This window comes from Paenibacillus sp. SZ31, assembly GCF_012912005.1.
In the GTDB taxonomy this organism is placed as follows: Bacteria; Bacillota; Bacilli; order Paenibacillales; family Paenibacillaceae; genus Paenibacillus.
This window is the reverse complement of record NZ_JABBEA010000015.1, coordinates 1-115343: the sequence shown is the minus strand read 5'-3', so window position 1 is coordinate 115343 and position 115343 is coordinate 1. Positions and strand designations below refer to the sequence as shown.

The window sequence follows — 115343 nt, the reverse complement described above, 5'->3', positions numbered from 1 at the left end:
GTCCTTCTCACCGCACAAGCTGAAGTAGCAGCGTCCTCTCCAGAAGTCTTGGTACCTGTTGCTGCACCAAATACGAATCATCCTCCGCTTAACCTGACCAAGATCGATCTCCTCAAGCGTAAAGTAACCCTGTCTCTGCAAAAGAAAAAGATCGAACCTATACAGGCACGTGTTGCCGTTGTATTTGATGCATCAGGCTCCATGTACCATTTGTATCGCAAAGGCATCGTGCAAGAAGCCTTCGAGCGTATCCTGGCGATTGCATCAGCGTTTGATGATAACGGAGAGCTGGACGTCTGGTTCTTCGCCAAAGACTTCTTGCGTGCACCTAGCGTCACCGCCAGGGATTTCGAGAATTATATTGAACGCACATATACGCTGGGAAGCAAAGGCGGTACCAATAACGAACCTCCTGTGATGCAGGATGTCATTCGCAAATACACGATCGAGGAACCCAATGTGAAGATTCCAACGTATATTATCTTTTTTAGCGATGGTGGAGTCAGTCAAAAAGGGAAGATTATGCGGCTTATTACCGAAAGCTCAACCAAAAACCTGTTCTGGCAATTCGTCGGCCTGGGACAAGCCAATTACGGTATTCTGGAGAATCTTGATGATATGACTGGACGTTTCATCGATAATGCTGACTTTTTTGCACTGGACGACATCTCCAAGATCAGCGATGAAGAATTGTACGATCGTCTACTTACTGAATTTCCAGACTGGATAAAGGAAGCTCGGGCCAAAGGCATTTTGGCCTAAAGCTTTCACACTACCATCACTATTAGGCTTGTACTTTTTCTGGTTCACCACCCTTGGAACGTGGACCGAGCATAATCCCTACGATTCGCAACATGGACTTGCGTGGTATGAGGCGGGTGAACTGCGCTGTCCAGTAATTCCTCGCCCCGGGCACAGCATAAGGTTTGCCTGACGCCAGTGCCCTCATGGCCACGGCCACGACATGCTCAGGTGTATCACGTTTGCCCACGGAGGCTTCATCAGCACCTACGACATCAAAGAACGAAGTCTCAGTTGAACCCGGACATAGCGCTAAGAACTGAACGCCACGCTTCCTATTTTCTTCGTACAATGCCTCTGTAAAAGAAAGTACAAATGCCTTCGTCGCTCCATACACAGCCATATACGGATCAGGTTGAAAGGCAGCCGTCGAAGACACATTAATGACAGCACCATTTTTCTTCTGCAACATGCCTGGCAAGAAAAGATGCGTCATGTTCGTCAAGGCGAGCACGTTCAACATAATCTCCTCCTGCTGCCGGGAGCCATCCAGTTGTTCAAATAATCCATGGGTAGCAAATCCCGCATTGTTGATCAGTATATCGATGTGTATTCCCCGATTCTGACATTCCTCATATACGTTCTGAGGTGCCTCTACCTCGGAAAGATCCGATACGATTACCTCAGCCCTTACTTGATATGTACGTTCTATACGTTCTGCCAATTGATTCAGTTTGGACTCTGTTCTGGCCACCAGCACGATATTTTTACCCTTGGAAGCCATTTCGAGTGCAAAAATTTCCCCAATACCTGAAGAAGCACCTGTAATAAGTACCCATTGATGCTGATCCTTTATCATCTCTCATCCATCCTCTAAGCGTAGTTTGAACACTTGTTTTCATTAGGAAACAACGTTTCTGTATAGAATCATCGTAACCAGATTCTATGGATCTGTCAAATTGTATCTGTTACATTTGAATTTAGATCATGGTACTTACTTTCTACATCCGGATTAAATTGACGTTATCCGGCGTAAAACAGTAGAATGACCATAGGAAAAGGAAACATAGTTTCTGTTCAACAACAATACGGTTACGAGGATGAAATTAATGAAGGATCTTAATTCGGGTTCCACGGAATCTGCACATACGGTAACAACCTTTCAGGAAGCCAGACTCCAGCACTCGGATAATCTGCGGCAAAATATTGTGCATGCTGCTGCTGCTCTACTGCAAGAGCATGGACCAGAAGCTGTCACGGTACGCCGGGTAGCTGAACGCATGGAGTGCTCCACCAAAATCATATATAATCTCTTCGGTAAAAAAGAAGGGTTAGCCAAACATTTATATTTAGAGGGATGCTCCCTTATGGCCCAATATTTTGAAGATATCCCCCGGCAGGCCTCGTTCGAACAATATTTCCGTGATCTCGCCTACGTCTACTGGGACTTCGGCATTTCTCAATCCAGCTTCTATCAGCTGATGTTTGGAGGGTCTTTTTCCGAATTCAAGCCAGATGGAGAGACTTTGCAGGGAACTGCGACTGCACTGAAACAAGTATCTGCCTTGGTGGAGATCGCCATTGAACAGGGAATGATTCAGGTGCAAGATCCCCTGCTTGCGGTACGAATGATCTGGGCCCCCTTACACGGAGTAATTCATCTGTACTTGGGAGGCCATATTGAGAGCGAAGAAGCTGCCAAAACCCTCTATGATCATACGTTGTCCATGGTTATACACTCCCTTGTGAGTACATCTGCGAATGGATAAGCATGAAGTCGGTGATGTGTTAGAAGCTTATATAAGATAAACGAAAAAGGAGCATATCCGTTGGCGTAATACGCCGAGGACATGCTCCTTTTTTTCTTTGTTCGCTCTATTCTATATCCGTATCGACCTTCAGCCGATTAAAGTACCTCTTGGTTTTCGGATTCCCAACGTTCAATTTCCTTGCGCACGACTGGAGCAACTTCTTTACCAAGCAGTTCGATTGCTCTCATAACCTCGTTATGCGGCATGGTTCCGAGTGGAGTGTGTAACATGAAGCGGGTAATCCCAACTTCTTTGCGCAGATAGATAATCTTCTGAGCCACCGTATCCACATCTCCCACGTACAAAGCACCCTCAAGGCTACGCGCTGCATCAAATGTTGCACGGCTATAGTGTCCCCAACCACGTTCACGGCCCAATATGTTCATGACCGCTTGCGCTGGCGGGAAGAATTTCTCCACAGCTTCGTCTGTTGTATCGGCTATGAAGCCGTGAGAATGAGAGGCAACGGTCAGCTTGGAAGCATCATGTCCTGCATGTGCAGCTGCTTTCTTGTACAGTTCCACCAGTGGTGCGAATTGTACCGGACGGCCACCAATAATGGCAAGCACCAGTGGCAAACCGAGCAATCCTGCACGAACTACGGATTCCTGATTACCGCCACTGCCAATCCATACCGGAAGTTTTTCCTGTACCGGGCGCGGGTAGATGCCCAGATTGTTAAAGGAAGGGCGGTGTTTGCCTTCCCAGGTTACTTTTTCCGAATCACGCAGTTTGAGCAGCAAATCCAGTTTCTCGTCGAATAACTCATCGTAGTCATTCAGATCATAGCCAAACAGTGGGAACGATTCGATAAATGATCCCCGCCCTGCCATAATCTCTGCACGTCCGTTCGAAATGCCGTCCAGTGTCGCAAAATCCTGATATACCCGTACCGGATCATGTGATGACAGCACCGTTACCGCACTCGTCAGGCGAATATTCTTGGTCTGTGAAGCTGCGGCCGCCAGAATGACAGCTGGTGATGAAGCAGCGTAGTCAGCACGATGATGCTCCCCCACGCCGTATACATCCAGCCCCACCTGATCTGCCAAAACAATCTCTTCAACAACATCGCGAATGCGCTGCGCATGACTGATAAGTTCTCCTGTTTTTACATCCGGATTCGTCTCCACAAATGTACTAATTCCGATTTCCATTGTCTGTTCCTCCCTGGTATGAAGCGATCCGTTGTTCATCTAACCTATTGTAAGTAGATCACCTTTTGTTATGTATCTTAATATTGAACTATTTTGATGAAAAACACAAGTACCCTCTGTTTCCAGAGGGCACTTTTATGATTATTTTCTATAATTATGGCTTATCTATACTTAGTTCCATCAGGTTGGTATTAATTACAACACCAGTCTGTCTCATAAAATTAAATCCCAAAATTCCGTCAATCTCTAAACCATAATCCATATTTCCTATTTCAATCTGAAAATTATTAATCGTTGTTCCGTCTACAGTTATAGAATCGAGTGACTTGGTATAAACATACTCTATACCGCCTACACCTCTTATAATCTCAACGAGATCATTCTCTTCAGGAACCATTCCTACTTCCCGAACTACATCTGCATTCAACAATGTACTGGCTGATCCAGTATCCAAAAGGACTTTTTCTAAAAGTAGTACTTCTCCTCTAAATTCAAGTTTTATGCTTATAAATGGTAGACCATAAATCTCTGAAATTTTCATCGAGGACCTCTCATACCAACATATCGTTCTCTTGCCACAACTTCTGGACGTGAAGTGTGAAAAAAGCAGTATTCCCTTCTGGGATCTTCCTGATGCAATTCACCATAACGTTTTAGTGCCTTCGTAGAATCATCAAATGAATCAATCACTGCCATCTCTTCAATATAACGCTGGCCTTCTCTAGAATGCGCCTTGGTTGCCTCAAAAACGACCCATTCATTAGGGAATCGCTCCTGAACTTCCTTCCATTGCATAGTGACACCTCCAGACCATTAGATAGAGATATTATATCATGTGGAAACAGTATTCCATGGGCTGACATTCTAAATTAAATACATTTTTTAGAGTATTGCCTGTAAATCTATTATTTCTTTCTCCCGATGTACAGCAAGTGAGATGAGATCCCCAGTATGGAAGGGTCTTTCGCAGCATCTATCATATATTGAATGAGTTCTTCGTACTCGCCACGCTCTTTCCAGTATTGCTGCTGCTCATCCGTGAGCATGGCTCTAAGGCTCGATGACCCAATCAAATCGACAGTTTCGAAGTTGTGCTGTTCCATGAACGGTGTAATGTCCTGAATATTAAAGTAATAAGCACCCGTAAATCTTCCGTGATCCTGATGATCGAATATACCTTTTTCTACAAAAGAACGGATTGCTGCCATGTGATCATTCGGTTTCCAGTTCTTTGGGGATTGCAGCGAATTGATACTCATGCGCATTCGGCTTTGCATCGCTACAAACACCACGCCTCCCCGCTTGGTTACACGATACAACTCTCTTACAGCAGCCACACGCTCCTCGACAGTCTGCAGATGATATAACGGCCCCAGCATGAGACACGCATCATACGTCTCGTCGGCAATACCCAAGAGCGAAGTGGCATCAAGAACATGGAATCCATTGAAATACTGCATCAATCCAAACTCATGAGCCTTTTCCCGTGCAGTATCCACGGAGGACGGTGTCAGATCAGATAAAGTGACCTGGTACCCCAGCTTCGCCAGTTCCATGGCATACTTTCCCGGTCCTGCGCCATTATCCAGAATATAACCAGTAGCAGGGAGATGCTCCCTGATGTAATGCATGTTAATAATGAACTCAATCGGTTCCCGCTCCAGTCTCCCCCACTCATCAAACCCAGAATAATATTCAATAATGTGATCTCTCTTCATCGCTCTGACACCTGCCTTTTCTTATATGTAGACCACCCAACCATGTGCAAAAAATTAAATTCCAACCAGTATATGTCTACTAAATATTTCCTGTCAAACAAAAAAACGTTCAATTCCCGTTGAATGCGGAACTGAACGTTTCTCGATCTTATATCTTTTTCACAAACTCAGACTTCAACTTCATCGCACCCAAGCTGTCGATCTTGCAATCAATATCATGATCCCCATCAATCAGGCGGATATTCTTCACCTTGGTGCCCTGTTTAACCACGAGCGAGCTACCTTTTACCTTCAGATCTTTAATGACCGTAACGGTATCGCCATCACTTAGCACATTTCCGTTGGCATCACGGATTACTTTTGCATCCTCTGCGTTCTCATTGTCTGCTTCCAGAGACCATTCATGCGCACACTCCGGGCAGACCAGCAGGTTACCATCCTCGTACGTGTACTCAGAATTACATTTCGGGCAGTTAGGCAAATTAGACATATGTATTAAACTCTCCATTCTACGATTGGCTTTCCCGCAAGTATACGGGATTTCGGCGGTATGTTCCATACGCTTGGTCACTGCATGAATGGATTTAAACCAAATTTAAGGTTCATGCCTCCCTCACTTTAAGGGTAACTACTTATGATGTAACTATTATATACGCGCTACTCATTACATGAATCTCCTCATTTCTCCATGAGAGTTACTATATTTACTACCAAAGGAGTGCCTACTCATGTCTTCATATGTTTTCCCTGTGCAAACGGCTTTTTTGATCTTTGTCGTCGCAGCCATGTTCTTGCTGGTACCGTGGTTGATCTATGGATATCGCAAAGACGGCTTCTTTAGCTGGTCGCGGTTTGGCGTCAGCTTTTCCTTCATCTTTTATATTCTGGCTGCCTATTGCCTTGTCATTCTCCCGTTTCCGACTACGCGAGATACCTGTGCGCAGCAAGCCGCTGACACGATCTACTACAATCTGGTTCCATTCACCTTTGTCAAAGACATTATGAAAGAAACACCCATTGTATGGTCTCAGCCATCCAGCTATATCGGAATGATTCAGGGCAGAGCCTTTCTGCAAGTGCTGTTCAATGTCCTGCTTCTCATGCCGCTGGGTGTATATATTCGTTATTTTTTTCAAAAGAGATCGTTCTGGACGTATGCCTTGCTTGGCGGATTCGGGCTTTCTTTGTTCTTCGAGATCACACAAATCACCGGATTCTACGGGTATTATAATTGTCCTTACCGTCTCTTCGATGTAGATGATCTGTTATTGAATACGTCAGGAACCGTACTTGGATTTGTCACAGCTCCCATCCTGCTTGCTTTATTCCCATCACGTGAAAGCATTCAGGAAAAGAGCGACCAGATTGTCGAGCAAAACCGAGTGTATACTATGCCTCAATTGCTCGCACTGATGATCGATGGAGTCATTGTTGTCTTCCTTTCGAATCTGATCTCCATCTTTACAGCGTCTGATGCGATCAGTGATGCGTTGAGTACATCCATTGCTATGGTCATGGTTCTATTCTTCATCCCTTGGGTGCGAAATGGGGTAACTCCAGGTTCGGCCATCTTGCGCTTCCGCTATGTGGATCGTCAGACCGGCACACCTACCAGTGAATCGTTATTCAAGAGATTTGTCGCAATCTATGTTCCATGGCTACTATTTACGATCGTTCGCTTGGTCAACGATTATGCGTTTTCCGGTCATCCGGATGTCATGCTTGAGCCCTATCGCGCATGGATCTCTGTGGGAATGTTTGGTCTATCTATGCTGATCTCCTTCATACTGTTCATCCATATCGTAATTGTCCTGTTCTCCCGTGGAAAACGTTCCTTCTACTTCGATGAGGTATCCCGCACGCGGGCCTCTCGTAAATAGTTAACATGTCTGCTGTGCATCCGTAACCCGGCATTAGAAAAGGCGACTTCCATGATAAAGAATGGAGGTCGCCTTTTTTTATAATTGTGGCCTTATAGCTAGTTATGCATTGCATGGATGCGACAGCACGTTCGGACTACAGCCCCAGTAACTCACGTTTGAATGCCTCAGGATCATGTACAACTTCAATCTCATGGTTGAAGATCAATGTCGCACGATCCTGCTCATAAGTAGGCCAGTCCAGCCCTGCGGTGGCTGGTTTACCGTTCTTGGCAAAAGAAATCCAAGCATCCTGTACTTTGAGCGCCAGTTCTGCTGCGGCCTCGTCCGGCTCGGCATTCATATATTTCAATGCAGGCAGTGTGTTGAAGACAAAGTACATTTCAATGCTGTGAACCGATTTATGAAGCAACGGATGCTCTGGCATCACCCAATCGAAACGATACATCCACACTGGCGCATGTTGCTGCTGTGCAGCCGCATATTGTACCGAAGAACGCCAGAAATATAGATCGGTCATGACTTGCGCCTGACCATCTGCCGTTTTGGGATAGCTGTCTGCAATAGCTGCACGATTCTCCAGATCCGGCGTCATAAAGTCAACGGCTTGTACCATATCGATCTCTGGTGAATACGGAATATGTGGCTGGATGAATAGCGAACCTTCATGCAACGTTGTGCCGATTAGCACAGGAATATCCTGCGCCGCACCCTCGATTACTGCCTGAAGCGGCGTCTGAGGCAGAGTTACTCCATCCAGTACAGGCTGGAATAACAAGGCCATCCCTGCACCGCTCTGCTGTTTGATCGTTTCTGCGGCTGCAATGATTTGCTCTGCCGGAATGGTCTTTAGCTTCTGGAGATTATCTGGCTCTATGCCAAGAATCTTCAGCATGCCATCGCGCACAGCAGATGCTTGTTCTGCTGGCATAAACTGTGAAGCTCCACTTTGCATAATGACACGTTGGAACAGTCCCTTGGAGGCAGGCATAGCCATCAACGCTGCGATACTCATGCTGCCTGCCGATTCTCCGAATACCGTGACTTGGTTCGCATCACCGCCAAAAGCAGAGATGTTATCTTTCACCCATTGCAACGCCGCCACCTGATCCAGCAGACCAACATTCGTGGAAAATGCGTCGCCAAGCGGTGCCATATGCATGAATCCGAGTGGTCCAAGTCGGTAGTTGATCGTCACGACGATTAAGTCACCTCGAAGGGCCAACTGTGTACCATCATATACAGGGAAACTTCCGGAGCCGGCTACAAAGGAACCACCATGAATCCACACCATAACCGGTAGTGGTGCAGCCCCCTTTTCCTCAGGTGCCCAGATGTTCAGATATAGACTATCTTCTGATTCATTCGGGGTTCCTGTCACACCTACTGGTTGATGGTTTCGTGGCTGTATATTCTCAGGTCCAAATTGAGTGGCCTGTCTTATTCCCTCCCATGACTCGGGTTGAACCGGAGCCTGGAAACGCAACTCACCTACTGGGGGGTTAGCATAGGGTATACCCTTCCATACGCTTGCACCATACAAAAGCTCGCCTTGAACAGTACCGTACTTCGTTGCAACTTGAAGTTCTTTCATGCCGCTTCTACTTCCTCTCCATGAATAGGTTAGACTAACGATTACGCGTATCACTTTGAGTATAAATCGTAGCTGTACCCATCTACAACTTTACCCAAACTTATGGGTATAGCTACGTTTCACGTGGAACTTTTACGCTATTAGTCTAGATAAATCACAAATGGATTTTATAGGTAATATTACCGTAAATAACGTCTTTGTAACTTAAGTTAACTTAAAAGAGTGTAATTTGCCTATGGGCATATTTAACTATATACTAATACTAGTACTAGAAATTGTATATTAATAATATGAGGATGATTAACATGAGTATCATTGAAAAAAATCTTACAATAGCCATTCCACAAAATTGGAGTTGTATTTCTGACTTTCCTCCGAAACAATCGATGAAGTGGAGAGAAGTTTACAAAAAAAATGCTAATACAGAAGCAGTACACCAGATTCCTAAAATAGAATTGAAAGAACGATTGCAACGGAATAAGAGATTATTGAAGATATTCAGATTCAATACAGGCAGGGTACAAGAACAGCTCTTCTACTCGCATCTTTTTTTTCTGACCGATTTAGAAGGGATTCTATTGGACCTTATCGGAGAAGAAACGCTTCATAACGGTCTTAAACCTTTAGAGGTTGGTTTAGGGAGTTCGATGGCACTGGATTCAGGAGGAATTAATGCAATTTCAATTGCCCTAGAAACAGGACATAACGTATTTCTTAAAGGAGATGAGCATCAGCTGTTATTCTTTAAAGATTGGCTATGTCTTTGCTGCCCCATCAAAGTTCAGGGAGATATCATTGCTTATATGAACTTCTCTCGTTCTACACCATTTATATACGACAGTATATTTGCTCTAGTTTCCTCCATAGTCTCCTCTATTGAACTTGAACTTGAGAAAGAATTAAGCAACAACCAGCGAGTACAAGCCTTATTCAATACATACAGTTTAACCAATAGAGAATGTGAAGTTGCTGCACTGTGGTTACAGAATAAAGGGGCATTATTTATAAGTGAACAACTTGGAATTACTGAGGGCACAGTTAGGAATTTCGTGAAGAAAATTTATACAAAATGTACAGTAAATGATCGTGGAAGTTTTATGAAAAAGTTTCATTAGGACGTGTCTGAGAGCCTATCACTGAGTTAATAAGCAATAGCAGCCACATTTAGAAATGACAAGAGTTAGTAAAAAAACACCTAACGATTTCCTATGAATCATAACTATTACTACTATAAGGAACGATATGTTGTAGAGTGATTTTTCAAAATTCAAACAACTCTACGGGATGGCAACCCATTATGAGGGGTTGGATGACACACCGAAGATAAATAAGCTGTTGCTTAGCTGATTTTTCAGCTAAGCAACAGCTTATTTAATATTAGAGACTCATTTAATTATTAATAATACATACTGTTGAGAGCTGGCCAGTGGTAATTGTTGAAATAGGCCATGTAAATGCTGCCTCTACATCTTGACCTTTATCGTCTGTGTTATGCGCTAATTTTTGCAATTCCAATACTTCGTTCATTCTTTTCACCTCCTTATTTTAGTAATGTAAATGTATTGATATTTATTTCCCTCAATTTTCTGATACCGTCTTGGCTTTCGTTCTTTCCAGGAAATTATCTGTGTTGACAAGTGGTAACCAGTAGAGTGGATTATTTTTGACGATCCCCAATAATGCTAATATTATCCCTGAACTACCTGTATACACATCATCAGCTAATCTATAAGAAAATTGCCCTGGATATACGTAGTAACTATCCTTTTTGATTATGAAGATATTAAGTAAACTCAATACATCGGCAAGAATTTTTTCTCGAGCTTCGCCGTTTTCCACCATACATGGCAATAAAAGAAAGCTTCCCGCACCATCAAACAAGCTACCGCTAATCGTGGAACGAATCTTTGATAATTTTAAAATTGCCTCCATCTCTTCCCTGTACAGCTCTTGTCCACTCACATGGTTGAAGAACCAAATGGAAATAGCAATTCCAATTGAACCTCCAGAAAGATAGGGCAACAGACGATTTCTTTGATCAAATGTTTGTAATACGCCGGACATATCATCTACTTTAGTCTTCATCAGATCTTCTTCAAGTAATGACTTAGCCTTTTCCAAATACTCTTTACTGTTGGTAGCTGAGTACAGCGCAGAATAAAACAGCGCTACGCCAGATAAGCCATCAATTAATCCTATTTCTACCGTCATCCAGTCATTAACTTTTAATGACGTTTTTTTCTTTTTATTAACATCAATTAACTTAGCAATGTCTTTTGCAAACTGTAAGTATTCCATATTTCCAGTTTCAAAATATACACTAATAACGAACAACCCAATACCTGAAAGACCTGATCGTAAAGTAATATTAGTCTCACTAATACTATCTTTTAATAGCTTCAAATCATTTAAGACCACTTTTGTATAACCTTGATTATAGAGCATTGCCAATATTCCAGTTCTACCAGTAAGTAATCCATTACCTTCAACTTGTGATAAATTGTCTAACAGAACATTTTCAATCCAATCATTCACTTCTGAAGTACTGGAATCAACTTTATGGAGTGTGAAAGCAGCACCACTGCCCCCAGTTAAAAAGTTAAACTTGCCGCCCCTCATCTCATACTGACGAATATCTCCATTAATTAATCTCTCATCTTCTGTAAAATTATTAATAATCCCTTTAATCAAACTATTGATTATATAAGACACGTTAAACTCGTTTTTCTCATATTCTAGATTAGATTCTTTAGAAATACAGTCTTGATAAAATCTAATTTTCTCATTACATTTTTTTTGTATATCTTCAATGAAATGATAAAATGAACTTTCATAGTTTTCCTTTATCCATCGAAGATGATTACTTTGCAGATACACATCCAAGTCTTCTGAAGTTAAAACTGGAAGTGCTAAATACCTGACCAACCTCTTCAATCCATACCAATCTCTTGCCCCATTAACCTTCATTTCCTGAGAGGAAAATCCCAATGTAGCCATATTGGGCTTGTTTTCAGAGTTTACAGGCATGGCAGTTTCAAAATCAATTATCCTAACACTTAAGTCTTCCCTTACCATCACATTCGCTGGTTGCAAATCACCCATAGCGATTCCACTATTATGCATTTCTTCTATTATAGATAGCAGTTGCAATAGTATTTTCTTCACTTTTCGAGCATAGTTATTCATACCCTCACTGCCCTCAAAGAATGGAAAATATCGCGCAAGCCATTGTCTTAAATCTCGGCCTTCAATGAATTCTTCTACCAAAAAGTAGTGTTCCCATTCTTGGAAGTATTCAATGAAATCAACAACACCCGTTACATTCTGGAGCGTTTTTAAAGCGTCGTATTCGTTAGTTTGTCTTGCTAAAGCATCTTGACATATCCCATCTAAACCAGCATTGGGTCTAGCTTCCTTAATGATCACTTTCATATTATCGTGCTTTCGATGAGCTAAATATACGCCTCCAGCGTTACTATAACTAAGAGCAGTTTCAATCTTATACCGCTTTAAATGACTTTCCTTGTTTGTTTCTGAATCATCAGAAAGGTTAATGGTATTAAGATATTCGTCAAAATCTTTTACAAAGTCAGGAACTTGGTAAAAGGGTGTTCTTTGATCTATGATTAAATTACCTTTCTCATCTCTAATACAATATTCACCATGTTCATTGAGAACTTTACTAAATCCTCCATACCTATAGAACACATTACTAGCCTTCCATCTTCTATCACTGAGAATATAGGGTCCCTTTTTAAAATCCTGAGTTATTAATGAAATCATATCTAGCAATTCAACAAATTCTTCGTTACTAATAGGATATATTGTTATAAACTTACCAGAAGTAGCACGATTAGCATTCTTTGAATTCACCTTAATAAAGCTTTGTTTATTCTTCAAGTGCTTGAAGTCAATATTCTTATCTAGACATAGCTGCGCAACCTTATCCAGTAAGTTCTGCGATTCTTCAAAAGATGAAGTTACATGAATTTTCCATCCTTGCTCTGGAAGGAATTTATTCCTAACATGATATTGCTTCCAAACAGATTCACTTGTTGATAGTACAGCATATGTATGAGGTACTTTATTTAGTTCATACTCATTAGATTTTTCATTTAACTCTTGTTTGCCGTAATATTCAGACTTCGGCTTCAAATACTGATGATACAACATATTACCTTCCATTAAAAAACCTCTTTTTCTTTGAATATCAACCACGCTCACATGCACTGTCACACTCGGTTTGACAATCCGTCCATTATAAAAGCCAGCTCAGCACGAGCTAAATAATAATAAAATTATGGAATTTCATGAAACTTCTAATTTCTTTAGATGCTGAAACCATCTAATTAAAACTTCAAATTATTGATAATTCGAATTATAAATTAGTATCATTACTTTTCTATATCCAGTACTGGATATAGAAATTATATTACATAAAATGATCTAATTTATATGATACGGAATTTGGAAGAGTGGGTATAGAAAATATGCTTTAATAAGGGAAGTGTTCCACATGAATTTCTTTCGTGATAGTGAAATTGTCCGACACCCCTGGACTTCTCTCCAAGAGTATTCAAAACAGCAGCGAGAACAGTGGGATTGCGTTTTTCAAGAGTCACGATGTAAGTCATTAACTCTCAGTTTCAGCACCAAAACAGAAGGGCCGGAACTCAGTCAAAAATTGGATAAACATGCCGATTTACTAAAAGCGACGCAAACGGAATTAGAAAGTATAAGTACATTAGTCGTCCCGTCTCATTTGTTTATATTGACAGATGATGAAGGGATGTGTTTGCAATTATATGCTTCCCCCCAGCAGTTGAATGATTTGAAGAAGCACTATATAACACCGGGAACACAATTTAACATGAAAAACTTAGGAATCAATGCTATTTCTATTGCGATGGAATCCGGGAAAATTGCAGTAGTACAAGGGAAAGAACATAGTCACACGTTATTTTCCTCTTGGTCCTCCATCTCTACCCCTATCCAAGTAGAGAGAAAAGTTCTCGGTTATCTGGCCATATCCTTTGATTCGGCCGAAGATGTGATCTTTGCTGTACCACTGCTTGAGAAGATCATATGTAATATCGAGGAGCATTTGGAATGGAGGGATCCCATTGCGCGAAAGAAGCGAATCAACCGGAAATTGGAGGACTTTCAGTTGACAAATAGAGAAAAGGAAGTAGCTTATTGCTGGCTGGAAGGCCAGAGTCGTTCCAAAATCGCTCAAATGCTTACTATCTCGGAAGAAACAGTTCGTTTCCATGTGAAACATATCTATGAAAAGGTAGGAGTGAAACATCAGGTTGAGTTCGTGAAAAAAGTAATTCTATCTGGAGTTGATAAGAGTTAATAATCCATTCCGTGCTATAAAGATGTGGTCTACAAAAGGCTATTTACACTCGGGCAACATACGATTCTAAAAACTACCCTAAAGGGTAGTTTCCAAAAATCATTAAATTAATTAAAATATTTCTTAAAGTAACAAGAAGAGTTGAAGAATACCGTTTATAGTAAAAAAGAGACATTACTGCCAAGGTTTGATATTATTCTGATACCCTTCTACAGTTGTGGACTAATAGCCAAAATTCATTCTTAATTGAAGGGAATTATACTTACATATGAGAATAATCGAAATAGAAAAAGAGTTTAAAATTGAGAATGTATTATCTCTAAGAAAGAAAATGACTCAGGCAGAAATACAACAGGAATTTATGAATATCGGTAAATTCCTTGAACAGAATAGTCTTAAAAAAAATGGTCCTCTTGTAACTGCCACCTTTGCAATTGAACAATCAAATGAACAGCCAATCTTGGATACAGAGATTTTGGTTCCACTAGATCAGCCTGCAAAATTAGATGAAAAATATAAATTTAAAGAGATTTTCCATCTAATGAACGCAGTTTATGCGAGGCATAAGGGAAATCCTAATACATTACAGGATACATACAACGAGCTAAATCAATATATTAGCCAGAAGGGTCTGGAACCAATAACCGTAGCTTATAATGTGAATGTTATTGACTTAGAGCCCGGACAATCAATGGATGATATGATTGTAGATGTTTATATAGGAGTTAACCCATCAATTCTATAGTTTTTGATTTTACCTGTATTTTGTTTGATGTGCAGTGCTAGCCTATGCGTCAGGCATACAGTTGAAATATATAATTCTAGTAAATAAAAAGGGGATTTAAAATGACAAATGCACTGATAATGAATAATAATCATTTTATCGAACTTTCAAGTGATGAAATGATGTTTGTTGATGGTGGTGGAGACATTTGGAAAGCCGTTGTTGGAGCAACTGGATCCATTTTCATTGGAGCTGCTCCAGTTGTGGGCATAATTGCAGGTATCGGTGCTAGTGCTGCTACACCAGTGGCAGGAGTAGCAGCTGGTATTGGCGCAGCATCTTCTATGGTGTCAGCAGGTTCATACATGTTAGACTACGCTACAAAAAAATAATTTGACAGAGAAGAGGTAAAAAAATGGAATTATCTATTGCCCATGGTTTTATTGAATTAAATGAATCCGCATTGTCGGACATAAATGCAGGTGGTATTTGGGGAGTAATTGGTGGTGCAGCTGAGGTAGTTGCAGGAGTAGCTGGGATTGTTGGAGGAGTTGCAGCTTTGGCTGTTCCCGAACCTACAGGGGCTACCAAATTTGCAGGAGCAGCAGCTATAACACTTGGATTAGGAGCTATCGGTTCTGGTGCTGTAAGTATCGCTTCAAACTGGAAATAACTATATTTAATACATTTATGTGCAAGAAGAGTATTAATAAACTTCTTGCACAATCTTTTTCGGGGGTAATAAATCTAATGGAGAAAAAAATTAAAACTTTAAGAGTATCTCTGCTACTATCTATTCTATGTGCTATTACATCTGTAATTAACTATCTAACTACTAAATCACCATTAGTTGGAGTAATGTTTGTCATTATAATAATTGCGCTTATTATTCAAGTTGTTGCTTATACGACAGAAATGAAAAACATCAAAAAATGACGTCAAGGATTGCAGTGCTACCTGTTTAGCTATTATATGCAAACTGTAATGTATTTGATATCCTGATCCTAGAATGCGTGAAACAGCGGGAACTGAAAATTAATAACAAGTTTCCTACAGATTTGATTAAAGTTCCCGATTGGGCTAAACAAGAGAAATCAGTAGTTTCTTAGTTTCTTCCCCCTCTCTCCTTGCAATCGAAATTGCCCATTTGATAATTTACAACACTTCTGAATGATTAGAATAGGTAGCCTCCTCCAATTGAAAAGAGAAAATCAAACTACGGGAGTAATTCTCTCCACCTATAATACCGCAGCTGCGCATTTTAGCGGTATATTTTTGTATTCTATGCTCTTTAGCATGCTGGAAATGCTCTCAGCTCTTACCAAGATCCTGCACGTTGTTTATATTAAAGTTATTGTACATCCAAAAATTTAATTAAAATTGAAGCTACAATATCCTATATAGGATATTTTATTAACAATATAGATATATATAAAATAAAGAGTATATAGATAACATATCTAATTACAAATCTAGCTTCGTCTGCTACAGGTGATTTGTTGTACGGATAAATACAATGAGGACTTGCCTCGTAATGAGCAAAAAAATTGAGACAAATGTTCAAACCAGATTTACCTATACATTATTACGATTATCTCACTTTTTATGGAGGTCATATGTCTTTACTAAGAGTACGATATACAGCTCAAAAACAATATGATGAAAAAGACTGCGGTGCAGCATGTTTAGCAACCATCTCTCGGCATTATGGGCTAAAAATCCCCCTTACACGAATTAGAGAAACTGCCGGTACAGACAAATACGGAACTAACGCGTTAGGCTTAATAAAAGCTGCTGAACAATTAGGTTTTTCAGCAAAAGGTGTCAAGGGTAGCCAAGAGTCGTTCTTTAGTGACTTCCCACTCCCATGTATCGCTCATGTAGTTATTGATCAGAAACTTCTCCATTATGTAGTCATACATAAAATCACAAAGAAAAAAGTAATTATAGCTGACCCGGCAAAAGGGATTGTAAATTATAGTCCTGAAGAGTTTTTTAAAATTTGGACAGGCATCCTTATTTTTATGGTTCCGACCGCACAATTTCAGAAAAAAGATGAAACGCAGGGCGCTTTATCACGTTTCTTCACTCTATTACTCCCACAGAAGCGAATGTTGTTTGGGATCTTTTTTGCGTCATTGCTATATACGACTCTAGGCATCCTGGGCGCATTTTACTTTAAGTTCTTACTTGATTCCATCGTTCCTTATAGGCTAGAGCAGACCTTACAATGGATTTCAATCGGTGTTATTATACTGACCCTACTGCAGACATTATTAAATGCCTTTAGAAGTCATTTATTATTATATTTAAGTCAAAAACTCGACATCTCCTTAATACTTGGATACTACTACCATGTACTTAGATTACCTCTCTCCTTTTTTGAGACCCGGAAAACAGGTGAAATCATCTCACGACTTATGGATGCGTCCAAGGTTAGAGACGCAATATCCAGTGCAGCTCTGACCATTATGATTGATTCTCTGATGGTTATTGCAGGAGGAATCATCCTATATACTCAGAATTCTTTCCTCTTCGGTATAACGGCAATTATGATACCGCTGTATGCGCTAATTGTCTGGGGATTTCATCGCACGTTTGAGAGACAAAACCGTGAGCAGATGGAACAGAATGCAGAACTTACTTCATATATTGTCGAATCAGTCAATGGTATTGAGACTCTTAAAGCTTATCAGGCTGAAAGAGAAGCTAACTTGGAAACCGAAAAGAAATTCACTAAATTGTTACGTACTTTCTTTAAATTTGGTTTTTCCAACAACTTTCAGTCCACTTTGAAAGGTGCTCTTCAGGGAGTCAGCGGGATTGTTATCCTTTGGATCGGAGCTAACGAAGTCTTAAAGGGACAATTAACCATGGGACAACTTATCACATTTAATGCTTTGCTTGCATACTTTATAAATCCTATTTTAAACCTGATTAACCTGCAATCTTCACTTCAAACGGCTGTGGTCGCGGCAGATCGGTTAACAGAAATTATGGATCTGGAGCCTGAAAAAAAGGAATCTGATAGCCGCAATATTAAACCAGCGTCACTAAAGGGATCTATCGACTTCAAAGATGTGCATTTCCGATATGGAACAAGACAATCCATCCTGAATGGTGTTGATCTACATGTTGAAAGAGGAGAGAAAGTTGCGCTGGTAGGAGAGAGTGGTTCTGGTAAGACAACTCTCGTTAAACTATTACTTCGTTTCTATGAGGCGGAAAAGGGAGAACTATTGATTTCTGAGAATAATATAAAAGACATATCTATCGAGTCGCTTCGACAGAAAATAAGTTATATCCCACAACAGACATTTTTCTTCAGCGGAACGATTAGAGATAACCTTGCCATGGGAGCAACATCCGAGATTGAAATGGCTGATATCATTGAAGCAACAAAGCAAGCAAGTGCTCATGATTTTATTAATCAATTGCCTATGAGGTATCAGACAAATCTTGAAGAGAATGCATCCAATCTATCAGGAGGACAACGTCAACGCTTGGCTTTGGCACGCGCATTACTTACCAAACCTGACATTCTGATTTTGGATGAGGCAACCAGTAATCTGGATACCACCACGGAAAAGGCCGTATCGGATACAATACATAGTCTAGATGATATGACGATGATCATTATTGCTCACCGCTTGAGTACGGTTATGCGCTGTGATCGGATCTTTGTAATGGACAAAGGTACTGTGGTAGAGGCCGGAACACATGATCAACTGCTACAGCAACGAGGAAGATATTACGAGCTTTGGAAAGATCAATTACCTGGAATTGATACTAAGAATGCACAGGAAGAGAGTCTTACTCCGCCTAAACTGGAACACACGGGGGCGATGGTATGAGTCTTAAACTTCTAAATCCTGAGGAGTTAAGAGACAGCAGGGAAATGTTGGAGAAGAGATCACCTGCATTTATTAGTTGGTTTCTTATACTACTGACGTTAGTATTGGTCATTGCATTTATCTGGAGCTGGAAAGCACAGATCGACGTAGTTGTTAAAGCTCCTGGAGTAGTCAAACCTAACGAGAAAATTTCCAAAATAGTGAACAAGGCTACAGGAAGTGTCTCCAAAATATATGTTCAACAAGGTCAACAAGTTAAAGCCGGTGATAAGCTATTTTCTATTCAAACAGGAACCCTCAAAGTCGACAAGACTCGTTTACAAAATGATTACAAAGAAGCAGCACAACGATTGGCGGGACTTGAACAACTCTCTAAAGCACTTTCTTCAGGTGATGGGACGATGAAGCCGAACAAGACGGTAAGTGCTCTGCTTGCTAATGATAATCCAGTACAAAACAAGTTAGAATTGGATATTTCCAAAACGATTGCTGATCAGGTTGAAACGGATAAAACCATTGCAAATAAACGGCTCCTGCTCAAAAGTCTTAATTACGGAAGAAATTATTTAATCTCTGGTTCCGTGGAATATGAACGATATGAGAACTATAGCCTAAAGGTATCTCAGAATACATTGGCTGAAACACAAATTCAGGAAGAGTACAAACGATCGATCTTTAACGGTGATGAACTCACCACGAATGCGGCTACAGAAAAGCTAAAAACGAACAAGCTACAAATGGAAACTAATCAAAGTGAATTTCGATACACAATACAGTCCGAGTTAGAAGATGCACTGAAGCAAAAACAAACGCTAAAAAAACAAGAATCTGACTTGTACGTTCAGTTGCAGGATAGCGTTGATGAGTTACGAAAACGGAAAAAGGAACTCCATAGCCAAATTAATACAATTCGTTCCAGTCTGGATAAATATACGGCCACAGCACCTACCTCAGGAGTTATCAATACCATAAACGAAGTAGGTGAAGGACAGCTTATCCAGGAAGGATTGCAAGTCATGGATGTCGTTCCCGTAAATAATACGATTTATTCCATTCAAATTGCTATGAATCATCAAGATATTGGAAGAATACATGAAGGAGATCCTGTGCGTTTTCATTTTGCCGCCTTCCCCTTAGAAGAGTACGGTTCTGTCCTTGGCAAAATAGATTCCATTAGTAGCGATGCTTTAGTAAACCCTCAAGATGGTTCCACTTATTACGTGGTGGAGGCCTCTCTTGAATCAATACAACTAAAAGATGCCCTTGGTCAGCAGGAACAGATCAAATCAGGTATGCAAACGGAAGCTCTTATTATAACGGAGCAGAAGTCAGCACTACAATGGCTCTTAGAGAAAATGGATTTTTGGACTAAATAACTTAATAAAAGAGCCGCCCTTCTGAGCGACTCATCGGGACTATCGAGAATATCTCGATAGTCTTATTTACTTATTCAACTAATATCTTTATTTAACTACCCTTCACAGGATAACGCACCGTAAACTCAGCACCCTCGATCCATTTGCTCGTAACAAAGTTCCGTCCCTTCACAACCACTCGATCCCTATAAATCTCCACATGAAGCCCTTCACTGCCTTCCAAATGTTCATCCTGATCCGTCCATAGATAACCTACAGACGACGCATTGAACATGGTTGGCATGTGGCCTGCACCATCGTACATCGTATGCTGTGCCTCCAATTGCCAGTGGGTATGGCCCGAGAAGAGGATCGCTTGCGGGTATTTAGCCAGAACGGCCTTGAGTTCCACATCCTGATTCACACCATACCATCCCTGTTCCTTCAATGATCCAGCTACCGTATCCATAAGCGGCTGGTGCAAGAAGAGAAAGATGGGTTGATTCGGCGTTGCTCGCTCAGACAATTTCGACTCTAGCCACTCCAACTGTTCAGCCGACATATCGCAATCCTTCGGATGAGGTTGCTCGGTGCCCAGGAAAATATAATGATACCCATCAATCCAATGATCGTGGTAAGAGCCTATCATGCCTGTTGTCCCTTCAAAATCACTTAATCGACGTTGCCATAACCCGGCGACCGTAATGGATGCAGCTTCGTCTGAGATATCTTGGCCCACCTGCTCCAAAGGCGCAGCAGACAACGTATAGGTTCCGCCGGATAGCTGCTCAATCAGTGCAGCTGATTCAGCAGCGGTTTGTTTTTTGACTAGCTCCATGTCTGCTTCTTGCTCCAACAACTTGGCTACTTCATCCTCTTTCATCTCGAGCAAAATGATCGGCGGATCTTGCCATACCACGGCTCCAATATCATGATTCCCTACCGTGTAACGGATGTCCGGCAAGTTCTTCGCATGTTGCTTCCATATACGTTGCAACTCACGATATTCGCTCGGCAGCCCTCGATCCGTCACATCGCCCACATGCATGATTCCGCTACTACCCTCACTGAACGTAGCTATGTCGGCTAACGCTTGCTCCAGATGCCGGTTATGAATATGATCTGCCTCATCCCGCACATGTGTGTCCGTAATGACCTGAAAGCTGGCAAGAGGTTGCTCAGAGATATGTTTATTTCCCATCAAGAATCACTCCATTTCAGTCCAATAATGCCAATCAGAATAAAACCGATCCATACCATCGACGTGAGCCGCAGACGTTCACCGAAATAGTAATGCCCTACGACGCCAATGAGCGTAATGCCGACCCCAGACCAGATCGCATAGGCTACAGCCAGCGGCATATACTTCACTGCAAAGTTGAGGAACGTAAAGCTTGCTCCATAACAAACAAACATCAACACCGAAGGCCATAACCGTGAGAATCCATCCGATACTTTTAGCAAAATAGTAGCACTCAACTCTAGTCCGATGGCCAGAGCCAACAGAACCCAGCCCAAGTAAGCGTGACTGTTCGTCATCGATTCAACCCACCATTCAGCAATTCATGGAACGATTGAATCGTTCTATCCGCCAAGCGGATTTTTCCCGGTTCGCCAATCCCAATCCTGTACCCCGCACCAGCGGTTCGTGCCATCTCCATGTCTCCGTCCGTATCTCCAATGACCACCGTATGCTGCACAGATACACCTAACCGTTCACAAGCAAGTAGAAGCATATCGGGAAAAGGTTTCCCCCGCTCCACCAGATCTGTGCCAATCACCACGTCAAAGAAGGAATCCAGCCCCATCCACTGCAAGTGCTTGACTGCACTAGGTGTATCATCTGCCGTCACGACACCCATAACCACGCCTTCGGTACGGCACTGTTCAAGGAATTCTCGAACTCCCGGTAACGGACGTGCCGGACGATGTTTCTCCATCTCTTCCTCTGCTTGCGCCAAACACTCCCGAACCATGATCTTGGCTTCCGCCCAGCTGAGACCCGCACGATATCCATGCCACGTCAGTACGGCGTACACTTCATCCATTGTGCCCATGGCCAGTGGCCCCCGGACGTCATACCCATTCATTCGGCCTTGGTCATCGTGGAAAGTTCCCCAGATCTGCGGAAGTTCATCTGTGTTAATACGAAGTCCCCGGGTCGCCAACTGGTCTCTGAAGTCGTTCAACACACAATCGGTCCAGAACCCCCACATGCCCGTAAAATCAAGTAATGTTCCATCCTTATCGAACAAAACAGCTTCAGTCGGATTCGGTAATCCGTCCACATACGTCTCATCTTGCATTGGTTAAACTCCTTGTCTGCGATCTTGTATAAACGGAAAGGACGGCACAGCATGTACCGCCCCTTTCGCTTGATTCACTTGCCTGTATACGTTTATTATTTCGTTACACGATCCAGTTCTTTCTGCGCTTTCTCTTTCGCTTCCTTCAGCGCTTGTTCAGCTGGCATATTATTGATCTGTACTTTATCAGCTGCATCTTTCAATGCATCGTTGATTTTGCCACCCGTTGGATCCTGGAATGGAGCTGATGCGTGAGCTGCTTGTTGCAGTGGTACAGTGATCTGTGGATTTTCCTCACTGAATTTCATGAACTCTGGATCTTGTTGAGCCGATTGACGCACTGCAATATATCCGGTATTCATGGACCATGAAGCTGTGTTGGACGTCTCAGAGAAATACGTAAACCATTTATAAGCAGCTTGTTGTTGCTCTGGACTCGCTGCTGCCGGAATACCTGCCAAAATGGCATTCGCTACCGGTTTACCTTCACCAATGCCTTCCCAACCTGGTTGTTGCATCGCAGCGACTACGCTAAAGTCCAAGTCACCTTGGTCACCACTAGATCCGGTGTAACCTGCTGCTTTGTTTTTCATCACATTATCAATCGTTTTGTACCAATATTCCCAACCTTGACCACCATACTCGATGCCCATGATTTTGTCTTCGTTAATCCATTTACGGAACAGGTCCCATGTCTCGATCCACTCTGGGGAGTCAACCATGACAGTTTTGCCATCGTCGCTAAGAATCTGACCGCCCTTACCCAATACGGCATCAATCATGTTGTCTTTACCCCACATCGGTTGCCAGCCAGAGAAAGTTGTCTTGCCATTCTCTTGCTTACTCATCTTCGCTGCTGCTTCAGCCAACGCTTCCCATGTTGTTAGACTCGCTGGATCGATTCCATTCTCTTTGAATGTATCCATGCGGTAATACATGATTTGGGTCGTTCCATACATAGGTAGGAAGAATTGCTTACCATCCACTTCCCCTTGGTTCAGGAACGTCTGAATGAAATCGTCTTTCTTAAAATTCGGGTCCGCCGCGATCATCTCATCCATCGGTGCATAGTATCCTTTGCGCGCCCAGTCTATGTTAGCACTCAGTACAGCGGCCGGAACCTTCTTGGAAGCAATCGCTGCTTGCAGCTTCTGCTCCGTCTCCGTGTAATCTGCTTGTACAATTCCCTTCACAACGACTTCGTTCTGGGAGGCGTTGAACGCATCAATCGTTTTTTTCATGTTATCGCCCAGATTACCACCCAGACCATACCAGAATTCAATCTCCACCGGATCTTTCACCTGAGCTTCGGTTCCACTGGCAGCAGCCGTCGTGCTTGATTCTGCGGGTGCTTGTGTTCCACAAGCGGTCAGTAGCGCAAAGCTAGTCGCGAGTACCAGCGACATACCACCCTTCCAGTTCAACCTCAATCTCTTTTTCCATGTCATGCTTGTCTGACTCCAATTCATTGTCGTTCCTCCCGTTTTAGGTGAAATGTTGGTGTTGACACGGTGCATCTGGATGGATGCAGTATTACAAGGTAGTGCATATCAGTTCTTGTTCACACCAGCCGTGATATTCACGCTCTGCATGATGGTCTTCTGGGTGAACAGGAAGAGAATAAGTAGTGGTGCGATCGTGAAGGCACTCGCAGCCATAATCTGTGGCCAAGCCAATCCATATGCCCCACCTTCTACAAAGAAGCTGCGCAGACCAGCCGATACCAGCTGCAGGTCAGGGTCTTTGGTGATGAGCATAGGCCAGAAATAGTTGTTGTATTGTTCAATGAACGTAATCAGAACCATCACGGCGAAGCTTGAGCGAACAAGCGGCGTGATAATCGTCCAGAGAATCCGGAAGTGAGATGCACCGTCCAGTTGTCCGGCTTCTACCAATTCATGAGATACCTGCATGAACGCCTGCCGGATCAGGAAGATTGAGAACACGCTGACACAGTTGGATACAATTAAGCCTGTGTAGGAATCCAACAGGTTAAGTTCGCTAAGCACCAGGTAACTAGGCAGATACACGGCTGTACTCGGTATCATATAACCCACCAGAATCAGGGATGTCAGTACACCTTTGAGACGGAATTTCATATGTGTCAGGGCGTACGCCATCATACTGGAGTTGACGATCTGAAATAGACAGATGGCTAATGCTACCCCGGTACTGTTCAGGATGTAACGGGCAAATGGTGCCGCATTCCAGGCGTCTACATAGTTGCTCCACAGGAATGTCTCCGGCCAGAAGGTCGGCGGGAACTGCCAGATCTCATCATTGGTTTTGAATCCGCTAATGACCATCCAATAGAAGGGAAATGCTGTACCCAGCGCGATAACGGCTAACAGGAGATAGCGGATCAATTTACTTATTTTAAAATTGGTATGTGACACGTTCTGCAACTCCTTGCGCTTCATCCGTTTAGACTTTTTGTTGGGCAATGTCATTGTCATTAGTAGTGCACCAGACGTCTGCCAAGCAGGAAGGATACTCCCGATAGCAACACGCAGATCAGAATAATCACAACGGCAATGGACGAAGCTTCACCTACGTTAAAGGATTCGAATGCAGACTGGTAATACATGTACAGCAACGTTCTCGTTGATCCCGCCGGTCCGCCCTGCGTCATGACATTAATCTGGTCATAGGCTTGCAAGGACTGGATTGTAAGAATAATCGAGAGAAAGAATGTCGTTGGTGAGATCAGTGGCAGTGTGATACTTCTGAACTTGTCCCAACTGTTTGCCCCATCGATTGAAGCTGCTTCGAGTAGATCGGACGGTAGATTTCGTAGTGCAACCAGATAAAATACCATCGCCCACCCAATTGACTTCCAAAGAGTAACGATGAGAACGGCAACCAATGCCCAGTCCGCGTCACGCAACCAGCCAATCGGAGATACACCAGCCCAGCCCAGCATGAGATTAGCAAGTCCCACTTCGGGCTCGAAGATCCAGGACCACGCAATGGACACCGCAACTGTCGGGGTGACCCAAGGTGAGAAGAGTAATGTCCGGAAGATGCCGGATGATTTGATTTTGCTATTCATGAGCATCGCAAGTGCCAATCCGCCCACAATGGTTGGAATTACACTCCCCAGTCCGAATAACAAGGTGACTTTCAGTGATCGATAGAATTCAGAGTTCGTCAGCAGATAACTGTAATTGTCCAATCCAACGAACAACTTGTCCGGGCTCATGAAGTCCCAATCGGTGAAACTGAGATAAACGATATATCCCAGAGGTCCCAGCCAGAAGATCAGCAATGGGATTAGAGCTGGCAGCGTGAATAGAACCGCTTCAGACTCCCTCCATAGTTTTAAACGCAAATCCCCCACTCCTTACTGTCCAATTTTTCTTTAATGATTGGGAATTTTTAAGTATAATCAGCTTTATATTTCTTCTGTACAAAATTGATTGTACACTTGTATTGAAAATTCTAATTCCGGGTTATGTTAAAATTAGAGCAAGTCATGTAAAATATGAGGCAGCTAGTGGGAACGCTATCATAAACCAGAGGTGACATTGTGGGAAAAGAAACTGCCGGGAACCCGAATCATTCTTCGTTATCCGATCGGCATGCGCTGAGGGAGAGAGTCATTGAGGCCATCGCTAATACGATGGATCTGTATGGAGTTAATCATACGTTTGGCAAATTATACGGCATCATGTATTTTGAGGATCGACCGATGACACTGGAAGAGATGAAAACCTCGATGAATATGAGTAAGAGCAACATGAGCTATGCGGTTCGTTCGCTTACGGAGTCACAGATGATCTATAAACTGGAGGAAAAGAAGGACCGTCAGGATCAGTATCTGGCTGAGACCGACTTTTATCGTACATTTCAGAATTTCTTCGGGGCCAAGCTCCAACGGGAAGTAGATGTCATGTTAGAAGGCATTCGTGAGGTCATCCCTGACCTTTCGGCCATGATCCTTTCGGAACATACCTCTTCCGCAGATCGAGATGATGCACTGCGTGATCTGCACAAACTTCAACATGCGGAGCAGTATTACGTCTGGCTACAAGGATTCGTGGATCAATTGCGGGACGGTAAATTTTACGAAAATGCTTCGCATACACCCAATAAAGATTAGTTCACTACATGGTGGAATAACGCCGCTATGATTCGTGTGTTGAGTCACACTAAACGCAAAAAGGAGCTGTCCCTTGCCAATGTATGGCTTTTGGAACAGCTCTTTTTTATTATATCTATTATACTGTCATATCCTATCCATTATTAGGGGTTCTCTTTTCCATATGCTACTGCGTTAATGACCCCTTTTTCTTCTTTTAATAAATTACTTTTGCGCTGCAGCTTCGATATCTGCATATGCCCAGTGTGTTGCTGGTACATCGCTAAACGATGGCTTAACTGCGCCAGTTAGTGGGGTACGATTAAACAATACGTTCAGCACTTTCACGGCTTCCGCACGCGTCAACTTGCTATCCGGTTTGAACGTACCATCGTTATATCCAACCATCAGTCCAGTAGATTGCACGTAAGCAATCGCATCTGCTGCCCAGAGATCTGCGGATACATCTGTGAAGGAAACTTCAGTTCCATTCACGGTTGTTGCAATCGCTTGTTGTTGAATCCAACGGTAGGTAATGGTAGCCATTTGAGCACGGGTGATCGAACCTTCTGGTGCAAATTGGGTGTTGCTCATTCCGTTCATGATACCAGCGGATTGAGCCTTTTGAATCTCACTTGCTGCCCAGTGTGTTGCAGATACATCCTTGTAGCTCACGCTATTAGCGGAATCTGCTGCTGCCGCTTCATTTGAAAGATTACGAGCCAGCATTGCCGCCATTTGTGCACGAGTTACGAATGCATCTGGACGGAAGTCAGCACCAAAACCTTGGATGTATGGTTGATGTGTACCTTGTGAAGCTTTCAGTCCATCCACGACCACAAGGGTGAACGTACTGAATTTGGTTACGGTAAACTCAATGCCTTCGCTATTATCCGCGAGTTTCACCAATTTGCCTTGAATCAATTCTTTTGTGCCGTCACTGTGTTCGATATAGATCGCCAGGTTGTCCAATGCTTGCTGACGAGCAGCCGGATCGGTTGGCAGACTACCACGAAGTGGCAACGTAAGTGTCACTTCTCGGCTCTGCATATTCGTGTCGATCTCTACCGGACGAGCCAGTACACGAACATTGGTATTCGGAGCAATCTGTTGAATCAACTGCTCTTTCTTGGCACGCTCTTCAACTTCCTTGCGTTCGGATTCCTGCTTCAATGGAACGACGCGGAAGTACAAATCTTGATCGAATCCGGCGATGGAATTCGTCGGAACGGAAATCACTACGTTCTCTGTAGAGATTTCAAGTTTCAGCGAACCATCATTCAATTCTTTTACCGCTGCTTTAGGCAGTTCAATACGTGTCTCGGACACGGAATCTTTGGTATCTGGGATGACAATGCGTGCGGTATTCATATTCAATTGCTTCGCTTTTTCCACCGATTCCTTGGCAATCGCTTCGGTCATTTTCACCAAATCTTTGATCGTGCCGTTGGTTTCGGTCGTGCGTGTGATTGGTGTCTTGGTCAGGTTGGTGCCGTTAGCTCCATTGACATCTACCACGATCTGTTCTTGTTTCGTTGTTGGTGCAGGGGTAGACGTTACAGGCGTAGTCGTAGATCCTCCGCCACCTGTGCTTCCACCCGGGTTAGGTGTTGGTGTATTTGATGTGAACGTAAGTGTTGTCCATTTCCATATCGGTGTATTGCCTTTGGCTCTTACACGAACCACAATTTTTTGGTTGCCTTCAAATCGATCTGTTTCGCTAAATTTATTCCAAGTCGCCCCATTATCTTTGGAGTATTCCATCGTTTCATCTGCACCGATAACCACATTGGCTGTATCATCAGCAGTCACTTTAGGCGCTGGGGGAGCAAAGAACAAGTCAAATGCTCTTTGAATATCTTTAATTTTTTCATATCCTCCAACAGGTCGTTCACTAAGCATCCACTCTGCGAGTTGTTGCTGCTCCGCATTCGTTGATAATGTTAATATCTGGTCAAGCTTCAGAGGGGATTCCTGAAGACTTAATCCTGGATTGTTGGCTAAAAGTATTTGGTACTGCATTTGAAGCATTTGGTATAAATTCAAGTTATTTAATATCTCATTCACTGTCTTTGCTTGGTTAATAGAAGGGAATTCTTCAGATAGCGTAAACATTAGACCTACAGCCGAATCAGTATCCATTGCAACAGAAGTGAACTGCGCAATATAAGCAATTAACTGCTGATCCGCCTGGTTAGCTTTCAGATAAAAATCTGCTGCTCTCTTGAACTGTTCAAACTCTTCTTCTGAAAACAGATTAGCACCTTTTACAACGACCTGATCGTAAATGTTATTTAATGCAGAAGCCATATCACGGTAATCTAACCGATACCCCAAAAGGATATTGATACTTATATCTACAATAAATTGAACCTGATCTTCATTGTAAGATCCCGATCTCGGAGTCATTTGGACTAATGTAGCAGCAACTGTCTTTTGTTCTTGATCTGTTAGCTCACTAAACGCTTCAGGCTGATTAAGCAGATCTGTATCTTTCAAAATAGATAATACTGTTTCCGCTTCTCTAACAGCTACAGCCTGATTCAACTGCACCAACGGCGTTATTGTTGGTGTCGAAATTGGTGGAAGTGTTGGGAATGGCGGCATGGGTGGGAATGTTGGAAATGTTGGAAACGGTGGTATCGGTATTATTGGCGGCGGGATGATAACAGGCTCATTCACCTGCTCCGATGGTGTTTCTTGCGATGTTGTTGTTGTTGAACTATTATTACTTGGTTCATTGGAGTTCGACGGTGTGTTGATGGATGAATTCGATTCACTTGAACTCGTCGTTGATGAAGAAGTCTCAGAATTAGGGTCTGAATCAGCACTTACATATGTTGCAGCAGCTCCCTGCATTAACATTAGAGATACAACCAATAAACTAAACGTTTTGCGGATCTTACTCATTTTTATCCTCCTCAGATGTGTTGACCATAAATAGATTGTTTATAATTTTCTCTGGAAATATAGGCCTATTGTAGTACATAACTCTGAACGGATTCTGAACAATGGAGCAAATAAAAGTAAAATTGTCTATAATAAAGAATTAAAATAGAATAAAACTCAATTTTTTTCGCCATTTTTCATATAAAATATTATTTAAGACCTATATAGATATTTCTTAAATCCCAATATATCGGCCGTCCACTTACTTCCAACTGCTGCTCTGCCGTAAATTAAATTGAATTTCCGATAGATAGAAAGTAACCTATTCGTTAGAACGCAAAAGGCCACCTCGAAGGATGGCCTTTTGTGCTCTAATCATTATCTTTACACTTTTAGTTCTGTAGCAGTTATTACTTTTGCGCTGCAGCTTCGATATCTGCAGATGCCCAGTGTGTTGCTGGTACATCACTGAACGTTGGCGTAACTGCGCCAGTTAGTGGTCTACGGTTAAACAATACATTCAGTACTTTTACGGCTTCTGCACGTGTCAGCTTGCTATCCGGTTGGAATGTACCATCGTTGTAGCCGACCATCAGGCCCGCAGATTGCACATAAGCAATGGCTTCTGCCGCCCATAGGTCTGCGGATACATCTGTGAAGGAAACTTCTGTACCTGACGTCGTTGCTGTGTTTGCTTGCTGATTTTGCATCCAGCGATACGCAATCGTCGCCATTTGAGCACGCGTGATCGAACCTTCTGGTGCAAATTGAGTTGCGCTCATGCCGTTCATGATGCCAGCAGATTGAGCCTTTTGAATCTCACTAGTTGCCCAGTGTGTTGCAGATACATCCTTGTAGCTCACGCTATCCGTGGAACCTGCTGCCCCTTCAGTTGGAATATTACGAGCCAGCATTGCTGCCATTTGTGCACGCGTTACGAATGCATCTGGGCGGAAGTCCTCACCAAAACCTTGAATGTACGGTTGGTGTGTACTTTTCGAAGCTTTCAGTCCATCCACAACAACGAGGGTGAACGTACTGAATTTGGTTACGGTAAACTCGATGCCTTCGCTATTATCAGCAAGTTGCACCAATTTGCCTTGAATCAATTCTTTTGTACCGTCACTGTGTTCGATATAGATCGCCAGGTTGTCCAATGCTTGCTGACGAGCAGCCGGATCGGTTGGCAGACTACCACGAAGTGGCAACGTGAGTGTCACTTCTCGGCTCTGCATGTTCGTGTCGATCTCTACCGGACGAGCCAGTACACGAACATTCGTGTTTGGAGCAACCTGTTGAATCAACTGCTCTTTCTTTGCACGTTCTTCCACTTCTTTGCGCTCCGATTCTTTTTTCAAAGGTACAACGCGGAAGTACAAGTCTTGATCGAATCCGACAATGGAATTCGTCGGAACGGAGATTACTACATTCTCTGTAGAGATTTCAAGTTTCAACGAACCATCATTCAATTCTTTCACTGCTGCCTTAGGCAATTCAATCCGTGTCTCGGACACGGCATCTTTGGTGTCTGGGATGACAATGCGTGCTGTATTCATGTTTAATTGTTTTGCTTTTTCCACCGATTCCTTGGCAATCGCTTCGGTCATTTTCACCAGATCTTTGATCGTGCCGTTGGTTTCGGTTGTACGTGTGATTGGTGTCTTGGTCAAGTTGGTACCATTTGCCCCATTAACGTCAACCACAATCTGTTCTTGTTTCGTTGTTGGTGCAGGTGTAGATGTTACGGGTGTAGTCGTAGATGATCCACCACCTGTGTTTCCACCCGGGTTAGGGGTTGGAGTATTTCCATTGTCTGTGTTGCTATCACCGTTCTGTGTAAAGACAAACTTCACGGCGCGGCCTGGCAGTTCATCGCTGATTGCTTTGTAACGAACCCACACCGTTTTGTTTCCACTAAGGTCCAGCATCTGAATATTAGCAAAATCCAACCAGTGCAACTTGTTGTCAAAGGAAATCTCCATCGTGTCGTCCAAACCTGTTAGGGTGTTATTGATGTCATTCCCCTTCACATCAGGAGCCGTAAAGAATCGGTTAAATACATATTGTAGATTACCAACATCCTCGTAGCTTTCTTGTTCAGTAAGCAACCATTCTGCCAACTCCTTTTGGTCTTCAGGACTCAGCTCTGCTCTTTTGGATAAATCAAGGGCACCTGTACGATCAAACTTGTATTTGTTGAAGAATGCTTCACCTGTAATGTAATCATTCATAGCTGAATCAAGCCATTGATCCATTCGATCAACCTTGGTAGCCTTATCGATAGACTGGTATGGCGTAGTCAAGAGCCCCAGCACAACCATAGGTTCCACGATATTCCCTTGAAAATTCCCTTCTAACCTCTCGAAGGCCACTGAATACAAGTATCTATAAGCAAAAACACTTTTGTCTACTTTGTTGGTACGTTTCAAATACTCTTGACCAATGCTCCGAAATTCTTCGCTTTGTTGATCATTAAAGGACACTGGCAGATCTGCTAACTTCTGGCCAAGTGCATCCAGCTTGTTTTTGAGAGTAATAAGTTCTTTTTGCTCCCAAACAGATTGTGCCAGGACACCAAGTTCAATCATATATTGAACCTGTTCTTTATTTTTGTAATCTTTATTCACATATTGAATCAGGAACCCCGCAATGAAATTTTTGACCTGCGGAGTTAGAGCACCGTAGCCATCAGGCAGAGTAATACCCAAGTCGGGATTCTCCATAGCTACACGCATAGCCGCTACATCAAAGTTGCTCTTTGCAGTATTTAAAACAGTCAATGGGTCAGCTTCATTATCATCAGGGAAAAATTTATTAAATGCAGTCTGAATTGCTTCAAAACTTGCATATCCACCAAGTGGTCTCTCACTAAGCATATGGTCTGCCAATTGTTGCTTGTACTCGTTCGTTAAGGTATCCATTTCGGCAAAGTCCAGAGGGAAAGCATCCAACTGACTTTCTGGGTAATCGGAGTTATATTTCTCAACATCTTTCTGAATAGATCTGAATTGCTCCAAAGAACCCAACACTTCTGCTTCCGTTAAGGCTTGGTTAAGATAAGGTGTTCTTTCAACAGCAGTGTCCGTGAATTTGACTACTCGGGAGATGGACTCTTTCCCTTTTAGCCTAATTGCATATCGATACTTAGTCATCCATTTGTCCATTTCGGAGGATGTGAGGTAAGTATTAATAAGTCGGTAGTATTCCCCTTCTGGATCGGGCTCTTTGAAATAATTTACTCGCTCTGCTTGCTTGTTATAAAACTCATCAAGTGCAGCTATTGCGTTTGGTCCATCAATTTTGCGTGTGACTTCAAGTGCCTTCAAGGCTACTTGCACCAAAAATTCAACATCTTCTTTTTTCTCATATCCGGCATTCGTTGGTGGTTCTATATCTAGTAAGTATATTGCGATATCCTCCTGATCTTTGACAGAAAGCATCTTGAAGTCAGGCTCAGTGATGAATTGTTCATCGCGCAGTAGTGCAATCATATCTTGGATAAAATCATTGCTGTTACCCCGATCCGCTTCTTTCTTCAGTTCGTTATATTTGGTAAGCGGTGTATCGCCATTGAAGAACGCATCAAACGCAGTTTGAACCTGGGATACCGTTTCATAACCGTTTTGCGGCTTATGATCAATCATCCATTGAGCCAGTTCGGATTTTTTGGTTGTATCGTTCTGGATGGTCGACATCTTTTCCATATCAAAAACAAAAGGCTGGATGTTAGGGTTTGGATTAAAAATGACATTCATTTGAATGAAATCATACATACCATAAAGATTATCCAATGATGCTTCCATGCTGGAAAGGTCAAGTGCTCGATTCAGTTCTTTATATTCGGATTCGGATATCTTAGTAACCATAAATTCCAACTGACTATTAAAATGCGTAGGATCGCTAGAATTCATGAAAATAATATTAAAGAACATAAGATTACTCGTAAACATTGATAAGTCTGCGCCCATTAAACTCATATAATCATTGCCAGCTTGTGTCCAATCAGATTTTCCAACATTCGGGAAATAAGTGGACCATTCTGCCAGCAGGCTATAAACCAGAGTGATGTTGTACTGCAATACGCTCGACTCAGTCTGCTTAGGAAGTGTGATAAGATGGTAAACCAAATTAAATACGTAATTGGCCTGATTGTTGTTCTCATATGGAAACTCCAGTGGAAGCAGCAAGACCATGCCTCTGGCAATTTCATATTTTTGATTATCGTTCAATGCTTCATAATCTTCAGGTAGTGTGATTAAATCTTGTTGTTCAAGTAAATTCTGAACATGGGGCACCGTAGTACTCTCATCCGACTCAATATACATCTCTCTCTCCAAATTAAGTTGATCCAATGGAGTAAACGGGTCAGCACTTGCAACCCCACCCACGCTAACCACCTGTAATAACAAAACCGCAACTAAAAGGCAGCTTATCAGCTTTCTGTAATTCATGTATCTGATCCTCCCTATCTCATGTTTTTTTACATATAAATTCAGACCATCTAATACGTAAGGCCTATTGTATTGCACTACCATAAACAGATTCTAAACAAAAAGAGTAAATAAAAGGAAAAAGATCCACCCTGTAGTACAAAACCAGGAAGGATCTCAACTTTTTTCGCCATATTTCATCATTTTATTTTGAAAAATCATTATTTTAGACCTATATAACTTCAGCTCTTAAATCAAGGTGTACCCGCCATCCACGTATAGCGTGCTGCCCGTCGTAAACGTATTTGTCATCAGATACGTAACGGTATGTGCAATTTCTTCATTGTAGCCAACCCGCTTGAGCAGAGACAGCTTCTCATAATCTTTAAAATGATCGCCGCGCGGCGTGCCTTCTTGCCCTTCCCGCCAGATGGTTCCGGGGGATACAACATTCACACGAACCGGTGCTAATTCCACCGCGAGTGCTTTACCCAGACTCTCAACCGCACCGTTACATGCAGCGTAGGAAGCACCGCCATCCAGTGGTCGCTGGCTGAATCCACCAGACATCAACGTGATCGAGCCGGAAGTCGAAAGATGCGGTGCAGCGTATTTAGCCGCAAAGTATTGAGGCCAAAACTTGCCTTTGAAACAGCTCTCTGCCGTCTCCCGATCCGATGTCAGTGGTCCCCGGGTGTAGGCAGCTCCGGGCGTGAACAGATGATCGAACGCTCCGATCCGAGCGAAAAACGCCTCAAGTTGCTGTTCATCCTGATTGTCCAATACATGGACTTCGACCACCGCTTCTCCATGCTCGCCTTTGCCTCTAACCTTCGTAATCTGTTTTCTCGCTTCCTCCAGTCTGGACGCTGATCTGCCTGCTATAATTACATCCGCACCTGCTTCTGCTGCCTGAATTGCCGTAGCCAGTCCGATGCCTGAGCTTCCTCCAATAACAACGACCCGTTTATTCTCCAATGTATTGTGACTCATCTATGATCATCCTCTCATCTCCGGTTATATAAGTGCTTGTGCTCTCACGTTGTGTTCATTATTCATGAAATGAAGACCGTTGAATAGTACGCATTTACATCGTACCTAGTACGAATATTCATACTATTGGACGCGGCTCACCACGGCTTCCCCCATCTTTTCACAGAGACGATCGAGCAGAGATAACGAAAATCCGGTATGATGAAGATACATATAGCCCTATAAAACGAGGTGATTACTATGGATTTACAAGAACCAAGGTTACAAGGAGTACTGACAACGTTGGAGACCATTAATGGGAAATGGAAACCCCTTATCTTGTTTATTTTATTAAAGGAAGGTACGAAACGATTTGGTGAACTACGACGCATGATTCCTGATGTAGCCCAAGGCACGTTAACGAAACAACTGCGCGAGTTGGAGCAGGATCAAATTATTGTGCGCACGCTTTATGGGGATGTTCCACCGAAGGTGGAATACAGCCTATCCGAACACGGACAGACGATCGGCATGTTATTGGACGGCATGTGTGGTTGGGGCAACGAACATCTGAGCTACCTAAACAGCACACAAGGCGCCATAACGGACAAGGGTAACACGAGCGAAGCGACTTGAATAACAACTATAAAATGAAATGCTACAGCAAGGTATCAGGTATCCAACAATCAGCCATTCCAAGAACACCTTTGATCCTGACCGCCCTGCTTGTGTAAGCATTACCATTCCTCTATAATTTCGTTCAGATGCACAATATGGATATCGAGCGAAATGATCATCAGAGAAGATGTGCATTTAGCACGATGAGATGGAAGGGGAGGAGCTTCGTTGTTGCAGCTTTCGGAAAAACAGGCACAGGATATTGTCGATAAAATGATGCAGGACATCCCCTACAACATCAACATTATGAATGAACACGGCATTATTATGGGGAGCGGGCAGAAGGAACGTGTGGGCACGATTCATCAGGGTGCTGTCCGCGCGTTAACGACAGGAAGCATGATTGAAGTCTGGCAGGATGGCATACTTGAGAAAATGGGGACCAACGAACCGATTCTAATCAATCAGCAGCATGTCGGAGTCATTGGCATATCCGGTCATCCGGATGAAGTTCGGCCTTTCTGCAACATCGTACGCACCACCGTTTCTCTCCTGATCGAACAGCGTAATCAATTGGAAAGTATGGCCCATGAAGCTTCACGTCAAAAAGCCTTTATCGAACGTTTGCTGAACCAATCTGGTTCCTACTCACAAAAGGTCAAAAAGGAAGCCCTGCAATATCGGATTGATCTGCTATTGCCAACCGTTCTTCTATATGTCCGTTTCCCCATGAAATCCATGGCCGCTGACACTGAGATCAACCGAATATTGCTCCAAGTTCCTTCATTCTCTGTTGAAGGTAATGAAGATACGCAGATCATCCTGATCCAGAATGAAGCAGACGTTGATCCGATGATTCAGCGTTTGAGACAGGTCACACCCGAAGCATTCATCGCGGTCAGCCAAAAAGAAGCGAATATCGCCACCGGGTATGAACAGGCCCGGTCTGTGATGAACATTCTGCTGGCGCTTCAGCCAGACTCACCGATCATTCGGTATGAGGATGTACCCTTTCTGGTACGATTCAGCGCGGCTGATCTAACACCTCATGCCAACATCGTCAGCAAACTTGAGGATACAGCTGACCTGCTGGATACACTGCGCAGTTTTATCCATCATAACGGCAGCATGACCACGACAGCGGACCATCTCAATATTCATCGCAACACCCTGCAATATCGGCTCAAACGCATACAGACCCTGACGGGCAAAGACCCGCGTAATTGGCTCGAACTCATCGAGCTAACCCACGGACTACTCGCGTTCTATCAGTAGCGTCAGAACAGCTTCAAGATTAGCAAAAGACGAGATACAGATCACCTGATTTCAGGCATATCCGTATCCCGTCTTTTTCACATCTCATTCTAATACGCCGGATTTATGCAAAATGCTCACCTAAGATAGTAGGCCCAGTTTTAGCACCCGGGCAATATTCTCGGTTGTACGCTCCACATTCTCCGGGCCTTTTCGCAATAGTCGCTCCAGATCTGCTGCCCCAGGCACAATACCAAATATGGCATCAATGCCTTCCGCGTACAGGGTGTCGATCCCTTCGCCAACACAGCCTGCAAGGGCAATTACAGGTTTACCCGCTTCCTTGGCTGCCCGAGCAACGCCATAGGGAGTCTTGCCAAATTTCGTTTGAAAGTCGATACCTCCTTCGCCCGTAAATACCACATCCGCAGCAATCAATTTTTCACGCAACCCGGTATATTCAATGACAATTTCAATTCCTTTACGTAGTACAGCTTGTGTAAAAATCAAAAGTCCCGCGCCCAATCCGCCAGCCGCTCCGGCACCGGGTATATCACGGATATCTTTGTATAGCTGCTGTTTCACCACATCTGCATAATGGGACAGGTTCGCATCCAGCTGCTCAACCATCCCTGGGGTAGCACCTTTCTGTGGTCCAAACACCCTTGATGCACCATGCTCCCCACAGAGCGGATTAGTCACATCACAGGCCACAATGAACTCCACTTCCTGCAAACGCTCATCCAGACCCGACACATCAATCTGGGCCAGTTGATCCAAAACCCCGCCACCCCGCGCAAGAGGTTGACCCTGTGCATCCAGAAACTTCGCACCAAGTGCTTCAGCCATGCCCGCACCACCATCATTGGTCGCGCTGCCACCAATGCCGATGATGATTTTACGTATGCCAAGATCCAGACATGCTCGAATCAACTCTCCCGTTCCATAGGTTGTCGTCCGTAGCGGATCTCGGTTTTCTTTGGTTACCAGATGTATGCCACTGGCCGATGCCATCTCGATGGCCGCCGTTGTTCCGTCACCCAGAATGCCATACTGGGCAGTCACTATCTGACCTAATGGCCCGCTCACCTCTTTCAGGTGAAGGGAACCGCCGGAAGCATCCACAAGGGACTGCACCGTACCTTCCCCACCATCCGCCATGGGTACATGAATATAACCTGCCGTCGGATATATTTTACGCAATCCTTTTTCCATAGCGATACATACTTCTTTCGCTGTCATGCTTTCTTTGAACGAATCCGGTGCCAAAACAAATGTCTTCTCTCTAGTATCTCCAGTTTCTCTCATCTCTCTCACTCCATCCGTTAGATTAAAGGATTATAGAACAAATCCGTACAGTAACGTCGATACGATAGCCATCGTGCCACCTACAATCGCTTCATATGGAATAACGCCCATCCGCTGACGAATCGTCATCTTCATGCTGTCAGCCGACACGTGGAAGTAATTGCCCTGTGGCAAGGAATCGATAACGGTTGCCCCGGTGTGCACCATAACGGCAGCTGCGAGCGGCGCTGTGCCCATGTTCAGGATGGCATCACCGAAGGAGCCCGTTGCCAGAATAACCCCCGTTGAAGTTGAAGCTGTCGCTGCCGCCATCAGAATCCCCGCAATCGGTGCGAGGAAGGTACCGGATATTCCCGATGCTTCAATCAGACCAACCACTTGACCTGACAGATCTGAAGCAGAGATAAGTCCTGCTATCCCACCTGCACCCACCAGAATGAGCACGGTTGCTGTCATTTTATTTAATCCTGCGGTTGAATATTTTACGATGTTTCTGCCTTGTCCCATTGCCAGCATACCGATAATTCCTGCAATCGGCAGGATATACATCGCATCCACTTTAAAAGTAGACAATGCTTCAATGCCCGCAATAGAGCCGATTGGATTGATCATCAACAAAATGATCGCAACCAATGGGGCAACAATGGCTTTGCCAAGTGGCGGGTATTGAGATGTATCTACATCACCCTGATCTGCTTCCTGATCAGAAACCATAACCCCTTTGTTCTTAAGCATTGAAGCTACAATTACAGTTACAATCAAGCCGCAGATGGCAGGAATGACTCCAGCCAACATGACGTTGCTCAGATCCAGATCGAACCCTCGCGCTGCTGCAATGGTATTTGGATTCGGGGAGATAATGTTCCCCGCCTTACCTCCACCTGATAAGGCCAGCAGTAATGCCAGTTTGGATATACCCATTTTATTACCTACAGACAAGGCAATCGGTGCAACGATCAGTACAGCTACGGGGATAAATACCCCAACCGCGGTAATGATCATCGTGGCCAGTGCCAGCGCCAGAATGGCTTTGCTTCCACCAAATTTACGTACAATGGCTTGGGCTATCGTCTCCGCCGCTCCCGATTCCATCATCACACCTGCAAGCACCCCGGCAGCCAGTACCCGGAGTACGGTTCCCATGACACTTTGCGTGCCATCCACCAGTATATTTACGGTCTCTTCCAGATTCGCTCCGCCAATTAAAGCGCCTACAATTGCACCCAGAAATAAAGAATAGACCGGGTTCAGCTTTCTCAAAATCAAAATGATCGCAATAGCCAGTCCTGCCAGAGCACCAATCCAGCTAATCGTTAATGGTTCCATTGTCAATTGCCCCCCATGCACTTGTTGAACACGCTTTCATTATAGTTGCTGGAGGCCAGAATAAATATTGATGAAAGGACGAAATTCATTGTGCATATGCACAATGAATTTCGTCACCCTAGAGGAGAACACGGTTTTCCATGATATTTTTCATGCTGATATGCGATTTCGAGGGTCCCAGCTTCACAAGGGAATCCTGAAACTCGGCAAGTTCTTCGATGGACGCCGTCTGTACTTTGATCAGATAGTTATACTCACCGCTAATGCGATAGACGTCCGTGACTTCGATGGCCTGTTCACAGAACTGAACCAACTCTTCGCAATGCTCTGTTTTGAGCAAAATAAATGTCGTGGTTCCACGGTTCAATTGGGCCAGATTATAGATCGTCGAATATCCCGTGATTACACCTCTCTCCTCCAGTTTCAGGATTCTTTCCTTAACCGAAGGCTGGGACATGTTAATTTCTTTGCTAATCTGTGCAATGGGCATACGTGCATGATGTTGCAGCAAACGCATAATCTGCTGATCGATCTCATCTATCAGGTGTTCCATTTGTAAAACCTCCGAGTCATCGCCTTATTTAATAAGGTTTTCTGTATAAATAAACTAATAAATTATATATGTTATCTCATTATATCCTTTGATATCATATGGTTCCAACGCGAAATTCTCCCTATACTTTAGAATATAATCTGAAAAGGGAGCGATGAACGTGAGTGTTATAGGACTTGCACATGTAGCCATTCAGGCTCGTAATTACGAAGATACCCTGGCATTTTACACAAAAGTATTAGGATTCAAGGTCGGTCACTCCTGGAGTTTGCCTTCCTTCCACATTACCGAGGCATGTATGCTTATCTCTCCGGATCAACGCACCTGCATTGAGGTGTTTGACCCGAAAGCGGTCATTCCTGCGGAGGGTGAACCTGCCACCTCTCCTGAAGCGGTCCGACACGGCGCACTATTACATTTCGCCTTTTACGTGCATGATGTAGAAGACATCTATCAGCGAGCGCTCGCACATGGAGCCAAGGCCTACGTTGAACCGGATTGGATATCGCTTGGAGAACCTGCACTTCGGGTTAAAAACGCACTCGTCCACAGTCCCAATGGTGAAGTGATTGAATTCCTTGAAGAGGTTAATTTCGACCGATCCTCATCCTCACCATCATCTATATGAAGTACACAAACAGCCTGTTGCCTCTTCATCCGTGGCAGCAGGCTGTTTGATGATTAGAAGAAGTGGAGTTCCACCAATAATTTCTAAATAAAACATGTAATCCCTCATCCGTAATACTTTATGTCTATTTTCTTCAATACTTTTGAATTGAAGCTTCCAAACTACCCGTAACTTACTTTTATCATTCTATTTTTAAATCTTCCCATCCACTTTCACTCTTTTTTTCGTATGTTATAAAACCCTCAGACGAATATTTGTTTTTAATTATCTCAATAACATCTGACTTACTATAATTCTTTTTCACATCAATTTCGTCTTGTGAAAATAACACAAATAAAGAGCTAGATATATCTTTATTCGACAAATAAAAACCCAATAGTTCATTGTATTCAGAGCTAAAAAACAAGCAAACATACTCTATTTTGAATATTATATTTTCTTTGTGTTCAATTAATCTTTCGTAATTAGCAAATAAATTAAAATCATCCAAGTCATAAATTCTATTCGATGAGAAATGCGGATTCATGCCTCTTATATATATACCTATAAAATCACCATCTTCTGTTTCAAGGAAAATAACATGATCTAATCTCTCATTATCGTCCTCATCATGCAGATAAATAATGTTAGAAATTTTTTTATGTTCAAAAAAATAACTCATCTTTTTTATGAAAGATAAAATATAACTATCCATACTCAACCTCTCTTTATATTGAAATCTAAAATTGATTTCAATTATTTGTTACTGGTTGAATTTACTTGAGGCCAGATAGAAAGTGAGGAGAAGAGAGCTCACAGCACACACACCTACCCTACTCCTGCTCTGCATTCCCCAGCGTATATTCGCTTAGCTTCCCTTCATAGACCAGCTGCAATCGTTCACTCTGGCGAAAATCATCCGGTGTCACCAACGCCGGCAGCTTGTTCCACAGTTTGATGCCTGAACGTTGCAGAATCTCGGCTACAAATTGAGAACAAAAGTAGGAGTTGCTGAACTCCACAGGTTCCTTGAGCGTAATGCCGATCACGCCGAGCAAATTGTACATATATTTCTGGCGACTGCGGATGAAGATGTGCAGCACACGTTTCATCTTTTCCACTTCACGATCCGTCACCTGAAGCTTGTATATGACACATGTGGTATTGGGATACTTGCTGTATGTACCTGTCTGAATATCTTCCTTCACAAACCCGCCATTCAGCGGATTGCTCGGATGCTTGCGGCCGAAGCTGTACAGCTCGGTTAATTCCCGGTCAAATGAGATTGATGCGTGATTATATGGCGCTCGGGTATAGCTCTGAATAACCTTGGTAAACAGCGTTCCTGTATTCGTAAGCAGGATATAGATGGAGCGTTCATCTGTCATAGCAAAATTTCCCCTTATCAAGTTGGCACTATTCCTTCATAATAACATAGGTACCCTATAATGGAATCTTACTTTGAATAAGCAGGTGATCGGTACGTGAGCAGTTCACTCTTTACACTAACGCTAATCTTTACAGCTTTACTTGTGATACATATCGTGTACAAAATTATTGCAAAGCTTCAGCCAACCAAAGACTATTCAGGCATCGGCCAAAAAATCAAAACCTGGTGGGGCATGTTCGTGATCTTTTGCCTCGCCACCCTTTTTAACCCCATCGTGTCCCTCATCTCCCTCATGGTGCTTGCATTCTTCTCTCTCAAAGAATACTTCTCCATGATTCGCAGTACACGCAAAGCCGACCGCAGGCTGTTCCTATGGGCGTATCTGGCGATTCCGGTTCAGTTCTACTGGATCTACATTGGATGGTATGGCATGTTTATCGTGTTTATTCCACTATATGTGTTCCTGGTACTTCCCTTGCCACGCCTGATTAACAAAGGCACGGTCGGTTTCCTACGCAGTGTCAGCTCCACACAATGGGGATTAATGCTGATGGTGTTCGGACTGAGTCACCTTGCCTATTTCCCATTTGCCACACCGGAGTACGGGTCCAAGCTGGTGCTGTTTCTCGTCGTGTTAACGCAGCTTAACGATGTGGTGCATTATCTGGTCTCTCTCTATCTGGGCAAACGAAAAGTGGTGCCCACGGCCAATCCTTTTGTCACCTGGGAAGGATTCGCCTGTGCATTCATTGTAACGACAGCAACGTCTTATTTTATCCATCCTTACCTGACGCCATTTGATTGGAAATTCTCGCTGTTCATCGGGGTGCTGATCAGTCTGGCTGGATTCTTCGGCAGTCTGACGGTGTCCGTACTGAAGCGCGACCTACTAATCGGGGATGATAACAAGTTCGATTCGCTCAAAAAAAGCTACCTAAGCCGGGTCGACAGCCTGACTTACACCTCTCCGGTTATGTTCCACGTGGTCCGTTATTTCTTTGACTTTATGTAGCCACAGATGGATCAGTGATCTTGTAATCATGGATGTCAAAAAAAGCAGCCCACGTGGCTGCTTTTCCTGTTCATCAGGCTCCAGACGGAGCGCTAATGATGTGTCTATTACTTCAACGTAATTTCTTTCTCCGACATGATTTGGTCTCCCTCATCATTCGTGAACACAAACGTGGCTTTGCCGCGCTCGCCCTTCATCTCATCCGAATAGATAAATCCGGAGAATTGTCCATTGCCGCTAAAGTAAAATCCATCTTCGCCGTTGGCGCCATGTTCAATGGCTTCCTGTAGCGAATTCACAATCGTGACCGTGTTAGACGTCCAACGCATCTCCGTTAGTGCATAACCCTTAGGAACCTGTTTAATTCCAAAATCAAAGCTGTTGCCCTCCATCGGTTTCTCCGACTGGTCGATGACGATATCAATCTGCTCCGACGGTTCAGTGGATTCCGATTGAGCCGTAGGCTTTCCCTCATCACCACTGGCGCTACCCTTGTCATTGTTATTCTTCGCATCCGCATTGGGAACAGAGCTTTCTCCAGCTTCCTCTACGGGCTGCTTCGATTCCGGATAGGCATGTTCCTGGACCGATTCACCACTAGTGCCACAGGCACTGACGAATAACGAAATACATAGCACAGACATGCAAAGTGTAGATTTCTTTATATTCATTTTCATCATCTAATTCTCCCTTCATCCATCTACAACACATAGATCTATATCAGTTGAACTAATCATTTACACGATAACGGAGAGGACAGAAAAAACCTGAAAAAGCGAAGCGTTTGCCTAAAATCTTTCTGAAAGAAAGCTGAATCGGAAGCATACGCTATCCCCGGATTTTCCCCTTCGGAAAAGGGAATCAAAAAATCTGGGGATAACAGCGATTGGAAGGTTATTCTGTCATCGTAGTGTCAGTGTAAATATTCTTTAGTTCAACTTATATAGCACACCACTTACTAATCACTACACCATATCGTCCCTCATGAAGCTCCATTATATGTAAATGATTATTAAATTAAGTATGCGGTTGCACTTCGATGAATAAAGAAAGCACTCTGTTAATGGTGTCATGCACCGTTTATTTTATCGATCAAACCCTGGCAAGACTAAAACTTGTCCAATTTGGATGGAGTTATGCTCCAGTTCATTTACCTTTTTGACCGCTTCTATATATACACGAGTATCCATCTGCTGAGGTTTATGGGCCAAAGAAATACTCCACAGTGTATCTCCCTGAGATACAACGACCTTGTCCCCTGATAACAACTGCTCATCGCCGGCAAACACAGTGAACACAGCACTACACCCTATGATTATAATTAGAGCTATGATGACCATCTTCGATAGCCAGGTTGGTATTTTCACACGCTGCATGAATTGCTTTTTGACATACAGGGTGCGAGACTCGGATGTTTTTGTATAAACAGGTTCATAAATACTTTTGTACGTGGAATATCTCATTCTAGTCGACCTCCGAACTTTCGTTCCGCTAATCTTTATTTTTTATGCTTACCTATGCATTTTTCCTATAACAATGAACGGTCAATAATCATCTTTTTCGACAAATAGGCATCTTTGCCTAAGTCACTCCACTTGGATAGGTCTATATTACCAGTTCACTCTAAACAAATTCTGAACAAAACGGATTCCATCTCCAATCAGATTCAACATATCGAATATTCATGCCTGATTTTCGGCGATGCTTGCTATAACGCTTTTCTATAATGGAATAAAGATAAAGATTCGATTCTAACGAAGTAAGGACGTGCCCCCATGATTTCTGCTGATCTAAAGGAACAATATTACGAGGCGCTTGTGGCCAAAAATTCAGAATACGAAGGTTTATTCTATGTTGGGGTCCGAACCACAGGTGTGTTCTGTCGTCCCACATGCCCGGCGCGAAAGCCAAAATTCGAAAACTGCGAATTCTATGAGACGGCTCAGCAGGCACTCCTGGCTTCATATCGTCCTTGCCAGCGCTGTCGCCCGCTATCTCATCCCAATCAAGTATCGGATGTCGTTCGCATATTGGTGGACGCTGTCGAGAAACAACCGGATAAACGCTGGAAAGGACAGGATTTCAAGGCTCTCTCCATCGATGAATCCACGGCGCGCCGACAGTTCAAGAAGCGGTTCGGCATGACCTTTGTCGAATATGCTCGCGCTCGCCGCATGGGACTCGCCTTGAAAAATATTCGCTCCGGACGCACCGTGATCGATAGCCAATTATCTACCGGATATGAGTCAAGTAGCGGCTTTCGCGATGCCTTTTCACGGATCATGGGTGCTGCTCCCACTCAAGTGGATGAGGGACGTGTGCTAAAAGCGTCCTGGATTGACACCCGCCTTGGTCCGATGATGGCCATTGCAGATGACGAGGCTCTATATTTACTGGAATTTGTGGACCGAAGAGGCTTGGAGCGCGAGGTTGAGCGTCTGCGTAAACGAACCAAATCGGCTATTGTTCCTGGTACTACGGCTCCCATACAGTCCATTGAGCTTGAACTAAACGAGTATTTTCAGGGCGAAAGGACAGAATTCGACACACCGTTGTTCTGTTTAGGAACACCATTTCAAAAACGTGTGTGGGACGAGCTTATAGCCATTCCGGCAGGGGAGACAAGGTCGTATCAGGATATTGCGAATGCATTGGGGAAACCAACTGCGTGTCGAGCCGTGGCACAGGCGAATGGGGCCAATCAGCTTGCGATTGTGATCCCATGTCACCGAGTAATCAATGCCAGTGGCGAACTGGGCGGATACGGCGGGGGATTAACTCGCAAAAACTGGCTTTTGACGCACGAGAAACAGGAACCGGATAGCTGAATAACAGAATCAAGTAATGAAGTACGCATCAAATGTCCAAAGGAATGCATGATATAACAAAGGAGAGTCAACATAAATATGAGTACCTTAGAAGAGAAAGCAATGTTGTTCCAACAATACCATGTGAAAGGAAAACCACTTGTTCTGGTCAATGTCTGGGATGCCGGAAGCGCACAAGCCATTCAATCCGCTGGAGCAACGGCCATTGCAACCGGAAGCTGGTCCGTTGCTGCGGCCCATGGTGAGCAAGATGGTGAAGCCATGCCATTCCATCTGGTACTTGCCAATCTGGCACGGATTACAGCGAATGTGGAACTGCCTGTAACGATCGATATAGAGGGAGGGTATGGGAGGTCCGTGTCAGAAGTGAAGCAAAATATCCTGCAAGTTATCGATCATGGTGCTGTAGGAATCAACATTGAAGATCAACTTCCCGCTGGCTTGGGATTGTACACTGTGGAGGAGCAATGCCCGAGACTGTCTGCCGCCCGGGAAGCTGCGGAGCAGGCAGGCATACCGTTGTTCATTAACGCCCGTACAGATGTTTTTCTGCAACATGCACCAGATCAACATAACCACTCCCTTCTAGAGGAAACACTCATCCGTTCCAGGTCTTATGCAGATGCAGGAGCCAGCGGTCTGTTTGTACCTGGTTTGCAGGATCACCGATTGATTCAGGAATTGTGTGAGCGTTCACCGCTGCCAATTAACGTCATGGTTACGTCTCCTGAACCTTCACCAAAACAACTTGCTGCACTCGGTGTAGCTCGCTTAAGCTACGGACCTTATCCTTATCTGCAAGCTATGGAACACCTGAAAGAACTCGGGCGAAGCATTTTGATGGGTAGTTCCGAATCGTCATAAGCGATCACCTATGTTATAATCACCTCTATTGAACATTTACAGGAGGCAATTATGCTTAACGTGGAACAAAAGCTTGAAGTGCTACAATCGTATCCCCAACTGCAACGCAAAGATGTTTCTCTCGGTCGTGTTAATTTCCACTACGAAGAAAGTGCGTATGATAAAAAGATAGTTGCTCTCCATATTCACCCGAACGGTAACGGCTATATCTATGCGGGGCTACTGCCCAACGTTGAGACCGATGCTAAAGGATTCGTCAATATTCGTGATTACTCCGAAGCAGATCTGCGCACATTGTTAGATGAAACGATCCAATCGATGTCTCACAATCCCAACGCAGTTGAATTCGAAGAGCCAGAACAAGTAAAAGCTGCTGCTCCTGCATTGGCTACAACCTCTACGGGCGGCGGAACGTGGATCGATGAAGATGGACATACGTTGACTTTAAAATATGAAGATGACATGTGGTATGTGTACTCGGGTGTTAATCTGGATATGGCTTTCGAAACGCGTAGCGAAGCTGGCGAGTATCTCAAAGACGAAGGATTCAAACCACAAGCTCAGGCTTAACACATACACATTCAGTTTGGATTGCACAAAGATGGTTGGATGTATATTCAGTGATTTAGGATGATACCAAAAACACGAGGCGCGTTCGCACCTCGTGTTTTTCTGATTACAGTGGAGTTTCATTCCTCCGTTATCGCGTAATGATTAGTTCAACTTATACAGATTCCTTTATACAACAGTTTCCCGTTAGTCTTTTTTGGATTTCATGGTTAGCGGCGCATTCTTCATCATCGGGTACGTGCTCAGAAGTAGCGTACCACCAATGCACCCCAGAACGGTGAACAATGTCATGCGATTGATCCTAGCAATCCACAACATAAACTCACCAAGATCGCCCAATGTAATTATCAGCGTGATAATCAGACTCACCCCAAAGAACATAATGAAGAAGTTACGTAACCCCAATCGCATCCAACAAACCGTTGGGAAGACAGAGATTCCCAGTACGAGAAAGCCGCACATCAGATCGATCCACAGGTAGGATAAGAAATGATATTCGCTTGAATACAACATGCCTGGTTGATAAAGGGTAACGTCAACAATCCCTTTTTCCTGAAGCAGATGTATGAGGAAATACGCCACATGCAGAATGGCCATAGTGCCTGCAACCATCCATAACGAGTTCATATAGAAGGACTTCATGAATTGAATTCGTGTACTGCCCATACCGATCGCAACTGGAAACAGTGTAATAATTCCCCCGATTGCAAAGGTACATATCCCTCCGTACATGGGACCAAACAGTTGCGTAGCATACGAGACATCAAAGATGAAGCCAATGGCCAGATATACGACGGTGAGCATAAGCGCAATAGATGAAAATATCATCAAATACAAACGCATATCATCCCGAATCAGTCGGTTCGTACCTTTTACTGCGTTCATGGTTTAACCCCCTCTTGATTACGGGTTCTGTTAACCAAATAATCCTGTAATGTCGCTTTCTCAATGGAAAGCCCCTGTGCATGAGCGATATCCTTCCACATTTTCGAATAGGGCTCATCAATCATTACTTTCACAGTCGACCCCATCTGGGAAGACTCTATAACTTTAACACCTGCTGTGACTCGGTTAACATCTTCAATTCCCCCTGTTAGAAGAACTCCTTTTTCGCGCATCTCTTCCATCGATTGATTTAATAACACCTCTCCGGCTTGCAAAACGATAAGGGACTCACATAAGGGCTGAATCTCCTCAATATGATGGCTGGATATCAGGATCAGACGCGGGTTATCTTCATAACTTTCCAGTAGCGCATTGTAGAAGAATTTACGCTTCTCCGCATCGAGTCCATTGGTAGGTTCATCTAGAATAGTTATCTTAGCATTACTGGCAAGACCCAATATAATCTGGGCGGCAGTCTTCATACCTTTCGAAAATTTAATGATCTTCTTCTTCGTCGGTAGTTCGAACACATCGATTAAACGCTCCGCCAAATCCTGATTCCACTGTGGATGAAAATATTGTCCCATTTGAACCATGTCACTAACTGTCCAGTTTTTCCCCAGGGGATGATTCTCCTGGATGTAGCACAGATGCTCTTGGGCAGCCAGATTATTATAGGGGTCTTGACCCATGATCTGGACGGTTCCACTGTCCGGGCGGTTATGCCCTGCAAGTAAACTCATCAGTGTTGTTTTCCCAGCTCCATTTCTTCCCCAGATGGCACTAATGATCGGTTCACTCTCATGTAGCGTAACCTGGTTCAACACAGGCGTCTTCTGGTAGCTGTAGTTGACCTGCTCCATATGAATCATAAGTCACTCTCCTTATCCTTCTTGCCGCGAATCAGATCAATGATCATGTCTTCATTCATGTGAATCCGTCTGGCTTCTTCAAGTAAAGGCTTGATGTATTCTTCATAAAAATCCTGCTTCCGTTCAACAAGCAATGCTTCTCTTGCTCCCTTCGCAACAAACATTCCAACACCTCGCTGTTTGTATATAATCCCCTTGTCCACGAGCTCCTGCAGTCCTTTGCGGGCTGTAGCCGGATTGATATTGTAAAATCGTGACAGCTCGTTGGTTGAGGGAACCTGTTCTTCCACCTTCAATCTGCCCTCCACAATATCGTCCATAATCATCGTGGCAATCTGATGAAAAATAGGCTGAGATTCATCCAAAGTCGATTTCATGTGCTTCCAACTTTCATACGTATTCATTAATCAGTTAGTCGGTTAGTTACTCATGTAACTAACTATAGTATACAAAAACGCAAATGTAAATAGGCGAACCTAATTTATCATCTTTCCTATCTTCGCTCTGTTGTATTGATTAATCAGACCGTCCAGGACTACGGATTGCTGGATCACTTCAGGATGAAGCAGACTGCCGTACTCCATATGCATGCGATATAACAACTGTCTGGCATCTTCGATCCGTGATATCAAATCCAGGCGATCCATAGTATCCCTCCTTTTTGTCATATTTTAGTGTATTATGCCAATCAAAAGCGCATGTAAGATACGACATACTTATTCTTCCACTTCAATACACAAAAAAGAACGCCTCTGAAATAAATCAGAAGCGTTTCTTTTAACATTTTATTAAGTTCCAAATCCATGATCAGCAGGTCTCATAATTTCGGGGTTCGGGATCTCCTTGCCTGAGACAGGTTCCGTAACAGGAGCTACGATAAACACAACGATACTACAGGTAGCTATCAGCAAAGCCAACTTTCTCTTCATTGAGTTTCTGCACCTCACTAATTATCATTTTGTATTGCTGTTTCGCCGTCTCAGATGCAAAATCCCTGTATTGCTCAAACAGTCCGACACCTCTAAGCATACCTCGTCCACTGCTAATTTCAATAGAAAATCTTAAACTATCCAGAACAAATTCTATACCTATATGAAACTCGTCTTTCTTTAAATAATATGCGCCCAAATCTGCTAAAAGTCGTAAATAACGATCATCCGTAACCTGTCTGCTGACTTTGCCAATTCGGTTACTCTGTTCCTGATAAGTAAAGTATGATTCATACTGTTTAAGTACATGATCAATATCCTTATCATAGCGATTAGCCGCCGTTACAATATCACATAACGCTGGGAATATCTCATTTTCCTTTGTTGAAATATAAGCCAGATAATCAGGTAATACCTCAAACTGACCACCCATTAAATGATATATATAACGGTTAGCTTCGGCCCATTCCTGAAACTGATTCATAACGACGATTTCGTCTTTATCCGGACTCTTCACCCAACTGTTATCCGTATACAAAGAAACATACTTCAGCGCACCGGTATAGTCCTTCAAATGATAGCAGGCACTACCAGAAGCTAGATAGGAGTACAGAATATAAAAGACAATTGGTCTTTTGGTCTCTTCTTGTTTCCTTCGGCCATTCATCTCATAATGGATGGACGCTTTCAGCTTCAATTTTTCAGATAATTCCTGAACCTTACTCCATCTATGCAATGCCCCAAAAGCATTAATCAGTTCGTTAAGCGCATCCAATTGATAGCGTTCATCCAGCCGATCCACATAATATTCAAACCGGGCTGCAATAATCAGATTCCGCTGCTGATCATTCGTCAGTCCCAACCTGAACAGTCGATATTGACAGAGTGCAAGCCGCTCGGAATGTTGCATTTTCTCACTCTCGGCGATATTTTCATATAGAAGAATGGCCGGTTTGAATTTACCCGCTTGGTAGAATTCTTCAGCCACTTCAAATAATAAGGGGATATAAGATAGATTATCCATCATCAGACGAATAACCTCTTCAATACAGTTTAACTTGTCCAACTCGGCACAGCGTTGAAGGAAGGGTCCCAATCTTCGCCAGTCCGGGGTTGCGTGTACAAAACATTCATCTATGTATAACTCATAGAAATAACCTTCTTCCAATCTCATGGCAGAAGTAATACGATCCAACTGCTGCATGGCAATAGGCCGATTTTTATTCAAAATATTGCTCAGCGTACCCGAATTAATCCCTGACGTCTCTGAAAAATGACTAATAGACATCTGTTCACGCTTCAGATAACTTTCCAAATGATCGCGTATCGTGGTTGTCGGCTCCAAACGAACACCACCCTCCAAAATAAAAAAACCATAAACAGGATTATCGGTATGCAAAAGTAATTATATGTAATTAGAAAGTAGCGGTCAATATAATAAATTCAACTAATTTGTAATATAACCATTTTAATCCTTTAATTAAAACAAGATTTCTATTCTTATTTTATATCGGAAACTCGTCCGACATCAAACTCGAAAACAGACAAAAAACACGAGCCATCTACGGGCTCGTGTTCTCAACTGACTCAGCAGTCAGCATACTCACTATAACTTGGATTTAAGGCAGTATATTGCCTGCCGCACGGTAAATTTCATACCACTCTAGACGAGTGAGATGAACATCTCCCGCTTTCACACAGTCTTTCAGACGCTCAATATTCATTGTACCTGTCACTGGCTGCATTTGCGCAGGATGGCGAAGCAACCACGCGATCGCAATCGTTGTATTACTCACATCATACTTCGCAGCAATCTCGTCGATCTTCGCATTCAATTCCGGGAACTTATCGCTACCCAGGAATACGCCTTCGAAGAATCCGTACTGGAACGGAGACCATGGCTGAATCGTGATATCATGCAGACGACAATAATCAAGGATACTGCCGTCACGGTTCACCGCAGCTTCGTTCTCCATGTTCACGTTGATTCCACTGTCAATCATCGTGGTATTGGTAATACTCATCTGCAACTGGTTAGCTACCAGTGGCTGTTTCACGTATTTTTTCAACAATTCGATCTGATTCGGATTCTGGTTGGACACCCCGAAGTGACGTACTTTGCCTTCGCGCTCCAATTGATCAAAGGCTTCAGCCACTTCCTCCGGCTCAACCAAAGTATCTGGACGGTGCAACAGCAGAACGTCAAGATATTCCGTTTTCAGACGTTGCAGGATGCCATCGACCGAATTCAGAATGTGCTCTTTGGAGAAATCAAACATGCCTTTGCGGATACCGCATTTGGATTGAAGAATCATATTTTCACGAACTTGGGGATTCATCTGCACCGCTTCGGCGAAGATCTCCTCACATGTTCCTGTACCATAAATGTCGGCATGGTCAAAGAAATTCGCGCCAACCTCCATTGCAGAACGAACAAAATGTTCGGCTTCCTTGCCGTCTAGTGAATTAATCCGCATGCAGCCCACGGCCACTACAGGTACTTCTAGTGCGCTGCTACCCAATTTAATGGTTCTCAAGATGTTTTCCCTCCATATTCGAATATTATCGTGTATCTTACCTTTGATTGTGACACAAATCTGCAATCGGTTTCAATAGATTTATCCTACATTCATATGGAGAAATGATAGGATTTCAACCTCAGCCTGTAATTAGACAGGAGTGAGTTATACGTTTTCCGGTACGATAACCTCAATATGCCTTGGCAGGACAGTGATGTGAATCGGCAGAGCAGGGCCTTCCTCACCATCTACATTGGTGCGAATGGCTTCGGCTGAGCGTACATGGACTTCTTTTGCCGTAAAATAATCCACATCCTTATGGTCCTTCAGACTGCCAAACAACAGGGAAGTGCCCAGGGTCAAGCTGTTGAACACACTGATGTTACGAACAACAAAACAATGAATCAGACCATCGTCCACCGCAGCATCCGGGGACAACTTCTCGAATCCTCCGACCGAATTGGTCAGTGCCGCCAGAAAAAGAGGAGATTCCCCTTCCCAAATCTGGCCGTCATGTTCAATGGTCAATTGATTGGCTGGTGTATTCACCAGGTCTTTCAAGCCTTCTTTCAGATATGCGAATGAACCTAGCTTCGACTTCTCTTCTGAGGATACAGAGAACAGAGCTTCCGCCAAAGACCCTGCAGCCACCACGTTGGCAAACAGGCGATCATTGATTTTCCCCAGGTCCACAATATGGGTCTGATCCGAACGTAACTGCCTAATGGCCTCCTCCGGGTCAAGCGAGATATTCAGCGCACGTGCAAAATCATTCACCGTACCCAGCGGTACGACGCCCAGTCGGGGACGATGGTCCTGATCCATCATGCCGTTAATCGTCTCATGCAGCGTGCCATCGCCTCCGATGGAAATAACCAGATCACAGCCGTCCTTGCAGGCGTTCAGGCAGTAGTTGGTCGCATCACCTTCTCCGGCTGTCTCGTTAACAACCACCTCATACTGCTGTGACTCCAAAATTTCTCTGACTTGGGACACATACTGCTCGGCCTCTTCCTTACCTGACGATGGATTACTAATGATCATGGCTTGGCGCATACTCACATCTTCCCCTCCAAATTGGCATCTTTACTTCATCTATACCCGTTTCAAGGGTGGGTTGAATAGGTTCTGCGGAAGATATGCAATTTTTTTTGATAAAGATGTCTCTGAAGAGTGCAGAGCAGGGTTTGTTTCATATAGAATAGAAGTAGAAGAAATACCTATTACGAAATCTCTTGTTCCTTTTTCCCGTTGACGGGTTAATAACTATAGATGTGCTTTTAGCCGAACCTGCAAATGTTAAACTGTTCAATTTACACTGAACACTCCGTGGGCAGAACAACCTTCGTTATCGTGTAAATACTATACTTATCTAACTCAATCTGTTCGGATTATTTTATAATTCTAAAAATCGGAGGGAATGCATGCAATGAAAAGAATGACTCTACTATTTCTAGTATTCATCCTGAGTCTCGGGGCATCGGGGCAAGCCATGGCTTACACGACTACAGACTTGGGTGAGGGAATCATTGAAGATCCCGCTTTGGAGGACGGACTGAAGCTAATCCTGAACAAACCTCTGGATGTTCCATTGACTTCATCGGATCTGGAGCAGCTTGAAGTGGTAGATCTGAGCAATGCAGGTATTCAAAGCCTGTCCGGTCTGGAATATGCAACCAACCTGACTCACCTCCGATTATATGGAAATGAGATTGAGGATCTCACACCACTGGAGCACCTAACCCAGCTTCGCGAGATCGATGTTCGCAACAACTATATTACATCCATACACGCACTTGCTGAATTGAAAGACTTGGGACGGCTGTATATCAGCAATAACTCCATATCTTCCATAGAAGTTGTACGTGGGTTCACCCGATTACATACGTTCCACGCCAGTGGCAACCAGATTGCCAGTCTTGCGGCCCTCACGGATACGGATGCACTGAAGTGGCTTGAGATCTCAAACAATACGATTAGCGATCTGACACCGCTCATGGGTAAAACGCGGCTCCAACAACTCAATGTAGCGAATAACCAGATTCAGACGCTGGACGTACTGGCTGAATTGCCAAATACACTGCGGAATCTGAATGTGGCAGGTAATCAAATCACGGATCTGACACCGCTGGAGCACATGACACGGCTGCGGATACTTGATATCTCTGGTAACCAAGTACAGCACCTCAAAGGGCTTGAGGGACTGATTGGGCTAACAGAGCTGAATGCAGAATCTAATCAGATCTACGATCTGGAACCTTTACGTGAGCATTCCAGCCTGGACGTGTTGAAATTATCCAACAACCGGGTGTGGGATCTGACACCGATTGCAGGTTTTACGTTTACCCGTGATCAGTCAGCGACGAATGCCATACAGGATATCTCGGCTTCCACCTCGTTATCATCCGGTATTCAGACGTCTGTCTCAGAGGTTGAACCTGCGGGACTCACGGTGCAGAACAACTATCTGGATGTCGCGAGCGGCAGTCATACCATGCAGCTTCTGAACCGGATGAATGTGCGGGAGCAGAAACGAACGCCTCAGGGCAGCTTCCAGCGTCTGATTGAAGGGTCCACCACCGCCTATGTAGGTGATCGTGCTTATGCACTGGATGCTGCACCTTTTATCGATGAAGGCCGGACCTATGTGCCTTTGCGCTTTGTCTCGGAGCAGTTAAACGCCAGTGTGAACTGGAACAGCGGTACGCGAGAAGCTGTGATCACACAGAATGACAAGACCATCCGTTGGAGCGTGGGCAATAAACAAGTCGTCGTGAATGATGCGCTTGCGATCCATGATGCTCCTCTCTTGATGAAAAATGGCAAAGCATTTGTACCGGTTCGCTTCATTTCGGAGCAGTTCAATACGACGGTTGCCTATATCGGAAGCAGCAAAACGATTCTGGTTTTTGAAAATAAACAGCTTGGTGAAAGTGTGCAACCTTAATTTGTGTCTCACGTTCATTTGCAGCCATAAGAGAATATGAGAAACATAGCGCAAGTCCCCGTCTGAATAATCAGCGGGGATTTTGTTGTGTTATGACAGTTGTGTTAAGACATTGGATAATGGTATATGGGTAGAGTCAATCACAAGTGAATACTGCATATGATCTGTCTGTGCGGATATGAACGTATGATACTCCATCTTGGATTAGGGTAAATTTCACACGGTTTAGCACATCTTCTTTTGCAGTGGGAGTTGTTATACTGAACGTAATATATATGACAACTGAGGTTCAATCGAGGAGGAAATTCACATGACATTCACGTTCAGTGGTTATTCCACAACCCAAGATAACCCGTGGAGAGAGCTATATTTTGTACCGACAAATGAAAACGCTAACTTAAAACTGACAGGCGAGCAGCACCAGCTTGTGGAAGGGTTTGGTGGCTGTTTCAACGAGCTTGGTTATATGGCCCTAGCCCACTTAAACGAGGAGCAGCGCCATGAGGTATTTCATTCCCTCTTCCATCCGGAAGGTGATCATAAGTTTAACATCTGTCGCCTGCCGATCGGCGCAAGTGATTATGCGGAGCAATGGTATAGCCACAACGAGGTGGACGGCGACGTGGCCATGGAACACTTTTCGATCGAACGTGATTTCAAGTATCTGATCCCTTACATCAAGGAAGCTCTGACTTATAACCCGAACCTGCAATTCTTCGCCTCCCCATGGAGTCCGCCAACGTGGATGAAGTCACCCAAGGCCTATAACTATGGCACGCTTCGTTGGGAGAAAGATATTCTGGAGGCCTACGCCCTGTATTTCGTAAAATTTGTACAGGCTTACCGTGAAGTAGGCATTACCATCCATCAGGTGCATGTGCAGAACGAAGTGATTGCAGATCAGAAATTCCCTTCTTGCATGTGGACAGGTGAGCAACTCCGTGAGTTCATCGCCGATTATCTGGGCCCGGCTTTTGACAAGCACGGTCTGGATACGGAAATCTGGCTGGGAACGATCAACGCTCCTGATCCATGGGAAGAATTGATCAAGAAAAAAACAAATGACTTCGACGAGTACGCCGGGCTTGTCCTGAGTGACCCGAAGGCCTATTCCTATATCAAAGGTGTTGGATATCAATGGGCAGGCAAAAATGCGATTCAACGTACCTCGGCGAGTTATCCGGAGTTACGTTATATGCAGACCGAGAACGAATGCGGTGATGGCAACAACTCATGGAACTACGCCAAATATGTATATAACCTCTACCAGCATTACTTCAGCAACGGAGTGAACGCGTACATCTACTGGAACATGGTTCTGGAACCGAAAGGCCGCAGCACATGGGGCTGGGAGCAGAACTCCATGATCACGATAGATCCGGACACGACAGAGGTTACTCTGAACCCCGAGTATTATGTGATGAAGCACTTCGCACATCATATTGTTCCTGGTGCTCGAAGAGTCGGCCTGTCTGGCGCCTGGAGCGGTAAATCCGTTGCTTTCCGCAACCCGGATAACAGTCTCGTGATTGTCATCAACAATCCATTCCAGGACCGCCGTGACCTGTATCTAACCCTTGAAGAAGGACAGACCCTTCACATGGAATTGGAGGCCGATTCGTTCAACAGCATGGTTATTCAACCGAAATAATAATCAACACATCGATAAAAGCATGGATATCAAAGCGTCAGGCCCAAGAATTCCTCGGGCCGGCGCTATTTTTCATGGGCCAGACCATGCTTATTGTTACCATGATTACTCCTGTAGAACACAAGCCGAAGACGACTTAAATATAAAACGTCTCACCTTTTATATTTACAAATCTATAAATCTAGATATAATGTAATCCAGAGAACTTACTCTCATGTCCATCATATTATAGGAGTTATAGGAGGCAAAGCAGGCTCATTTCAGCATATTATATCTATTTTTCTATATATTTAAATTCATTGGAGGTACGCTTTACATGAAATCACAACAGGTCAACCCGCTCCTTATCCTGATTCTGGCATTAGGTGTATTCGGGATCATTACAACAGAAATGGGAATTGTGGGAGTACTTCCTCAGGTTGCGCATAAATTCGGTATCTCGGCTGCACAGGCTGGTTGGCTGGTCAGTCTATTTGCGCTGGTTGTAGCCATTGCAGGCCCTTTTCTCACCTTGCTGGCGTCCGGCATCAATCGCAAATTCATCCTGTTGGCCGCTGTGCTGATGTTTGCTATCTCGAACGTTGTTTATGCCTACGCCACAACATTTGATACCATGCTGATCTTCCGTATCATTCCCGCACTATTCCATCCCGTCTTCTTTTCCGTAGCCCTGGTCACCAGTACTCAACTTGTTCCAGCAGAGAAAAGTAGCCAGGCCGTCGCTAAAGTCTTTACCGGAGTTACCGCGGGCTTTGCCTTTGGCGTGCCACTGACATCGTATCTTGCTGAACGGCTATCCCTCGAAATCGCCTTCCTGTTTGGAGCGATGGTCAGTGTGGTCGCTTTGATCGGCATATGGATCTGGCTGCCCTCCATGCCCGTGAAGGAAAAGATGTCCTATGGCAAGCAACTCGGTATTCTGCGCAAACCTGGATTATGGCTGAATGTTGCCGCAGTCATTTTTATATTCGCCGCCATGTTCTCTGTATACAGCTATTTCGCCGAGTATCTTGGACAGGTCACCCAAATGAGCGGATCATGGATCAGCGTTATGCTGACCGTCTTTGGTGTCGTCATGATCATCGGAAATTTGGGGTTTGGACAGTTTCTGCGTAAGAGCATGGTCCGTACTGTTCTCATGTTCCCGCTGCTGTATGTAGCAGCTTACGCACTCGTCTATTGGGCCGGTCCCCACTTCATGTGGATGGTTATTGTAGTCATCATCTGGGCATCCGTGCATTCAGGAGGATTAATTGTAAGCCAAACCTGGTTAACCGCCGAAGCGCAGGACGCGCCTGAATTTGGCAACAGCTTGTATGTATCCTTTTCCAACCTCGGTATTACCTTGGGTACTGCCATCGGCGGATGGTTCTTATCAAACCCGGGTATACATCAATTGATCTGGAGCGGGATGATATTTGCACTGATCGCTTTAGTCTTGATCTGGATTAAAATCAAATGCTTCAACCGCGCAGCAGCCTAGGGTAAATAGATGCTCAGGAATGGGACATTTGGCGATCCAGTATTAATTTCATCTGGGTATCCAGCTGGTAAGGCATAGATATGGGATCGGTAACAGCAAATTCCGTATACTCGGTCATATACACCTGATTTTGCCTCACTGCGGGCATTTCCTGCCACCAAACGCTATTCGATATACGTTGATACCGCTCCGAATCCAGCACCGTCAGGAACAAGTGGTCACCTGCATAGGATGTAACTTGCTCCTCTGAGATCATGAGATAAGCCTGACGGTCAATTAATTCCTTCTGAACCCGCTCTGGTGCCTGAAGCCCAAGGCCATCATACAGATTGTAGGCTCCCCTACACCAGTAATTGCCGAATACATAGATCGAATCGTCGCGTATTTCCATCACGGAGAACGTATCTGTGCTTTTAATGACACCCTTCAACCGGGATTTCAGGCGCTGAGTTTTGCGTTCATATTGCTTCATTACCTTCTCCGCTTCTGGCCCCTTACCGAATACCTCTCCAAGTTTCTGTAACAATACGAATGGCTTATGGTCGTTCTGTGAAAAGATATATGTCGGCGCGATTGGTGATAACGCATCGTATTCCTCCTGATTTCCAACGAGAATCATCTCAGGCTGCAAATAGGAAATCTCCTGTGGGTCCAGCGGTACGCTGTTAACCTTGTGGAAACTCGCACTTAACGGGGTTAGATAATGCTCATTGGACAGATTTTTGGCAACCGCCGCCGGGCGAATTCCAAGGGCAAGCAGATGACCGAGACAACTCATCACACAGATGTTGGACGAGCTCTGCCGGTGGTTAAGAATGAACTGACCTGGGGAGATTCCTTCCATCTGTTTAAAGCGTCGATTGAAATAGTACTCATCCCGATATCCCACCAGGGTCGCCACCTCTTTCATACGTCCTCCGCGTAAAAGCAGTTGTTTGGCATGTTCCATCCGCAGCGTTGTCATATAATCCGACAGATTCGTTCCTGTGAGTTGCCTGAACCAATGGGTAAATCTGCGCTTGCTAATTCTGGCCTGTGCCGCCAGATCCTCCACTGTAATTTCCTCATTGTAGCGGCCCTTTAGCTGCGAAATGATCTCGGATATATTCGCTCTCGTGTGCTCACTGGAGACTTCTCCTTCGTACTCATGGGTATCTTTCAGCACCATACTCATTAATCTCTGAAACTGGGTGTGAATGCCGACTCGTTGTTTGCGATCCTGTACCATACGACGGTCTTCAATTCCCCTGATCCGCTGCAATATGGATCGAAATCCCGCCGTGTCCATCTCACGGGTCTCGACGAGGGCCGGGGACATTCTATGCTCCGAATCATGCAAGGTAAAGGCGACTAACCACGCGGATAACAACGTCTCTTCGTTTATTTGAATCTCTACCGTGTGTCCTGCATTCATAACAAGGGGAACCCCATATTGCAGCTCATGTATCTTACCATCGCAGATAAGTAGACCCTCTCCCTCCTCCACCACAATCATGATCTCGGTTGTTAGTGTTTGTGGTGGAATGTCATCGTTAGGTGATAAATGCTGTAGAGCCAACCCGTGAAGTTCGTAATAAATGCTGGGAACACCGTACCGGGTTTTGAGATGAGTCAGATCCAAAATCAGCTCTCCTTTTCATGATAACCATTATCAATTAGAGCCATCATAACTCAACTCTTCCTCGGTTATCAATGGCCGGAACCTGCCCATAACCAGCCTATTAATGCAAAAAAAACGTCCTAATCTTCCATTGAATGCATTCTTGAACGGCATTACACTTGATTTATTGATAATGATTATCAGTAAATGCTTAATCATACAGGGGGATATTCATGAGACACAAAATGTCGAGACTCACCACGTTGCTCACTTTATGTTTAGTGGTACTGGTTGCATCAGCTTGTGGTAAAACAGCTGATACAGCCAGCAACACAGCGGCGCAGAACACCAGTCAAACGACCACCCAATCCGAGGAAAAAGGAAACCAGATGGCGACCGATGCTTATGGAAATCAGGTGGAGATTCCCATAGCGCCCAAACGCATCGTATACACCGACAACACAGTTGGAGATCTGTTGATTTTCGGTATCAAGCCTGTAGGTGTAGTACAACAAGGTTTGCAATACGCGACGTATAAAGACGAACTGAAAGACGTTGCAGATATCGGCTGGCCGCCAAGTCCCGAGAAGATTGTGGAACTTCAGCCCGATCTGATTATTACCTCAACTCCAGACCAAAAGCAGAATGAGACCCTCTCCAAGATTGCACCGGTGATCCTGACCAATGAATGGGACCCTATGCCTGTTCGGATCAATCGTCTGGGTGAATGGCTTGGCAACAAGCAAGTACCCGAAGAATTCCTTGCACAGCATAATGCAAAGATTGTGAAGATGTGGAACGACCTACAGCAGGACGGCACCATTGAGAAGGACGAGACGGCATCCGTATTCCAATACATGATCGGCCAAAAACGATTAAGTGTGTACACGACCAGTTACCTGCCTGGTTTCGTCTATAACGAAGATGGATTTAAGCCAACCGCAGCGATTCAGAAAATGATTGATAACCCGGATGACTATGGCTATGCCGATATTTCCATTGAACAGCTGCCCGAAATTGCCGGGGACCGGATATTTATTGTGTATTACAGTGACGAAGAACTGAAGGAAGTCGAGAACATGACCAAAGGCCCTGTATGGAACCAACTGCCCGCTATCAAAGCCGGTAAAGTATATTTCGTAAATGGCGGTCTCGGAATATCGACAGACCCACTGGCGAGGGAAGAATTGATCAAACAACTGCCGATTATGCTCAAAAAATAAAGGGATTGCACCCAACCAATTATGGAGGTAAGCGATGACAGATTCACTTGAACTGTATGATGTGACCATCATCGGCGGAGGACCCGCCGGGTTGTACACAGCATTTTATAGCGGCATGAGAGAACTGAAGACCAAGGTTATCGAAGCACAGCATGAACTGGGCGGAAGAGTCCTGACATATCCTGAGAAAATGATATGGGATGTCGGGGCTATGCCTCCAATTCGTGGGGAACAGCTCATTGCACAGTTAATTGGACAAGCCCGTACATTCGATCCGACGATTGTTCTCGGTCAGCGGATTGTCGGCATGGAGCGTCAGGAAGATGGAGCCATTCTACTGAACGCTGATCAAGGCGAGCAACATCTGACCAAGACCGTGATTCTGGCTATTGGGTACGGAGAGCGCCAGAACGTCAAGCTTGAGATCGAAGGAGCAGATCGCTTCGAAGTGACCAACCTGCACTACACGGTTCAGGAACTGGAACGCTTCCGCAACCAGCGAGTATTAATCTCAGGTGGAGGTGATTCCGCTGTAGACTGGGCCAATGAGTTACAACCCATTGCCAGTAGCGTAACGATCGTTCATCGACGTGATCACTTTGGCGGTCTGGAGCGCAGTGTTACGACGATGAAGGACTCCTCCGTTCAAGTTCGGACACCCTATACCATAGAAGCGCTCCACAGCAGCGATGGGACACAAATTAATCGTGTATCACTCGTCCATACCGAGACTTCAGAGCGAGAGCAGCTGGAGGTCGATGCAGTTATCGTCAATCACGGTATGAAGTGCAACTATGGTACCATCCGGGAATGGGGACTGAATCTGGGTGAATGGAACCTGGAGGTGAAAGCAGATATGACGACTAACCTTCCCGGCGTATATGCCGCAGGTGATTTTGTCTCCTATGATAGTAAAGTTGAATTACTCGCAGGCACCTTCACCAGTGGTATTCTTGCATTGAACAGTGCCAAGCGTTATATACAACCCGATGCTTCTCCAATGGCATATGTCTCCTCACACAATGAGCTATTCAAAGAGAAAAACAGCGCTTTGGGTGTAGTTGAGGAAGAAGTTTAAAACGGTTAACACATAGAAACAACCTTCTGCACACCAAATAGCACCTGTTCCACTGCTTAGTACGCAGAACAGGTGCTATTTGGCGTTATATTATAATCATCGAAATCACAAGGGAAACACAAAGACGTCCAAACGCAAGCTTAAGGATTGTTCGCCAGGTAATTTCTCAGCCATTGCATGGCCGGACGTTCTGTACCATTACTGTTGACCAAGTGGGAGCCTGCCTGCCAGGTTTGATTCTGGTTGTAACCCCACAGCGTCACACCTTTAACAGCAGAGTGTTTCCACAGCACAGGGAATTTTTGCTGATAACGCTGCAATTGTGTATTATCATCACCTGTCATATCCAGCTCGGATACATAGATCGGCAACCCTGTTGCCGCAAGTTTGTTCAGTACCGTGTTCATCGTGCTCACCGAGACGTTGTCCATATTGAAATAATGTGCTTGGATACCGATGCCATCAACTAGACCCCTGTTTTTCAAAAGGTTGATAATCTGGATATATTGATCAGCTTTAGCCGGATCACCGATAATACCATATTCATTAATTAACAATTTGGAGTTAGGGAAGGCTTGTCTCGCTTGTTGGAATGACCAGATAACCCAATCCCAACCCGTTGCCCCATCTCCACCAATGGCATTGCGGTAAGATGGTTTCGCATGCAGAGGTTCGTTCACAACATCAACGAAGGCAGACTTCGAATACCGTTGTCCTGCTGCTTTAATCCATTGTGTCACTTCAGCCTTCTGGTCTGCAGCTGAGAGACCGTTAATCCATGTTGGCTGCTGGCTTCCCCATACGAGGGTATGAAACTTGAACGGAAATCCATTGTTATTAGCGTAGTTGTACGCCATATCTGCCTGCGACCAGTTCATCACATTTCGCGTGCCTTCCACAGCATCCCACTTGGTTGAATTCTCTGGGGTCACCTGATTCCAGTAAGGACTGAAATTAGAGGGTACACTACTTGCGATGATGTTCCCCAGGAATTTGCTACCTTTCGCTAAACTCGCACTCACACTACCAACCGCAACAGAAGCAGCGAGAATCCCTACCAATGCCAATGAGCCGACTGTCTTGAACCATTTGGACTTAATCAATATATGTCCTCCTTCGTTTCAAGTATTTTGTTAAGCGCTTACAATAACCACTTTACTGGATAATTATGGTTTTAGAAACCTGACAAATTATAGTATTTCACACTAATAATAGAGACCAATATTATATTTCCATCCATTTATCTACTCAAATCCTACATGATTGTTACATTGGAGTTTACATTCCCCAAATGTTTATCTAGTATGAAATGATACATATCTTTACACACACTAGATAACAAGGGAGATTACAACATGCGCAAAATTTCAACGAAACGTTTCGCCGGATGGCCTTTATCGTTCCTCTTATGTGCCTCCATTTTGTTCGCCCCTTTTGCTTCCACTCCGGTTCAGGCTGCTGAGGCAGACAAGGAAACCAAGATCACGTTGCTGGGTACATCGGATATTCATGGTCGATTCATGCCGTGGGACTATGCTTTGGATGGTCCAAACCCAACCGGAAGCATGACACAGCTCTACACCATTGTAAAAAAAGTGCGTGCGGAGAATCCCAATACGATCCTGCTGGATGCAGGAGACATGATTCAGGATAACTCGGCTGAGTTGTTCAATGATCAACCCCAATCTCCCATGATGGTTGCAATGAACGAAATGAAATATGACGCATGGGTTATGGGTAACCATGAGTTTAACTTTGGACTGGATGTACTGGAGAAGATCTCTTCCCAATTCAATGGACAGCCTCTCGTGGGTAACATTTTCAAAGAAAACGGCGACCGCTACATGCCTGCCTATACGATTATTGAGAAAGACGGCATCAAAGTCGGTGTTATTGGAATGAACACACCTATGATTACCGAGTTTGAGAAAGGTACGGATCACCTGGACGGCATCATCGTCAAAGATCCTGTGGAAGAGACCAAGAAGGCCATTGCCGAGCTGAAAGGCAACGTCGATGTCATGGTTGGACTTATGCATATGGGATTGGATAACGAGAACGGTAATCCGGGAACCGGAGTGACGGATATCGCCAATGCCAACCCGGAGCTGGCTGCCATTTTTGCCGGACACATGCATACCTTGATTGAATCCCAAACGGTTAACGGCGTATTGATCTCCGAACCGAATAAATATGGCTCACATATTTCACGAATCGATCTGACATTTGAAAAAGACGGCGACAAAGTCGTGCTGAAAAGCAAAGAAGCTCAAGCACTCGCTGTAAAAGCAGCAGACGGAACGTATGAAGTCTCCGATCCTGCCCTGGAAGAGACATTGCACCCGTTCCACGAGTTCGCTCGTGCCGATGCCAATATTGAAGTGGCTGAACTGAAAGGCACGAACCTGGTGCCTGCTGATGAGATTAAGGGTATCCCTGCGGTGCAGATCCAGGAAACACCTTTGTCTGATTTTTTCACCGAAGTGATGTTGCATTACAGTGATGCCGATGTGGTTGCGCACCAGATTGATAACGACAAGGCCAAGCTGGATGTAGGCCCAATCAAGAAAAAGGATATTGCATTCAACTACCAATACACCTTTGGTGAAGTGACCGTATATGAAGTAACCGGACGCGATCTGATGGATTATATGGAGTGGTCTGCGGGTTACTTCAACTCCACACGCCCGGGTGATGTGACGATCAGTTTTGATCCGAAACGACGTGCCTCCAAATACAGCACCGATGATTTCTTCGGTGGCGTGACGTATGAGATTGACCTGACCAAGCCATACGGCAGTCGGATTACGAATCTCAAGTACAGCAATGGGTCTGTAGTCAAAGAAGACGATACGCTGAAGCTCGGTATGAACGCCTACCGGATGGAAGCCCTGATTGCCAAAGGCGGCGCCATGGAAGGTCGTAAGTTCAAGCAGCTATGGTCCTCCAAGGACGCTTCAGCATTTGGTGAGATTCAAGGTACGATTCGTAACCTGTCCATCGCTTATTTGAAAGATGTCATGAAGGGTGTCTACGAACCGAAGATTCAGCACAACTGGAAAATCACCGGCGTAGACCTGACTGCACCAGAACGTGCAGATGTGGTGGAGTTAATTAACGATGGCATCATGTCCGTGCCGACAACGGAAGATGGCAAGTACACCAACATTGCCTCCATTAACATTTTGGATGTGGTGACTCAAGAAGAAATTGCTGCGCTATCTGCCAAAGCAGGTGTGAGTGCAGCACAATTCGCAGACGTGAAAACCAAGGGAGCGTTCTATCAACAGCTGAACAAAGCTCGCAAAGCAGCAGGTAATGGTGAGGAAGAAACTACACCTGAGAAGCCTACGACACCAACAGTGCCAAAACCAGCACCAACTCCAGGCACGCCGAAACCTGGTAAACCAGCAACACCAAGCACTGGAAAACCGGGAACTGTCACCAAAGGCAAACAAGCCAAGGTCACTGCAGCTTACCTGAACGTACGCGCTGGCGCTTCATCCAAAGCAAAGGTCGTTGCTGCGGTACCAACAGGTACCCTGCTTGAGGTAATTAGTACAGACAAGTATGGCTGGGTAAAAGTGAAGTTGGATGGACGTGTAGCATTCGTATACGGGAAATATGTGAGTATTTTGAAATAGATATAATCGCGAACGCACCACGCTTAACGAAGAAGAAAAAGGGCGATTCTCCCATGGAACTCATGGTCGAATCGCCCTTTTTTTGTTAACGAACATTTATAAGAATTGCTATAACTGCTCCATGGAAAAAAGTCATTTAGCCTTGTGGCAGGTTCTTAATTTTATCCATAAAAGCGTCCAGCTGGATACCATTCGTTTGTTCCGTAAAGTCACGTAATTCCTCCGACTCACCCTCATAGGCGGCAAGTACGTAGTCATCATCGACAATATAGTACGTGCCGTAGTGGGTGAACGAATATCCTCCCAGCTGTTCTCCGGTCGTCCCCTTTTTGACTACAGCGATAATCTCCATACCTGGTTTAAGTTCAGGCTCCACACCTGCGAAGTCAGCGTTGTAAAATAAAAAAGTATCCTCAGCTAAATCATCGCCTGTTACCACTTCATGTACCTTCACCTCATAGGAGATGAAATCAGGTTGGTAGGGTGTCATTCCATTAGCCCTGTCCTTATCAGCCATCTTTCGTTCAGGCGTGCCCGGTTCAGTCGACAGCTCCACACGAAAACTCGGCAACACCTTCACGACCTCCGCCACAACGACCCCATCCCCAAACGCCATGATTTCATTGAAGCTCACTTCCCTCATATTAATCGTCGCGGGAACGCCAGTGGATAGCGGATATTGCTCGCGGAGTTCCTTTATACGATCAGAGGACAACCTGATGCCTGCGGTATTATGCGATTCGGAAAAAGGGGACGAGCACCCGGTTAGACTAACCATAGTCAGTACGATACTTAACAACCAACATGTCATCTTGACTTGCAGCATATCCCATCTCCCTTTTCATGATTAAAAAATAAAACACAGACATCCATGTCTGTGCAGTCCATTAAAATTTCGGTTGTACTCGCTCCGGCCGGGTAATACGTAGTATATAAAAGTACCACTATTATAAAAAATATTTCATGACTAGCGACATACGTGTAATAAACGATTGATTACCGTATAGCTTTTTTCTTACGGATACCCATATGCTACCATATCTCTTTTTCCAGTTCCAGCCTGAATGGAATGATCTTTTTTCTTTTTTCCATTGATGTAAAGGAACTTTGATGTCTCTAAAACCGTCCATACCTATAGATGTATAAAAAAGGATGAGAGGTGAGTAACCCGATGTCCATTTTACGAAGATTATTCGTATTCCCGTTTATCTTGCTTCTGCTAACGCTCGGATGCGCAGATAGATCCGAGGAACAAGGAAAAGAGAAGCCACATGTACGAGGAATTATTATGGATTTTGAGGAAGAAAAGGGACAGGTCCTCATCGACAATACAGAGGATAACGGTGTTGAATCAGGACCGATCTGGATTTCGCTCAACACGGATGCCGAACTCATCATCGAAGGAGAGACGGCTACTGCCGCTTTGGATGAAACACTCGTTGGACGAAGCGCAGAAGTGTGGATCGGTGGGTATATCGCTCAGTCCTCCCCTCACCAAACCAATGCTGTAAAGATGGTGATTCATGAACTTAAAGCAAACTAAGCCGATACATTTCGTTTCACGTGGAACGCTTTGATACACTTATGAAAACAATTTACACACTCGAAGCATTTACTCCGTTAGCCTGCCTGCATATAGAGTATAATGAAGAGGTATACGATAAATGTACGGTGCAATAATTGTACAAAAACTAACGCAAAAGAGGTAAACGATGAGCGAGCAACAATTTAAAGATTATGGACTTGGTGAAGAGATCGTAAAAGCACTGGACAGTCTGGGCTATGAGACACCAACCGAGGTACAGACCAAAGTTATTCCTGTGGCACTGGAGAATCAGGATCTTGTGGTGAAATCACAGACAGGTAGTGGTAAAACAGCTGCATACGGCATTCCGCTCTGCGAGCTGGTGGATTGGAATGAGAATAAGCCACAGGCTTTGATTCTTACACCAACCCGGGAACTGGCTTTGCAGGTGAACGAAGATATTACAAATATCGGCCGCTTTAAGCGTATTAAAGCAACCGCACTGTACGGACAGTCCCCTTTTCATATCCAAAAAGCGGAGTTAAAACAAAGAACCCATGTGGCTGTTGGTACGCCAGGTCGGGTACTGGATCATATCGAACGTGGCACGCTGCCACTCGAACGGATCGCCTATCTCGTTATTGACGAGGCGGATGAGATGTTGAATATGGGCTTTATCGAGACGGTACAAGCGATCATTCAGAAACTGCCGCAGGAGCGAGTAACGATGTTGTTCTCCGCTACGTTCCCTGAAGATGTAGCCAAGCTGTCACGCAAATATATGAACAAACCGGTAGAGATCGAGATCAAGGCAAGTGGACTGACGACAGCCACGATTGAACATGCTGTGATTAACGTGCCCGAAGTGAACAAAACCGCGCTGCTTCAGGACTTGTTCATTGTGGAAAATCCGGATAGCTGCATTGTGTTCTGCCGTACGCAGGAGAATGTGGACAAACTGTTCCGGGTCATGGCTGACCTGGACTACCCAGCAGATCGTATCCATGGTGGTATGGAGCAGGATGAGCGGATCGAAGTGATGAACGCATTCCGGCGGGGACAATTCCGTTATCTGATCGCGACGGATGTAGCTGCACGTGGTATTGATATCACGAATATTACCCATGTCATCAACTACGATATTCCTTTGGAAAAAGAGGGATATGTTCACCGCACAGGCCGTACGGGTCGCGCAGGCAAAACAGGTAAAGCCATTACGTTGATTACACCGAAAGATGGCAGACGTCTGGCTGAGATTGAATCCTATATCGGATTCCAAATCCCTGTCGTGAAAGCCCCTTCCGAAGAGGCTGTGGATCGCCGCAGAGAAGATTTTGAGAAGCGATTGAAGATCGTGCCTGAACGCAAAAAGGACAAGCGTGAACAGTTGAACCAACAGATCATGAAGCTGAACTTCAACGGAGGCAAGAAGAAGAAACTTCGTGCCGTTGACTTTGTAGGTACCATCGCCAAGCTCGAAGGGGTAACCGCAGACGACATCGGGATCATTACGATTCTGGATAATGTGACGGATGTAGAGATCCTGAACGGCAAAGGCCCGCTAGTACTGGAGCTTATGCAAAACACAACGATCAAAAAGATGCAGCTTAAGGTTCGCAAAGGTCATAAATAGATTGGTGAATGTAGCACTGCCTTCCTAAACGCTTTAAACAAGACAAGCAGACCTGCTAAAATGACGTTATGGCAGGTCTGCTTGTGAATCGTCGTTATTGGATTATATTTATTGCGATTAAGAAGTATTCAAGTTTACCTATTAAACCTAAAGATAAAACTCATTAAAAATAGCGGAGTAAGGATCACCTTCCTTACTCCGCTGTTATCCTTTTATAGTGAGCCTAAGTAATTATCAATAACTTCCTGGATTTTTTGTTTAGTTAATAAGCCGCCTGGACCTCCGTTTGGACCTCCTCCTAAACCGCCCCCATATTCCGTTTGAAGGTGCGCTATGATATCAACTATGTTCAAATCAGTCACTCCGTTTATACCAGCAAGATCGAATACTCTCTTGTCAGGCTCAGATCCATAACCAAATCCAAAATAATTATTGATTGCATTAAAATGAATAGTCTCGTCAACAATCGTTTGAATTTGAGTCAATGTTTTCGGAAGTTGTGTTATAGCGTAATTGTCTTGCAATATGCCCTGGATGCCCACTAGGTACTCATTTGTAACACCTATAACTCCCGCATTAGCAAAAGTCGTCTCAGTAACTTCCGTCCATACACGCGAAATTGCTGCAGCATTGATCAAATTAAGTGCCGCTTGCTTCGTAATCTCCGCATTGACGATAGCTTGAATTCCTAAAACTGTTCTTGGAGAGCTTCCACCAGATTCGAGTGCAACTTTAACAGCTGACACATTGTCTGTCGTTACACCCGTAACACCTGCATTTACAAAAATTTCAATATCAATATTGGTCCATAAACCGGAAGCTGATGCAGCGTTAATTAAATCTAATGGTGTTGGTGTTGGTGTTGGTGTTGGTGTTGGTGTTGGTGTTGGTGTCGGTGTCGGTGTCGGTGTCGGTGTCGGTGTCGGTGTCGGTGTCGGTGTCGGTGTCGGTGTCGGTGTCGGTGTGCTTTCCTCCGTTTTTTTCCCTTCTTCTTTCCGTTCCATTATCACTTGCTCTGCCTGATAGGCTAAAGACACTAGGTCCGCTCGTGTAGCAGCCTCTGTATAATTCGTTGGGAAATCAACTTTTGCGTTTATTATAGCTTGAACATAACCTGCAGCCCAATCTGAAACTCCCTCTACTTTCGCGCCCTCTACAGGTTCAATATCAAGTACGCGTCCAACTGCGACCGCGGTCTCCTGGACAGTCATAGCCTTATTAGGGGTAAAGGTTTCATTTCCATTACCTATCATAATGCCAGCCTCTTTTACAGCTGTAATCTCTTCTACGGCCCAGTGTGTCAGCTCCACATCACTGAAAGGTTTTGTTGTTGGAGTCGTAGTTTCCGTTGCTCCAAGATTTAGGATTAACGCAGCGACTCTAGCAAATTGTGCACGATTCATATTCTCATTAAGTTTTGCTTCGCCGTTGATTCCGGAGAAAATTCCTTTCGCTACTAACTCATCATATTTTTGCTGCGCAGTACGATCTTGAGAGTCCGCGGCATTCCCTACTGTTGGAAAGAGTAAAGCTCCCATCAACAAAACCAGTGAAATTCGACTTAACTTCTTTTTCATAGCGTTTATCCCCCTTAAATTGCGAGCAAGATCACATAGGTCTATAGTATCATGTCAAGTGCATTACAAGAGCGAACTTAAAGTTTTCTTTAAGTTTCTTAAATGGGCTAATCTACCATATATCTTATAATATGCTTCCAGTTGTCAATAATCGATGTCGGTTGGAACGTATCCGGATCTGCGCCAGACGACTCAGTCTCATACCAATTGCCTATGAGCTGCGTAGCGCCCTCTGCACTGTGGGCATAATGATCATGCCACCAGCCAAGTATGTCGGGATGATGTTCACGCAACCATGCCCTCACCTCATCCTTTTCCCCATCCGGCAACAGCCGAAAGCTGTTCGGATCTGAGTCAGGCGGTAATACCTCCTTTAATGGGAGTGCTCGCTCCATCTTCTTCATTTTGCAAGATCACCTGAAGGTCTTCATCTACAATAAACTTGTCCATGACAGTTCACCTTCAACGCTGTTGTGAAATAAGTCTCTCCTCATTTTAACGCGTGTACCTGATTCTCTCTACATCATCGCACATGATATTTAAGCGCAATTCCCCCGCTCTCACCGCTCAACCTCGATGAAATGTCGGTTTGTTCAGCAATGGATGGATTGTTCACTTGAAAAAGTGTATGGCACAACTAAAATATAAATGAAAGAATCAATTTCATAATACCTTTATTTTAGTGAGTTATGAAATTGATTTGAGAACGCTACATTTAATCTGATATCTTTCGGGAGGTGTATGTAATGGGTAACAGGAAAGCCGTCTGGTTTCTGGTCTTTGCACTCACGTTCACCCTGTTTGGACTTCATCCTGAACGAACAAGCGCAGCAAGTGTCACAATAACCAACGGCACCGATTGGCTCGATACCGCAGGTAACCCCATCCATGCGAACAGCGGCAACATTCTGCAGGTAGGCTCGACGTATTATCTGTACGGTGAACATGCGGTGGGCGGCAGGTTTGACAGCGTGAACGTCTACACTTCCACTGATCTGAAGAACTGGACTTTCAGCAACGCTATTCTGACGAAAGATTCCGCAACCGAGCTGGCATCCAGCAAGATCGAACGCCCCAAAGTCATCTATAACGCCTCCACCAACCAGTATGTACTCTGGGCACACTATGAGAACGGTACGGACTACAACCTCGGGCGTGTAGCGGTCGCAACAAGCAATACCCCGAATGGCAAATTCACCTATGAGGGCAGCTTCCGCCCACTGAATTATGAATCCCGTGACATGACCGTCTTTGTCGATACAGATGGCACAGGTTATCTCGTTACTGCTTCACGCAAAAATGGCGGTGCCAATGATACAATGGCTATTTTTAAAATGAATGCAAGTTACACCGGAATACAGTCCTTCGAGGGCTGGTTGTTCGAGAACGCCTACCGTGAAGCACCTGCTGTTGTGAAAAAAGGCAACCGTTACTACCTCTTCACCTCCCAAGCCGCTGGCTGGTATCCGAATCAGGGTGCTTATGCTACAGCAACTTCCATGACGGGTCCATGGACTGCGCTTACGCCATATGGCAATCCATCTGCCTTTGGTTCGCAGATTCATGATATTGCCACGATTACAGGCAGCAACACCACCTCCTACATCTACATGGGGGATCGCTGGAATCCCATGAGTATCGGAGAGCACAAACATATCTGGCTGCCGCTAACCTTAAATGATTCGAACGGAACTGCATCACTGGAGTGGTATACCACATGGAATATCGACGCAGTAACGGGTGCGGTAACACCACCTGCTCTCGTCAATCATGCCCAAGGCAAAACAGCTACCGCCAGCTCCACAGCCTCCGGTTCGTCTGCATCCAACGTCAATGATTTCAACTACCAGACTTCATGGGTGGCTTCCTCCAATAGCTGGCCTGCCTGGTGGCAAGTAGACTTCGGTTCACCGAAGACGATCACCGAGATCAACACGTCCTGGTTTATGTATAAAGGTTCCGAAGGATACTACAAATACAAAATTGAAATTAGCAACGATGGAGTCAATTACTCCACTTTGGATCGCACCAACAATCTGACCTACGGTTTTACCACGGATGCTGTGTATTTCACAGCCCGTTATGTGCGGATTAATATGGTAAACGCGGTCTTGTGGAATAATCCGGGGAACTGGTACACCCCAACTCTGCACGAGGTCAAAATGTTGGGTCCTGCAACACCGGAAGCCACAGGTTACAGCCGGTTCAGTTCGCACAACTATCCGGATCGATACATCCGTCATGCCAATTACACGGCTCGCGTGGATGCCAACGTCTCCCCTGTTCTGGATTCACAGTTCCGCGTCGTACCGGGTCTTGCCAGCTCCACAGGAATTTCACTGGAGTCCATTAACTTCCCAGGCTACTTCCTGAAGCGCAACACCAGCAATAAAATTGTACTTGAAGCTTATGCCGACACCTCCGCCTATAAGGGAGATGCTACGTTCCTAAGCAGTCCTGGTTGGGCTGACAGCACCAAAGTATCCCTTCAATCGTACAGTCAGCCCGGATATTACATCCGGCACTATGACTACGTGTTACAGCTCGATGCCATCAACGCATCCAGCAGCTCGACGGTGAAGAGTGATGCCACGTTTGGGCGAACCAATTTCTAAGCAAAATAATTGGAGATGAGGATTAGCCACCTACATCTACAATTTAAATCTCGGGAAAGGCCGTTTTTTCAGGGTTCACAACTGAAGAAGCGGTTCTTTCTGCTGCACCATTTCAGATATAGATGACGTAACCCCATCTCAGACTGAAAATGCAGGTTTCATTAGAGCGAAATCGCCAGCCAGACTGGCTAGTGGCTGCCAGCTCTCTATCGCTATTTTATAATGACTGGCATATGCCTTTGCATCCACCCGTACATGCTCTACTTTTCCAAGAACCACATGATCTGTACCCACTTCAATGATACGATCCAGTGTAAGTTCAAAAGCAATCGGAGATTCCAGCACGGAAGGTACATCTACACGTATGCCTGCCTTGGGTGTAACCCCCGCCAGTTGAAATTCATCTTCGTCCGATGCTACATCTGCTGACGAACGCTGCATGGACGCTGCAAGTACAGCGGGAACTACATTGATCACAAACTCTCCCGTCTCTCGTATATTGACGAGTGTATCCTTCACTGTTCCTTCTCTCTCACCTACACCAGGCCCAATGGATAGGAGCAGCGTCGCCGGATTGCGTGAAGCAACGGTAAAAAAACTAAATGGAGCGAGGTTACGCACCCCCTCCATACTTCGCGTAGAAACCCAGGCAATAGGCCGTGGTACCACGGAACCAATCATCAATTTATACATTTCATCGATGGTGATATCACCTGTCGCAAACTCAAATACATTGTTTTTTTCCAATGACACTCGCTCCTTTTCCCCATTCCAACAGAAGCTCCTTCGGTTTACAAAGCCCCATGGGAAACATATAGTTGGTATAAGAATATACACTTGTTCACCACAAAAAAAGTACGCACTTTGAAGTGCGTACCTGCATAAAGGAGCTTATTCGTGATGGGTAATCCGAGCACAGTCCCAATGGAAACACTAACTCCCTTCGACTACACCCTGTCCATTATCGGCGGAAAGTGGAAGATGAAGATCATGTATCAACTTGCCTTTCATGGAGTCACACGTTACGGCGAACTCAAAAGACGTGTATCCGGGATCACGTACAAGGTATTAACCTCTCAACTGAACGATTTGGAACGTGAAGGTGTGATAAAACGAGTGGAGTATTCGTTAACCCCACGAGGGAGAAGTCTTATACCCATTCTGGAAGAAATCTGCAAGTGGGGTGTGCATCATGTACCGGAGATACAATCGCTGCATGAATTATAGTGAATATGGATGATATGCAAAAAGAACAGCCTACTCCCATGGGAGCAGACTGTTCTGCCAATCTAATCTATTAAGGATATTACAAGTTCGGATCATACTTCATCATATTCATTTTACCTTGTTTCTTATAACTTACATAAACGTGGTCCGTGCTGTCTATGAAAATATCTAGCTCCAGAGCGTCATCATTGGAGAATCCGGCAGACCCTACCGGTCTCCAACCCATATTCTCATATTTCATCACAGTCACCTTGTTGCCATATGCAGCATCTCGATAAGCAACGTAAGGCGTGCCTTGGCTGTCAAAGGCCATATCCATGCTTCCTCCTTTAGACGAACCAACCGAGAATCCGGGAGTGCTCACCTTCTCCCATGCTGTATCTTCTGACGGAATGGAGTGCGGATATTTCCACATTTCAACAACGTTGGAGCTGCTAAGATAGATCATATAAGGTACGCCAGACGGATCAAGCGCGGATGCAGCAACCATATTTGCAGATGCTGGATATGAATATTGTTTCGGATCTAATAATTCCCAAAATTTATCCTGTCCAGATGAGCTAGCTGGTAAGCTATATCCTAATGCCGCATAACTACTGGATGAAACAGATGCGTAAGATGGAGCAAACAAATACATGCCGTTGTTTGGTAACGGTGCGAGGAATGCTCTTAGACCTGCGTATGCCTGTACCCTCGCTTCTTGTACCCGTCCCCTATCTTTATAAAACCTCCATGACATGAGCATTGATGGTTCTGCAGCATTACCGACCAAAACACCTCTAAACATCAGAAAAGGATTATCATCCTTATCAAAGGTAATGACGAAGCTATCGTAAACTCTATCCACTTTTCTTACATTCGGTCTGACACTCGTTCCGTCTTTCCAATCGAAATCATAAATAGTTACTGGTCTCCACCACTTATGTTCATCATTGTAATTCTTAAAGCTTACTTGACCTGAACTGTTCTTATAACCAACATAAATCTTATCCTTACTGTCTATTCCAAGCGATATAGCTGAGCTCCCCAATCCTCCCGCTTTTTCAAGATCGCTTTGATTGCCAACGGGCTGCCACGTGCCTCCCTTATATTGCACCACAGATACTTCGTTATTGTCCTTTATATAAGCCATGTAAGGCGTCCCTTGACTGTCGAAGACGATATTGGACTTGCTATTCAATTCCAGCTCGCCACCCACCTGCAGCCACGATGTCATGGTCCACTTCGCGTAAAGCCTTATGTCTGCCGTCACTGGCGTCCCGAAGTCGTAGACGATCTCCAGATCACGATCGCTGTACCAACCATCGAATCGATAGCCCGCCCATTTCAGTGGAGCAGGTTCCACAGCATTGCCGTTAGGAGCCACCACCTGACTCGCTACGGCTGTCCCACCGTTACTCTCGAAGCTGACCATGTGGCTGTCAAATGTCCACTTCGCGTAAAGTGTGCGGTTACCCGTCACCGATGTCGTGAAGCTATACGCTTCATTCAGTCCAATATCGCTATACCAACCGTTGAATGTGTACCCATCCCTCGTCGGTACAGTAGGCTCAATGGCAGTGCTGCCACTTTCCATCGTCTGGTCAGCCACCGATGATCCGCCGTTACTGTTGAAACTCACTGTGTAGATTGCCGTCCATTTCGCGTACAACGTGAGGTTAGTCATCACTGGTGTCATGAAGCTGTAGGCTTCATTCAGACCAGCTTGACTATACCAACCATTAAATACATGTCCTGCGCGCGTCGGTGCGTCAGGAATTGTTGCCGTGTCACCTTCACTCACGGACTGACTACTCACCGACGATCCATTGTTACTGTTAAAGCTCACTGTGTAGCTGTTCTTTGTCCACTTCGCGTACAGCATCACATTCGCCATTACACCTTCCGTGAAACCATAAGGTGTCGTCAATTCGCTATCACTATACCAGCCATCGAACGTGTATCCTTCCAGCATCGGTGCACCAGGAGCAGCAGCCACGGCACCTTCATTCACCGTCTGTTCTGTGACCACTGATCCGCCGTTACTCTCAAAAGTTACAGTATACGTATTCGGTACATAAACCGTCCACTTCGCGTACAATGTCAGGTCTCCCGTTACCACCATAGTAGTGAAATTGTAGGCGTTCATTAATTCGATATCGCTGTACCAGCCGCTAAACACATAGCCTTCCCGCTCTGGGGCGACAGGTGCCATAGCCTTGGTCCCTTCATTCACTGTTTGGGCATCTACTACCGACCCTTCATTACTCTCGAAGCTTATTGTGTAAGGGATCAGCCACTTCGCATGTAGTGTGAGATCCCCCGTTATCGCCGCAGAGAAGTCGTAAGCATTCGTCAACGTGTTATCACTATACCAGCCGCCAAATACATAACCATCTCTCATCGGTTCAATCGGTGTACTAATCGTAGCACCATATCCCACAGTCTGAGCCGTCGCTTCGGACCCGCCGTAAGTGTCAAAGGTTACGGTATAGTTGTTAATTGCCCACTGCGCGGTAAATTGAACATCTTCCGCAGGCATGGTAGTCGGAAGCGTTGGCGACCAACCCGTAAAGCTATATCCCTGCCATGTTGGCGTGCCTAGACGGAGCAACATTGTCGCTCCGAATGGAACGATATCCGTTGTACTTGTTTGTCCAGAACCATTGTAATCAACAGTCATTTGGTACGCCTCGCGCTTATAGTACACCTTCAGCACCGTTGTACCGTTACCTTCAATCAGAGCTGTCAGTACCGCTCCCGGAACACTGTCATCTCGTACAAAGCCCGCATAGGATTTAGGCTTGGCATCTGCCACATTCGCTTCTGTATTGGTAGCTCCACGATACGATTCCGTATCCACAACCGTATAAGTGTCACTTCCGATATTTTGCAGTAAGTGTACAACCTGATAAGGTGTACCCTCATTCCCCTTCCATTGCGCTGTATACGTGGTATCCACAATCGGCATTGTACTTGGAATATCTGGCGACCAACCAGCAAACGTATATCCTGGTCTTGTCGGCACCGGTACACGAGCAGCGATGTTCTTGCCGCCTGCTCCCGTTAGCGAGACTCTTGGTGCACCCGCATAACCCCCAGCCAACGTCATCGTTCTATTCCCCGGAGAGTAATTAACTCTAACGACCGTCGAGCCGTCTCCCTTAATTAATACGCCGTTTACTATTCCGTTCTCATAGCCTTGTTCCTTGAATCTGTCAGAGTTGATTCGAATCTCCGTGTCCGTTGTTCCGGTGAGATTCTCCGTATCTACAGGCGGAGCCGATGTCCTGCTGTTCGGGTCTAACATATAATGTTCAACAGTATATGGCGTGTCCTTGTTCGCAATCCAGTGTGCGTACAGTTTCCGGTCCTCCGCAGCCATTCGGTTCGGAATCGTAATCTTCGTGCCGCCGGAAGCGGCCGTATACCAGCCGTCAAAGGTGTATCCTGGATATACCGGGGTGACCACGCTGATTGGCGCGTTATAAGGAGCCGCCACAACCTGGGTCACCCCGCTGTTCTGTGGATCCAGCTGAAGGATGTAGTCACCCACTCTGGCAAGCCAGCTTAACTGAATCGTACGCTTGAGTGGCTCGGACATGAACGACGCCGGTGCCCCCTTCCAGGTGATAACCAGATTGCCATCACTCACCTGAATGTTCTTGTCCACCACTTCAATCATCCCGTTTGCTGCGTCATACTTGAAGTTTGGATTGTCCACCTGAATATCGAAATTCGAGCGATCATACGCCTGTTCATCCGTATCGCCTGTCTTCAAATCAAAGGTATTCATCGTGACCCACAACTCCGGTACAGCGATGGATGACGCAGAACCCGCCATGTTCACTTTGAGCGACTTATCCTGTGGATAGGCGAAGTCGTAGACGTTCTGTTCTTCTCCAATCGTATACAGTGGCCACTCTTCATCTACCAGCTCTACGCCGCCGGAAAGCCCGCCATCACCTAATTGAGCGCCGAGTTCGACCTCCAAATAGATGCCCATCTCGACGAACAGGGCACCTAAAGACTTCGTGGTCTTCACCCCGCTAATATTTTTCAATTGATAATAGAAGTAGCCCCACAGATTCACATACACACCGGGTTCTACAGCAAGCCCGATACTATTCAACTTGACGCTTCCAATCCCCGCTTTGACCTCCATATGAATACCAGCTCGTAAACCGATCGTCCCCATCACATAGAAGGTAAATTGGTAATCTCCGTCTCCCGGCAAGCTGACCGTATTGCTCGAACCACTGAAACTCAATACGCGCAAGCTAACCGAGTAGCGCTTGGCCATCTTATAGTAGAAATCTGCCCCCACCGTCAGGTTCACCTGGGCGCTGACCACAAACTCCGCTTCAAATTTGACTTCCACAATACCTAAAGCCACACGTACGCTCTTTTCAAAGAGTTCCTTCTTGATTAACGGAACCCACTCCGTGTCTTGCTCCAACATCTCTTGATACTTTTCCTTCAACGATTCCGCATCTACGGCAGTATCCTGCACACCCGCCATTACCGCTTTAATCTGTGTCGCAATGTCCTGAACCTTTCCCAACCTGCCAGCGTTCTTCTCGCCCACCCAGTCATTCACTGCATCATTTAACTTATCGTGTTCAACGAGAGCTATCTCTGCCGTGATGTTCATCCCGGTATAGCTATAAGCATCCAGATTCGCCGTAATTACATAATCATCAATGCTGTACCAGTAAGGAATCCCCCACTTTTTCAGCCAGTGCCCTTTCATATCCCCATTGATACCGAGGTCCAGGCTCATCTCCTGCACGAATGTACCCGTCATATGGATGACAAGATCGCTGTCTTCATTGATATTGACAACAATATCGGCACCCACTTGTAACGTAACGCTTACGCCTGAGGTTCGGCCGTCAATATTCTTCAGCCTCGTGCCGAGTGAAGCAACAACGGTCAGCTTCTCCACACTTACCCGGCTCCCTTTACCGGACGCTAGGGAGGACTGAGCCTTGATCTGCTGAATTTCCTTTGTCTCCATGGCGATGTCAGACAGATAATCCGCGGCTTCATTGACGAATCCGCTGTCTCTCGCTTGCTGCTCAATTTGCTCTTCGAGCTGTGCAATCTGTTCTTCCGAAAACAGATCATCGCCGTCAATTGCTTGCTTCTGATAGATGTTGAAGGCATTTTCAATATCTTCAATGGTGGCATCTTCATACGTAATGACGTCCATCTCCGCCTCAGGCGTAATCGACGTAATGCGTCCATAACCGGTTACCTTAGAACCTTCTTCGGCGAATTCGCCTTCATAGAACCCGATAAAGTCTCCCACATCGACCGTGGTCAATTCATCCAAACCAAAGGGCTCGTACAGGTCGTCGCTGTAGTTCATCACCGTGTGCTCGACCGTGATGGAGTGGTTACTGGTATCTCCATCCGTATCTGCCTCTACGCTCACCGGTAGCACATCTGGCTTGAGCAACACTTGTTTGGCATCTGCGTGATCATAGGTATAGATGCTATCATCTACCGCCGTGATCTGTACATAGGCCACATCGCCGTCGTCGGTACCCTTCGTTTCGACTGTGCGCAGTTCGGGACTAACTCCCTCATAGATGGCTACGGTATCACCGACTTGAATCATCGTGCCGGTGCTTCCGGTGTACTTGAACGTTCCACTACTCGCATTCACTTCGGCGAGTGCATTTTCGCCGCCTACCGTCGTAGTAACGACTGAAATCGCGGGCGAATCGACATCTGCTCCATTGATCACCATTTCCGTGACATCCGTGAACGGAATGTAGATCATGTTCGGATTGAGTGGAACATTCATGACTTCTTTTTTAGCAACGCTAAATACATAAATACTTGTCGTCGCGTCTTGGCCTTGGAAGGACAAACTGTCATCCGTCAACGTAAGTTGATATGTGTTACCTTCAACGAACTTGCCGTTTTCGGCTGCTGACGATACCGTGAAAACTCCGTTCCCGCCAGAGACGGTAACACCTTCGAATTCGGGATTCGCCGTATCCACGAAGGTCATCCCCTCTTTGACCTGGGATTCCGTCAGACTGCCCGATGAATCCTGCACCTTAATGGTGAAGTTCGGTGCGACATCCAGTACCGAATAGCTTGGTACGCTCTGTACCGCACTATCCAAGCTATCCGTATACTTTGCATACAACTTTGTATCCGCGTTCAGGGTGCTGCCGCTTGCGAAGATGAGTGAAAGATCACTATCCGCAAACCACCCTTGGAATATATATCCTTCTTTTGTTGGAGCAGGTAGATTATTTAGCACCTGGCCTTTTCGTACCGTCTGCGCAGAAATCGCCGTGCCTCCGTTGCTCTCAAACGTGAGCGTATACGCAACGGAACCCGTGCCTGGGTTACCTCCATTATCTCCAGGCGTTCCGCCACCACTATTACCACCTGCTGATGGCGTTGGCGTCGGTGTCACCGTTGGTGTTGGAGTAGGCGTCACCGGCGTTTGATTCTGATTTTTCCACGCCTCTACAACCGCGTTGTTGCGCATGAAGAGAACCGCTGCTTCCGCGCGAGTCGCTTGTGCACGCGGATTGAAGTTCCCCTTTTCGTCCCCGGTGAACACACCGGCTTGCCACAGCTTGATGACCGCGTCAGCCGCCCAAGACGATACATCCCCGAGATCGCCCGGCTCTGTCGTGACCGGATTCTCGGTCTGATAAGGGATCTGTTCGCTTTCGAAATACCGCAACGTCATCGTCGCCATTTGCTCCCGAGATACGGTAGCATCCGGCGAATATTTCCGATCCCCCGTGCCATCGGTAATTCCCTTCTTAACCGCCCATTCGACATATGGCGCATACCAGCTGCCCGCCTGTACATCGGCAAAGCTCGAAGTGGAGTACGCCCCGGCATCGACTCCGGCCATCCGTCCAAGTGCCGTTACATACATGGCACGTGTCATTGTCCCCTTAGGAGAGAAGCTACTCGCGTTCGTTCCGCTGAATATGCCCTTCTCCTGCACATGGACGACTGCATCATAGAACCAGTCGGTGGGATTCACATCCTGGAATCCACTGGATGTGGTTACTTTTGTCATCTGCATCGGCAGTTCAGCCGCTACTGCCGATTGCGCTGGTAATAGGGGCACGGCAGAAACTACTAAGCTGATCACCAGCATCCACATCAGGATCTGCCGGCTCACCTTCCATCCCTGTCTTACTTTCTTCACTTTCATTCATCCCTTCTATGTATAGATCAAACTAAAAAAGACCGTCCAAAATTGGTTTCTAATCAAGCTAATCAACAAAGCCATACTAATAGCGGATACCACTGACCCAGATCGGGATCATTGGTTTCCTGCGAGTCAGTTCGCTCGGCACGTGGAGATCAAGCGAGGAAAAACTTCACATACAGAAATGGCATTGTTCTTGCTGCGGCGTTCAGAACATCAACGTCAGCTCAAACATCCGTCTGAAGAGATCCGACTGCTTTAAGGTACGATAATGCCAACTTTACAGATTGAATTCGTTCACCGACCTTTCTGATCAGTCGCAGTCGAATTGTGACACCGACACAGCAAATTATGTCGTTTTTTCTTCCGTATTTTATCATGCGAGATAGGGGCGCTTGTGAATTATAAAGAAAACTTTAAGTAAGCAACCACTCGCAAGTGAGAACATCAATGACATCAATAAATAGCGGCGTAGGGAAGGTAACTCCCACACCACTATTTTTCATGAATTCTTAAGTTAGTCTGCAATCCATTCCAGATGATTCTCGTCTCAACGATTCATATACCAAAATCGACTATATCGAACTACTCTCCCCACAGCGTAGTCTTTGAGAAAGTGAAAAAATACTTCTATGCTTCTTGGATTTTAATGAGATAAAAGGCTCCTGCTGATTCTTCGCCACATTGTGGGCGATGTGCCGAAAGCGCTGCCCATTTTCAAACTCGGGATCAAGCGCAATCGGGATTCCTTTATGTATGGAACGTATAACTTCTACATCGCTATAGATCACGCCAATCACACCAATATTGAGAATATCGATAATATCCTGCATCTTTACCGTTGCCGAACGGGCTTCCTGTCCGTCGGCCATATTAATGATGAGCTGTGGGGGAGCCGGAATCCTATCTTCTAATAATCCGATTACGCGATCCGCGTCCTGAAGCGATGTACGATGAGGCGTAGTGACGACAATAGCCTCATCTGCCGCTAAAGATGTATTCCAAAATCCATTTTCAATGCCTGCCGGCGAATCGATCAGCACATAATCATAACCCTGGGCTATTCGCTGCACAACCTTGCGAAAAACTTGTGGATCATCGTGATGCACCGCGTCGTTACTACAGGAGATAAAGGACACGGTACTGATTCGCTTATCTTTGACGATCACTTGATGTAAAGCACATCGACCCGTCAGAAAATCGGAAATATGATAGTTTACCCTATTGCTCAAACCAAGCGGAATATCCAGATTTCTCAATCCAAAATCAGCGTCAATCAGGCAAACGCTGCTCCCCGATAAGGCAAGGGCAGCCCCGAGATTAGCTGTGACCGTTGTCTTGCCAACTCCACCTTTCCCTGATGTAATACATATAACTCGTGCCATCGGAGCCACTTCCTTCTTCAAGTACTAATGCGGGACAGCAAGACAACCATTTCTTCACGTATTATCGTTTGATCCGGCTCGAATGAACGTCCTCTTAGCTAATAATCAGTTACAATTTGATGAAATATGTCGTTATATCGACCAATGTGATTTTATCATGATGGATTATCCTACTTGAGAAACCTAAAGAAAACTTTAAATCCGTGTGTATTGGATCGTTTAATTCTTCGGAGAGATGGCACATCATTTTGACGAGGATGGAAGATCGCAGACTTGTGTTGAGGAATTCAATATCTTAAGTCGATTACGAAGCTAGTGAAAAAAAACAAAAAATGGGCCAATAGCGTCAAGTACTACCCTAACGCCATTCTCCCATTTATAATAGATTACCCACCTTACTGCTGTGTTCATGCTCGTGATGCACTGGTAGCAACCAGCATATACCCGCTCCCCCGAACCGTAATGATTCGCTCAGGATCGGCAGGGTTGGACTCGATTTTTTTGCGTAAATTACTGATGTGTACAGCGACCGTTCTCGTATCCTCCAGACTTTCCATTCCCCAAATGATTTGGAACAACGTATCGACACTGATGACACAATTCACGTTTTGTGCCATATAGGACAGCAGACTGAACTCTTTTTTCGATAAAAAGATAGGTTTACTCCCCATGTTGACGGACTGCGTATAGAAATCCAGTGTCAAACCCGGTAACTCTAGCAGTTGTTCCCTCCTGCCTGTCGACACTCTGCGAAGGTGAGCCTTGATCTTGGCCATGAGCACTCCCGGACTGAACGGCTTGGTCACATAATCGTCACCACCATAGGATAATGCGCTAATTTTCACTTCGTCTTCCTCCTGGCTACTCAGAAACATGATCGGCGCACTGGTCAAGTTACGCGCATTTCTGCACCAATCAATGCCATTTTCATTAGCCAGCAATACATCCAATACAATCAAATCGGGCTCAAACGATGTAAGCAGCTCCATCGCTTCTGTCCCGCTATGACTATAGGTGGAAATAAACCCCTCCCGTTCGCAATACACCTGCACAATCTCGCATATATGAGGATCATCATCAACGATCATGATTTTGTGCGTGTCCATCTCATCACCCCTTTCCTTCAATCACCGTACAAGGAAACGTTACATAGAAAGTCGCCCCCATCTTACCGTCGCTCTCCGCTCGAACTACGCCTCCGTGCGCTTGTACGATTTCCCTGCAAATTGCCAGCCCCAGTCCACTGCCCTCTATGCCCATTCCCGGCCGATCATATCTGTAATTACGTTCGAAGATTTGCTCAAGCTGATCTGGAGGAATCCCCATGCCAGAATCCTGTATGCTAATGACTGCATGGAGAGCATGATTCACCACTTCCACAACTAGTGCAATACGCACCAGCCCCCCGCTGGAGGTGAACTTCATGGCATTTGACACTAGATTAAATAAAGCCTGCTCTATTCTTTTCGCATCCATCTCGACAACTGGCAAAATAGATCGTCTATCCTCGGCATCTCCGATATCCAGTATGAAATCTAATCCTGCGTCGCGCACTACCAACTCATATTGTTCAAAAAAACCATGCAAGAAAGGAATCATCTGAACTGGCTCCATTCGGTACGAGACCTGTCCGGTCTCCAAATGCGACAAGAAGGACAACTCCTCGATCATACGGTTAATCCTTATCGTGTTCTCCCGGATGTACTTCAGATATTGTTCATTGCGTTCCGGCTTAACCCTGTCCTGTATAGCTTCTACATATCCAAGCATGCTGGACAACGGCATACGCAGATCATGCGTAATATAAGCAAGTAGCTTCTTCCTCCCTTGCTCGGAGTGAAGCAGTCGGTCATACGAGGCTTGGAGATCATCATGCACTGAAGATAAAGCCTGTGTTCGCTCCTGAACGGTCTGTTCCAGATTCATATTCATTTCAATCAGCTTGTCATTAACGTCCTGTAATTCACGTGTAATTCTCTCTTCGTTCGATGCCGTCCTCGTAGATCGCGAAGACAGCAAAATCAGCTGCGCGATCGTAAATATCAATAAGCCAAGCGGAGATGTATTTCCAACTAGCGACCATCCGTTAAAATATAAAAAATCGTTGACAACCGTGACCAAAGTAACCACCGACACCAGCAGGAAGATCAACGCTCCCTCCATACGTCGCACAGCCGCCTGAACCAGTCCGATCATCAGATAGATCATATGTAGAACTACCATCACACCGATTACCAGCAGTAATTTTGTATATATAATTGCAGGGGTTAGCACTACAAGGATACAGAATGCACCAGTTACGATCCGGGTGCCAAGACGAAACCATCGCGACACATAATTCGGAAAAATACAATCAAAATACATGGTGATGATATAACCACTGACACAAAGAATCAGATATTCGATCTTGAACTGCAATTCCCAAGGAAAATGAGGCAACCATTGTGTAAAGATAAGCTCGCCGTTAAACAAGGATCGAATACCAAGCAGTACAGTAAACAGGCCATAATATAACGGAGCTCTATCCTTACGTCGCAGTATGAACAACAGCAGATTATACAAACCGATCACTAGCAAACTTGCCGTGATGAACATATCCTTGGCAAGATTCAGATTGGTCTTGGTAGTTAGTACGTCACTGCCACCCAGCTCGATATCCCTGGTAATGCCGCCCCGATGGTGTTGGAAGTTGGATACTTGCATGACCAGCTCTAACGTGTCGCTTTCAGGCTGAAAATACACCAGCTTTGTTTCCAATTGCGGGGTCATGCTGTGCTTGTCCTGACCAACCTCACCAACTTCTTCCAGCAGCTCGCCATTGACCCATAATTTGTACGCATTAAAAATGCTAGACAGCCGCAGAGCAAGCATCTCATCTCGATCCTGCTCGCTTAGATGAATGACCAGTCCAAAGGTTGCATAGCCTGTACCACTCAGCCGCTGACCTTCTAACGGGTAGCCCCGCCAGGAGCTTGGGATGCTAATCCAGTGGTCCTGATTTCCTTCCCTTGCCGAACGAACCCGCATATCCTCAGGCGACAGCAGTTCTTGCCAATAGAACGCCCACTTCCCTGTTAATTTTTGCGAATTCGTACTAAGTTGAGCCTGCGTTAAATCCAGAATACCTTCTTCACTTTGGAACTTAGGAGAGTCCTGCTCAGAGAGGACGACATAGCCTGCAACCAAACCAATAACAGCAGCAATGATATACAACCAAACCTTACGAGAACCGACTCGGAGAATCTCCCTCATGATGAATTAAACCCCAATCTCTAAAAGCGCAATAAGTAAGTTTATTTATCCAAATGATATCATCATTATAGGAGAATGTACCCTGCAAATTTCTAGCAGGTGTCGATAGCTAACATCGCGATGAGACCCTTTTGACGACGCGCACTTAGCTGGATACGCCACTACAAAAAAAGTACGCACTTTGGAGTGCGTACTGATATGAAGGAGCTTAATCATGACTACAGTGAATTATTGATGATGTCCGCGAATGCATCCCTATTGTAGGTATCATCCTGAATGCGCCATTCTCCCTGATCTTGCAAAAAGGTGATATCGCCTGATAGCGGAATAGACTTGAACTCTTGAATTACATCCATTGGGTGTCATCATCATCATAGATTGTGTTATAGTCATCGGGAAGTGGACCGAATCTCGAAGGATAGCGCCTGCGGGTCCAATAACTGCGTGTTTCCTTCAACAATGAAGGTGTGAAAGCTATGTCAACTTATCAAGTCGTTCCTATGATCTATGATTCCAAGGAACAGATTGAAGCTATTATTTTACTCGAACAACAATGTAAACAGCTTGATTCCATTCATCTGAAAGCAGACCTTGACCATATCAGCAAAAAAGACGGAGACCATGCACTCCTCTGTTATCGCCAAGGTGATTTGGTAGGACTACTCAGTTGGTATCCATCCGACGGCGTAACCGGGAATATTAATGCCATCGTACACCCGCAATTTCGCCGCAAAGGTGTGTTCAGCAGCCTACTGAAAAGGGCCATCCTGGATATGAAACCACAGGGAATCAACCAACTCAGTTATCGCGTTCCTCAGGGCTTATCTCCGGGCCTTCTTACAGCCCAATCCCTTGGAGCCATTTATGATCGTGCGGAGTACTCGATGCAACTTGTGAATGAGGTCCTATCGGTTGTGGAGCCAACTGAACTAACGTTGTCCTTGGCAGAAGCCGAGGATATGGAATTTATGGTCACTTGCTCCTCCCAGGCCTTTGGAGATTCGGAGGACTGGACACGCGAGTACTTTATGCAAACGAATGAACCCCGCCGAGTCACCTATATTGCATGGCAGAATCAACTGCCTGTTGGGCTGGTACGTGTCAACTCCATTAATGCAACAACCGCATTTATTCATAACTTCTGTATCTTGCCTGCTTATCAGGGACAGAAACTGGGGCGCACTGCGCTTAGCATCCTGGTTGATCTCCTAAGGAAACAAAGTTACACAGATATCCGCCTGTCTGTGGTTACCGAGAACAAACGTGCTTTGAATCTGTACCGCAGTGTTGGTTTTGAAGTGAATTCAGAGTATCACTATTTCAACGGTAGTTTATAAAAGGCAGTAGAGAGAGATCGTTTTCCGCAAAGGGAGACGGTCTCTCTTTTTATATATTGGAGAATTGAAAAATCAATTTATAGCCGTCGGATGTATGCCCGTACATTTCCCGATAGTTACCTTTAGTATAATTATCCACTGTTTTCCGCCAGAAAGATTGGCCAATCTTATTTTTCTCCGATGGATTGGTGAACAACTCCCAGTTTCCTCTAAACATGCCGAAGATCGTCGATGCCACGTGTTCAGCAACGCCTACACCTCGAAACGGCTGCATCAGAAAGAAATCATGTACAAAGAAATCCGTGCCTTGTGAACAATATGGCGGAGTAGCTATGAACGCAAACCCTGCCGGTATGCCATCCACAATCATGAGGAACGGATAAAGACACTCCGGTTTTTCCCACCATATGTTCTGGACGTTATACTGATCCTGCAAAGTTTTGTAATCAGGACTTGGCTCAAAAATGCCATGTTCGTTCGGAGTATGCTCTCCACCCAGACCATAATGTCCGGATAGATCATGAAGGTATAGCGGGTACATATTTTTAATCACATACGCCTCGTCTTTATTCGTTAATTTCACTTCTATATTCATATTATTCATATTCACCAACCTTACCAGATGATTTAAGGAGTTATTTTCAAGAACTCTCAACGCATATCCTTGTATCGTCAAATGAATTGTACGCGTAATTAACAACCTCGAATATGTAAAAAAGCTTTAATAACTATTCTTTATTCTTACAGGAAAAAGCCACATTCGATTGCTCGAACATGGCTTTTATAGTTTCATCCCTTTTTGCAATACACAATTTTCTTGATGCTATCGATGGATAAACAGTATTGATCCGCAAGCTGATCGATGGTTGTTCCCACAGCAAAAAGCTGGCGGATCTCGTCGTTCCGCTCCCGGACAATCCTTCTGCCACCCGAATTCTCGCCCCACTTCTTGTGGGCATCCTTGGGCCTCGGAATATAGATCAAGCCACCAGAGATATGACGCTGTATTTCTTTGAGTAATTCTTCCGGGAAGATTGTATCCGCATTAATATATTTCACGTTGCTCCACTCCTTAAAAGTTAAAATCTTTAAGGCAGCAGAGTCGTACAATGAACACATTGGATATGCACTACAATGATATGGCGGAAAAGAATTTCAAACTCTATGCAAACAACCGCCGTTGTTCATCACATGGACTCTGCATAGAGCGGGTCGTTAAATTTATTATGAATCGAATCATGGTAGCCCCCCATTCAATCGTCGAATCTGTAATATACCCCTGTTAATTCTTCTGAAATGCTCCATAGCTTGTTTGAAATGTTAGCGTCATATAATTTTTCGATGATCTTAGCGCTCTTGGGATAGCCCTTAGTGCCGCCCATACCACTGGGAGCAATATACTCCCCTCCCGTGATCGTCGGATCTGCTGCAGCATATAAGATAGGTAATGCCCCCATATGTGCCGGTTGACTAATGATTTTCAAAAGACTGCGCATGAATATATTGGTCTGTTTCCCCGAACCGAAGGAAAATAGATTGGTATGCGAAATCCCTGGATGAGCGGCGATACTCATAGAATCAATATGGGCGGAATTAAATTTATTCTGCAGCTCTTTCGCAAACATCAGATTGGCTAGCTTGCTTTGACTGTAGAACTTCATGGGATTATATCCTTTGGAGCCATCTAAATTATTAAAATCAATCGCACCATTATGAGCTGCCATACTACTTACAGTGACTACTCTCGATTTCGGAGTAGAGATCAATTGAGGCAATAGTAGACCCGTAAGCGCAAAATGGCCTAGATGATTACTACCAAACTGTAATTCAAAGCCATCTTTCGTCAACTGGAATGGAGGGTTCATAATTCCTGCATTATTAACGAGAATGGACAAAGAATCGTATTGCTCAAGAAAAGCGGCTGCGAACTTACGGATACTAGCTAAATCGCTAAGGTCGAGCTGCATAACGATTACCTCTCCAGCTAAATGCACAGACGACTTTATTTTATTAGCTGCCTTTTCACCTTTTTCCAGATTACGAACTGCAAGGATAACTTTCGCGCCTTTTTCAGCTAACGCTAATGCCGTTTCATACCCTAACCCGCCGTTCGAACCTGTCACAATGACTACTTTATCGGATACAGTCGGGATGATGTCTTTAGTCCAAACTTCGCTCATTTGTCTACACACCTTTCTTATCTCTTCCTTGATACCCTAATATCCAGCGTTTGAAATCTTTTATCCCCCACCATACTGACTTAAACTCCGTTCCAGCATCCCTCTAACCTGCTGTTGCAGTTCGAGGGGAGACACCACCTTCACTTCCGGCCCATAGGAGAGTAATTTTCGGGCTGTAAAAGAAAACTCCTCAGGCGGAACCAGTCCGCGCCATTCGTTATCTTGAACCGACTTGAACAACACATCTGATGCAGCAATCCTTGCTCCAAATTCCGTGAATTGCAGCAACACTTCTACGCTTGCTCTATCTTCTTTGGCAGCTAGCCATGCCTTTAGACTTGGAACAGATTTATCCACTGATTCCATAACCGTCAATTGCTGCATGCGATCCACCCGATACAATAATACGCGGTCCTTATTTCGGGCTGGCATGTACCAATGTCCCTGCTCATAGTAGATGCCATAGGGAAAGACCTCGACTTTTTTAGGACCACTGCGGGCATGATACATAAATTCGATTTCTCTCTTTTCTACCGCTGCACCCAATATCGCTGTTGTTAAAGGCTCGGAATGCCCACCAGGGTGTTGGACAAAGGTGATATGCTCTCTCATTCGCATAATCAGCTCCTGTACATCTTCGGGCAAAGTAGAGAAATACTGCTCAGCCAGATGCTCACGCATTGATCCATACGGAAAATCCGGTACTTGCTGTAGATATTCCAGCATCATAAACAGCCCTAATGCCTCCTGCTGTGTCAGTTGAAGAGGTGGCAAAATCCGATTGGGCAACACCCGATATCCTCCGTTCACGCCAACTTCTGTGTACAAAGGAAAACCCAGCGCCTGCAATGCATCCAGATCTCGCTGGATCGTACGAATCGATACGTCAAACCGTTCTGCCAGTTCTCTAGCAGTGAACTTCTGTCTTGAATCCATTAGGCGCATGATCGCCAGTTTCCGATGATTCATTTATTCAACATCCTAACTACGTCAACTTTTGTCATAGTTAAAGTGTATCATACATTGTAGAAGGGAGCGATGAACATGTCTGATAATAAAACAATTTTGTACATTGCTATGAGTTTGGATGGATATATCGCAAGACTGGATGGTTCGGTCGATTGGTTATTTGATGTGGAGGGTGATGGTGGAGACAACGGGTATGTTGCCTTTTATGAAACGATCGGTAGCGTTGTTATGGGACGTTATACGTATGAAGAGGTGCTCACACTTTCCGAAGATTTCCCCTATGCAGATCGGCCAACATATGTGCTTTCTCGCTCGGAACAGCCGCCCGCTCCGAATGTACAGTTTACAACCGAGGAGGTAGATACGCTCATTCCCCGATTAAAGCAGACTTCTGATGGAGACGTGTGGATTGTGGGTGGCGGCATATTGGTTCAAGCTGTGTTAGCAAAAAAATTACTGGACGAGATTGAAGTCGCCATCATTCCGAAAATTCTTGGCGAAGGTATTCCCTTAATCCCGGCAGGCACTGTGCCAAGTCAATTTAAAATGCTCCGAACCCAGACGCTCGGACAGATCATTTCGATTCGTTATGAGGTACAGAACACCGGCACAGCGGATACACCCTCGAATATCTAGATAAGTAGAACAGGGAAAAGACCATTCTTATGATGAAAGAGTGGTCTTTCCATTACCATGTATCAAGTTATCCTATCAATCCTCGTACATATTCCGCTAACACCTCTGCCGTCCTACGATGAGATAAATCGCCAGGATGGGTACGCGCCCCTACCGTCTCTTCGGTTGTATCAGGAAGCTGGATGATTGAGACCTTGCGATCTCCTGTCCCCTTTGTATACGCATTAACCGCGCGGTAGATGGCAGGCATCAATGGAAAGCCAAGCATGCCGTACGCCCATACGAGTTGTGCTACCGGATTGTTTTTCCGAAGTTTGAACAGGAACTGTTCCACTGCTTTCTCGAATGCGGTCAAATCCTTTTCATGATACGTCCCATCTTCGTTCAAACGCTGCTTGTACACCTTACCGGTGTCGGGGTCTTTCCACTCAGGTGACTGAAACGCACCTCCATCATTGCTGCCCAGGTTCACGACCACCACGTCCGGCTGCCACGAACCAAAATCATGCTGATCTCCCGCGCCGAGCGCTTCGCTACGTTCACCAGTAAGCAGGCCACAGACTTGCTCGTAAACATCGGGAATATTGCCCTTCGGATTGTTATCCCAGCTGGTCAGCACACCCCAGCCGCTCTGCGAGATGACCCGGTATTCTGCATTCAGTGCTTCTGCTGTCATAAACGTGTAATTATGTATGGCACTAAACCACATCGGAATCCAATCTTCTTCTGCTTTCGCGCCAATCGCACCTTCGCCAGATGTAATGCTGTCACCAATAAATTCGATCTTGTACGGCTTTTCCTCTATAGGCAGGAACGCTCCGTCTGACTTCACCGCATGAATCTGCAAGGAACACCCCGGGTCCCCACTCATGGCTTGAACATCCTTAACAATTCGTACATTCTTCACCACATCAGCGTTCATGCCCCGGAATACACAGACCCAGTACCGTCCTTCCGTTAACATCTGTCGGCTCACCGGAACACCGTTAATCAGGATGCTCACCCATGGCTCACAAATGTCGTAGTGTGACTCTACCTCAACCCACAGTTCAGATCCCTGTATATTAAGTTCAACCGCGCTACCCGTCCACAATAAGGTCAACGGCGATAATTGCCCTGTCGTTCTGCCGTGCACTTTGAGATTGTCCATCTCAGGTAGAGTAAATATTTTTAAATTCTCATTGGCCATTATGATGCAAACCTCCCATTGGTCATATCAAAAGTAACACCTGTTATTCGATGTGGTCTTAAATCCAATCCCCGAGGTTAGGGAATACATTACATTTATGTTCTCTAAATACTCCGGTTTCCCTTCCACTGATTCAAAGTATCTCAGTAACTCACCTGCCAGATATAACAAAACCCTGCGCTATATTTCATAGCAACAGGGTCTGTACATTCCTATTATTTGGACAACATTTGTTCCAGATCTTCCAGCGCAAGCATGTTGCCAGAAGCAGAATAATCGAGCCAAGGTTGTTCTGTAATGACATATACTTTATCATTCTGAACGGCCTTCAATCCCATCCAGATCGGATCAGATTTCAGTTGTTCGAAAACTTCTTCGCTACCTTCATCTACGGAAGAAACCAGTACAAATATGGCATCTGCGTCGAAGTCAGGCAACACTTCTTTGGAGATATTCTCCCAGTTCTTCGTGATGGATTCGACTCCCTTGGCTGGGGTTAAAGCCAGATCCTCGAACAGAATTGGTCCCAACGGACGTTCCATACCATATACGCGCAAGCCTTTGGCCGAGATCCGGACTGCCATAACCGTTCCGTCTCCTATTGCCTGTTTGGCCAATGTAGATACTTCCTTCGCTTTAGCATCATACGATGCAATAAACTCCTCCGCCGTTTCTTCACGGTCAACGACCTTCGATATGTTACGGAGTTGATCCTTCCATGAACCTTCATCCAAATTGATCACATGAGTTGTTGCAATTTTCTCCAACTTCTCCAGACCCAATTTCTCAGCAAATTCTGCGTCTATGAAAATCTCATCCGGCTGCAAACCAATCAAAGCCTCCATATCCGGGTCTTTTGTGAAGCCTAGGTATTCGATATTCTGATATCGCGCCTCTGTGATGGGCAGATAGTCACTCGTTGTTGTGCCATTCGGTTTAATTCCTAGAGCCATCAGGTCTCCCGTCAGGAAAATGGAGATGGAAGCAACCTTTTTACCATAAACGCCTTCTGTAGTTTCAGTCGTACTTGCAGTTTGTGCTGTTTCCGTCTGTGCGGTTGTGTCGTCCGTCACCTGCTTCAAATCTTTATCGGACCCACAGGCCGCCAGAATAAATATCATACAGAGGCTCATCAGTATAGCTACAATATTTTTCATTTCGTTTTCCTCTCGGCATCTTCTAGATGGTTTTATTGGATTTGCGTAGTAAATATAAAAAGTATGGAGCACCGACAGCGGCCACTACAATTCCCGCCGGGATGGATTTGGGATCAAAGACTGCACGCGTTACCGTATCCGCCACAACCAGAATTAACATGCCCAGCAGAGCCGAAATGGGGATAAGGTACTGAAATGCAGGGCCAACCAGTCTACGTGCCATATGCGGGGCCACCAGTCCGATAAATCCAATTCCTCCAGCCATAGATACACTCACTGAAGAGAGAGCAACGGCAATACATAAAATCTGGATTCGTTCTCTCTCCACCGGCGTGCCGATGCTAACTGCGGACGAATCCTCTAGCGCTAGCGCATTTAAGCTTTTACTCTTGGCCCACGCCAGTGGTATGAGCAGAACCATCCAGGGTAGCATTGCATAAACGTTAATCCAGTCTCTACCCCAGATGTTCCCCAGTAGCCAACTTGCGGTAAACGAATACGTCTTCTCATCCAGTTGCAGTGATAGATAAAGACTAGCCGCATTAAAACCTGCCGCTACAGCAATCCCGATCAGAATCAATCGAGCTGGTATGAATCCCTTTTGCCGATCCCACACGAACAGAATGATAAGCGTTGCTGCCAATATCCCTCCCACAAAAGTAAACAAGGGAATCATGAGTACTGGAAGTGTATTTAAGGATTGAAAAAAGCTGACATAGATTAATAAACCAAAGGATGCTCCAGCGTGAATCCCGAGAATTCCCGGGTCTGCCAGTGCATTACGGGTGATACCCTGTAACATAGCGCCCGCAATACCGAGCCCCATTCCTGCAAGCATCGTAATAAGTATGCGAGGTAAACGGTAATCAAAGAGCACCATGTGATGCATATCCGTGCCTTTACCCAGCAACGTTAGAACAAGATCGGGCAATGCAATCTGCATAGAGCCTGTATTCAGTCCGATCGCAATGGAGGTGAATACGATAAGAACCAGAATTCCGCCTGTTAAAAGCGTGCGTTGGTAACGATGATTTGCTTGGTTTTTCATAAATTCCGCTGTTCCTTTCGGGCAACATAGAGGAAGAAAGGTACGCCGATCATGGCGACAATAACACCAATAGCCAGTTCCTTGGGAGGATCAGCAATTCTTGCGCCCAAGTCAGCTAGAACAAGCAATATACTTCCCAGCACTGCTGAAAGTGGAATGACATATGTATAGTTCACCCCTACAAGCTTTCTTGCAATATGCGGAATAACCAGTCCCACAAAGGCAATTGAACCTACGGCTGAAACGGATACTCCCGCTAGTACCAACGCAATTATGATGGCATACAAACGAACTCTTGCTATGCGAACGCCCAGATTGGATGCAACCTCTGCACCCAAGGCCATAATCGAAATGGATCTGCCCAAGGATATGGAGAGAATTAATGCACTCAGAATAACCGGCAACACGATACGAAGCTGCTCCCACGATACCCCAGCTACTCCGCCAGCATACCAGAACGCCAGATCCTGACTGAGTTCAAAATAGATAGCAATCCCTGAAGTCAACGAATGTAGCAAGGCCGCAACAACGGTACCTGCCAAAGTAAGCTTCATAGGTGTTAATCCACCTGGAGAACCGGAGCCCAATAGATAGATGAGCAACGTACTTAGAACAGCACCCGTGAATGACAGTAGCATTAATACAGAGAACGGAAGCTGTGGTAAAAATACAAAGCTTAGCGCAACCACAAACATGGCACCCGCATTGATTCCAAGCACACCAACATCAGCCAGAGGGTTACGGGTAACCCCCTGCATCAGAGCACCCGCAACAGCAAATGCGGCTCCGACCACTGCGGCAGCCAGCACTCGGGGCAGACGAATTTCCTGAATGATCTGGTGGGTACTCAGACTGCGGTTATAGCTAAAGACTGCATCCCACACGGTATGGAGCGTTAACGATTTTGCGCCCATAGAGATTGCTATAAACATGGAGAATAACAATAAGGCAATTGCTGAAAGTAGTATCAGCGTGAAACGAAGAGGGGTTCCCGTTTGCTTCTTCACTCGAATGTCTCTTTTCTCATTGATAATCATTTTCAATTAGTGAATTTTACCCTGCTCTCTCTATGAAGTCAAGTCTTGCCTTGGTTATCATTACGAAAAACCCCCTGTAAGCACACTACGTTCAACCCATCACAACAGATGTGCTTGAACCATCGTCCGCCCATAGGGGATTATTTTCATTCATTTTTTTGCTCCAGTATCGTTATAAAACCTTACCCAAAAACGCCTTGGTCCGCTCGTGCCGGGTATTCTGGAAGAGTTCTTCAGGCGTGCCTTCTTCTACAATATATCCGCCGTCCATAAAGATCACCCGATCCGCCACCTCACGGGCGAAGCCCATCTCATGTGTAACGACAATCATGGTAATCCCCTCATGAGCGAGGTCTTTCATAACTTGCAGCACTTCTCCAACCATCTCCGGGTCAAGTGCAGACGTAGGTTCGTCGAACAACATCACACTCGGATTCATGGCGAGTGCACGCGCGATGGCTACACGCTGTTGTTGTCCACCTGACAACTGCTCGGGATAAGCATCCCTCTTCTGAGATAGCCCGACCTTGCCGAGCAGTTCCATTGATTTTTTCTCATTTTCGGCCTTACTGAGTTTCTTGATATGCTTCGGCGCGAGCATGATATTCTCCAGCACGGTCAGATGCGGGAATAGGTTAAATTGCTGGAACACCATGCCCACATTGGTTCGTAACTGATCGATATCCGTCTTTGGCGAAGTGACCTCGACACCGCCGATGGTCACCTTTCCAGACGTTACATCCTCCAGCAGATTGAGGCAGCGCAAGAAGGTACTTTTACCCGACCCGGAAGGTCCGATGACGCATACGACTTCTTTCTCCTGAATCGTGGTGGAGATATCCTTCAGCACCTCATTGGCACCAAACTGCTTTTTCAGATTCTCTACTGTAATCATCGGATCGCATACCTCCTCTCGATCAATCGGGAAACTCGGGACAACAGAACAATGATGATTAGGTAGAATATGCCCACCACTCCCCAAATTTCAAACGCTCGGAAGTTAGAGGAAATGATGATTTCTCCACTCTGTGTCAATTCCGCAATACCTATTGCTGACAACAGCGAGGTATCTTTTATCGTAATAATAAACTGGTTCACAAAGGTAGGAATCATGCGCCGGGTTGCTTGGGGCAACACGACCAGCCTCATCGTCTGGAAACGAGTCAAGCCCAGGGATCGCGCTGCCTCGTGTTGCCCGTTGCTAATGGAATTAATCCCTGCTCGGAATATCTCCGAGATGTAAGCTCCAGCATTCAGACTAATCGCAATAATACCTGCGGTCATCGCCGGAATCCGCATATCCAGGAACACAGGCAGTCCGAAGTAGATGAAATATACCTGCACCAGAAGGGGTGTGCCACGGATGATATCCACGTAAAGTGTGGCTACCAGCCGCATCAATCGATTCAAAGAAGTGCTCATCAGACCTGAGATCAATCCGATCACCATCGCAATGATGAGCGAGATCACGACTAGTTTCAACGTAACTACTGAACCCTCTAACAGAAGAGGCAGTGCGTCTATTATGACTTGCAAGGAGGAGTCCATCCGTACCACATTCCCTTCTATTTAGCCGTTGTTCCCAGATAGTTGCCGACAATCTCATCATACTTACCGTTTTCCTGTAATTTCTTCAGTCCATCATTGATTTTCTTCTGCAACTCCGCATCGCCTTTGGCAACAGCAATGCCGTAGAAGTCACCGTTCAATCGGTCTCCAACGATCTTGAGTTTGGCGTTCGGGTCGATGGCAATCTTATAGGAGATGACCGGGAAATCCTCCAGCGTAGCATCTGCGTTTTTGTTCGCGACTTCCTGATACATCGATGGGCTGTCATCAAAATATTTCACGGTTGCCCCGTAGGTTTTCGCATATTCATCTGCGAGGTTGGCACCTGAGGTTCCTTTTTTAATCGCAATAATTTTTCCTTTTAAATCTTCAGGACTTTGGATGTCCGCGTTATCTTCATGCACGATTAAGGACAGACCGGCCTGATAATACGGTTCCGAGAAGTCCACGACTTTTTTACGTTCGTCCGTAATGCTAATGCCTGCAATGGCTCCGTCCAGCTGATTCGCCGTGATGGCTGGAATAATGCCTTTGAAGTCCATCGGTTTGATCTCTACTTCAAAGCCCTCTTCTTCCGCAATCGCGTTCATAAGGTCAATATCAATTCCTACGTATTTGCCGTCCTTCTGAAACTCAAAAGGGGGATACGTTGCATCGGTACCAAATGTATATTTCTCAACAGCTGAACCACTTGCCGATTGTGCATTGCTCTCTTCACCGGACTTTGCTGCACCGCAGGCACTAAGTGTTAAAGCAAGAACGGACGCCATTACAATGGATGCTACCTTTTTCATAGAAAAAACCCCTTTTCCGAATTAGATTGGGATCGACCGAATCGACCATTTGTATTTATATACGTATTGTAGTTCGCTCCCTACGCCAACTTACATGATCCTACACAAAATAATAACAACCCATGAAAATTAAATTAACATGCAATGCTTATTAATGGATAAACGCGCAAAAAGTGCTAACAAAAGATCCTATTCCATTATTTTGTGTAAGGTTATATAACAATTAAGGAAGTGGAAAACAAAAAAAGCCGAGAATCCATGAAGGTGTACCTTCGGGAATTCGGCTTTTGGATAAGAGACAGAATATCTCAGTTATTCAGTTATTCAGTTATTCATCTTTTCAATCGTCTCCATGTAGAACACATGCAGGAACTTTTTGATATTCACCTTGCCTTTGTCGCCTGCCTGATCTTCTTCCATCGCTCTCATCCTCATTCGAACATCCTGGAAGTCAAAGTAAAGGGGCGCATAATGCTCAAACTTGTGGTTGCTGTAATCGTTGAGTCCAATCGAGGCCATATTCGTCAATGCGGCAATTACCGTTCTGCGAATGCGTTGTTCCATCGCCTTGCTCTCTTTCTCCACGTCTTTGGGCGTAGACTTGTACGTCTGGGCCACCGCTTCATACGATTCTTTCAGCGGCGGCCACTCCCCGGCACGCTTGTGATCAATCGCATACTCCATAAGGGCCACAATATCCTTGCTACCACTTTCTCCGATGATCCCCAGATCCATCAAAATGCTTCTTGTCGCATCTCGCACCGTACGACCTTGGGCAGGTGCCGGCGCTTCCACCAGATTCAATCGGGCCATCGACTGCTTGATCTCCAGCACGTAACGTTCATACTTCCATTGTTCATTCACTTTGCTGAGCACATGCTCCACTTCCACCCGATTAATCGGTTTATGAATGAAAAATTCAATTCCATTCTGGTAGGCCGCCCCCACCATCTCCTTGTTCTCCACCTGAGAGATCATGATGAATTTCCCGGTATATCCGCTGTGCCTCAGCTTCGCAACAGTCTCAATCCCATCCTGATCCGGCATCAGCAGATCAATCAGCACCACATCGGGACGCAGATCCATGATCATCCGTGCCCCTTCTATGCCGCCCTCCGCCATGCCTGCAAGTTCGCCGATTCCACAGGATTCAATGATATCATGCAGCATGCTCCGACTTACCACATCATCATCCACGATCATGATAGAAAGTGTCATCGACATCGGCCCCCTTTATTAGATTCATCTTGGGAATAGCTATACGAAATGTAGTCCCTCTCGCTCCAGAAGGCGCCGATTCTACCTTAATCTGTCCCTTCAATGACTGAACGATATCACGTACATGAGACAAGCCAATACCCGTCGCGGCAATGCCGACTTCGTTGAACTTCGTTGTATAGCCAGGTTCAAAGATGACATCCCGTTTGGCTTCAGGTACGCCTTTTCCAGAATCCATTACGACGAAATGTACGTCATCTTCCTGCTCATATACACGAATTCGGATCGTTCCGTCATGCTCAATCGCCTCTACCGCATTGGCAATCAGATTGTTCATTACCGTGAGAAGAGGAATGTAATACGGAGACTCACAATCATACTGTTGCTCAATATCGATCTCGACCTGCTTATGCAGCATCTCACTGTATTTTCGGTTTGCTTTGCTGGCAAAGTTCAGTACTTCAGATAGGCTCATGTTGACTGCTTTTTCATTATCATACAGCTTCAGCAGACCCGCCAGAATACGTTGTGAATCCTTCTTTACTTCATGAATCTGCTGAGCGATGCCCAGCGTGCGCTGACTGTATTGGTTCAAGTCCTGCTCCCGGAGATCCCGATATAGATCATAGCTGTCTGCCGTAATACCTTCAATCGTGTTCATCGCTTTCTTCAAGTAAAATACCTCGCCATACAGACCGGAGTTCACATTCAGCATCTGCTCCATCCGCTTCTCCTGCTCTGCATGCAAGAGCCGCATCTGCCTCACCGCAAAGCTGTTATATAGCCCAATGACGAAGTAACTTCGCAGACCACCCACCACAAGCAGATACAACCATTCCTTCATATAAAAGATATTGGTCCCGCTTAACATTCCGCGAAGCAGCAGCTCAACAAGATTAGAGGAGAAATCGATACATGTGATTAGCCCGCCGAGCAGAAGAGGTTGCATCTCATGGAATCGATGCTTGAACTTGCTAAGCCCATAGGCAAAGACCACGTAATACACGCCTGCCCCCAGATTGTCTCGCATGCTTTCCAGGATGGACACGGTCTGTACATGATTGATGAGATCTGCAGACTGGAACAGAAAATTCGCGATGCCTGTCAGGATTCCTGTCCTCACATAAGACAGATGCGGCATGATCATCAGCAGAAATAAAAGGATGCTGACCCCCAGCCCGATTCGGAAGTAGTCTTCCCGGAACGGATTAATCTTGAATTGCGCCCCTACCGCTGTGGCAAAGGCAATGGCCGTCATCTGCACATTCTCATTTTTGACCCAATTGCGCATCGATCTCTTCACCCACTATAGCAACATTTAGCGCCCACTACTGGAATCCGCGCTTCTAATGTTAAATATACTAACATATGAAACAAGCATTAGAAATAATTAAAATTAGGGAATGAACACGCAAGCACAACAAAAGGCCGGAAGTCTTCACTTCTGCGGCCTTTTCCCTATATCTCATCCGGAATATCAAATGATACCATCGTTCCCTCACCCGGCTCACTTACGATCGATAATCCTTGACCATACCGTTGCAGCAACCTGCGGTTCGTGTTCACAATGCCTATTCCGCCTTTTCCACCTGGCGTAGCATGTAGCAGCTCTGCAACCTTCTCCGGTTCGATGCCTTTGCCATTATCCTTCACCTCAATACGGGTATAACCTTCATGGCGAGTGATAGTCAAACATACCGTCCCACCCACATTTCGGCTTAATAGCCCGTGTCTTACAGCATTTTCGATCAAGGGCTGAATCGATAGCGGCGGGAGAAGCAACGGAAGGTCTGGCTCTATGTTCAATACCACCGACAACCGATCCTCAAATCGTGTTTTCTCAATAAAAAGATAGGCTTCCACGAGCTCCAGCTCGTATGATAATTTCACCAGTTCCCCTGTATTGAGATAGTTGAAGCTAATCCGCAAATAGGATGAAAAAGCTTCGCCAAGCTTCCGCATATGCTCTGTATCAATATCACTTAAGACCATCAGTGAATTCAGCGTATTGAACAGGAAGTGAGGCTGAATCTGAGCCTGCAAATAGGCTGCCTCCATGCGCAGGCGCTCTTGGATGGACCGATTTAACATAGTCAATGCACGTATCCGATATTTCAGCTCCAACGCGTCTACAGGCTTCGTGACGTAATCATTCGCGCCCGACGCGAAACCCGTGTAGATATCTGGCGGTTGACTTCGTGCTGTCAACAGCAGTACGGGAAGCTCCGACATGGAGAATTGTTCCCTTACCTTTTGGGTTAACTCATAGCCGGACATATTAGGCATCATCACATCTGTAATGAGCAGATCCCACTGACGTGTGCCCAGCAATTCCATCGCTTCCTGGCCCGAACGGGCTGTAGTTATATCATATGGCTCTGTCGAAAGAATGCTGACCAATACATCCAGATTCACTGGGTCATCATCCACAGCCAGAATGGTGGCTCTCCCCTCTTTTAACAACGGAGCCATCTCCGCTGTCGCCGAAGATTCCACGTCGCCTATACCAGGGCGGGGTAACAGGAATCCGCCAGGTGCATCTTCCATCATCTCCATCGCCTGCTCCCAAATCAGGGGAAGCTGCGACTGAGCCTGATCGGTGGTTTCATGCGCGAGCGGCATATCGAAACTAAATACCGAGCCCTTTCCAAGTTCCGAGTGAACCGTTAGTGCTCCGCCGTGCAGTTCTACGAGTTGCTTGCAGATGTTCAGTCCAAGACCGATGCCTTGTCCATCACTTATTCCATATGACCCTTGTTCATACGGTAGAAAAATGCGCATCCGCGTGTCTTCATCCATACCAATGCCTGTATCCTCCACATGAATCAGAGCATGCCCTTCACGAATTTCGGCGCTTACGGAGATCGTTCCTTCCTCTGTATGTTTGAGCGCGTTATGCAGCAGATTATACAAAATCTGAACCAGTCTTTCTTCATCAGCCATAACCAGTGGGAAGGATTCAGGAATTTCCATATGAAGGCGGACCGGTTTCCGTTCTGCCATGAATTGCAGCATAGCGATAATGCCAGGCACCACGGACTGTATAGAAAGAGGAACCTGACGCAGCACAATGCGATGCTCCTTCAGCCGGACTACATCCAGTAGATCGCCAAGCAGATGGGACATCCGTCGACCGATCGTGATGAGCAGTTCCATATCCTCCAGGCTCCGCTCATCCAACCTGCTCTTCTCTCTGGTGACCACATTATGAGCGATATTAATGATCCCGTGCAGCGGAGTCCGCAGTTCATGCGATGTGTTTGCCAAGAACTGATCTTTAATTTTGTCACCCTTCTGCAATTCTATATTCAATTCCATGTTCTCTCTGGCATTCCTGAAGTATTTCTTGAACCAATAAGCTGAGAAGCCGGTAATGGCAAAAATGATATCCATTGGATAGTACACTGTCGTCACATCTCTGGCCGTTTCGACCACACTCCATAACAGGTTGGATGTAATACCTCCTGCAGTAAGCAACAGAAACACAATGTCCCGGTCCGCCTGTTTCCGGAAGATCATCGTTCCAACGATGTATAGAAACCAGATCATAGATACAAGAAAGAATATGTTAATGACATTATAATGGATCAAGGCATATGTAGTATGAATGGGCACCACCACGATTATGGCAGTATAGATCAAAGTAATGAGAACATGTAACTGAAGCCATGTTTTTCGTACATGAACCATCGCTAATCTCTGGAATAACAGAAGAATACACACATTTTGCAGCAATAATGAGATTAATCGAATTTTAATGCCCCAGGTATAATTAATAGGAAGCCATAACATCAGTATATTATCATGACCCACCATAACGGCGACGCCAACAGATAAGGTTAATATGGCGGCAACCAGTAAGGCGCGTTCCTGAGGGTTGAATGCATAGAGAATACAGGCATACATACCGTGAAGGAGCAGAATCAGAAAGATAACCATCTGAAAACCAATGGAGTACCAACGCGAAAAATCAACGGCTGCCTGTGATCCAAAGCGAACAGGTTTGCTAATTCCGCCCATATACGGACTGTCGTGATTAGCTACGCGAATCAGCAATTCAATGGAGGTTGTTCCTTCCTGATCGTAGGTTCCCGTATATGAGGTACTTCTGGGTATATATGTATTGCTATCTATAGAGACCGTACCCATACCCCCGTCGGCGATACCGTTCATCTCAATCTCGGACGAACTTCGAATTCCCTTGAACCAGAAGGTGACCGGTGTCTGAAGTGGATCTGTCAAAATACGTAACCGATAAGTTCCGTAACCGAATGAACTCTCTTGTTCCTGATTCTGTGCACTTCCCCAGTCTCCAGGGACTTGGACACTCTTCGCACCGCCATTCCTCTTCGTAAAATCTTGTTGGGTCAGCAACTCATCCGGGTAAAGTTCCCATTCCCCATTTAGATACATGACTGGAGATTGCTCTAGATCCACGCCCCTTAAGTCAATCACTCCATTAACGGCGCGATGCTCATCAAAAGTGTGAAAAAACGTCGACCATGCCGAGCGCATGCCAATCAACACTCCAAAAATGATCAGTATGATGATCAGATATCTGTAACGCTTCACAGGTTTCGTATGCAATGATTTCATAGATTTATGTTTTCATGACTTTGGTTAAACCGAGCTTCCAGTCCTGATACCATTCGCTAATGTTTTCACTGACTGGTATCTCCAAATCTTGCTCCATTCTGGTGGTTAAGAGACGATACTGCTCCTCCACACCGAGATCGTTGTGCATTTCATCATACAATTTCATTAGAACAAAATAACTTTCTTCCTCATCCGGAAGCATCTGCTGGATACGACGCGTGCTCTCAATCACTTTCTCCCCCAGCCCCTGTTGCTGGTAATACAGACTTAGTTGTCTCATATGATACAACCACAGGTAGCGTAATCTTTCCCGTTCAGGTTCAGCCCACATATATTCGTAATTGCCAAGATACGTGCCCTTGTATAGATGAAGCGCTTGCTCATAGGCATGAACGGTACTGGTATCCACGACTTTCCATTGCCTGATCTCTTGTTCCCACTGCTCACTATCCAACTGAGCTTCACCCAATTCGAGCCGATAGCCAGCTTCCAGGTGTCCACTCTGAATAGTGATCATATCCATGTTGCATGCTTTCAGGGTTTGGCGGACATGATACATTGCGGTATAGAGCTGATGCACCGTCTTGTCCTCTTCCAATTCAGGCCACAGCATCTCCAGCAACACACTGCGATGAATTGTCTGATTCCGGTGGTGAAGTAAATAGGCAAACAGCTCCTGTGCCTTACTTGTACGCCACTTGGCAACTTGGATATCCTTGTCTGGAAGCTTAAATTGAATCTGATTAAAACAGCAAATTAATGGCACATCTATATCCTTTGACCGTTGCTCGCGTTTCGAACTCAGTTTCTCCCGTACTCGGCTCACCGTCTGCTTTAATCGATCCTTCTGGATAGGCTTCATGACATAGTCCAAAGCCTGTAGATCGAAGGCATGCACTGCATATTGGTCGTAGCTGGTCACAAAAATAATTTCGACCCCAGGTACTGTGGCCTGAATCTGTTTCCCCAGATCCATACCGTCCATCTCTGGCATATGGATATCCAGAAACACCACATCAGGGCGGTGCTCCATAATTCCCCCTATAGCTTCTGTCGGATTCATATATGTAGCGATAATTTCAATACCGCTTACTTCTTTCTCTAGTGATTTTTGAAGGCCTATCAACGCTAGACGTTCGTCGTCAACCAATATCACTTTCACCGGAGCTTCCTCCTCGACCCTAAAGTCTTGAGATTTATTTACACTATTATATCATAGGAATTTTAAGTATTTAGATTCTTGTTATTTTTAATTTCTAGCAATTTAATTGTATAATACTTAACAGAAGACAGGTTAACAGATCCGGTCTGGAAGAGAGGAAGGTTCCATATGTCAGATGCTAATCATAGCTTTGGGCAAGCCCTAGTCAAATCATTAGTGGGCGAACGCGGTCATATCCGCATCGCTCGTGCTCTACCCGATATTGATGTCACACTCGCGGCTCGTACGCACGATGCCATGCCATATACCATCTATCAGTTGGTGAAGCACATGCATTATTGGCAGCAATTCATGCTCGAGCACTTGGAAGGACGTAAGCCGCAGCTCCCTGCTAACGTGAGCGAGAGCTGGCCTGAAGAGAAAGGTCCACAGGATGAAGACACGTGGAAGGCGGATATTCAGGCATTCTTGGATGGGGTTGATCGAGCGGTAGCCATTGCGGAAACGGCACAATTGGATGATGCACTTCTCTATTTCCCAGGGGAAACCAAGGCAGGACTCCTACGCAATATCACCTCGCACAACTCGTATCATCTGGGCGAGATTGTTCTGCTTCGCCGCTTCTACGGCGCATGGCCTCCTCCAGGTGGTGGATTCCCGGCGTAAACCGGAAAGAATCCGATAGAACGAAAACAAGCCGCAAGGGAATGTCTTTTCCTCGCGGCTTGTTTTGCTTTTACCATGCTGTGCATTGTCTAGATAGCGATAGTGTAGAAGCACTTCAACACAACCGTACTATACATACTTTACTGCATCCATATGTCTGAACGTGCTACTGTTCATAAGGTTCTAAACCTCCGGAGTCATTAACCCTTGGATAAACGTCTCAAAGTTCGGTGCCAGTGGAATGATCTCTTTGGGATTGTCCCTTTTCACATAGACTACCTCGGGTTCTCCGTCATTACCGAATGAACGATAATCCAGCATGACGACCCCTGACTCCGAAGGAGATACCGCGATGACCACGCCAATCTCCGGATAGCCTTCACGCTCAATCAAAGTCCAGCTGCCTTGTGCACCGGCTAACGTGCGAGGCTTCTCACGGCCAATGCCCAGTATGCCTTCAATTTCAACATAATCCGTTGCTCCCGTATCTGTGTTCGCTACAGGGAAATAACGATTGTACGGAATACCGCCGTTATGTACCTTCATCATCTCAATGTACGAGGCTGGGAGTCGGAATACCAATTGCTCCTCAACAGACTCAATGAGACCGTCACTTGGCGGATTGGACACATAATGTTCCAGTGCCTGCTCACTATCGTTCCAGAATTCACCGGATTCCGGTCTGGGAACGGTTTGAAGAGTCGCTACAACGTCAACGGGTACACGGAATTCCTCGACAGCCTCTGGGTCCGTTTCAACTTCAGGTTCAGACTCGGACGGCTCCTCCATTTTGCTTCGAATCCATTCCAAAAACTCCAGCGTATCTTCATCCTCAGGCTCCAATTCATCCGCTCTTTCGAACGCCTGCAGCGCATGCGCATATTGCTCCAGATAATAATAAGCCAGTCCAATCCGATAATGCCAGAGTGGGTCACCTGTTCCCTCTTTGGCAACCGTCAGGAATTGTTCGACCGCTTCTTCATACCGTTCCAGGTTATTCAGCGCTCGTCCCAAGTGGTTAACCAGCTCATAATCTCTTTCTTCCACAGGAATCGCTTGAATTGCATCTACAATTTCCTGAAATTCATCTTCTTCATGCCAATCTTGCAATTGAACCAACAGATCGTCTCTCATTCCTTTGGCCTCCCCGTTCATTCACTCATGATTACGTATTGAAAATTATACCACTATCCGGATCACCATCTCCAGCAAAGCAATATCCTTAGGGATATCTTGAAACAATTTCTTTTCATTTCCGATGCCAAAGCTAAAAAAGGTAACCTGAACCCTGTTAAGAAAACCAGGCAGGCTACCTTCTTTATTCCTTCCACAACATTGCATTCTTAACTCAATTCAGCAACTCAACACAATCGTAGACCCAACCTGCACTTAACCAGTTACCCAAATCACTGGAACCGCTGATCGGCGTAATTGTGATGGTATTGGAACCATTCACGAAGTAGGATGCTGGAACATTCCAGCTAAAGGTTGTGTTGTTGCCACGATACGTACCAATGGTGAAGCTACGAGAATTGGGCTGTGAAGACGCGGCAGGATTAGTTAATGCATGTCCATTAACCGTTACACTAGGTCTGCCATTATTGTAGGCTGCGGTAATACCGATGTTGAGCATATGAGAAGATGCTGCTTGAGATGCATTCAAGTTAAACGTTATTGTGGTTGGAGAATTCTGACCACGGAACTGGATTGCCGGGAATCGATTAGTCGCGCTACCGGTAGCATAAGTGACAGGCCCCCAGCTTGGGTTGCGACTATCGGAAGGGTGACGAATCGGAATCGTCTGTCCATTCAGGAACTCCCGTGGTGTACCATCCCAGTTACCGATTCGCCAGATGCTGGAGGCTTGACTCGGATCATTGTTGATCGTACGCGTATTCAGTGTCGTCGTTTGTCCTGCTGTAACACTAACCGTTTCCGTGTATACGGCCAGTTCTCCTTTATAGGCTGTCATGGTGTACGTCCCCGGGATCATACTGTATTTAGCAGCCGCCCCACTTGAAGACGTCCCTACCCAATACTGGGCACTGCTATTGGCGAAACCAATCGTGTACGCATAACCTGCATCCATCCCGCTGAGACCATTAAGTACGACGTTCCCCCGACTGGATACCCAACCTTGCAGATTCAGACCTGACATCCAACTGAAATCGGGTACACTCGGCGTACCACCCGTTGTGAAGATCAAAGCGTACGGCCCATGCAGACCCAGACGCCAATTTTCCGTCTGTGCATGTCCCGAGTTCATATAATTATATACTTCCGTCTCTGTTCCACTTTGGAACTGGATATCACGGAAGAATGGTCCACCCGAGCTTTTCTCCCGATTGCCGTAGGCCATAAATACACCGACGCCATTACCCGTGACCCCACGAACGGATAAATCTTTAGCCTGATCATTACCATAATATTTCGAGGCACTTTGACCATTTGCGAAACCAAATACATCCTGACTCTCGATCGCCCCTGTGTTGCCCCGATTATTTGAATTGGCCGGAACACCCGTCAACACACTACCATTACCGCGGAAAATGTAACGCAGCTCCCCGATCGAAGGTTGAGCCGTGATATGCGTTGCCATGTAGATGATGTTCTCACCACCACGCGAAGCATAATAGTGAGTTAGTGTGCTTGTCGATACCGTGATTAACACGGTCGATCCTGAAGGAGAGGTATTCCAAGTTACATTGGCGGAGGAGCCCAATCCTGAACCGATATGCGATCCCCTGTTGCTGTTTAGCTCCGTACCGTTCATTTTCGCCGAGATAATATCGCCATTAGTTTTGTTCACCACATAGACTAATCCTGAACCGGTGTTCACTTCAATTCTGGAGCCGTTATCGGTAACATTAATGGTTGCCGCGTGTCCGGTAGATGCAGGGTATACAGCAGCTGTTGCGATCATAACGACTATTAAAAGCAAGCCAAGCGCCTTTCTCACTATACGTTGATTCATGAGTAAGTTCCTCCTTGGAATCCATTTAATAAATCGCTTACATTATAATATATAACAACCGACACTTCCGTCTCATATCGATATGTCTGCTATGCGGGCATGTCCATAATCACTGAAATGTTATGTCTGCGTGCGTATAGAGTAGAGTCGTTACTTCATGTAAATCTGATCTGGCCACCCCCTTCTTAAATTACTCTTCTACATACAAGGATTCTTACAATTCCAACAAAATAATACCATTATATTACATATGCATGCAATGGAAATGAACCATATATTCGATAGAAAATTCTCAAAACAAAAAGCACAGCTTCAAAAGCTGCGCTTTAGATATCAAACAGGTCAAACCAGATACTCCGCCATGATCTGCTCGATATCGTACGGCGTAACGCCTTGATCCACCGAATAGATTGTATCCGCCTGATCCATTGTATCCACCAGTTCTCCTCTAGCTTTGGCATGGAGTATGAACAAGTCATGCAGATCGGGTTTGCGTAAATTCGTTAGCGCTTTGCCCATCAGAACCATACCTTTTTGATTGCCTTCCACATTGTTGTAGTAATCCGGATGGCTTGTCAGCGCCAGATCTGTCCAGATGACGGTACGTTCGACCAGGTCCATAATGACAGGGATTGCAATCTGCGTATCCGCGGTAATATCGATTTTGTTCGCTACAGTGGACGGTTCGAAAATCTCGCCAGACCCCGGTTTCTTCCTCATCATCCAGCCCACAAAGCATTCGGGCAGATCACAATACGGATGACTGGTAAACGAAAGCAGTGTCGCCACCACATATCGTCCACCATAGGCCACGATGGATGGAATATGCAGATCAATGAACTCACTTGCTCCGTTAGGTGCGGTCACGATATCTCCGCTATGAACAGCCTTATAGTTAGAGGATCGCAGATTCGTATAGGAAATATGCTCCACATAGTTCCAGTCCTTATCGTACATCACCGCAGACAAGTCAATGTCTACGCGCCCTGTAGACTGGCCATCCACGTCCCCCTCTTTCCACCAGTTGAAGAAACGAATCGTATCTCCCTCGGCCATCGGTACACGACTCCCACGAACAATGGTATGCAGAGCCTTACTCGCCGATCTCTGGGAAAAGGGTACCAGATAATCATGGAGCTGCGGATCGACATAAGTCTTCCCAAGCGGGGCAAGGGCAGCGAATCGCTCTACCAGTGCCTGCTCACACAATTGCACGACATCCTGACACGTGGCTTCATCGATCTCTGGCAGCTCATTCGGAACAGCAAAAGCTTTGGCTACATTGCCTTTCGGGAAGAAGACACGCAGATCCTGCCGTTCATTACGCTGCGCAAAATGCTGTCGCACCTGCAACAATACCGGGGTGGATACCTGCGGTGTAACTTCACCAAATGCCAGTAAGACATATGCTTCATCTTCGGTCATACGCAGCAAGTGATCCAGTCTTCTCGCGAATTCACCTGGACGCTGTGACAACAGATCGATCAGACTCCAGACATTCCGATATTGGAAGGCAAGCTCCACACTTCCGTTGAAGGTCGAATACGCCTTATTATTACGCAAAATATCAAAGGCTTCTTCGCATTGCGGATACCGAAGCTTATATTCCGATGGATGCAAAATTTCGCCAAGACGAATCCAGCGATTTTTATAGCGCAGCATGTCCTCCGTTATTGAACCGCATTGCTCCAATAATCCGAGTAGCAAGCGTCTTTCCCGACGTTTGAATTTCCGAAAGGGAGACGCTGCTGCCAGGCTGACATCACCATTGGACCACGCGACAGCCAGACGCAGGACATCACTTGCCGTTTTAAAATACGGACTGATCCGGTCGATGTTTGCTTTTTCATGCTTCAACAGCGAGGCGACCACAAAGCCCACATTTTCTTTGAACTGAATCTCGGCGGGTAATAGCGCATCTACTTCTTCCGGGTCTGCATGTTCCAATACCTTATCGATATCTGCCTTGTCTGTTTCCGAGATGGAACCCTTGGCTTCAATGACCTGGCGGATAAGCGTCTGGAATGCTTGTTTGTTGCCCAAACCAATGACTTTTAAGTCCGTCTTCTCCAGTAAAGGCGTTCTCTCCACAAATTGTTGATCCGGATAGACAACATTCAGATGAGTCAGATAATGAATAATCGCATTGAGATATAACTCGGCTTCATCCGCTTGCATTACCTGCATCGGGAATCCTGCATACATCGGTTTGTATTTCACATGTGCGCCGACCATGACTCTCAGATCAGCTACAAGTTGAATATATACTGCTTCAAATTGTTCCTTGGACAGCTGCCGCATCGCCTGCATTAACTCATCCGAGAAGGTGTATCCGAGTGCTTCAATATTTTTAAGGACAGTCGCCAGATGAGTCTTCGGTAACTGTTGCTTCTCTTCGTTTGATTCGATAATGAGTTTGTTCGCTCTGCGCAAATAGATTGTATTGTTCATGATAAAAGAGTCCAGGAAAGCCACATCCCTATATAACGTGAAAGGTTAGGGTTAGAAGGAAGGAATGTGATAGCCTGGACGCCTCCTCTCTGAAATGAAATCTTCAGGAGAGCTGCGACCCTATTTTCGCCAATGAAGTTAGAAGGAAGGATCGCAATAGCCTGAAGGCCAGCGGTTCGAAGTTCGTCACCCGAACCTCTGGTGAACCCATCATCTCAGATTCCACGATCTGCCAACAGGGCGAAAGTATTACGACATGATACGATGACCTAATTTGTACCGGATAACGAGTCCGCCCACTCGTCTACAGATCTAACCTCTGCCTGAAGAGGGAATACTTTTTCGGTGAGCACACGATGTACCTCGGGATCAGCATCGATGCAGGCATCCGAGAGCACGGTGAGCGCATAGTCTTTATCCGCAGCCTCCCTCAAAGTCGATAGAACGACTCCGCTTGTAGCAATCCCACTAAGAATGAGTGTGTCTATCTGGCGGGACCGAAGAATGACCTCCAGATCGCTTCCGGCGAATGCGCTGACCCGAACCTTGGTCACAATAGGCTCGTCCGGCTGGGGTTGTACAGATTCATCAATCTGCACCGCAGCTTCCATAGCTGCCACCGCATCTGCTCCAGCCCGACCAGGAATTCCGCCGAACATTTTGTTGCGTGAACTAATTTCCGGATAACCCGGGCGGAACGCCACTCTTACGTAGATCACAGGAATCGCATGACTACGTGCAGTCTCAATCGCTTTTTGAAATGGTAGCAGGGCCTCTCTATCTTTAACAAACTGCGACACGACACTCTTTTGCATATCCATGATCAGCAACGCACTTTTGCTCATTGAATGTGGCATGTTATCCTTCTCCTTTGGAATTGAGTTTAGAAATTCAGAATAGGTCAATATTATTCTCCCGAAATAAACGGAGGAATGGTTCCGTTTAAAATTATACGGAGGTCATCCTCCGTTTGTCAACAAATCAACAGTGGGGTATATTAATGAAAGAGGTGTGATCCCATAATGTCTAATAAAAACAATCCTACTCCTGACGCTGAGGTTACGCATACCGATTCCATCGTTGCTCAGGTTCCAGAGAAGACACTGCGCGCAGATGCCAAGAAAAATCGGGACAAGCTGCTCCGTGTTGCACATGAAATTTTTAAAACAGAGGGAATAGCTGTCTCAATGGATGAGATTGCAAAGCGTGCCGGTGTCGGTATAGGCACGGTCTATCGCCATTTTCCAACGAAGGAAGATCTGTTCGGGGCTGTTATCGCCAGCCACAAGAGGCGTCTGATGGAAGAGGCTGATCAATTGCTTCATCACGACGATCCGGGCGAAGCATTTTTTCAATATTTCACCAAAATCATAAGCGAGGGAATTGCCAACAAAGCGATTACCGATGCTCTTGTTAGCAGTTTGACTATAGACACGGGCCGCTCAGAGATAGCCAATCAGTTCTGGCGTGGCATTACCCGACTGCTAGAGCGAGCGCAGCAACATGGCTCTGTGCGGGCGGATGCCAGTATTGAGGATATTAAAATCATGCTGATCGGTGTGCTTCAGGCCACCGGGAATCGAGGAATTTTCCCGGAACGCGTTATATCGATCCTGTGCGATGGTCTGCGTAGGTAATTCACTCCGGAACAAAGCTACGTGAGATTACATTTAATATTTAAAATGAGATACGAAAAAGCCTTTGCCGACCCCCAATGTCAGCAAAGGCTTTTCGTTTTAGATTGTGTTTATTGATCAATCAAGTTTGTTACTTTCAACATTCTTGCAATCAATGCGGTGACCTCAGCACGGGTCATCGTGGTCTTCGGACTCAGCACCTCTGGCCCGTTACCTTGGATGATTCCAGCTGCAATCAACTGGGCTACATCTTCTTTCGCCCAATTCGATACATTCGCTGCATCACTGTAACGTTCCAGTTCAGAATTCATCTGATCCGGGCTGATTGCCGCTTCTGGTTCAATCAGACGGTAGGCACGAGCAACCATGGCAAATCCCTGCTCACGTGTGATCTCCTGATTACCGTTGAAGTTCCCATTATCGTAACCGCGAACGATACCGAATTCATTCGCAAGGGCTACCGCAGAGCGGAACCATGCGGAATCGTTAACGTCAGGGAATAGATTCTGTGGTGCATCCTGACGCATTAAGCCCAGTCCAAGTACAACAATCTCGGCAAACTCAGAACGGGTAACCTGACGGTTCGGTGAGAATGTGTTATCTCCATTACCTTGCAAATCCAATCTTGCAGCGATGTTGTTCACATCGGTTTTGCCCCAATGAGATCTGGCATCTTCAAAATCCTGCGGGTTCCAGATAACCGAGTAACTTCCGCTACTACGCAAGTCATTAATGAGTGCATAGTAACGACTACTGATCTTGGTAACAACCGTTGGTACATGGAAGATGCTACCGTCCGGATTAATGATTACACCTGTGGTAATCCGATTCGGATCGATACCGTCCGGAAGTGCAATATACTTCGGTGCATAGCCGTTCAGCTGGTCGGATCTAACGGTTTGTCCATCTTTCGTAAACGTCAGATCCAGATCAACCGGTGTCACAAGTAATTCGTATCCTTGAGAAGCGGCTCTCGTTTCGGCGCTGTCAATCAACGCATCCGAGGAACGTGCAATATCAATATGGACATCAATATCATTCAATGCTGCATTACCAAGCTGTCTGGACACACCATTCAAGTCCATTTTACCGCCAGGTACCGGATAGATCGCCAACGGATTGCTAATGTTCAGTTTGGAACCTTGATCCACCAATTGTTTCAGTGTTTCCAGGGTTAAACCGTCCACCTTCATATCCCCATCATTCGGTGAATGAATGGCGAACTGCTGCCCTGTGCCTTGTGACATGGCGACGTTCAATTTGGCTGGATCAACTTGAACCCATGTTTGGTTGTCGTCAGAAGGCTTGGAAGTCGCGAAAGGCTGGTGACTGCCATCCTGGGTTGTTTCCAGATTATCCTTCACCGGTGCCGGAGTTGGCGTTGGTGTGGGTACTGGCGCAGGTACTGGTGTGCTTCCACTGTTACCTCCCGTATTTCCACCGCTGCCACTGTTTCCTCCACCGTTGTTACCATTGTCACTGGCTGCTCTGTTCACGTTAATTTTGTACTCCGTAACATGGCTAAGTGAGTCCGTGACTTTAACAACAATCGTATTTCCTCCAACTTGAAGAGGTAAATTCTCACTTGCACTACCACTTGTAACCTCGTTCCATTCTCCATCTCCAACAGCTATTTCAATCTTGGAAAGTGGATCAAGTGCTGTGGGCGTTAAATGGAATTGATATACGCTATTCGGCACAGAAATTGTGTACGTGTCTTTAGTCGGATCAAAGGCTGGAGACAAACTTCCGGAGGATGGGATCAACGTTTGCAGCGTTGAGGTATCATTCCCGATCACTTTGGTAAGTCCTGTCCTAGCGTTAGTCAGATCCAGAAGCGCCTGATCTACCTGCGCTTGAGTTACTGCCGGATCAGTCAACACTCGCTGTGCTTCGTTCATCGCATTATCCAATATTGCCCAGCTCGCTGGCGTATACTCAGATTCCTCTAGATCCTCGCCTGTAACTTCAGTTACTTTCGCTTGCAGCAAGGACTTATCTACAACAGGTACAGATGTCTTAGGGGTTAGCCCCGTTCTCGCATCAGTCAGATCCAAAAGCGCCTTGTCCACCTGCGCTTGAGTCGCTGTCAGATCAGTCAACACTCGCTCTGCTTCATTCATCGCATCATCGAGTGCTGTCCAGCTCGCTGGCGTATACTCATATTCCTCTAGATCCTCGCCTGTAACTTCAGTTACTTTCGCTTGCAGCAAAGACTTGTCTACAACAGGTACAGATGTCTTAGGGGTTAGCCCCGTTCTCGCATCAGTCAGATCCAAAAGCGCCTTGTCCACCTG

96 protein-coding genes (1 of these 96 running past the window's edge) are annotated in these 115343 nt (G+C 45.3%); 33 read left to right on the top strand and 63 right to left on the bottom strand.

Annotation, left to right across the window (positions count from 1 at the left end):
* On the top strand, positions 1 to 762 hold the 3' portion of the coding sequence (locus HF638_RS23175) for a VWA domain-containing protein (protein WP_169482269.1). The gene continues 546 nt to the left of window position 1, outside the view; 762 of the gene's 1308 nt are visible here — the last part of the coding sequence; its start codon lies off the left edge, out of view; its stop codon occupies positions 760 to 762.
* A 22-nt stretch (positions 763 to 784) separates the two neighbouring features.
* Here the strand turns inward: HF638_RS23175 and HF638_RS23170 are convergent, their stop codons facing one another.
* Entirely contained in the window at positions 785 to 1600 is an 816-nt protein-coding gene (locus tag HF638_RS23170; protein ID WP_169482268.1) for an SDR family NAD(P)-dependent oxidoreductase, read from the bottom strand.
* A gap of 250 nt (positions 1601 to 1850) precedes the next feature.
* Between HF638_RS23170 and HF638_RS23165 the strand changes: the two genes are divergently transcribed.
* Positions 1851 to 2510: a TetR/AcrR family transcriptional regulator gene (locus tag HF638_RS23165; RefSeq protein WP_169482267.1), complete on the top strand. Its 660-nt coding sequence runs from the start codon at positions 1851 to 1853 to the stop codon at positions 2508 to 2510.
* A gap of 137 nt (positions 2511 to 2647) precedes the next feature.
* Here HF638_RS23165 and HF638_RS23160 read toward each other — a convergent pair whose 3' ends face one another.
* From HF638_RS23160 to HF638_RS23140, 5 genes are all read right to left on the bottom strand, one after another.
* The gene (locus tag HF638_RS23160; protein WP_169482266.1) at positions 2648 to 3709 is read right to left on the bottom strand and encodes an LLM class flavin-dependent oxidoreductase; all 1062 of its coding nucleotides are present in this window, start codon (positions 3707 to 3709) and stop codon (positions 2648 to 2650) included.
* 154 nt (positions 3710 to 3863) lie between these two features.
* The gene (locus HF638_RS23155) at positions 3864 to 4250 is read right to left on the bottom strand and encodes a retropepsin-like aspartic protease (RefSeq protein WP_169482265.1); all 387 of its coding nucleotides are present in this window, start codon (positions 4248 to 4250) and stop codon (positions 3864 to 3866) included.
* On the bottom strand, positions 4247 to 4504 hold the full coding sequence (locus tag HF638_RS23150) for a hypothetical protein (protein WP_047840923.1): 258 nt from the start codon (positions 4502 to 4504) through the stop codon (positions 4247 to 4249). The genes HF638_RS23155 and HF638_RS23150 overlap by 4 nt, the downstream gene beginning before the upstream one ends.
* Positions 4505 to 4614: 110 nt before the next feature.
* Positions 4615 to 5427 carry a class I SAM-dependent methyltransferase gene (locus HF638_RS23145; protein WP_169482264.1) on the bottom strand — a complete coding sequence of 271 codons (813 nt, stop codon included), beginning with the start codon at positions 5425 to 5427 and terminating at the stop codon, positions 4615 to 4617.
* 148 nt (positions 5428 to 5575) lie between these two features.
* On the bottom strand, positions 5576 to 5917 hold the full coding sequence (locus HF638_RS23140) for a zinc ribbon domain-containing protein YjdM (protein WP_169482263.1): 342 nt from the start codon (positions 5915 to 5917) through the stop codon (positions 5576 to 5578).
* A 238-nt stretch (positions 5918 to 6155) separates the two neighbouring features.
* Between HF638_RS23140 and HF638_RS23135 the strand changes: the two genes are divergently transcribed.
* Positions 6156 to 7307: a VanZ family protein gene (locus HF638_RS23135; RefSeq protein WP_169482262.1), complete on the top strand. Its 1152-nt coding sequence runs from the start codon at positions 6156 to 6158 to the stop codon at positions 7305 to 7307.
* A 136-nt stretch (positions 7308 to 7443) separates the two neighbouring features.
* Here HF638_RS23135 and HF638_RS23130 read toward each other — a convergent pair whose 3' ends face one another.
* The gene (locus tag HF638_RS23130) at positions 7444 to 8901 is read right to left on the bottom strand and encodes a carboxylesterase/lipase family protein (RefSeq protein ID WP_169482261.1); all 1458 of its coding nucleotides are present in this window, start codon (positions 8899 to 8901) and stop codon (positions 7444 to 7446) included.
* A 305-nt stretch (positions 8902 to 9206) separates the two neighbouring features.
* Between HF638_RS23130 and HF638_RS23125 the strand changes: the two genes are divergently transcribed.
* Complete coding sequence (locus HF638_RS23125) at positions 9207 to 10016, top strand: LuxR C-terminal-related transcriptional regulator (protein WP_169482260.1); 810 nt, start codon at positions 9207 to 9209, stop codon at positions 10014 to 10016.
* Positions 10017 to 10290: 274 nt separating this feature from the next.
* Here HF638_RS23125 and HF638_RS23120 read toward each other — a convergent pair whose 3' ends face one another.
* Together HF638_RS23120 and lanKC are read right to left on the bottom strand one after the other, a co-directional pair.
* Entirely contained in the window at positions 10291 to 10428 is a 138-nt protein-coding gene (locus HF638_RS23120; RefSeq protein WP_169482259.1) for a class III lanthipeptide, read from the bottom strand.
* A 51-nt stretch (positions 10429 to 10479) separates the two neighbouring features.
* Complete coding sequence (gene lanKC / locus HF638_RS23115) at positions 10480 to 13086, bottom strand: class III lanthionine synthetase LanKC (protein ID WP_169482258.1); 2607 nt, start codon at positions 13084 to 13086, stop codon at positions 10480 to 10482.
* A 331-nt stretch (positions 13087 to 13417) separates the two neighbouring features.
* On the opposite strand from lanKC, the gene HF638_RS23110 reads away from it, so the two are divergent.
* From HF638_RS23110 to HF638_RS23080, 7 genes are all read left to right on the top strand, one after another.
* Entirely contained in the window at positions 13418 to 14260 is an 843-nt protein-coding gene (locus HF638_RS23110) for a helix-turn-helix transcriptional regulator (RefSeq protein WP_169482257.1), read from the top strand.
* A 268-nt stretch (positions 14261 to 14528) separates the two neighbouring features.
* Complete coding sequence (locus HF638_RS23105) at positions 14529 to 15005, top strand: GyrI-like domain-containing protein (protein WP_211175754.1); 477 nt, start codon at positions 14529 to 14531, stop codon at positions 15003 to 15005.
* Positions 15006 to 15106: 101 nt separating this feature from the next.
* Positions 15107 to 15376, top strand: a complete 270-nt coding sequence (locus HF638_RS23100; RefSeq protein WP_169482256.1) for a hypothetical protein — start codon at positions 15107 to 15109, stop codon at positions 15374 to 15376.
* 23 nt (positions 15377 to 15399) lie between these two features.
* Positions 15400 to 15657, top strand: a complete 258-nt coding sequence (locus tag HF638_RS23095; protein WP_169482255.1) for a hypothetical protein — start codon at positions 15400 to 15402, stop codon at positions 15655 to 15657.
* Positions 15658 to 15734: 77 nt separating this feature from the next.
* A complete protein-coding gene (locus HF638_RS23090) occupies positions 15735 to 15920 on the top strand; it encodes a hypothetical protein (protein WP_169482254.1) in 186 nt (61 codons plus the stop codon).
* Between the two features lie 680 nt (positions 15921 to 16600).
* Positions 16601 to 18838, top strand: a complete 2238-nt coding sequence (locus tag HF638_RS23085) for a peptidase domain-containing ABC transporter (RefSeq protein WP_169482253.1) — start codon at positions 16601 to 16603, stop codon at positions 18836 to 18838.
* A complete protein-coding gene (locus tag HF638_RS23080; RefSeq protein ID WP_169482252.1) occupies positions 18835 to 20214 on the top strand; it encodes a beta-barrel domain-containing protein in 1380 nt (459 codons plus the stop codon). Before HF638_RS23085 ends, HF638_RS23080 begins: the two co-directional genes overlap by 4 nt.
* A gap of 91 nt (positions 20215 to 20305) precedes the next feature.
* Here the strand turns inward: HF638_RS23080 and HF638_RS23075 are convergent, their stop codons facing one another.
* From HF638_RS23075 to HF638_RS23050, 6 genes are all read right to left on the bottom strand, one after another.
* Entirely contained in the window at positions 20306 to 21394 is a 1089-nt protein-coding gene (locus tag HF638_RS23075; RefSeq protein WP_169482251.1) for a metallophosphoesterase family protein, read from the bottom strand.
* Positions 21394 to 21732 (bottom strand): DMT family transporter, encoded by a 339-nt coding sequence (locus HF638_RS23070; RefSeq protein WP_051447260.1) that lies wholly within the window; start codon positions 21730 to 21732, stop codon positions 21394 to 21396. The genes HF638_RS23075 and HF638_RS23070 overlap by 1 nt, the downstream gene beginning before the upstream one ends.
* On the bottom strand, positions 21729 to 22499 hold the full coding sequence (locus HF638_RS23065; RefSeq protein ID WP_169482250.1) for an HAD family hydrolase: 771 nt from the start codon (positions 22497 to 22499) through the stop codon (positions 21729 to 21731). Before HF638_RS23065 ends, HF638_RS23070 begins: the two co-directional genes overlap by 4 nt.
* 95 nt (positions 22500 to 22594) lie before the next feature.
* Positions 22595 to 23968: an ABC transporter substrate-binding protein gene (locus HF638_RS23060; RefSeq protein WP_169482249.1), complete on the bottom strand. Its 1374-nt coding sequence runs from the start codon at positions 23966 to 23968 to the stop codon at positions 22595 to 22597.
* Positions 23969 to 24049: 81 nt separating this feature from the next.
* Positions 24050 to 24895 (bottom strand): carbohydrate ABC transporter permease, encoded by an 846-nt coding sequence (locus tag HF638_RS23055; protein ID WP_348982125.1) that lies wholly within the window; start codon positions 24893 to 24895, stop codon positions 24050 to 24052.
* Between the two features lie 59 nt (positions 24896 to 24954).
* A complete protein-coding gene (locus tag HF638_RS23050) occupies positions 24955 to 25830 on the bottom strand; it encodes a carbohydrate ABC transporter permease (RefSeq protein WP_169482248.1) in 876 nt (291 codons plus the stop codon).
* A gap of 198 nt (positions 25831 to 26028) precedes the next feature.
* Between HF638_RS23050 and HF638_RS23045 the strand changes: the two genes are divergently transcribed.
* A complete protein-coding gene (locus HF638_RS23045; RefSeq protein ID WP_169482247.1) occupies positions 26029 to 26601 on the top strand; it encodes a transcriptional regulator in 573 nt (190 codons plus the stop codon).
* 204 nt (positions 26602 to 26805) lie between these two features.
* Here HF638_RS23045 and HF638_RS23040 read toward each other — a convergent pair whose 3' ends face one another.
* The 3 genes from HF638_RS23040 to HF638_RS23030 all read right to left on the bottom strand — a co-directional run bounded on the left by HF638_RS23040 (position 26806) and on the right by HF638_RS23030 (position 34892).
* Positions 26806 to 29490, bottom strand: coding sequence for a DUF4073 domain-containing protein (locus tag HF638_RS23040; protein ID WP_169482246.1), 2685 nt, complete (start codon positions 29488 to 29490; stop codon positions 26806 to 26808).
* Between the two features lie 389 nt (positions 29491 to 29879).
* The gene (locus HF638_RS23035) at positions 29880 to 33920 is read right to left on the bottom strand and encodes an S-layer homology domain-containing protein (RefSeq protein ID WP_169482245.1); all 4041 of its coding nucleotides are present in this window, start codon (positions 33918 to 33920) and stop codon (positions 29880 to 29882) included.
* A 228-nt stretch (positions 33921 to 34148) separates the two neighbouring features.
* Entirely contained in the window at positions 34149 to 34892 is a 744-nt protein-coding gene (locus HF638_RS23030; RefSeq protein ID WP_169482244.1) for an SDR family oxidoreductase, read from the bottom strand.
* Positions 34893 to 35132: 240 nt separating this feature from the next.
* On the opposite strand from HF638_RS23030, the gene HF638_RS23025 reads away from it, so the two are divergent.
* Positions 35133 to 35507, top strand: a complete 375-nt coding sequence (locus tag HF638_RS23025; RefSeq protein ID WP_169482243.1) for a winged helix-turn-helix transcriptional regulator — start codon at positions 35133 to 35135, stop codon at positions 35505 to 35507.
* 210 nt (positions 35508 to 35717) lie between these two features.
* Positions 35718 to 36764, top strand: coding sequence for a CdaR family transcriptional regulator (locus HF638_RS23020; RefSeq protein WP_169482242.1), 1047 nt, complete (start codon positions 35718 to 35720; stop codon positions 36762 to 36764).
* Positions 36765 to 36884: 120 nt separating this feature from the next.
* Here HF638_RS23020 and HF638_RS23015 read toward each other — a convergent pair whose 3' ends face one another.
* The 3 genes from HF638_RS23015 to HF638_RS23005 form a co-directional block, all read right to left on the bottom strand.
* The gene (locus tag HF638_RS23015; protein ID WP_169482241.1) at positions 36885 to 38051 is read right to left on the bottom strand and encodes a glycerate kinase; all 1167 of its coding nucleotides are present in this window, start codon (positions 38049 to 38051) and stop codon (positions 36885 to 36887) included.
* Between the two features lie 30 nt (positions 38052 to 38081).
* Positions 38082 to 39377 carry a GntP family permease gene (locus HF638_RS23010; RefSeq protein ID WP_169482240.1) on the bottom strand — a complete coding sequence of 432 codons (1296 nt, stop codon included), beginning with the start codon at positions 39375 to 39377 and terminating at the stop codon, positions 38082 to 38084.
* A gap of 118 nt (positions 39378 to 39495) precedes the next feature.
* On the bottom strand, positions 39496 to 39930 hold the full coding sequence (locus HF638_RS23005; protein ID WP_169482239.1) for an Lrp/AsnC family transcriptional regulator: 435 nt from the start codon (positions 39928 to 39930) through the stop codon (positions 39496 to 39498).
* Positions 39931 to 40090: 160 nt separating this feature from the next.
* Between HF638_RS23005 and HF638_RS23000 the strand changes: the two genes are divergently transcribed.
* Positions 40091 to 40558: a VOC family protein gene (locus tag HF638_RS23000; RefSeq protein WP_169482238.1), complete on the top strand. Its 468-nt coding sequence runs from the start codon at positions 40091 to 40093 to the stop codon at positions 40556 to 40558.
* 181 nt (positions 40559 to 40739) lie between these two features.
* On the opposite strand, the gene HF638_RS22995 is transcribed toward HF638_RS23000, so the two are convergent.
* Positions 40740 to 41252 (bottom strand): hypothetical protein, encoded by a 513-nt coding sequence (locus HF638_RS22995; protein WP_169482237.1) that lies wholly within the window; start codon positions 41250 to 41252, stop codon positions 40740 to 40742.
* A 118-nt stretch (positions 41253 to 41370) separates the two neighbouring features.
* Positions 41371 to 41925, bottom strand: coding sequence for a hypothetical protein (locus HF638_RS22990; protein WP_169482236.1), 555 nt, complete (start codon positions 41923 to 41925; stop codon positions 41371 to 41373).
* A 96-nt stretch (positions 41926 to 42021) separates the two neighbouring features.
* On the opposite strand from HF638_RS22990, the gene HF638_RS22985 reads away from it, so the two are divergent.
* Positions 42022 to 42939 (top strand): phosphatidate cytidylyltransferase, encoded by a 918-nt coding sequence (locus HF638_RS22985; protein WP_169482235.1) that lies wholly within the window; start codon positions 42022 to 42024, stop codon positions 42937 to 42939.
* A 107-nt stretch (positions 42940 to 43046) separates the two neighbouring features.
* Here HF638_RS22985 and HF638_RS22980 read toward each other — a convergent pair whose 3' ends face one another.
* Both HF638_RS22980 and HF638_RS22975 read right to left on the bottom strand, forming a co-directional pair.
* Positions 43047 to 43619 (bottom strand): hypothetical protein, encoded by a 573-nt coding sequence (locus tag HF638_RS22980; RefSeq protein ID WP_169482234.1) that lies wholly within the window; start codon positions 43617 to 43619, stop codon positions 43047 to 43049.
* A 405-nt stretch (positions 43620 to 44024) separates the two neighbouring features.
* Positions 44025 to 44402, bottom strand: coding sequence for a LysM peptidoglycan-binding domain-containing protein (locus tag HF638_RS22975; RefSeq protein WP_169482233.1), 378 nt, complete (start codon positions 44400 to 44402; stop codon positions 44025 to 44027).
* A 312-nt stretch (positions 44403 to 44714) separates the two neighbouring features.
* Here HF638_RS22975 and HF638_RS22970 point away from each other — a divergent pair, with 312 nt between their 5' ends.
* From HF638_RS22970 to HF638_RS22960, 3 genes are all read left to right on the top strand, one after another.
* Positions 44715 to 45767 carry a bifunctional transcriptional activator/DNA repair enzyme AdaA gene (locus HF638_RS22970; protein ID WP_169482232.1) on the top strand — a complete coding sequence of 351 codons (1053 nt, stop codon included), beginning with the start codon at positions 44715 to 44717 and terminating at the stop codon, positions 45765 to 45767.
* A 78-nt stretch (positions 45768 to 45845) separates the two neighbouring features.
* Positions 45846 to 46631, top strand: coding sequence for an isocitrate lyase/PEP mutase family protein (locus tag HF638_RS22965; protein ID WP_169482231.1), 786 nt, complete (start codon positions 45846 to 45848; stop codon positions 46629 to 46631).
* 51 nt (positions 46632 to 46682) lie between these two features.
* Positions 46683 to 47201: a hypothetical protein gene (locus HF638_RS22960; RefSeq protein ID WP_169482230.1), complete on the top strand. Its 519-nt coding sequence runs from the start codon at positions 46683 to 46685 to the stop codon at positions 47199 to 47201.
* A gap of 186 nt (positions 47202 to 47387) precedes the next feature.
* Here the strand turns inward: HF638_RS22960 and HF638_RS22955 are convergent, their stop codons facing one another.
* The 7 genes from HF638_RS22955 to HF638_RS22925 all read right to left on the bottom strand — a co-directional run bounded on the left by HF638_RS22955 (position 47388) and on the right by HF638_RS22925 (position 53462).
* Positions 47388 to 48086: a hypothetical protein gene (locus tag HF638_RS22955; protein ID WP_169482229.1), complete on the bottom strand. Its 699-nt coding sequence runs from the start codon at positions 48084 to 48086 to the stop codon at positions 47388 to 47390.
* Positions 48083 to 48958 carry an ATP-binding cassette domain-containing protein gene (locus HF638_RS22950; protein WP_169482228.1) on the bottom strand — a complete coding sequence of 292 codons (876 nt, stop codon included), beginning with the start codon at positions 48956 to 48958 and terminating at the stop codon, positions 48083 to 48085. The genes HF638_RS22955 and HF638_RS22950 overlap by 4 nt, the downstream gene beginning before the upstream one ends.
* Positions 48955 to 49335, bottom strand: a complete 381-nt coding sequence (locus HF638_RS22945) for a GntR family transcriptional regulator (RefSeq protein ID WP_062837083.1) — start codon at positions 49333 to 49335, stop codon at positions 48955 to 48957. Before HF638_RS22945 ends, HF638_RS22950 begins: the two co-directional genes overlap by 4 nt.
* A gap of 99 nt (positions 49336 to 49434) precedes the next feature.
* Complete coding sequence (locus tag HF638_RS22940; protein ID WP_169482227.1) at positions 49435 to 49605, bottom strand: aspartyl-phosphate phosphatase Spo0E family protein; 171 nt, start codon at positions 49603 to 49605, stop codon at positions 49435 to 49437.
* Between the two features lie 244 nt (positions 49606 to 49849).
* Positions 49850 to 51232: a transcriptional regulator gene (locus HF638_RS22935; protein ID WP_169482226.1), complete on the bottom strand. Its 1383-nt coding sequence runs from the start codon at positions 51230 to 51232 to the stop codon at positions 49850 to 49852.
* 274 nt (positions 51233 to 51506) lie between these two features.
* Positions 51507 to 52424, bottom strand: a complete 918-nt coding sequence (locus HF638_RS22930; protein WP_169482225.1) for an aldo/keto reductase — start codon at positions 52422 to 52424, stop codon at positions 51507 to 51509.
* A 147-nt stretch (positions 52425 to 52571) separates the two neighbouring features.
* Positions 52572 to 53462, bottom strand: coding sequence for a diacylglycerol/lipid kinase family protein (locus HF638_RS22925; protein ID WP_169482290.1), 891 nt, complete (start codon positions 53460 to 53462; stop codon positions 52572 to 52574).
* A 373-nt stretch (positions 53463 to 53835) separates the two neighbouring features.
* On the opposite strand from HF638_RS22925, the gene HF638_RS22920 reads away from it, so the two are divergent.
* The 3 genes from HF638_RS22920 (at position 53836) to HF638_RS22910 (ending at position 58487) form a co-directional block, all read left to right on the top strand.
* Positions 53836 to 55353 carry a leucine-rich repeat domain-containing protein gene (locus HF638_RS22920; RefSeq protein ID WP_169482224.1) on the top strand — a complete coding sequence of 506 codons (1518 nt, stop codon included), beginning with the start codon at positions 53836 to 53838 and terminating at the stop codon, positions 55351 to 55353.
* Positions 55354 to 55663: 310 nt separating this feature from the next.
* On the top strand, positions 55664 to 57004 hold the full coding sequence (locus HF638_RS22915) for a glycoside hydrolase family 30 protein (RefSeq protein WP_169482223.1): 1341 nt from the start codon (positions 55664 to 55666) through the stop codon (positions 57002 to 57004).
* A 316-nt stretch (positions 57005 to 57320) separates the two neighbouring features.
* Positions 57321 to 58487 carry an MFS transporter gene (locus HF638_RS22910; protein WP_169482222.1) on the top strand — a complete coding sequence of 389 codons (1167 nt, stop codon included), beginning with the start codon at positions 57321 to 57323 and terminating at the stop codon, positions 58485 to 58487.
* A 13-nt stretch (positions 58488 to 58500) separates the two neighbouring features.
* Here the strand turns inward: HF638_RS22910 and HF638_RS22905 are convergent, their stop codons facing one another.
* Positions 58501 to 60108, bottom strand: coding sequence for a helix-turn-helix domain-containing protein (locus HF638_RS22905; protein WP_169482221.1), 1608 nt, complete (start codon positions 60106 to 60108; stop codon positions 58501 to 58503).
* A gap of 212 nt (positions 60109 to 60320) precedes the next feature.
* Here HF638_RS22905 and HF638_RS22900 point away from each other — a divergent pair, with 212 nt between their 5' ends.
* Together HF638_RS22900 and HF638_RS22895 are read left to right on the top strand one after the other, a co-directional pair.
* Positions 60321 to 61310 carry an ABC transporter substrate-binding protein gene (locus HF638_RS22900; protein ID WP_169482220.1) on the top strand — a complete coding sequence of 330 codons (990 nt, stop codon included), beginning with the start codon at positions 60321 to 60323 and terminating at the stop codon, positions 61308 to 61310.
* Between the two features lie 34 nt (positions 61311 to 61344).
* Positions 61345 to 62388, top strand: coding sequence for an NAD(P)/FAD-dependent oxidoreductase (locus HF638_RS22895; protein ID WP_169482219.1), 1044 nt, complete (start codon positions 61345 to 61347; stop codon positions 62386 to 62388).
* Between the two features lie 140 nt (positions 62389 to 62528).
* On the opposite strand, the gene HF638_RS22890 is transcribed toward HF638_RS22895, so the two are convergent.
* A complete protein-coding gene (locus HF638_RS22890; protein ID WP_169482218.1) occupies positions 62529 to 63491 on the bottom strand; it encodes an endo-1,4-beta-xylanase in 963 nt (320 codons plus the stop codon).
* A 417-nt stretch (positions 63492 to 63908) separates the two neighbouring features.
* Between HF638_RS22890 and HF638_RS22885 the strand changes: the two genes are divergently transcribed.
* On the top strand, positions 63909 to 66032 hold the full coding sequence (locus tag HF638_RS22885) for a 5'-nucleotidase C-terminal domain-containing protein (protein WP_481856169.1): 2124 nt from the start codon (positions 63909 to 63911) through the stop codon (positions 66030 to 66032).
* 136 nt (positions 66033 to 66168) lie between these two features.
* On the opposite strand, the gene HF638_RS22880 is transcribed toward HF638_RS22885, so the two are convergent.
* On the bottom strand, positions 66169 to 66858 hold the full coding sequence (locus HF638_RS22880) for a hypothetical protein (RefSeq protein WP_169482216.1): 690 nt from the start codon (positions 66856 to 66858) through the stop codon (positions 66169 to 66171).
* A gap of 345 nt (positions 66859 to 67203) precedes the next feature.
* Here HF638_RS22880 and HF638_RS22875 point away from each other — a divergent pair, with 345 nt between their 5' ends.
* Together HF638_RS22875 and HF638_RS22870 are read left to right on the top strand one after the other, a co-directional pair.
* The gene (locus HF638_RS22875) at positions 67204 to 67575 is read left to right on the top strand and encodes a hypothetical protein (RefSeq protein ID WP_169482215.1); all 372 of its coding nucleotides are present in this window, start codon (positions 67204 to 67206) and stop codon (positions 67573 to 67575) included.
* A 169-nt stretch (positions 67576 to 67744) separates the two neighbouring features.
* Positions 67745 to 69190: a DEAD/DEAH box helicase gene (locus HF638_RS22870; RefSeq protein WP_169482214.1), complete on the top strand. Its 1446-nt coding sequence runs from the start codon at positions 67745 to 67747 to the stop codon at positions 69188 to 69190.
* Between the two features lie 212 nt (positions 69191 to 69402).
* On the opposite strand, the gene HF638_RS22865 is transcribed toward HF638_RS22870, so the two are convergent.
* The gene (locus HF638_RS22865; RefSeq protein WP_169482213.1) at positions 69403 to 70767 is read right to left on the bottom strand and encodes an S-layer homology domain-containing protein; all 1365 of its coding nucleotides are present in this window, start codon (positions 70765 to 70767) and stop codon (positions 69403 to 69405) included.
* Positions 70768 to 70874: 107 nt separating this feature from the next.
* Entirely contained in the window at positions 70875 to 71171 is a 297-nt protein-coding gene (locus HF638_RS22860) for a hypothetical protein (RefSeq protein ID WP_169482212.1), read from the bottom strand.
* A 342-nt stretch (positions 71172 to 71513) separates the two neighbouring features.
* Between HF638_RS22860 and HF638_RS22855 the strand changes: the two genes are divergently transcribed.
* Positions 71514 to 73382 (top strand): AbfB domain-containing protein, encoded by a 1869-nt coding sequence (locus HF638_RS22855; protein ID WP_169482211.1) that lies wholly within the window; start codon positions 71514 to 71516, stop codon positions 73380 to 73382.
* A 138-nt stretch (positions 73383 to 73520) separates the two neighbouring features.
* Here the strand turns inward: HF638_RS22855 and HF638_RS22850 are convergent, their stop codons facing one another.
* Positions 73521 to 74129, bottom strand: a complete 609-nt coding sequence (locus tag HF638_RS22850) for a flavin reductase family protein (protein ID WP_248278237.1) — start codon at positions 74127 to 74129, stop codon at positions 73521 to 73523.
* Between the two features lie 153 nt (positions 74130 to 74282).
* On the opposite strand from HF638_RS22850, the gene HF638_RS22845 reads away from it, so the two are divergent.
* Complete coding sequence (locus tag HF638_RS22845) at positions 74283 to 74609, top strand: winged helix-turn-helix transcriptional regulator (RefSeq protein ID WP_248278236.1); 327 nt, start codon at positions 74283 to 74285, stop codon at positions 74607 to 74609.
* A 79-nt stretch (positions 74610 to 74688) separates the two neighbouring features.
* On the opposite strand, the gene HF638_RS22840 is transcribed toward HF638_RS22845, so the two are convergent.
* From HF638_RS22840 to HF638_RS22820, 5 genes are all read right to left on the bottom strand, one after another.
* Positions 74689 to 81786 carry an InlB B-repeat-containing protein gene (locus HF638_RS22840; protein ID WP_169482210.1) on the bottom strand — a complete coding sequence of 2366 codons (7098 nt, stop codon included), beginning with the start codon at positions 81784 to 81786 and terminating at the stop codon, positions 74689 to 74691.
* Positions 81787 to 82364: 578 nt separating this feature from the next.
* A complete protein-coding gene (gene minD, locus HF638_RS22835; protein WP_169482209.1) occupies positions 82365 to 83174 on the bottom strand; it encodes a septum site-determining protein MinD in 810 nt (269 codons plus the stop codon).
* A 407-nt stretch (positions 83175 to 83581) separates the two neighbouring features.
* Positions 83582 to 84280, bottom strand: a complete 699-nt coding sequence (locus tag HF638_RS22830; protein ID WP_169482208.1) for a response regulator transcription factor — start codon at positions 84278 to 84280, stop codon at positions 83582 to 83584.
* Between the two features lie 4 nt (positions 84281 to 84284).
* Positions 84285 to 86426 (bottom strand): sensor histidine kinase, encoded by a 2142-nt coding sequence (locus tag HF638_RS22825; protein ID WP_169482207.1) that lies wholly within the window; start codon positions 86424 to 86426, stop codon positions 84285 to 84287.
* Positions 86427 to 86644: 218 nt separating this feature from the next.
* Positions 86645 to 86782, bottom strand: coding sequence for a hypothetical protein (locus HF638_RS22820; RefSeq protein WP_169482206.1), 138 nt, complete (start codon positions 86780 to 86782; stop codon positions 86645 to 86647).
* Positions 86783 to 86902: 120 nt separating this feature from the next.
* Between HF638_RS22820 and HF638_RS22815 the strand changes: the two genes are divergently transcribed.
* Positions 86903 to 87763: a GNAT family N-acetyltransferase gene (locus HF638_RS22815; RefSeq protein ID WP_169482205.1), complete on the top strand. Its 861-nt coding sequence runs from the start codon at positions 86903 to 86905 to the stop codon at positions 87761 to 87763.
* 49 nt (positions 87764 to 87812) lie between these two features.
* Here the strand turns inward: HF638_RS22815 and HF638_RS22810 are convergent, their stop codons facing one another.
* From HF638_RS22810 to HF638_RS22795, 4 genes are all read right to left on the bottom strand, one after another.
* A complete protein-coding gene (locus HF638_RS22810) occupies positions 87813 to 88367 on the bottom strand; it encodes a hypothetical protein (RefSeq protein ID WP_248278235.1) in 555 nt (184 codons plus the stop codon).
* Between the two features lie 185 nt (positions 88368 to 88552).
* Entirely contained in the window at positions 88553 to 88822 is a 270-nt protein-coding gene (locus HF638_RS22805) for a CD3324 family protein (protein ID WP_169482204.1), read from the bottom strand.
* 194 nt (positions 88823 to 89016) lie between these two features.
* Complete coding sequence (locus HF638_RS22800; protein WP_169482203.1) at positions 89017 to 89943, bottom strand: oxidoreductase; 927 nt, start codon at positions 89941 to 89943, stop codon at positions 89017 to 89019.
* 60 nt (positions 89944 to 90003) lie between these two features.
* A complete protein-coding gene (locus HF638_RS22795; RefSeq protein WP_169482202.1) occupies positions 90004 to 90912 on the bottom strand; it encodes a helix-turn-helix transcriptional regulator in 909 nt (302 codons plus the stop codon).
* Positions 90913 to 90981: 69 nt separating this feature from the next.
* On the opposite strand from HF638_RS22795, the gene HF638_RS22790 reads away from it, so the two are divergent.
* Positions 90982 to 91548, top strand: a complete 567-nt coding sequence (locus tag HF638_RS22790; protein ID WP_169482201.1) for a dihydrofolate reductase family protein — start codon at positions 90982 to 90984, stop codon at positions 91546 to 91548.
* 67 nt (positions 91549 to 91615) lie between these two features.
* Here HF638_RS22790 and HF638_RS22785 read toward each other — a convergent pair whose 3' ends face one another.
* The 11 genes from HF638_RS22785 to HF638_RS22735 form a co-directional block, all read right to left on the bottom strand.
* Positions 91616 to 92740 (bottom strand): SGNH/GDSL hydrolase family protein, encoded by a 1125-nt coding sequence (locus tag HF638_RS22785; RefSeq protein WP_169482286.1) that lies wholly within the window; start codon positions 92738 to 92740, stop codon positions 91616 to 91618.
* 212 nt (positions 92741 to 92952) lie between these two features.
* Entirely contained in the window at positions 92953 to 93894 is a 942-nt protein-coding gene (locus HF638_RS22780; protein ID WP_169482200.1) for an ABC transporter substrate-binding protein, read from the bottom strand.
* A gap of 22 nt (positions 93895 to 93916) precedes the next feature.
* Complete coding sequence (locus HF638_RS22775) at positions 93917 to 94942, bottom strand: FecCD family ABC transporter permease (protein ID WP_169482199.1); 1026 nt, start codon at positions 94940 to 94942, stop codon at positions 93917 to 93919.
* The gene (locus tag HF638_RS22770; RefSeq protein ID WP_169482285.1) at positions 94939 to 95979 is read right to left on the bottom strand and encodes a FecCD family ABC transporter permease; all 1041 of its coding nucleotides are present in this window, start codon (positions 95977 to 95979) and stop codon (positions 94939 to 94941) included. Before HF638_RS22770 ends, HF638_RS22775 begins: the two co-directional genes overlap by 4 nt.
* A 172-nt stretch (positions 95980 to 96151) precedes the next feature.
* Positions 96152 to 96874 (bottom strand): amino acid ABC transporter ATP-binding protein, encoded by a 723-nt coding sequence (locus HF638_RS22765; RefSeq protein WP_169482198.1) that lies wholly within the window; start codon positions 96872 to 96874, stop codon positions 96152 to 96154.
* The gene (locus tag HF638_RS22760) at positions 96871 to 97527 is read right to left on the bottom strand and encodes an amino acid ABC transporter permease (protein WP_169482197.1); all 657 of its coding nucleotides are present in this window, start codon (positions 97525 to 97527) and stop codon (positions 96871 to 96873) included. Before HF638_RS22760 ends, HF638_RS22765 begins: the two co-directional genes overlap by 4 nt.
* 17 nt (positions 97528 to 97544) lie before the next feature.
* A complete protein-coding gene (locus HF638_RS22755) occupies positions 97545 to 98342 on the bottom strand; it encodes a transporter substrate-binding domain-containing protein (protein WP_169482196.1) in 798 nt (265 codons plus the stop codon).
* Positions 98343 to 98666: 324 nt separating this feature from the next.
* Positions 98667 to 99560 carry a response regulator gene (locus HF638_RS22750; protein WP_169482195.1) on the bottom strand — a complete coding sequence of 298 codons (894 nt, stop codon included), beginning with the start codon at positions 99558 to 99560 and terminating at the stop codon, positions 98667 to 98669.
* A complete protein-coding gene (locus HF638_RS22745) occupies positions 99532 to 100851 on the bottom strand; it encodes an ATP-binding protein (protein ID WP_169482194.1) in 1320 nt (439 codons plus the stop codon). The genes HF638_RS22750 and HF638_RS22745 overlap by 29 nt, the downstream gene beginning before the upstream one ends.
* A 167-nt stretch (positions 100852 to 101018) precedes the next feature.
* On the bottom strand, positions 101019 to 104156 hold the full coding sequence (locus HF638_RS22740; protein WP_169482193.1) for a hybrid sensor histidine kinase/response regulator: 3138 nt from the start codon (positions 104154 to 104156) through the stop codon (positions 101019 to 101021).
* Between the two features lie 4 nt (positions 104157 to 104160).
* Complete coding sequence (locus HF638_RS22735) at positions 104161 to 105318, bottom strand: response regulator (RefSeq protein WP_169482192.1); 1158 nt, start codon at positions 105316 to 105318, stop codon at positions 104161 to 104163.
* Positions 105319 to 105486: 168 nt separating this feature from the next.
* On the opposite strand from HF638_RS22735, the gene HF638_RS22730 reads away from it, so the two are divergent.
* On the top strand, positions 105487 to 105984 hold the full coding sequence (locus tag HF638_RS22730) for a DinB family protein (protein WP_169482191.1): 498 nt from the start codon (positions 105487 to 105489) through the stop codon (positions 105982 to 105984).
* Between the two features lie 183 nt (positions 105985 to 106167).
* Here the strand turns inward: HF638_RS22730 and HF638_RS22725 are convergent, their stop codons facing one another.
* From HF638_RS22725 to HF638_RS22710, 4 genes are all read right to left on the bottom strand, one after another.
* Positions 106168 to 107118, bottom strand: coding sequence for an SMI1/KNR4 family protein (locus HF638_RS22725; RefSeq protein WP_169482190.1), 951 nt, complete (start codon positions 107116 to 107118; stop codon positions 106168 to 106170).
* 214 nt (positions 107119 to 107332) lie between these two features.
* A complete protein-coding gene (locus tag HF638_RS22720; protein WP_169482189.1) occupies positions 107333 to 108958 on the bottom strand; it encodes a rhamnogalacturonan lyase B N-terminal domain-containing protein in 1626 nt (541 codons plus the stop codon).
* A 342-nt stretch (positions 108959 to 109300) separates the two neighbouring features.
* Positions 109301 to 111409, bottom strand: a complete 2109-nt coding sequence (locus tag HF638_RS22715) for a cytoplasmic protein (protein WP_169482188.1) — start codon at positions 111407 to 111409, stop codon at positions 109301 to 109303.
* A gap of 269 nt (positions 111410 to 111678) precedes the next feature.
* Positions 111679 to 112266 (bottom strand): cysteine hydrolase family protein, encoded by a 588-nt coding sequence (locus tag HF638_RS22710; protein ID WP_169482187.1) that lies wholly within the window; start codon positions 112264 to 112266, stop codon positions 111679 to 111681.
* A 165-nt stretch (positions 112267 to 112431) separates the two neighbouring features.
* Here HF638_RS22710 and HF638_RS22705 point away from each other — a divergent pair, with 165 nt between their 5' ends.
* Complete coding sequence (locus HF638_RS22705; RefSeq protein ID WP_169482186.1) at positions 112432 to 113046, top strand: TetR/AcrR family transcriptional regulator; 615 nt, start codon at positions 112432 to 112434, stop codon at positions 113044 to 113046.
* A gap of 110 nt (positions 113047 to 113156) precedes the next feature.
* On the opposite strand, the gene HF638_RS22700 is transcribed toward HF638_RS22705, so the two are convergent.
* On the bottom strand, positions 113157 to 115343 hold a 2187-nt coding region (locus HF638_RS22700; RefSeq protein ID WP_211175750.1), incomplete at its 5' end, for an S-layer homology domain-containing protein.

Bases quoted from the DNA above. Each gene is read 5' to 3' on its own strand.
- HF638_RS23170 (WP_169482268.1), bottom strand. From the start codon at position 1,600: ATGATAAAGGATCAGCATCAATGGGTACTTATTACAGGTGCTTCTTCA.
- HF638_RS23165 (WP_169482267.1), top strand. From the start codon at position 1,851: ATGAAGGATCTTAATTCGGGTTCCACGGAATCTGCACATACGGTAACA.
- HF638_RS23160 (WP_169482266.1), bottom strand. From the start codon at position 3,709: ATGGAAATCGGAATTAGTACATTTGTGGAGACGAATCCGGATGTAAAA.
- HF638_RS23155 (WP_169482265.1), bottom strand. From the start codon at position 4,250: ATGAAAATTTCAGAGATTTATGGTCTACCATTTATAAGCATAAAACTT.
- HF638_RS23150 (WP_047840923.1), bottom strand. From the start codon at position 4,504: ATGCAATGGAAGGAAGTTCAGGAGCGATTCCCTAATGAATGGGTCGTT.
- HF638_RS23145 (WP_169482264.1), bottom strand. From the start codon at position 5,427: ATGAAGAGAGATCACATTATTGAATATTATTCTGGGTTTGATGAGTGG.
- HF638_RS23140 (WP_169482263.1), bottom strand. From the start codon at position 5,917: ATGTCTAATTTGCCTAACTGCCCGAAATGTAATTCTGAGTACACGTAC.
- HF638_RS23135 (WP_169482262.1), top strand. From the start codon at position 6,156: ATGTCTTCATATGTTTTCCCTGTGCAAACGGCTTTTTTGATCTTTGTC.
- HF638_RS23130 (WP_169482261.1), bottom strand. From the start codon at position 8,901: ATGAAAGAACTTCAAGTTGCAACGAAGTACGGTACTGTTCAAGGCGAG.
- HF638_RS23125 (WP_169482260.1), top strand. From the start codon at position 9,207: ATGAGTATCATTGAAAAAAATCTTACAATAGCCATTCCACAAAATTGG.
- HF638_RS23120 (WP_169482259.1), bottom strand. From the start codon at position 10,428: ATGAACGAAGTATTGGAATTGCAAAAATTAGCGCATAACACAGACGAT.
- lanKC (WP_169482258.1), bottom strand. From the start codon at position 13,086: ATGGAAGGTAATATGTTGTATCATCAGTATTTGAAGCCGAAGTCTGAA.
- HF638_RS23110 (WP_169482257.1), top strand. From the start codon at position 13,418: ATGAATTTCTTTCGTGATAGTGAAATTGTCCGACACCCCTGGACTTCT.
- HF638_RS23105 (WP_211175754.1), top strand. From the start codon at position 14,529: ATGAGAATAATCGAAATAGAAAAAGAGTTTAAAATTGAGAATGTATTA.
- HF638_RS23100 (WP_169482256.1), top strand. From the start codon at position 15,107: ATGACAAATGCACTGATAATGAATAATAATCATTTTATCGAACTTTCA.
- HF638_RS23095 (WP_169482255.1), top strand. From the start codon at position 15,400: ATGGAATTATCTATTGCCCATGGTTTTATTGAATTAAATGAATCCGCA.
- HF638_RS23090 (WP_169482254.1), top strand. From the start codon at position 15,735: ATGGAGAAAAAAATTAAAACTTTAAGAGTATCTCTGCTACTATCTATT.
- HF638_RS23085 (WP_169482253.1), top strand. From the start codon at position 16,601: ATGTCTTTACTAAGAGTACGATATACAGCTCAAAAACAATATGATGAA.
- HF638_RS23080 (WP_169482252.1), top strand. From the start codon at position 18,835: ATGAGTCTTAAACTTCTAAATCCTGAGGAGTTAAGAGACAGCAGGGAA.
- HF638_RS23075 (WP_169482251.1), bottom strand. From the start codon at position 21,394: ATGGGAAATAAACATATCTCTGAGCAACCTCTTGCCAGCTTTCAGGTC.
- HF638_RS23070 (WP_051447260.1), bottom strand. From the start codon at position 21,732: ATGACGAACAGTCACGCTTACTTGGGCTGGGTTCTGTTGGCTCTGGCC.
- HF638_RS23065 (WP_169482250.1), bottom strand. From the start codon at position 22,499: ATGCAAGATGAGACGTATGTGGACGGATTACCGAATCCGACTGAAGCT.
- HF638_RS23060 (WP_169482249.1), bottom strand. From the start codon at position 23,968: ATGAATTGGAGTCAGACAAGCATGACATGGAAAAAGAGATTGAGGTTG.
- HF638_RS23040 (WP_169482246.1), bottom strand. From the start codon at position 29,490: ATGAGTAAGATCCGCAAAACGTTTAGTTTATTGGTTGTATCTCTAATG.
- HF638_RS23035 (WP_169482245.1), bottom strand. From the start codon at position 33,920: ATGAATTACAGAAAGCTGATAAGCTGCCTTTTAGTTGCGGTTTTGTTA.
- HF638_RS23030 (WP_169482244.1), bottom strand. From the start codon at position 34,892: ATGAGTCACAATACATTGGAGAATAAACGGGTCGTTGTTATTGGAGGA.
- HF638_RS23025 (WP_169482243.1), top strand. From the start codon at position 35,133: ATGGATTTACAAGAACCAAGGTTACAAGGAGTACTGACAACGTTGGAG.
- HF638_RS23015 (WP_169482241.1), bottom strand. From the start codon at position 38,051: ATGAGAGAAACTGGAGATACTAGAGAGAAGACATTTGTTTTGGCACCG.
- HF638_RS23010 (WP_169482240.1), bottom strand. From the start codon at position 39,377: ATGGAACCATTAACGATTAGCTGGATTGGTGCTCTGGCAGGACTGGCT.
- HF638_RS23005 (WP_169482239.1), bottom strand. From the start codon at position 39,930: ATGGAACACCTGATAGATGAGATCGATCAGCAGATTATGCGTTTGCTG.
- HF638_RS22995 (WP_169482237.1), bottom strand. From the start codon at position 41,252: ATGGATAGTTATATTTTATCTTTCATAAAAAAGATGAGTTATTTTTTT.
- HF638_RS22990 (WP_169482236.1), bottom strand. From the start codon at position 41,925: ATGACAGATGAACGCTCCATCTATATCCTGCTTACGAATACAGGAACG.
- HF638_RS22980 (WP_169482234.1), bottom strand. From the start codon at position 43,619: ATGATGAAAATGAATATAAAGAAATCTACACTTTGCATGTCTGTGCTA.
- HF638_RS22975 (WP_169482233.1), bottom strand. From the start codon at position 44,402: ATGAGATATTCCACGTACAAAAGTATTTATGAACCTGTTTATACAAAA.
- HF638_RS22970 (WP_169482232.1), top strand. From the start codon at position 44,715: ATGATTTCTGCTGATCTAAAGGAACAATATTACGAGGCGCTTGTGGCC.
- HF638_RS22965 (WP_169482231.1), top strand. From the start codon at position 45,846: ATGAGTACCTTAGAAGAGAAAGCAATGTTGTTCCAACAATACCATGTG.
- HF638_RS22960 (WP_169482230.1), top strand. From the start codon at position 46,683: ATGCTTAACGTGGAACAAAAGCTTGAAGTGCTACAATCGTATCCCCAA.
- HF638_RS22955 (WP_169482229.1), bottom strand. From the start codon at position 48,086: ATGAACGCAGTAAAAGGTACGAACCGACTGATTCGGGATGATATGCGT.
- HF638_RS22950 (WP_169482228.1), bottom strand. From the start codon at position 48,958: ATGATTCATATGGAGCAGGTCAACTACAGCTACCAGAAGACGCCTGTG.
- HF638_RS22945 (WP_062837083.1), bottom strand. From the start codon at position 49,335: ATGAAATCGACTTTGGATGAATCTCAGCCTATTTTTCATCAGATTGCC.
- HF638_RS22940 (WP_169482227.1), bottom strand. From the start codon at position 49,605: ATGGATCGCCTGGATTTGATATCACGGATCGAAGATGCCAGACAGTTG.
- HF638_RS22925 (WP_169482290.1), bottom strand. From the start codon at position 53,462: ATGCGCCAAGCCATGATCATTAGTAATCCATCGTCAGGTAAGGAAGAG.
- HF638_RS22920 (WP_169482224.1), top strand. From the start codon at position 53,836: ATGAAAAGAATGACTCTACTATTTCTAGTATTCATCCTGAGTCTCGGG.
- HF638_RS22915 (WP_169482223.1), top strand. From the start codon at position 55,664: ATGACATTCACGTTCAGTGGTTATTCCACAACCCAAGATAACCCGTGG.
- HF638_RS22910 (WP_169482222.1), top strand. From the start codon at position 57,321: ATGAAATCACAACAGGTCAACCCGCTCCTTATCCTGATTCTGGCATTA.
- HF638_RS22900 (WP_169482220.1), top strand. From the start codon at position 60,321: ATGAGACACAAAATGTCGAGACTCACCACGTTGCTCACTTTATGTTTA.
- HF638_RS22895 (WP_169482219.1), top strand. From the start codon at position 61,345: ATGACAGATTCACTTGAACTGTATGATGTGACCATCATCGGCGGAGGA.
- HF638_RS22885 (WP_481856169.1), top strand. From the start codon at position 63,909: ATGCCGTGGGACTATGCTTTGGATGGTCCAAACCCAACCGGAAGCATG.
- HF638_RS22880 (WP_169482216.1), bottom strand. From the start codon at position 66,858: ATGCTGCAAGTCAAGATGACATGTTGGTTGTTAAGTATCGTACTGACT.
- HF638_RS22875 (WP_169482215.1), top strand. From the start codon at position 67,204: ATGTCCATTTTACGAAGATTATTCGTATTCCCGTTTATCTTGCTTCTG.
- HF638_RS22870 (WP_169482214.1), top strand. From the start codon at position 67,745: ATGAGCGAGCAACAATTTAAAGATTATGGACTTGGTGAAGAGATCGTA.
- HF638_RS22865 (WP_169482213.1), bottom strand. From the start codon at position 70,767: ATGAAAAAGAAGTTAAGTCGAATTTCACTGGTTTTGTTGATGGGAGCT.
- HF638_RS22860 (WP_169482212.1), bottom strand. From the start codon at position 71,171: ATGAAGAAGATGGAGCGAGCACTCCCATTAAAGGAGGTATTACCGCCT.
- HF638_RS22855 (WP_169482211.1), top strand. From the start codon at position 71,514: ATGGGTAACAGGAAAGCCGTCTGGTTTCTGGTCTTTGCACTCACGTTC.
- HF638_RS22845 (WP_248278236.1), top strand. From the start codon at position 74,283: ATGGGTAATCCGAGCACAGTCCCAATGGAAACACTAACTCCCTTCGAC.
- minD (WP_169482209.1), bottom strand. From the start codon at position 83,174: ATGGCACGAGTTATATGTATTACATCAGGGAAAGGTGGAGTTGGCAAG.
- HF638_RS22830 (WP_169482208.1), bottom strand. From the start codon at position 84,280: ATGGACACGCACAAAATCATGATCGTTGATGATGATCCTCATATATGC.
- HF638_RS22825 (WP_169482207.1), bottom strand. From the start codon at position 86,426: ATGAGGGAGATTCTCCGAGTCGGTTCTCGTAAGGTTTGGTTGTATATC.
- HF638_RS22820 (WP_169482206.1), bottom strand. From the start codon at position 86,782: ATGGATGTAATTCAAGAGTTCAAGTCTATTCCGCTATCAGGCGATATC.
- HF638_RS22815 (WP_169482205.1), top strand. From the start codon at position 86,903: ATGTCAACTTATCAAGTCGTTCCTATGATCTATGATTCCAAGGAACAG.
- HF638_RS22810 (WP_248278235.1), bottom strand. From the start codon at position 88,367: ATGAATAATATGAATATAGAAGTGAAATTAACGAATAAAGACGAGGCG.
- HF638_RS22800 (WP_169482203.1), bottom strand. From the start codon at position 89,943: ATGAGCGAAGTTTGGACTAAAGACATCATCCCGACTGTATCCGATAAA.
- HF638_RS22795 (WP_169482202.1), bottom strand. From the start codon at position 90,912: ATGAATCATCGGAAACTGGCGATCATGCGCCTAATGGATTCAAGACAG.
- HF638_RS22790 (WP_169482201.1), top strand. From the start codon at position 90,982: ATGAACATGTCTGATAATAAAACAATTTTGTACATTGCTATGAGTTTG.
- HF638_RS22780 (WP_169482200.1), bottom strand. From the start codon at position 93,894: ATGAAAAATATTGTAGCTATACTGATGAGCCTCTGTATGATATTTATT.
- HF638_RS22775 (WP_169482199.1), bottom strand. From the start codon at position 94,942: ATGAAAAACCAAGCAAATCATCGTTACCAACGCACGCTTTTAACAGGC.
- HF638_RS22770 (WP_169482285.1), bottom strand. From the start codon at position 95,979: ATGATTATCAATGAGAAAAGAGACATTCGAGTGAAGAAGCAAACGGGA.
- HF638_RS22765 (WP_169482198.1), bottom strand. From the start codon at position 96,874: ATGATTACAGTAGAGAATCTGAAAAAGCAGTTTGGTGCCAATGAGGTG.
- HF638_RS22760 (WP_169482197.1), bottom strand. From the start codon at position 97,527: ATGGACTCCTCCTTGCAAGTCATAATAGACGCACTGCCTCTTCTGTTA.
- HF638_RS22755 (WP_169482196.1), bottom strand. From the start codon at position 98,342: ATGAAAAAGGTAGCATCCATTGTAATGGCGTCCGTTCTTGCTTTAACA.
- HF638_RS22750 (WP_169482195.1), bottom strand. From the start codon at position 99,560: ATGACACTTTCTATCATGATCGTGGATGATGATGTGGTAAGTCGGAGC.
- HF638_RS22745 (WP_169482194.1), bottom strand. From the start codon at position 100,851: ATGCGCAATTGGGTCAAAAATGAGAATGTGCAGATGACGGCCATTGCC.
- HF638_RS22740 (WP_169482193.1), bottom strand. From the start codon at position 104,156: ATGAAATCATTGCATACGAAACCTGTGAAGCGTTACAGATATCTGATC.
- HF638_RS22730 (WP_169482191.1), top strand. From the start codon at position 105,487: ATGTCAGATGCTAATCATAGCTTTGGGCAAGCCCTAGTCAAATCATTA.
- HF638_RS22725 (WP_169482190.1), bottom strand. From the start codon at position 107,118: ATGAGAGACGATCTGTTGGTTCAATTGCAAGATTGGCATGAAGAAGAT.
- HF638_RS22720 (WP_169482189.1), bottom strand. From the start codon at position 108,958: ATGAATCAACGTATAGTGAGAAAGGCGCTTGGCTTGCTTTTAATAGTC.
- HF638_RS22715 (WP_169482188.1), bottom strand. From the start codon at position 111,409: ATGAACAATACAATCTATTTGCGCAGAGCGAACAAACTCATTATCGAA.
- HF638_RS22710 (WP_169482187.1), bottom strand. From the start codon at position 112,266: ATGCCACATTCAATGAGCAAAAGTGCGTTGCTGATCATGGATATGCAA.
- HF638_RS22705 (WP_169482186.1), top strand. From the start codon at position 112,432: ATGTCTAATAAAAACAATCCTACTCCTGACGCTGAGGTTACGCATACC.